Genomic DNA, 113,260 nt, shown 5'->3' on the forward strand with positions numbered 1-113,260 from the left:
GGGCGGCCGCCGATGGCAAGACGCCCGTCCTGAAACTCGATTTCCAGCGCGCCCGCCTGTTCGGCCGACGCCCGGGAGGTGACCACCTGCCCGCCCGACCGGACCACGGCAAAGCCCCGGCGCAAAGTTTCCTGATAGCTCAGCCCCGCGCGCATCCTCTCCAGTGCCTCAAGCCGGGCCCGGCGCCGGTCGAAATCGCTGGCAAGCGCTGCGCGAAGCCGCGCCTCAAGCCGGGCCAGCGCCTCCTGCCCCGAGACGGTGCGGCGGTCCAGAAGCTCCGGACGCAGTCGGCGGGACAGGGCCACAAGGTCGGCGCGGCGCTGGCGGACCAGCCGGTCGAGCGCGGGGGCAATGCGGGCGGCGCGGTCCTCGGTCCGGCGGCGTTCGTCCGCGACCCGGCGGCGCAGCGCCGCGGGGCGCAGCACCGCCGCCGCCTCTGACAGGCGCAACCGTTCGCGCGCGACCCGGGCCGACAGCGCCGCGGGCAGCCGCTCGGCCGCGCGGTCCAGACGCTGGGCCGCGAAATTCAGAAGCGTCTCGGGCCGGGGCAGCGCGCGGGCCAGATCCGCCAGCCGCTGGCGCCGCTGTGTCAAGAGCCGCCCAAGCGCCGCCGAACGCCGTGCCTCGAGCCCGTCGAGCGCGGCGATCAGGTCCAGCCGCACCGGCACCGCCATCTCGGCCGCCGCCGTGGGCGTGGGCGCGCGCCGGTCGGCGGCATAGTCGATCAGCGTTGTATCGGTCTCGTGGCCGACCGCCGAGATCAGCGGAATGTCCGACTCGGCCGCAGCGCGCACCACGATTTCCTCGTTGAAGCCCCACAGATCTTCCAGGCTGCCGCCGCCGCGGGCCACGATCAGCAGATCCGGCCGGGGGATCGCGCCGCCCTCGGGCAGGGCGTTGAAACCACGGATCGCACGGGCCACCTCGGGGGCACAGGCCGCGCCCTGTACGGCGACGGGCCAGATCAGCACATGGCGCGGAAACCGGTCGCCCAGCCGGTGCAGGATGTCGCGGATCACCGCCCCCGAGGGCGAGGTCACCACGCCGATCACCCGTGGCAGATAGGGCAGCGCGCGCTTGCGCTCGGCCGCGAAAAGCCCTTCGGCCGCCAACGCCGCCTTGCGCTTTTCCAGCATCGCCATTAGCGCGCCGACACCCGCAGGCGCGATATCCTCGATCACCATCTGATAGCGCGACTGGCCGCCGAAGGTGGTCAGCCGCCCGGTCGCGATCACCTCCATGCCCTCCTCGGGCCGGGTCGCCAGCCGCTGCGCGGTGCCCTTCCAGATCACCGAGGCCAGCACGTTTCGATCGTCCTTGAGGTCGAGATAGATATGCCCCGAACGCGGCAGGCTGACCCGCCCGACCTCGCCGCGCACGCGGACATGCGAAAAGGCGCCCTCGACCGTGCGCTTCACCGCGCCGGAGATTTCCGACACGGTGTATTCCGGGGAATTCGGGCTGGGGCCGTCGGGGCCCTCGTCGTCGATGAGATCGGACATGGACCTTTCGTGCCCAAAATCCCGGGCGCGTTCAACTGTCCTTGTGCCTCTCCTGTCGTGCGAAGCAGCTCAGGCAGGAACCGACTCCAGCACCGGCCCCAGCGACAGTTCGCGCAGATAGACCGAGACGCCGCGCGGCGTGGTCAGATCGACGCGCATCGCGCCCCGCGTGGTCCAGGCCAGATAGTCCGCGCCCTGCACCAGCGCCGCCTCGGTCGCAGGCCCGAAAGCCCCGTCGATCCGCGCCGCGTAAAGCCCGACCTCGCGCAGTTCGGCCTGAACCGCCGCGCGCTCTTCGGGCGCCAGGCGACCGAAGCCAAGTTCCAGCAGATCGGGGCGGTAGGCCCCGCCCGGACGGCCATGCGGGGCGGGGGCGAAGGGAGCGAAGGCAATGGCGCGTCGGTTCATCGGATCACCTGGATTGCAGAGACTGGTGTGGAGGGGGCGGTTAACGAAAGGTTTATTCGTCTGATCTGCCCCCGCCGCCGGGCATGGCTGGGGACAAACCAAGGCGATTTCGCGGTCGCTTGCCCGGGGCCGCCGCGCAGCCTACAAGGCGCCGGACGAGAGCTTGGCGAAAGGCGGCAGATGAACATCCTCATTCTCGGCGGCGGCGGGCGGGAACATGCGCTGGCCTGGGCGATCCTGCAGAACCCGAAATGCGACCGGCTGATCGTGGCGCCGGGCAATGCCGGGATCGCGGCCATCGCCGAATGCGCGACGCTCGACATCGAGGATGGCGGCGCGGTCGCGGCCTTCGCCGAGGAGAACGCGGTCGATTTCGTGGTGATCGGCCCCGAGGCGCCGCTGGCCGCGGGCGTGGCCGACCGGCTGGAGGCCGCGGGCATCCTCTGCTTCGGACCGAGCCGGGCGGCCTCGGCACTGGAAAGCTCGAAAAGCTTCACCAAGGCGATCTGCGATGCCTGCAACGCCCCAACCGCGGGCTATGGCCATTTCACCGATGCCGGGGCCGCGAAGGCCCATGTCCGCGCCTCGGGCGCGCCGATCGTGGTCAAGGCCGACGGTCTCGCCGCCGGCAAGGGCGTGATCGTGGCGATGACCCTAGCCGAGGCCGAGGCCGCCATCGACGACATGTTCGGCGGCGCCTTCGGGGGCGCGGGCGCCGAGGTGGTGATCGAGGAATTCATGGAGGGCGAGGAAGCCTCGTTCTTCGTCCTGTGCGACGGCACCGACGTGCTGGCCATCGGCACCGCTCAGGACCACAAGCGCGTGGGCGAGGGCGATACCGGCCCCAATACCGGCGGCATGGGCGCCTATTCCCCGGCCCCGGTGATGACCGAGACGGTCTGCGCGAAGGCGATGGAAGACATCGTCAAGCCGACCGTGGCCGAGATGGCACGGCGCGGTACGCCCTACAAGGGCGTGCTTTATGCCGGGCTGATGGTCCGGGACGGCCAGCCCCGGCTGGTCGAATACAATGTCCGCTTTGGCGACCCGGAAGCCCAGGTGCTGATGATGCGGCTTGGCGGACAGGCGCTCGACCTGATGCTGGCCTGCGCCGAGGGCCGTCTTGCCGACGCGAAGGTCAACTGGGCCGACGACCATGCCATGACCGTGGTGATGGCCGCCAAGGGCTATCCCGGCGCCTATGAGAAGGGCTCGGTCATCGGCGGGCTCGACGCCCTGCCCGCCGACAGCTTCCGGATGGTGTTTCATGCCGGCACCCGCGCCGAGGACGGCAAGGTGACGGCAGCCGGCGGCCGGGTGCTGAACGTGACCGCGCGGGGCGCAAGCCTCGCCGAGGCGCGCGAGCGGGCCTATGACATGGTCGACGGGATCGACTGGCCCGAGGGCTTCTACCGGCGCGACATCGGCTGGCGGGCGCTCTAGCGCCGCCGCACTCAGATCAGCAGCACCAGCATCAGGATCGACACCAGCAGAAGCGCCATGCCGAGGATCTCGGCCGCGCGCAGCTTTTCCTTGAAGACCAGCACCGAGGCGAGGATCGAGAAGATCAGCTCGACCTGGCCGAGGCTGCGGACATAGGCGGCGTTCTGCAGCGCGAAGGCGGTGAACCAGCCCGCGCTGCCCAGCACGCCCGCCACCCCCACCGGCAGCACCGATGTCCAGGTGCGGGCCACCCGGGCCAGCTCGCCCGGTTCGCGCCAGGCCATCCAGGCCGCCATGGCCAGCGTCTGCATCGCGGTCACGCAGCTGAGCGCCATCAGCGCCCGCAACAGCGGGTCGGCATTGTCGACCTGCAGCGTCGCGCCGCGATAGCCGATGGCCGACAACCCGAACAGCCCGCCCGCCAGCAGCCCGAGCCCCAGCGCACGGTAGGAAACGCCCGCCCCGCGCCAGCCTCCCGGCGGGCGCGACAGCGCGATCACGCCCAGAACGCCGACCGCGATGGCCGCCATCCCCGGCGCCGAGACCGGCTCGCCCAGCAAAAGCGCCGAGAAGGCCGCAACCTGGATCGCCTCGGTCTTGGTGAAGGCCATCCCGACCGCGAATGACCGTTCCGAGAACAGCGCGACGGTGGCGAAAGTGGCGATGATCTGCGCCAGCCCGCCGGTCGCGGCATGGGCCCAGAAGGCGGGGGTCAGGCCGGGCAGCGCCTCGCCCCGGATCGCCAGCAGGGCGGCAAGCCCCGCCGCCGCCAGCGGCGCGGCGAAGACGAAACGCGAAAACGTGGCCCCGGCGGTCGAAAGCCCAAGTCCCCTCAGCCGCTTTTGCAGCATGAACCGGACGGTCTGCACCGCCGCCGCCCCGAGGGTCACGATTACCCAAAGATCCACCTGGCTCTCCTCGTCGGCTCAGCGGCAGGCGGCCGCGGCGGCAAAGCCCGCCGGGCTGGGCGGATGCGGCAGCGCGCGGCGCGAGACCTGCCCGCCGCTCAGCCGCACCGCGATGACGCGCTGCCAGTCGGGATCGGCCAGCAGAAGCTCGGGCGTGCCGCCACAGGTCCGAAGGCCGCCCGAGATGACATCGTCGCCGATCCGGTGGTTGGTCAGCCCCTCGGCCCCGGCCACCGGCACCAGACGCCCGGCCTCGAGCCGCCAGATCCGCAGCACCCGCGCCCGGTGCGGGCGGTCGATGTAGGCAATCTCGACCCGGCCGTCGCCGTCGAGATCGGCCGCCCCGGCCGGGGCGAGCCAGCGATAGGGCTGGCCAATGAAGGGCGTCGCCGCGATCAGCCCGTCAGCGCCATAGACCGACAGACGCGCGCCCCGGGCGAGGTCGGTTTCGACCGCCAGAATCTCGGGGGCGCCGTCGCCGTCGAGATCCGCGAGCCGGGGCGCCAGATCCTCGAAGACCCGGGTGTCGGGCAGGACGATCCGCCGGGTCCCGCCTTTCGACAGGCGCAGCACGAGGCTGCCCCATTCCAGCCGGTCGCCCAGCACCCCGTGATCGTAGCGCGCTGTCGGGTCGGCATAGCGGGCCGCGGCGATCCGCGCCGAGGCCCCGTCGCGGGCTGAGGCAGGCAGGGCCCCGGCCAGCAGCAACGCGGCCACCAGCAGGGCCGCGCCGCGCATCAGATCTGCTTTTCGGGCATCTGCACGATCAGCCCGTCCAGGGCATCGGTGACCTTCAGCTGGCAGGTCAGGCGCGAGCGCTTGGGGTCGGTGGCATAGGCGAAGTCCAGCATGTCCGCCTCCATGTCCTCGATCGCCGGAAGCCGGTCGACCCAGTCGGGATGGACATAGGCATGACAGGTCGAACAGGCGCAGGCGCCGCCACAATCGGCGTCGATCCCGGGAATGGCGTTGTCGCGCGCGCCTTCCATCACTGTCAGCCCGTTGGCCACCTCGATGACATGCTCGGTGCCGTTATGTTCGATATAGGTGATCTTCGCCATCGCTGTCCCCTGCTCATAGCCCTCTGTCGCGGCCGGGATAGTCGAGCCGTGCCGCTTTTTCCAGCGAAAGCGGAAAGGCTTGCGCGCACGCCCATGTGTTCTATTTTCGTTCTCATGGCTACCCGTCCCTACGACCCCGAAATGCCGCCCGCGCCGGACTGGCCTCGCCCGCCCCGGGCGATCCCGCACGGGCTGCTGGACCTGCCGCCCTCCGGGGCGCGGGTGACGGTGGCGGGGCTGGTGCTGGTGCGACAGCGGCCGGGCACCGCCAAGGGCGTGATCTTCGTCACGCTGGAGGATGAAACCGGCGTCTGCAACGTGGTGGTCTGGGCCAAGGTGTTCGAACGGTTCCGCCGGGCGGTGATCGCCGCCCGGCTGATGCGGGTGACGGGGCGCGTCCAGCGCGAGGCGGGCGTGACCCATGTGATCGCCGAGCATGTCGAGGACATCTCCGGGATGCTGGACGACCTGCTGCGCCCCGATCTGTGCCGGGCGGGCGACCAGCCCTCCTAAGCCAGCCGCCCCCACCGACGCCGCAAAAGAAAGGAGCGCCCGTGGAAAGGCGCCCCCAGACGACCCGGAGGGGTCATATCCGAACCGGCCTATTGCGCGACCGATAGCGCGACGAAGCGAGGCTCGCCCTGGCGGCGGACCAGCAGCAGCAGCGACTTGCGCCCGGCGTCCCGCGCCTCCTCGATCCGTTCCTGCAGATCGGCGGCGGTCGCGACCTTGCGCTGACCGGCCTCGGTGATGACATCGCCCGAACGGAGCCCCTTGGCATAGGCCTCGCCGGTTTCGTCGATATCGGTCACGGCCAGCCCGTCGGTCACGGTGCCGACACCCAGCTGGTCGCGCAGCTCGTCGGTCAGCGGCACCAGCGTCATCCCGAGGACCTCGGCCGCTTCGGCTTCGGGCGCGGAGGGCGCGTCCGTGCCCGGGGCCGCCCCTCCTTCGGCGGTCTCGCGCCGGCCCAGCGTCACCAGCAAGGTCTGAGTCTTGCCCTGGCGGAAGACAATCACCCGTACCGCCTTGCCGACCGGCGCATTGCCCACCTGGCGCACCAGACCGTGGGTGTCCTGCACGTCCACGCCGTCGAAGGACAGGATCACGTCGCCCGACTGCATCCCGGCCTCGGCCGCCGGGCCTTCGGGCACGTCGGTCACCACGGCGCCCCGCGCCTGATCGAGCCCAAGCGCCTCGGCCATGTCGGGCGTCACATCCTGGATCCGCACGCCCAGCCAGCCGCGCCGGGTCTCGCCGAATTCCTTGAGTTGCGAGACGACATTGGCCACCACCTCGGAGGACATCGCAAAGCCGATCCCGATCGAGCCGCCGGTGGGCGACAGGATCGCGGTATTCACGCCGACGACCTCGCCGTCCATGTTGAAGAGCGGCCCGCCCGAATTGCCCTTGTTGATGGCGGCATCGGTCTGCAGGAAATCGTCATAGGTGCCGCTGAGCGCCCGGCCGCGGGCCGAGATGATCCCGGCCGAGACCGAAAACCCCTGCCCCAGCGGGTTGCCCATCGCCATCACCCAGTCGCCGACGCGCATCATCTCGCTTTTGCCGAAGGGCACGAAGGGCAGCGGCTTGTCGCTTTGCACCTTCAGCAGCGCGATGTCGGTATTGGGGTCGGTGCCGACCACCTTGGCCTCAAGCGTGCCGCCCTGAAAAAGCTCGATCTGGATCTCGTCGGCCTTCTCGATAACGTGGTTGTTGGTGACGATGTAGCCGTCTTCCGAGATCAGAAAGCCCGAGCCCAGCGCCTGGCTGCGTCGCGGCGGCATGTTGGGGCTGCCGTCGGGGTTCATGAAATCGCGGAAGAAATCCTCGAAGGGCGAGCCCTCGGGCACCAGCGGGTTCGGCCCGGCATGGCCCTCGATGGTGGTCGAGGTGGTGATGTTGACCACCGCCGGGCTGACCTTGTCGGCAAGATCGGCAAAGCTTTCCGGTGCCGCGCGCGCCAGGGCCAGACTGGCCTGCGCCAGCAGGAGCGCCGCGCCCAGCATCAACGCCCAGACCGGACGCAGCCGTGCGGGCGACACGCCCCGGACCGAAAGGGAGATGGCCTGCGATGTCACCGATATGTCCTCCTGGAAGATATGCCAACGCCCCCAGCACAAGGGACCGACGCCTGTGTCTTATGCGGCCTTGGGCCGCCCGCACGCAATACGGGTGCTGGCGCAGCCGCCTCAACAGGCCGTGAGCAGCACCGGACCCGAGTGTTTCATCCCCAGAGCGATCGGGCAACCCAGACGATTGCGGTGCCCAGCGCCACCGCCCCCAGACCGATCGCCCGCCGCGTCTCGAGCGGGATGCGGCGGATCAGCTCCAGCGCCTGTTCCAGGCGCCAAGGGGCCAGTGCGAACACCAGCCCCTCGAAGACCAGGGCCATCCCGAGCCCCAGGACAATCATGTCCATCCTCAGTTGGACGTCGGGGCCTGCGCCGGAGCCGGGGCGGCCGCAGGCCGGTCGGCCTGCCTGAGATACTCGAAGAACTCGCTGTCAGGCGACAGCACCATCGACGCCTTCCCCTTGCCCAGCGCTTCCTTGTAGGCGTTGAGCGAGCGGTAGAACTCGAAGAACTCCTCGTCGGCACCGAAGGCCTCGGCGAAGACCCGGTTCCGCTGGGCATCGGCCTGACCGCGGATGATCTCGGACTCGCGCCGGGCATCCGACACAAGCTCGACCACGGTCCGGTCGGACTGGGCGCGGATGCGCTGCGCCGCCTCATCGCCGCGGGCGATTTCGTCGGCAGCCTCGCGTTCGCGTTCGGCCCGCATCCGCGCGAAGGTCGCCTCGAGGTTCTGTTCAGGCAGGTCGGTGCGCTTGAGCCGAACGTCCACGATCTCGAGCCCCAGCCCCTGCGCCTCTTCGGCGGCGGCGTTGCGGATCCGCATCATCAGCGCGGCCCGGTCGGAACTGAGAATGTCGTTGGACGAGACCGACCCCAGCACCTCGCGGGTATTGGCGCGCAGCACGCTGTCGAGCCGGTCCTCGGCGGCGCGGATGCCGCCCACGCCGACCGCCTGACGGAACTGGACCACATCGGCGATCCGGTAGCGGGCGAAGGCATCGACCACCAGGCGGCGGTCGTCCGAGGGCGTCACTTCCAGCGGGTCGATATCGCGGCTGAGGATGCGGTCGTCATATTTCACCACTTCCTGGATCAGCGGAACCTTGAAGGCGAGCCCGGGCTCGGCCTTGACCGCCTTGACCTGGCCGAACTGCAGCACCAGCGCGCGTTCGCGTTCGTCGACGATGAAGACCGACGACAAGGCGGTTGCACCGACGAGGATCGCCAGGGGGATGAGGAATGCCGATTTCTTCATGGATCAGTTCCCCCCTCTGGCGGAATCGGTGCGGCGAAGATCGTTCAGGGGCAGGTAGGGCACCACGCCGCCAGTTCCGGTCAGGTCCTTGTCGAGCATGATCATGTCGACCTTGCCCAGCACCTCTTCCATGGTTTCCAGATAGAGCCGCTTGCGGGTCACCTCGGGCGCCTTGGTGTATTCGTCCAGCACCGCGGTAAAGCGGCTGGCCTCGCCCTCGGCCTCGTTGACGACGCGGGCACGATAGCCCTCGGCCTCTTCGAGGATCTGCGCCGCCTCGCCGCGCGCACCGGCCACGACGCGGTTGGCATAGGCATCGGCCTGTTTCTCAAGCCGGTCGCGTTCCTGTTCGGCGGCCTGCACCTCGCGGAAGCTGTCGATGACTTCCTTGGGCGGGTCGGCCTTGTCGAAGTTCACGCGGACGACGTTCATGCCGGAATCGTAGCTGTCGAGCGTCTGCTGGATCAGGTCCGTCAGCCGCGAGGCGATCAGCCCGCGGTCGCGGTTCAGGATCGGCGCCAGTTCGGACTGGGCGATGATCTCGCGCATGGCCGATTCGGACACGGCGCGGATGGTCTGGCGCGGATCGCGCAGGTTGAACAGGAACTTCGCCGGATCGTTGATGTTCCACACCACCTGGAAGTCGATATCGACAATGTTCTCGTCGCCGGTCAGCATCAGCCCGGCATCGGCGCCGGCCCGGCCCACGCCCATGTCCTCGGTCTGTTCGCGGGTGACCGGGATCACCTCGGCGCTGACCACCGGCCAGGGCGCGAAGTTCAGACCCGGATTGCCGGTCTGCAGATAGCGGCCGAGGAAAAGCTCGACCGACTGTTCTTCCGGCTTGACGGTGTAGAACGAGGCCCAGGCCCAGGCCACGCCCGCCGCCAGCACCGCCAGCGCGACGCCGGTCCGGGTGAATTTGGGGCCGCCCCCGCGTCCGCCGCGCCCGCCCATCAGGACGCGCAGCTGCTCCTGGCCCCGGCGCATCAGCTCGTCGATTTCAGGGATCTGGGGCGGCTCGTCGCCCGGGCCGCGCCCTCCGCCGCCCCGGTTGCCTCCGCCGCCCTGTCCGGAGCCTCCGCTCCCCCAGGGACCGCCACTATTTCCAGCCATATGGGGTCTTACCTCTTGTCTTGCCCAATCTCGTTCTCGTTTTCGCGATGTCTGCTGTAACTGGTCACCGCGCGCCCGAATTCAACCCGTGCGGACCGGCGCCTTCAGCGTCACCAGCTCTTCGGCCATGGTCGGATGCACCGCGACCGTCCGGTCGAAGTCCTCCTTGGTCGCGCCCATCTTGATCGCGACCGCCGCAAGCTGGATCATTTCCGCAGCGTGATCGGCGACGATATGACAGCCCAGAACCTTGCGGCTGCCGGTCTCGACGATCAGCTTCATCATCACCCGGTCGGGCCGCCCGGCAAAGCCCGACTGCATCGGCCGGAAGGCAGTCGAATAGACCTCGATCGGGCCGTGGCTGCGCGCTTCTTCCTCGGTCATGCCGACCGCGCCATATTCAGGCTGGGTGAAAACCGCACCCGGCACCAGCTCGTGATCGGCGCGGGTGGGGTTGGCCTTGAACACGGTCTCGACAAAGGCCGCGCCCTCGCGGATCGCGACCGGGGTCAGCGCGACCCGGTCGGTCACGTCGCCCACCGCATAGACCGAGGGCACCGAGCTTTGCGACCAGGCATCGACCTCGACCCCGCCATTCGGCTTCAGCCGCACGCCCGCCTCTTCAAGCCCCATGCCGTCGGTATTCGGCCGCCGCCCGGTGGCGAACAGCACCGCATCGAAGACCGCGTCGCGCCCGTCGGTGGCCTTGACCCAAAGCCCGTCCTCGACCCGGTCGATGCGCTGCACGTTGCAGCCCACGCGCAGGTCCACTCCCTGGGCGCACATCGCCCCGGCGATATGGCCGCGCGCCTCGTCGTCGAAGCCGCGCAGGATCTGCGCGCCGCGATAGAACTGCGTGACCTCGACCCCGAGCCCGTTGAGGATGCAGGCAAACTCGCAGGCGATATAGCCGCCGCCGACGATCAGGATGCGATCTGGAAGGCGTTCGAACAGAAAGACGTCGTTCGAGGTGATCGCCAGATCGGACCCCGGAAACTCGGGCACGAAGGGGCGCCCGCCGGTCGCGATCAGGATATGGCGCGCGGTCTTCTCGATGCCGTTGGCCAGCCGGACCGTATGCGGATCGGCCAGTACCGCGCGGCTGTCGAAGATCTCGACGCCCGCGCGCTCGAGATTGCCCCGGTAGACGCCCTCGAGCCGGGTCAGTTCCTCGTCGAGCCGCGCCCGGAAGACCGGCCAGTCGAACTCGCCGATCTGGGCCTGCCAGCCATAGGCGCGGGCCTCCTCGACGGCGCCCGGATAGCCCGAGGCGAAGACCATCAGCTTTTTCGGCACGCAGCCCCGGATCACGCAGGTGCCGCCCATCCGGTATTCCTCGGCCAGGCCGACCCGGGCGCCGGCCTCGGCTGCCGCCAGCCGCGCCGCGCGCACCCCGCCAGAGCCGCCGCCGATGACGAAAAGATCGTAGTCGAAGCTCATGTGGCCCCCTCAGAGATCGGCGAAGAGATTGTCGCTTTCGGCCATCTCGACCCGGGCCTCCTCGCTGCCCTCGGCATCGCGCAGCTCGGCCCGTCCGTCGGGATGGCCGATCACCACCGCGTCGCAGATGTCGATGAACAGCCCGTTCTCGACCACACCCGGGATCTGGTTCAGCACAAGCGCCAGCTGGCGCGGATTGCCGATCCGGCCCAGATGCAGGTCCAGAACCAGATTGCCCTCGTCGGTCCGGAACGGCGTCTCGCCCGCCATCCGCAGCGTGATCTCGCGCCCCAGGACATCAAGCCCCTCCAGCGCCTCGGCAATCAGCTTGCGGCTCGCCGTCCAGCCGAAGCCGATCACCTCGACCGGCAGCGGAAACGCCCCAAGCTGGGCCACCGCCTTGGCGGGATCGGCGATCACCACCATCCGGTCGGACGCGGTCGCCACGATCTTTTCCTGCAGATGCGCGCCGCCGCCGCCCTTGATCAGGTTGAAGGCCGGATCGAATTCGTCGGCGCCGTCGATGGTCAGGTCAAGCCAGCGCGCATCCTCAAGGCTGACCACGTCGATGCCAACCTCGCGGGCCAGTGCCGCGGTCCGGCTCGAGGTCGGCACGGCGGTGATCGACAGCCCCTCGTTACGGACCCGCGCGCCGAGGCTTTTCACCAGCCAGGCGGCGGTCGAGCCGGTGCCGAGCCCGACGCGCATGCCGTCCTCGACCAGATCGGCGGCGCGGCGCCCGGCGACGTATTTGGCCATTTCTATGGGGGAAAGCTCTGCGCCCATGGTCCCACTCCTCTTGCAGTCCCAGCCGTTATAGACGCCCACCGCCAGCGCGGCGAGGCCGAATTGCCCGGCGCGCAGGGCGGGTTGCGAGAGAACGGGAAAGCCAAGGAGAGGGTCGTCGGGGCCGCGGCCGTCCATTCCGGCGCCGACCGGACCCCGGGGACCAGATTGGCAGGGAAGACTTGCCGTGGGGTTACCGATCCGCGCGGAGCGCCGCGATCACCCCCTGCAGCATCTCGGAAAAGCGCGCGCGGTCGCCGGGCGCAAGGCGCGCCAGCGCGCGGGCATTGACCTCGGTCGCGGCCTCGGTCGCGGGCGCCTCCAGCGCGCGGGCCCGGTCGGTCAGCCGCACCCGGCGCGCGCGCCGGTCGGCCGCGTCGGGTTCGCGCGTGATCAGCCCGTCGCGTTCCATCCGGTTCAGCGTGTTGGCCATGGTCGCCTGTTCCACATCCAGCCGCTCGACCAGATCGCGCTGGGTCAGCCCGTCTTCGCGCCAAAGCTCCAGCAACACCATGAACTGCCCCGGCATCAGCCCCAGAGGCGCGATCCGCCGGGTCAGCGCCGCCGCGAACAGCCGCGCCATGTGGTTGGCGAGATATCCCGCCGAGTCGTCCTTGTCGAAACTCATGGGCCGTTCTAGCATTGCATAGCCCGCTATTCAATGTCATATTGCATAGCAGGCTATTCATATAAGGGAATCGTCATGGAACCGAAACCGACCGAAAGACTGCCTGCCCCAGGACTGCATGCCGCCGCCGGCACGCTGGGCCTCGGTCTCATCGCCTGCTTCTGGCTGTCGACGCTGGGCGCCGAGCTGTTCGGCACGCCCACCCAGATCGCGGCGGTCAAGACCGCGATCCCCTACGGGCTTGTCCTGCTGGTACCCGCTCTGATCGCCGCCGGGGCGGGCGGCGCCCGGCTGGCGCAGCATCGTCGCGGCCCGCTTGTGGCCCGCAAGACCCGGCGGATGCGGATCGTCGCGATGAACGGCCTTCTGATCCTCGTGCCGTCGGCCCTGTTTCTGGCGCGCAAGGCAGAGGCACAGGACTTCGACGCGGCCTTCATCGTCGTGCAACTGGCCGAGCTTGTCGCGGGTGCGGCCAACCTCATGCTGCTGGGCGCCAACCTGCGGGACGGCCTCGCGATGCGCGGTCTTCGCCCCGCATTGCGCTGAGCGCCCGCCGAAGGTCGCTTTCGGAATGGACTTGCGCCCGCCGCACGCCACCTTGAGCGGAAAGGGAGACGCGCATGTACCTGTCCGTTTTCGACATCTTCAAGATTGGCATCGGCCCCTCCTCGTCGCATACGATGGGGCCGATGGTGGCGGCCGCGCGGTTTCTGGACACCCTGCGCGGCTCGCCCTTTCACCCGGTGGGCCTCCGCGCCTCGCTGCACGGGTCGCTGGCCTTCACCGGCATCGGCCATGCCACCGACCGGGCCGTGATCCTGGGGCTCGACGGGGTCACGCCCGAGGCCTATGACGCCGCCGCCGCCGAAACCGCGCTGGCACGGATCCGGGCCACCGCCGAGGTGCGGCCCGGCGGGCTGCCGCCGTTGCGCTTCGACCCGGCGACCGATCTGGTCTTCGATTACGAAAGCCCCCTGCCCGGGCACGCCAACGGCATGACGCTTTCGGCCACCGACGCCCAGGGCGACGTGCTGGCCACCGAAACCTATTATTCGATCGGCGGCGGCTTCGTGCGCACCGAAGCCGAGCTTGCCGCGGGCGACCCGGTCGATCAGGGCTGCGAAGGCCCGGTCCCCTTCCCCTTCGGCAGCGCAGCCGAGATGCTGGAGATGGCGCGCGCCTCGGGCCGGTCCATCGCCGCGATGAAGCGCACGAACGAACTGGCGCGGATGAGCCCCGCCGCGCTCGAGACGGGGCTTGCGCGGATCTGGTCGGCGATGTCGGACTGCATCGAGCGCGGGCTTGCCACCGATGGCGGCCTGCCGGGCGGGCTGGGCATCCGCCGCCGCGCCCATGCGATCCACAGCGCGTTAATGGCCGAGCGCGGCATGAACCTGACGCCGCCCCACACCATCAACGACTGGATGAGCGTCTATGCCATGGCCGTGAACGAAGAGAACGCGGCCGGCGGGCAAGTGGTGACGGCGCCCACAAACGGCGCGGCCGGGGTGGTTCCCGCCACGATCCGCTACTGGCTGAGCCATGTGCCCGCCGCACAGCCCTCGAGGATCGGGGATTTCCTGCTGACCGCGGCGGCAATCGGCGGGCTGATCAAGCACAACGCCTCGATCTCGGGCGCCGAATGCGGCTGTCAGGCCGAAGTGGGCTCGGCCTCGGCGATGGCGGCTGCGGGATTGGCGGCGGTGATGGGCGGCAGCCCCGAACAGGTCGAGAACGCCGCCGAGATTGCGCTGGAGCACCATCTGGGCATGACCTGCGACCCGGTGAAGGGGCTGGTGCAGGTGCCCTGTATCGAACGCAACGGGCTGGGCGCGATCAAGGCGGTTTCGGCGGCGTCGCTGGCGCTGCGCGGCGACGGACGGCATTTCGTGCCGCTCGACGCCTGCATCGAGACCATGCGCCAAACCGGCCGCGACATGAGCGAGAAATACAAGGAAACCGCGCTGGGGGGGCTTGCGGTCAACGTGCCGAATTGCTGACCGGGCGCAAAGGGCACGCCCGGCCCCAATCGGCTATCCGTTCATCTTTGAGAGTTTCTGCTGCAATTCGGCAAGTTGCCGCTTGATCTCGTCCAGCTCATTCGGCCCGCCCTCGTCATCGTCCTCGCCAGGACCTGAACCGCCTGCCCAATTGCCCGTCATCGCCTTCAGAAACGCCTCCTGCTGGGCCTGAAGCGCCTCGAAACCGGGCATTGCCATCGGATTGATGCGACCGAAATTCTCGATCATCTTCGACTGCCCGTCGCGCAGCATCTCGAAGCTTGCGGCCAGGAATTGCGGCACCACGCTTTGCGCCGAGGTCGTATAACTGCGCACGAGATCGTTCAGCACGTTGATCGGCAGGACGCTTTCGCCCTTGCTTTCATGTTCGGCGATGATCTGCAGAAGGTACTGGCGCGTGAGATCGTCGCCGCTTTTCAGATCGACGATCTTCACGTCCCGGCCAGACCGGATCACCTTGGCGATGTCCTCCAGCGTCACGTAATCGCTGGTCTCGGTGTTGTAGAGACGTCGGCTGGCATAGCGCTTGATCAGCAGCGGCTCTTTCGCTTCGGTCACGGACTGTCCTCCTCCCCCCGGTGGCTGCAACGCCCATGGCGCGGCGCCCCATGTTGCAGCGCAGAGAGCTTAGGCGCGCCCGCAGCAAAAAGAAAGGGCGGGCACGCAAAGTGCCCACCCTTCCGGAACTGGTCCGGCGACAGGGAGGAATGGTCGGCCGGACGCCCCGGCCGATCAGGCCTTGTCGGCCGCCATGGTCGAGGTGGCCTTTTTCGCGGTCTTGGTCGCGGTCGCGGTGGCTTTCTTCATCGCCGAGGTCGCATCCTCGGAGAAGTCCTTGCCCGCGGCCAGCATCAGCTCGACGGTTTCCATCTGAACCTTCTTCGCCACTTCCGCGAAGGCGGCCATGTTTTCGGCCGCCATCTCGGCCGAGGACGACGCGAAGTCGGTCATGGCCTTGGTGTAATCGGTGGGCTCGTCCTTGAGCGTGGTCACCTCGCCGACCTTGGACAGGGTGTCCTTGGTCCACTTGGCGGAAATCTCGGTCGATTTCTCGGCGGCCTCAAGCGCGACCTTCGACATCTTCTCGGCCAGGGCCGCCTGGGTCTTGAAGGCGTCCTGCATGGTGGTCGGGTCCATCGAGAACGCCGACATCATGTCCTGCATCATCTTGGTGAAATCTTGTGCGTCAGCCATGGGTCTCTCTCCTCTTACGGGCATCAAGCGCCCGAACTCTGCTGTGATCCGAGGATTAAGATACACGCTGCAGCGCAGCATTTCAAGATGTTTATGCTGCACTGCAGCATTCCCAGCAAGACCCTGATTCAGGATGCGTTTTTGCCCAGAACATAGGTTCCAGGAGCATCGCCGAGCAGCGTGCACCCCGCGATTCCCGGCTCGCGAGCGGGAATCTGCTTGCCCGAGCGGCGCTTCAGCCAGGCCTCCCAGCGCGGCCACCAGGACCCTTCGGTGAACTCGGCGCTCTCGCGCCAGGCCGCGGCCGACAGATCCTTCATCGGCGCATCGTTGACGTAATGGCCGTATTTCTTCTTGTCGGGCGGGTTCACGATGCCCGCGATATGCCCCGACTGCGACAGGATGAAGGTCTTGTTGGTCGACCCCATCTTGCGCACACCCTCATAGCTGGCCGCCCAGGCCGCGATATGGTCGGTCTCGCAGGCCACCGCGCAGAGCGGCAGCCGCACCTCCGAGATATGCACCCGCTCGCCGCAAATCTCGAACCCGTCGCTGGCAAAGCGGTCCTCCTGACAGAGCCCGCGCAGATACTCGACCACCATCCGCGCCGGCAGATTGGTGGAATCCCCGTTCCAGTACAGCAGGTCGAAGGCAGGCGGGGCCTCGCCCATCATGTAATTGCGGATCGCGGGCCGGTAGATCAGGTCATTCGACCGCAGGAAAGAGAAGGTCCGCGACATGAAGAAACTGTCGAGAAACCCCTTCTGCGTCACCTCGCGCTCGATCCCGTCGACGAAATCGTTGTCGAGAAAGACCCCGACCTCGCCCTGATCGGAGAAGTCCGTCAGCGTCGTGAAGAAGGTGGCCGACCGCACCGACGTGTCGCCGCGCTTCTGCATCAGCGCCAGCGTCAGCGCCAGCGTCGTGCCCGCGATGCAGTAGCCGACCGCGTTGACCTTGTCCTCGCCGGTGATCGCCTTCACCTCGGCGATGGCGGCCAGGTAGCCCTCCTGAACGTAGTCGTCCATGCCGACCTCGGCATAGCTGGCATCGGGATTGACCCAGGACACCACGAAGACGGTGTAGCCCTGCCCGACCAGCCAGCGGATCAGCGATTTCGGCGGGGTCAGGTCGAGGATGTAGAACTTGTTGATCCAGGGCGGGAAGATCAGAATCGGAGTGGCATAGACAGTCTCGGTCGTGGGCGCGTACTGGATCAGTTCCAGCATCCGGTTGCGGAACACGACCTTGCCCGGCGCGGTTGCCAGATTGCCGCCCACCTGGAAGGCCTCGCGATTGGCCAGCGTCACCAGAATTTCGCCGTCATTGGCCTCGATGTCGCGTACGAGGTTTTCCAGCCCGTCGACCAGCGACTGCCCGTCGGTCGCCACCGCGCGCTCCAGAGCCTCGGGATTGGTGCCAAGGAAATTCGCGGGCGACATCAGATCGACGATCTGCTGGGTGAAATACTCAAGCCGCTTGGCATCGCGCGGCGCGAGCCCGTCGATATCCTTGACGGCGTTCGAGATCGCCTCGGCGCTCATCAGGTATTGCTGCTTGATGTAGTTGAAATACGGATGCGTCTGCCAGAGCGGGTTGGAAAAGCGCGGGTCCTTCGGGGTGTTGTCGGTCGGCGCCTGCAGCTTGCCGCGGGCCAGCGCCTCCTGCGCCTCGACGAAATGCTTCAGCGCCTTGCCCCAGTAGGACACCTGATGCTCGATCAGCTTCGAGGGGTTCTGCATCATCTCGGTCACGTAGGCGGCGGCCGCCTTCATGTAGAGATCGTGCCCCGGCGCCTGCAGGTTCGGATCGATCCGCCGCTTTTTCGCCACCGCGGCGACCAGACGCTCGGTCAGGTCTTCCATCTTGGCGATGTTCTCGTTCAGCCGTTCGAGATTGGTGGCCGACAGTTCAGCTTTCGTTGCATCTTCTTTTGTTGTCACGGCGTTGTTTCCCCCTTAACCTTCGCAGATGCAGCATGGGCGCCCAGCCGACCGTTGTGGCCGGCCCCCGATATACCATCGCAGATGGAGTGGCGAATGAAATTCATGACGACCTACGACCTGATGGAAACCGCGCGCAACACGAACCAGTGGTTCGGAGCTACCGCCCGCGCGCTGGGGTCCTATCCGGCCGTCGCCATGGTTCCCTCCCCGCTCTTCCGGATGGTCGCCGCCTGGGGCGAGGTCACCGAACGCACCTTCGCCCGCATGGTGGCAAAGCCCGACTGGAACATCAACACCGTGGTGGGTGCCGACGGGCGCGACCATATCGTTTCGGTCGAGAAATGCGTGACCCGGCCGTTCGGCGATTTGATCCATTTCAAGGTGCATGGCCGACCGCAGATGCGGCGCCGGGTGATGCTGGTGGCGCCGATGTCGGGGCATTATGCCACCCTGCTGCGATCGACCGTGGCGAGCCTTCTGCCCGATTGCGACGTCTACATCACCGACTGGCACAATGCCCGCGACATCCCCGTGTCGCAGGGCAAGTTCGATATCGAGGACTACACGCTGTACCTCGTCGATTTCCTCAAGCATCTCGGCCCCGACACCCATGTCATCGCGGTCTGCCAGCCCGCGCCGCTGGCGCTGGCCGCGACGGCCTATCTCGCCGGGGAAGACCCTGCAGCCCAGCCCCGCACCCTGACCCTGATCGGCGGGCCGATCGACCCCGATGCGGCGGCCACCGACGTCACCGATTTCGGCCGGCGGGTCACGATGGGCCAGCTTGAACAACTGGTGATCCAGCGGGTCGGGTTCAAGTATGCGGGGGTCGGGCGGCTGGTCTATCCGGGCATGCTGCAACTCGCGTCGTTCATGTCGATGAACGGCGACCGCCACACCCGCGCCTTTTCCGAACAGATCCTGCGCACGGCAAAGGGTGAGTCGGGCGATCACGACAAGCACAACCGCTTTTATGACGAGTATCTGGCGGTGATGGACATGACCGCCGAATTCTATCTTTCGACCGTCGACCGGGTCTTCAAGCGGCGCGAGATCGCGCAGAACGTCTTTTCGGTCGACGGGCGCAAGGTCGATATCGCGGCGATCACCGATGTCGCGGTCAAGACTGTCGAGGGCGCCAATGACGATATCTCGGCGCCCGGCCAGTGCATCGCGGCGCTGGACCTGCTGACCGGGCTGCCGGCGCACAAGAAGGCCAGCCATCTGGAACCCGGGGCGGGCCATTACGGCATCTTCGCGGGCAAGAGCTGGCGCAACAATATCCGCCCGCTGGTGCTGGACTTCATCGACGCCAATTCGGGCGATCCGCAACCGGCGCGGGCGCATCTGAAATCGGTCTGACGCGGGACCGCGCCCGCTGGGCGCGGGCGCCTGCGGCGCGCGGGTATTTGGACCAAGAAGAAGACCCGAAGCGCCGATCCCGCGCGCGAACGGTCAGGTGACCTCGAGGATGGCCGTCTCGATCAGGGCAAGCGTTTCGGGCGTCGAAAAGCGGTGATCGGCGCCCTTCACCAGCGTCAGTCGAAGATCGGGCGCCTCGATCCGGTCGAGCAGGCGCAGCGCGACGCTGAGGTCCACATCCTCGTCGGCGGTGCCTTGCAGGAGCCGCACCGGTACGTTGAACGCGAGGGGCGCGCGCAGCACGAGGTTCCGGCGTCCGTCCTCGATCAGGCGGCGGGTGATGACATAGGGGCTGTCGGCATAGGCCGAGGCGATCTGGATCCGGCCCGCCGTCATCAGGTCATGCCGCTGGGCCTCGGAAAACCCGGCCCACATGCTGTCCTCGGTGAAATCGGGCGCGGCGGCGATGCCGACCAGGCCCGCCACGCGATGGGGCAGCGCCCGCGCCAGCAAAAGCGCGATCCAGCCACCCATCGACGAGCCCACCAGCACCTGCGGCCCTTGGGTCAACACCTCGAGCGCGGCGCGGGCATCGGCCGCCCAGTCGCCGATGGCGCCCTCGTCGAAACGGCCCGAGCTTTGGCCATGGCCGGAATAGTCGAACCGCAGGAAGGCGCGGCCCTGCGCCCGCGCCCAGGTTTCGAGATGGGCGGCCTTGGTACCCTCCATGTCCGACATGAAGCCACCGAGAAAGACGATGCCGGGCCCCTGCCCTTCGCTGCGGTGATAGGCCAGACGGCGGCCCTCGGGCGTGGTCAGCATCTGCGGTTCGGTCATCGGTCCCGGCCTCCTTCGCGGTCTTCTTTTTCTGCGCCCGGACGCTAGGCGCGCGGCCCGGCCGAGGCAAGGCCCGGCGGGGCCGCGGGCCTTGCGGAGACCGCCGAATTGGAGTTTTCTCCGGCCATGACTGGACCCCGTTTCACCCCGCTCGTCGACAGCCTTCCCGCCACCGTGCCGTTCGTCGGCCCCGAAACGCTGGAGCGCGGCCGCGGTCGGCCGTTCCGGGCGCGTCTCGGCGCCAATGAAAGCCTTTTCGGCCCCTCGCCGAAGGCGGTCGCCGCGATGCAGGCCGCGGTGCGCGAGGTCTGGAAATACGGCGACGCCCAGAACCACGAGCTGCGCCTGGCGCTGGCCGAGGCGCATGGGGTCGCGCCCGACTGCATCATGGTCGGCGAGGGGATCGACGGGCTGCTGGGCTATCTGGTGCGGCTGGTGGTCGGGCCAGGCGACGCGGTGGTGACCTCCGAAGGGGCCTATCCGACCTTCAACTACCATGTCGTGGGCTTCGGCGGCGCGCTGCACAAGGTGCCTTATCGCGACGACCACGAAGACCCGGACGCGCTGATCGGCAAGGCCGCCGAGCTGGGCGCCAAGCTGGTTTATCTGTCGAACCCCGACAACCCGATGGGCACCTGGCTTCCGGCCGGTCGGGTGCAGGCGATGATCGAGGCGGTGCCCGAGGGCACGCTGATGGTGCTGGACGAGGCCTATGTCGAATTCGCCCCCGACGGCACCGCACCCGCCATCGACCCCGAGGACCCGCGGGTGATCCGGTTCCGGACATTTTCCAAGATCCACGGGCTGGCCGGGGCGCGGGTGGGCTATGCCGTCGCTTCGGCGCCGCTGATCGCCGCCTTCGAGAAGGTGCGCAACCATTTCGGCATGTGCCGGATCAGCCAGGCCGGGGCGCTGGCCTCGCTGGCCGACACCGCCTGGCTGGCCGAGGTCAAGGCCCAGGTCGCCGAGGGCCGCGCCATGATCGCCCGGATCGCCGAGGCCAACGGGCTGACCCCTCTGCCCTCGGCCACCAATTTCGTGACGGTCGATTGCGGCGCCGACGGCGATTTCGCGCGGCGCGTGCTGGCCGAACTGGCCCTGCGCGATGTCTTCGCCCGGATGCCGGGGGTGGCGCCGCTCGACCGCTGCATCCGGATCGCGGCCGGCCCCGAGGACCAGCTGGCAGTGCTGGCCGAGGAGTTGCCGAAGGCGCTGGCGGCCGCCCGGGGCTGAGGCCCCCACGTTTACCCATCGTCCGCCGATTCGTGGCAGTCTGTCGGCATGACAGACCGCCCCGATCGCCCCGCCGCCGACACCTTCTTCCGCGCCTTTCTGGTGTCAGGCTTCTTCGCCTTCTTCGTGCTGCTGATCCTCGTCTGGGTGACGGCCGGCTACGGCTGGGCGCTGGCGCTGGCCGGCGCGATCTGGTTCGCGCTGCATCTGGCCGCCACCGCCTGACCGCTCACAGGGGCCACAGCAGCGGGATCAGCAACGCCGACAACAGACCCATGGTCAGGTTCAGCGGAATCCCCACGCGCAGGAAATCGGTGAAGCGGTAGCCGCCGGGGCCGTAGACCATCATGTTGGTCTGATAGCCGATGGGGGTCGCGAAACTGGCCGAGGCGGCGATCATGACCGCCACCACCAGCGGCCGCGGATCGACGCCAAGCGCATGGCCCAGCCCCACGGCAATCGGGGTCACGACGACGGCAACCGCGTTGTTGGTGACCAGTTCGGTCAGCACCGAGGTCAGAAGGTAAACCGCCCAGACCACGAAAAAGGGCGGCAGTTCGGCCAGATAGGGCGCCAGCCCGTCGACGATCAGCTTGACCGCACCCGAGGCTTCCAGCGCCGCGCCGACCGCCAGCATGGCGAAGATCAGCGCCAGCAAGCGGCCCTCGACAAAGGTGAAGGCCTCTTCGGCATCGATGCAGCGCGCCGCCAGCACCACCGCGACCGCTGCCACCGCCAGCATCAGGATCGGCGCGACACCCAGCGCCGCCAGCGCCACGATGCCCACCAGCGCGCCGATGGCAATGGGCGCCTGGGTCCGGCGATAGGCGCGGCCCGAGGGATGGGTGATGTCGACCAGCCCCATATCGGCGGCCAGCCGCTTGATGTCGGCGGGCGCGCCCTCCAGCAGCAGGGTGTCGCCGACGCGCACCACCAGATCGTCAAGCTGGCGCCCGATATTCTGGTTCCGCCGGTGCGCGGCCAGCACGTAGACCCCGAATTTCCGCCTCAGCCGCAGCGAGCCCAGCGTCTGTCCGATCATCTTGCAGCCGGGCGAGATCAGCACTTCGACCGTCGAGGTCTCGACCGCCGACAGCTGATCGACCCGGCGCAACGACTTGTTGCGCTGCAGCGACAGCAATTCGGTCACCTGGGTCCGCAACACCACCCGGTCGCCGGTCTGCAACGTCACGCCGCCAAGATTGCGCCGGAGCGACTCGTCGCCCCGGATCACGTCGATCAGCCGGACGCCCTCGCGCTTGAACAGCTGCACGCCAGTGACCTCGCGGCCAATCAGGTTGCTGTCGGGCGGGATCACCGCCTCGGTGAAGAACTTCATCTTCGACTTGTCGGACAGAAGGTCGGCCATGCTGTCGCGGGCGGGCAGCAACCGGCGCCCGAAGACGCGCAGATAGATCATCCCCCAGGCGACCAGTACCAGTGCCAGCGGCGTCACCTCGAAGATCGAGAAGGGCTCCAGCCCCTGGGCCCGCGCCACCCCGTCGACCAGCAGGTTGGTCGAGGTGCCGATCAGCGTCAATGTGCCCCCGAGGATCGCAGCATAGCTGAGCGGGATCAGAAGCTTCGAGGCCGAGACCCCGAGGCTGCGCGACAGTTGCACGAAGACCGGCAGCATCACCACCACGACCGGCGTGTTCGATACGAAGGCGGACGAGATCAGCACGAAACCCATCAGCGTGGCAATGGCGCGCCTGGGCTTCTGCTTGCCGCCGCGCTCGGCGGCATGGATCACCCAGTCAAGCGCGCCGGTCCTAACCAGCGCCCCCATCACCAGGAACATCGCGGCGATGGTCCAGGGGGCGGGGTTCGACAGCACCCGCAGCGCATCCTCGTAGGGCAGGATGCCCAGAACCAGCATCACCGTGGCGCCGCAGATCGCGATCACCTCGGCAGGATAGCGTTCGCGCACGAAGGCCACGAACATCGCGGCCACGACCGCCAGCGCCAGCAGCGCCATGCCGGTGGGGGGGAGCGAAAGCGGGATCATCGACGGCCCTTCACTGGCTTCAGGACAAGTATGTGCGCCCGGCCCGGCCTCGGCAAGCGATGCGGCCCGGGTCGGCAAGGTCGCGGCGGCCAACGCGGATTGCTCCGCCCGGCCGCGCGCCGTCGCAGGAAAGATCGCCCCGAGGGCGTCCGGTCGGCCCGCAAGGGGCTGCCGTCATGGCGCGGCCTGCTCCAGCCGTCCGCCCTGGCGGATCATGCGCACGCGCGTGGCGCGGCCGGTGCGGTCGTCGGTCTCGACATAGACGCCCGACAGGGTCGCCTCGCCCATGGCCGGAGTAAAGCGCGTCTTCGACATGCCGGTGATGAAGCGGCGCATCGGTTCGGCCTTGTCCATGCCGATGACCGAATCGTAATCGCCGCACATGCCGGCATCGGTCAGATAGGCGGTGCCGTCGGGCAGGATCTGGGCGTCGCCGGTCGGCACATGGGTATGGGTGCCGACGACAAGACTGGCGCGGCCGTCGCAATAATGGCCCAGTGCCATCTTCTCGGACGTCGCCTCGCAATGCACGTCGACCACTGCCGCCTGGGCCAGCCCCCCCAGCGGATGCGCCTTCAAGACGGTCTCGATGGCCGAGAACGGGTCGTCGAAGGGCCGCTTCATGAAGACCTGGCCAAGCACCTGCGCGACCAGCACCTTGCGCCCGCCCCGGGCGTTGAACAGCCGCGCGCCCTTGCCCGGCGCCCCCTTGGCGAAGTTCAGCGGCCGCAGGACGCGCGGTTCCTGCTCGATGAAACCCAGCATGTCCTTCTGGTCGAAGGCATGATCGCCCAGCGTCACGCAATCCGCCCCGGCCTCGAGCAGCCCCTTGGCATGGGCGGGCGTCAGCCCGGCCCCCGACGAGGCGTTCTCTCCGTTGACCACAACGAAATCGAGGCCCCAGGCCTCGCGCAGGGCCGGAAGGCGGTCGGCCACGGCCGACCGGCCCGAGCGGCCCATCACATCTCCGAGGAACAGCAATTTCATGGCCGTCAGCCCTAGGACGGAGCGGCCGCGCACGCAAGTGTCTTAGGGCAGGATCACTTCCGCTTCGGTAACGATCAGATCGAGCGGCAGGTCGGTCGGCTCGGCCGGAATGTCCGGCAGTTCCTGGCCCGCATAGGCCAGCCCGACCGCCAGAACGGGGCCGCGCGCGCGCAAAAGCGCCAGTGTCCGGTCGTAGAATCCGCCGCCATAGCCCAGCCGGATACCCCGCCGGTCGAAGGCCAGAAGCGGCACGATCAGCACCTCCGGGACCATCGGCCGCGGCTCGGACGGGATCGAGACGCCGAACGACCCCCGCTCCATCGCGCAATCCGGCGTCCAGAGCCGGAAGGACAGCGGCAGCGCCGCCCCCTCGATCACCGGCACCCCGACCGGCCCGTGCGCGCCCAACGCCGCCATCGCCGGACGCGGGTCAAGCTCGGACCGGATCGGCAGATAGCCCGCGGCGGGGCGGCCCAGATGAGGCGCCAGCACCGCGTCGAGTCGGGCCAGAGCTTCGGCGGCGCGGGCTGGGTCATGGACGGCGGCGCGCCGTGCCTGCGCCTCGGCCCGAAGCGCGGCCTTCGCCGCGACGATCACAACAGCACCACCGAGGCGAGCCCGAGAAACGCGAAGAAGCCGACGACATCGGTCACGGTCGTCACGAAGGTCCCCGAGGCCAGCGCCGGGTCGACCCCGAACCGGTCCAGCATGACCGGCACCAGGATACCGGCCAGCGCCGCGACCCCGAGATTGATGATCATCGCCGCCGCGATCACCATCGCCAGCGTGCCCGAGCCGAACCACAGGACCCCAACCGCGCCCATCACCAGTGCGAACAGCACGCCGTTGATGACGCCGACGGCCAGTTCGCGCCGCACGACGCGCCAGACGTTCGAGCCAGTCAGGTCCTTCGTGGCCAGCGCGCGGACCGCGACGGTCAGCGACTGGGTCCCGGCATTGCCGCCCATCGAGGCGACGATGGGCATCAACACGGCCAGCGCCACCACCTGGGCGATCGCGGTTTCGAACTGGGCGATCACCAGCGAGGCGACGATAGCGGTGCCGAGGTTCACCAAGAGCCAGGGCACGCGCTGGCGGCAGGTCTCGACCACCCGGTCGCTGAGACTGCTGTCGCCGACCCCGGCCAGACGCAGGATGTCTTCCTCGTGTTCCTCGTCGAGGACGGCCATGGCATCGTCGATGGTGATGATCCCGACCAGCCGCCCGGCATCGTCGACGACGGGCGCCGAGATCAGGTGATACTGGTTGAAGGCATAGGCGACCTCGCCTTCCTCCTGGGTCGCGGGAATGGTGCGGAAGCTTTCCTCGAACAGTTCGGTCAGCTTCACCGACCGGCGCGAGGACAGAAGCTTGCCAAGCGTCACATAGCCCACCGGCCGGATGCCGGGATCGACCACGATGACATGGTAGAACTGGTCGGGCAGCGCCTCCTTGTGGGCGCGCAAATGGTCGATTGTCTCGCCCACGGTCCAGTGTTCGGGCGCGCGCACCACCTCGCGCTGCATCAGGCGGCCGGCGGAATATTCCGGATAGGTCAGCGCCTGCTCGACGGCCAGCCGGTCGGCATCTTCCAGCGCGTCCAGAATCACCGCCTGCTGGGGTTCGTCGAGATCTTCCAGAAGGTCGACGACGTCGTCGGATTCAAGCTCGCGGACGGCCTCGGACAGGACATCGCGCGGCAGGAAGGCGATCACCTCCTCGCGCAGGCTTTCGTCTAGCTCGGACAGCACCTCGCCGTCGAAGAAGCTCGATCCCAGCAGCAGGATCTCGCGCCGGTGGCCGCTGTCGACCTGTTCCAGAAGGTCGGCGATGTCGGCCGGGTGCAGCGGTTCCAGCAGTTCGCCAAGGCGCACCCGGTCGCCCGCAGCCACGGCCAGACGGATCGCGGCAACCGTCCGGTTGTCGAGACCGTAGCCCTCTTCGTCGGGCTCAACCTGGTCGATGACCTCGTCTTCCATGCCTGCCTTTCCGCTGCCTTGTCCGCACCATAACCATTGCCCGTTGCAGGCAACAAGGTCGGATGCAGGCCGCGCGCGGCCTCAGGCCCGAGCATCGGCCAAAAACCTTTCCGGAGGCTTCAGAAAGCCGAGGCGCGCGGCCGTCGCGCGGGTTAAAGCCCCGCCAGACGCCGCGCGATCCGGGTCTGGGCCGCCACGGCCCTGCCAAGATCGTGGGTGACGATGCGGCCGTCGCGCACCACCTGCCGCCCCTCGACGAACAGATCGCGCACCCGGTTCGGCCCGGCCAGCAAGATAGCGGCCCGGTCCCAGAGCCCGGCCGCCTCGATCCCCGACATGTCCCAGATCGCCAGATCCGCACGCATGCCCGGGGCCAGCCGCCCGCAATCGGGCCGCCCCAGCACATCGGCGCCGCCCCGGGTCGCGATTTCAAGCGCCTCGCGCGCGCTCATCGCATCAGCGCCGAGCGCGACCCGCTGCAACAGCATTGCCTGCCGCGCCTCGCCGATCAGGTTGCCGCCGTCATTGCTGGCCGACCCGTCGACGCCAAGACCCACCCGCACCCCGGCATCGCGCATCGCCCGCACCGGCGCGATCCCGGACCCGAGCCGGCAGTTCGAACAGGGGCAATGCGCGACCCCGGTGCGGGATTGTGCGAAAAGTGAAATCTCGCGGCCATCCAACTTGACGCAATGCGCGTGCCAGACATCGTCGCCGGTCCAGCCCAGATCCTCGGCATATTGCCCGGGGCGGCAGCCGAACCGGTCCAGGGAATAGGCGATATCCTCATCGTTTTCGGCCAGATGCGTGTGCAGCCGAACGCCCTTGTCGCGCGCCAGCAACGCCGCGTCGCGCATCAGCTCGGGGCTGACGGTGAACGGTGAGCAGGGCGCGACGCCGACCCGGATCATGGCCCCGGGATCGGGATCGTGAAAGGCGTCGATCACCCGGATGCAGTCTTCCAAAATCGCGGGCTCAGCCTCGACCAGCCCGTCGGGGGGAAGACCGCCCTTCGACTCGCCGATGCTCATCGCCCCGCGGGTCGCATGGAACCGGATTCCGACCTCGCGCGCCGCAGCGATGGTGTCGTCAAGCCGCGCGCCGTTCGGGTAGAGGTACTGATGGTCCGAACTCATGGTGCAGCCCGAAAGCGCCAGTTCGGACAGGCCGACCAGGGCCGAGACGCGGAATTCCTCGGGGCCAAAGCGCGACCAGATCGGATAGAGCGTCTTCAACCAGCCGAAAAGAAGCGCATCCTGGGCGCCCGGCACCGCGCGGGTCAGGCATTGCGACAGGTGATGGTGGGTGTTCACAAGCCCCGGCGTCACCAGACACCCGTCGGCCCGGACGATCTCGGCCCCCTCGGGCGCAAGGCCCGTGCCAATCTCGGCCACGCAGCCGTCGCGCAGCCGCAGATCGGCCCCGGCCAACTCGCGCCGCTCGTCATCCATGGTGACGATCAGCTCGGCGCCCTGGATCAGCACATGGCCCATGGGTCACTCCGCCGCCGAAAGGATCGCCAGCGCCTCGGCATGGATGCTGGCATTGGCAGCCGCGACCACCCGCCCGCCGTCATGGGCGGGCCCGCCCTTCCAGTCGCTGACGATGCCGCCCGCCGCCTCGATCACCGCGATCGGGGCCTGAATGTCATAGGCATGCAGCCCCGCCTCGACCACCAGATCGACATGGCCCATGGCCACCAGCGCATAGGCGTAGCAATCCATGCCATAGCGCACCATCTGCGCCTGACCGGCCAGCGCGGCAAAGGCGCGCCCCTCTTCCGGGGTGCCGACCTCGGGGAAGGTCGAAAAGACCGAGGCCTGGGACAGAGGGCGCGGCGCGCGGGTCGCAAGCCTGCGCTGACCATGGGGCCCGGAAAACTCGGCCCGCCCAAACCCGCCCAGAAGGCGTTCGCCAATATAGGGTTGGTCGATGATCCCGAGGATCGGGCCGCCCGCATCGGCAAGCGCGATCAGAACGCCCCAGGTGGGCGTGCCGCAGACGAACCCGCGGGTCCCGTCGATCGGGTCCAGCACCCAGGTCAGCCCGCTGCGGGACGAGGTGCCATCAAGCTCTTCGCCCAGAACGCCGTCCTCGGGGCGGCGGTCCGCGAGAATGGCGCGCATCGCCGCCTCGGACGCGCGATCGGCGCGCGTGACCGGGTCGAAGCCCGTCCCGGCCTTGTTCTCGACTCCGAGGGCCCCGCTGCGAAAATGCGACAGGGTGGCCGCGCGCGCGGCGTCCGCCAGCGCATGCGCGGTCTCGATCAGAGAGTCGGCTTCCGTATCTTTCATCCGGCCTCCGGCAGACTTGCGGACGGGGCGCTGATGCGCCTGCCACTTGGGCGCTAGCCTTGCTACGCTCGTCCGTCAAGCACCGGTTTCAGGCCACGTCGCTCAGTACGCGCGCCAGTTCGAAGAGCCGCCGCCGCTGGTTCTCGGGGATGGCATAGTAGGAGCGCACCAGTTCCAGCGCCTCCTTGTCCGACAAAAGATCGTCGGGCATGCCGGAGGTCGCCTGCTCTGCGGTGCGGCCGTCGAGGCCCTCGAAGAAGAAGCTGACCGCGACGTCGAGCGCATCGGCGATGTCCCACAGACGGGAGGCGCTGACGCGGTTCATGCCGGTCTCATACTTCTGAATTTGCTGGAACTTGATCCCGACCCGTTCGGCCAGTTGCTGTTGGGTCATGCCCACCATCCAGCGGCGGTGTCGGATACGTTTGCCCACATGGACATCTACAGGGTGTTTCATTGGTGAACTCCTCTACCGACGAACATATAGCAACACCTGTGCCAAGCGAACGGGGAAACGCTCTCGCCCCATGACTTTGCTAATAAACCCGTAACAAAAAAGGCAATTTAAATTTGTACGATCCCGGGGGCAGTGCACGAAATTGGTTAAGTACAGCGACTCAAGCTCGCGTAATGGTTGCATGTCGCGAATCTGAAAGAGCGCCTTCGCATTTCGCAAACAACCTTTAGACAGGTGTCCTTTGCATTCTGCGAAAGAGGGGGTCGCTGGTCACACCACCCCGGCCCCACTAAGGTTACCGCCGTGTCAGTCTACACCATTATACGGAGTTTCGATGCGCCTTTTCCAGCTTGACCGGATCGGAGACCGGCCCCGCCTGACCGAGGCAGACTGCCCCGCACCAGCCGTGGGCGAGGTCAGGGTGCGGATCGCGGCCTGCGGGCTCAATTTCGCCGACCTCCTGACCATCGAGGGCCGCTATCAAGAGCACCCTCCCCTGCCCGCAACCCTGGGCATGGAACTGGCCGGAACCGTCGACGCCCTGGGCGAGGGTGTCGATCCGGGCCTGCTGGGCACGCGCGTCGCGGTCTTTGCCGGATCGGGCGGGCTGGCCGAGGCCGGCTGTTTTCCTGCGGCGCGCTGCCTGCCCCTGCCCGAGACCATGAGCTTCATCGAGGCTGCGGGGTTTCAGATCGCCTATGGGACCTCGCATGTGGCCCTGTCGCACAAGGCGCGGCTGGCCCCGGGCGAGACGCTGCTGGTCACCGGCGCGGCCGGCGGGGTCGGGCTGACCGCAGTCGAGATCGGCAAGGCGATGGGCGCCACCGTGATCGCCTGTGCGCGCGGCGCCGACCGGCTGGAGGTCGCGCGGGAAGCGGGCGCCGACCACCTGATCGACAGCGACGCGGGCGATCTGCGCGCGGCGGTGCTGGCGCTTGGCGGGGCGGACGTGGTTTACGATCCGGTCGGCGGGACGCTCTTCGCCGAAGCGATGCGGGCCTGCCGTCCCGACGGGCGGCTGCTGGCCATAGGCTTTGCCTCGGGCGAGGTGCCGCAGATCAAGGCCAACCACCTGCTGGTCAAGAACCTCTCGGTGATCGGGCTTTACTGGGGCGGCTATCTGGCCTTCCGCCCCGAGGTGCTGACCGACAGTCTGGCGACACTGTTCCGCTGGCATGCCGAAGGCCGGCTGCATCCGCATGTCAGCCATGTGCTGCCGCTCGAGCGCGCGGCCGAGGGGCTGGAGTTGCTGCGCCAGCGCAAGGCGACCGGCAAGGTCGTGATCGCGATGCACTGACCGGCGCCTCACGGCGCCCGATAGGCCTGCCGGATCAGCTCGGCCAGGGCGCCGATCACCGGCCCGTCGGCAAGGTCCGAGGCATAGAGGTTGATCTGGGTCGTCTTCAGATCCGGCAGCGCGCCGCCGTGCTGGATACGCTCGACATAGGGCGGCAAGGCCCCATCCACCGAGGTATGGACTGCGAGATCGGCGCTGACGCTGGCCTCGACGGTCCGGCTTGAATCGCTTTCGACCGTCATCACCCAGGGAATGCCCGCACGGTCGAGCGCGGCCTGCACGCCCTGGCGGAAGATACAGGTATGTTCGTAGGCCAGCCGCAGCGGGCGCTGGCGCCAGGCGGTCCCGCCGATGGCGCCCACCCAGACCAGAGGCAGTTCGGTCAGCGTCTCGCCGGTCGGGCCGCAGCGATCCTCGGTGGTCAGGATAATGTCGACATCGCCGCGCCGGAACATCTCGCGCAGACGCATCGTGTAGGACGAGATCAGCTGCACCTTGACCCGGGGAAAATCGCGGGCGAACCGGTTCAACACGAACGGGATCGCCGGATAGACAATGTCGTGGGGCACGCCCACCACCACCTCGCCCTCGTATTCCTGCGCGGTCATGCGCGCATAGACCTCGTCGTTGAGGCTGAGGATGCGCCGGGCATAACCCAGAAGCTGTTCGCCCGAGGCGGTCAGCTTGACCTTGCGTTCGGTCCGGTCGAGCAGTTGCAGGTCAAGCGCCTCTTCCAGCCGCTTGATCTGCATCGACACCGCCGATTGCGTGAGGTTCAGAAAACCCGCCGCCCGCGTCACCCCGCCTGCATCCGACACGGCCACGAAAGAGCGCAGGGCGGTCATGTCCAGATTGCGCGCCACATCAAGATTCCTGATTCAAACCATAACCATCATTCGTTTGAAGAATGGACCACAATCCGGCATACATATCAAGGATGATGATGGGACGGCGTCGTTCCATCAAGATTAACGTAGGTGAACCACCATGGCGCAAGTCAGCACGAACATCCGCGCGGCCCGCGACCTCGGCAATGCCGGCGTCGTGAAACGGATTCTTCTGGGGCTGAGCGCCGCACGCCAGCGCCGTCAACTGATCGAGCTGGATGACCGGCAACTGCGCGATATCGGCCTGACCGCCGAAGAGGCGCGCGCCGAGGCGCGCCGCCCGGTCTGGGACGTCCCGCAAAACTGGCTGCGCTGAACCGCCGCTGCGTCCTGCCGCGAAACCTTCGGTGAATGCCGCGCGTTTGACCCCCGCAAGGCTTGAAATGGGCCCCGCCCCTGCCGATATACCCCGGCAATGGCGGGGCTTTTGCGCTTGACCGCCGGTAATGGACCAATGAGGAGGCTGTCAATGGCTGACTACAACACGATCCGCGCCGGGGCGACGGGCGTTCGCACCGCGCAGATCGACGAGGGCCTTCGCGCCCATATGAACAAGGTCTACGGCACCATGTCCGTGGGCATGCTGATCACCGCGCTGGCGGCCTGGTCGATTTCCGGGCTGGCCGTCACCGACATGCCGACCGCCGTGCAGATCGGGGCCGACAAATACCTGACAGGCCTTGGCCAGGCGCTTTACACCTCGCCGCTGAAATGGCTGATCATGTTCGCGCCGCTGCTGTTCGTCTTCGGCTTCTCGGCGGGCATCAACCGGATGTCGGCGGCCACGGCGCAGGTCGTCTTCTACGCCTTCGCCGCGGTCATGGGCCTGTCGATCAGCTCGATCTTCCTGGTCTTCACCGGCATCTCGATCGTGCAGACTTTCCTCGTGACCGCGATCGCCTTTGCGGGCCTGTCGCTCTGGGGCTACACCACCAAGAAAGACATCTCGGGCTGGGGATCGTTCCTGATCATGGGCGTGATCGGCCTCGTGGTGGCCTCGATCGTCAACATCTTCCTGGCCTCCCCCGCGATCATGTTCGCGATTTCTGCTCTGGGCATCCTGATCTTCGCCGGGCTGACCGCCTACGACACCCAGAAGATCAAGACCGACTATCTGCAGCATGCTCATGCGATGGACAGCGAGTGGCTGGGCAAGTCGGCGATCATGGGGGCGCTGAACCTCTATCTCGACTTCATCAACCTGTTCATGTTCCTGCTGCAGTTCCTCGGCAACCGCGAGTGACCTGACGCATCAGGACCTGACGTTTCCAGACCCGCCGGACCTTGCGTCCGGCGGGTTTCTTCTTGCGCCCGGGCTGCCCGGCCAAAGGGGATTGCGCGGTCGCGGATATTAGTTGATAAAAACACTAAGGATTGAGTCTCGGAGGGAGAATTGTCGATGCGACCCCATTTTGACCGCGGCGCCGGGCGCGCGGGCACGACCCTTGCCGCCAGGACCGGCGCCTGTCTCGCAACGCTTCGGATCTTTGCCAGGGACTGGGACACGGCCTTCGCCGAGACTGCCGAAGGGGTGGTCTTCGACCTGTACCGAGGCGGACGGCACACCGCCCTGATCGGCCGAAACGCGGCCCGCGCCCGGTCCTCGAACCTGTTCTGAAGGGTGAGATGCCGGGCGCGACGGCCGCAGTCAGCAGATCCGCGGCAGCTGCTCGCCCACCAGCATGTCGACGATGCGCGCCCCGCCGAAGGCGGTTCGCATCCGGACCTGACCGGGATGCTCTGCGGTGGCGCGCCCGATGATTACCGCGCCGCGGCCTTCGGGACGGGCGCGCATCGCGGCCAGCGCGGCCTCGGCCTCGGCCTCGGGGACGAAGAGAACCAGCGTTCCCTCATTGGCCAGATAAAGCGGGTCGAGCCCCAGGATCTCGCACAGGCCCTTGACCTCGTCGCGCAGCGGCAGTGCCGCCTCCTCGATCTCGACGCCAACGCCCGCCGCCTCGGCCATCTCGTTCAGCGCGGACGCCAGCCCGCCCCGCGTCGCATCGCGCGCGGCCCGGGTGCCGGGGGCGGCCGCGATCACCGCCTCCATCAGATGGCCCAGCGCCTGACAGTCGGACCGGATGTCGGTCGACAAGGCCAGATCGCCCCGGGCAGCCAAAATCGTCGCGCCGTGATCGCCAAGCACACCATTCACCAGCGCCACGTCGCCGGGGCGGATGCGGCTGGCGGCCAGATCGCGCCCGGGCGGGATCGCGCCCACACCGGTCGTGGTCACGAAGACCCCGTCGGCGGCACCGCGCCCCACGACCTTGGTATCGCCGGTCACGATCCGCACGCCTGCGGCCTCGGCCTCGGCCGCCATCGTCGCCACGATCCGGCGCAGAAGGGCGATCTCGGTCCCCTCCTCGATGATGAAGGCCGCCGACAGCCACAGGGGCCGCGCGCCCCCCACCGCCAGATCGTTGACGGTACCGCAGACCGCGAGCTTGCCGATATCGCCGCCGGGAAATTCCAGTGGCGTGACGACGAAACTGTCGGTGGTCATCGCGAGCCGCGCGCCCGGCTCGGTCAACGCCGCATCCGACAGCCGCGCCTGATCCTCCATCGCGTCGGGGCGGAAGGCCGCGGCGAAGACCTCCTCGATCAGATCGCGCATCGCCCGCCCGCCTCCGCCATGGGAGAGTGTGACATGGGTATCGCGCAGCCGCGCCCGGGTCGGCACATTCATTCCACAATCTCCGGGCATTCCACAGCCTCCGGAGCGCGGGCGCCGCCATATTGCCAATAGGCCGCGCAGGCCCCTTCGGAACTGACCATCAGCGCGCCCAGCGGCATCTCGGGCGTGCAGCCACGGCCGAATTGCGGGCAGGCCGTCGGCTTGATCCGGCCGGTCATCACCTGGCCGCAGGCACAGCCCTCGGGCTCGGCTACCACACGCGGTCCGGCGGCATAGCCGACACCGAATTTCTCTTCGGCGTCAAAGGCGCGATATTTCGCCCGGATCCGAAGCCCCGACTGGTCGATCTCACCCAGGCCCCGCCATTCGAAGGAGGGACGTTTCTCATAGACGTCGGTCATGGCCGCAAGGCTGACCGGATTGCCATGCTCGGGCACCACGCGGGCATACTGGTTTTCCACCTCGGCGCGGCCATCCCGGATCTGGGTCAGCACCATCAGCACCGATTGCAGCAGATCCAGCGGCTCGAACCCCGCCACGACGATGGGCTTGCCGTAATCCCGCGCGATGAAATCGTAGGGATGGGTCCCGATCACCATCGACACATGGCCCGGCCCCACGAAACCGTCGAGCACCATATGCGGATCGTCAAGCAGCGCCCTGATCGGTTCGGGCACGGTGATGTGGTTGCAGAAGACGCTGAAATTGCCCAACCCCTCGCGCGCGGCCTGCTGGATCGACAGCGCGGTCGACGGCGTCGTCGTCTCGAAGCCGAGGCCGAAGAAGACGACCTCGCGCCCCGGATTGCGGCGCGCCAGTTCCAGCGCGTCGAGCGGCGAATAGACCATACGGATATCGGCGCCCGCGGCCTTGGCCTGCATCAGCGACATCTTCGTGCCCGGCACACGCATCGCATCGCCGAAGGTGGTGAAGATGACGCCGGGGCGGTTCGCAATCTCGACGCATTCGTCGACCCGCGCCATCGGCAGCACGCAGACCGGGCAGCCGGGGCCGTGGATGAACTCGACCCCCTCATGTACCAGCTTGTCGAGCCCGTAGCGGAAGATCGCATGGGTGTGCCCGCCGCAGATCTCCATGATGTGGACCGGGGCCGCGCGCGTCGCGCCGATCTGATCGGCCAGCGCGGCGATGCGAGCCAGAACGGCCTTCGCGGCCTTTGGGTCGCGGAATTCGGTCGCGTATTTCATCCCTGCCCCTCCAACGCCTTCGCGCCCTCAGCCATGGCCTCGGCCGCCTCCTGCGCCTCGCCCAGATCCTGCAGCGCCTGCAACGTCTTCGCGGCCTCGTCCGCATCGATCCGGGCCATGGCAAAGCCCACATGAATGAGCGCCCATTCGCCCAGCAGATCCTCGGCCGGGCCGTCGAGGATGCAGGCCACGTTCACCTCGCGCCGCACCCCCGAAACCTCGGCCAGCGCCATCATCCGTGCGGCATCGGTCACCGCCACGATACGGCCGGGAATTCCCAGACACATGTCAGCCCTCCTCGTTCTGGGCGACCCGGCCCGCGGGACCCGCGATCCCGTAGCGGTCGAGCTTCGCCCTCAACCCCACCCGCGACAGGCCCAGTTCGGCGGCGGCGCGGCTCTTGTTCCAGCGATGCCGGGCCAGGGTCTCGCGCAGGATCCGCATCTCCATCAGCTCGACCCGGTCCTTCAGCGACCCGGTCCGCGCCAGCACCGCATCGGCCGAGCGGTCGGCGCCCTCGTCGCCGGGCGGTGCCTGCAGGATGTGGCGCGAGATCAGATCGGCGCCCAGCACCTTGTCCTGGGCCAGCACCAGCATTCGCGCGATCTCGTTGCGCAACTCGCGCAGGTTGCCCGGCCAGTCGTAGTTTTCCAGAAATTCCAGCGCCGCCTCGTCGAGGCCGTGGACCGGTTTGCCGTGACTCGCGGACAGCTCGGCCAGCTTGGCCTGGGCCAGCAGCGCGATGTCGCCGCGCCTGGCGCGAAGCGGCGGCACCGCGATCTCGCCCGCCGCCAGCGCATAGTACAGATCGGCGCGGAACCGGCCCCCGGCGACCAGCGCCTTCAGATCGGCGCCCGCGCCGCAGATGAGCCTGAGATTGGTGCCAATCGTTTCCTGACCGCCGACCGGCGTGAAGGCGCCTTCGGTCAGCACCCGCAACAGGGTCAGCTGCAGCCCCGGCGGCGCGGTCTCGATCCCGCCGAGGTAAAGCGTGCCGCGATCGGCCTTCTGCATCAGCCCGATCCGCGCGACGCCCCCCGCCAGCACGCCGCGTTTCGCGCCCATCAGCTCGATCGCCGCCAGATCCTCGGGCAAACCGGCAAGGTTGAGGTCATAAAACGGCTTGTCCGCGCGCAGCGAGGCATAATGCATCGCCCGCGCCAGCTGCGCCTTGCCGGTACCGGGTTCGCCCGTCAACACCACCGGCAAGTCGAAGCCGGCAAAGCGGCGCGCCATCTGCACCACGTCGGCCATGGGCGAGTTGGGCGCGCGCAGCACGGTTTCGAACCCCATGCCCTCACGCAGCGCCTTGCGGCGCTTCTCGACCCGCGACTCGGCGGTCGAGGCCAGAAGCCGCATTTCCAGCGCCATCCGCTCGTTCTCGCGCGACAGCTGAAAAAGCTGCGCCGCGTTGCGGGCCGCCACCAGAAGCTGGTCGGGATGCCAGGGCTTGGTCAGGATCTGGTGAATGCCGGCCTCGTTGATCGCCGCCACCATGGCCGAGCTGTCGGTATAGCCGGTCACGATCAGGCGCACCGTCTCGGGCCAGCCTTCGCGGACCTCGGACAGGAACTCGACCCCAGAGCGCCCGGGCATGCGCTGGTCGCAGAGGATCACCTGCACCCATTCGTCCCGCAGCACCGCCATCGCCGCCTCGGCATCGGCGGCGGTCAGCACCTCGAACTCGTCCTCCAGCGCCATCCGCATCGCGGCCAGCGAATGCGGCTCGTCATCGACAAGCAGGACCGCAGGGCGGGCGCTGGCCGGGGCCATCAGGCGGCGGCCCCGGCGGACTTCTCGGCCAGCCGCGCGGTCAGCCAGTCGATCCAGGCCTGCATCCCCTCGCCGGTGCGGGCCGACACGCGCAGGATCTCGATGCCGGGATTGACCCGCCGGAGATTGGCCTCGTAGAGGTCCAGATCGACATCGCAATGCGGTGCCAGATCGGTCTTGTTCAGGATCGCAAGTCGGGCGACGGTGAACATGTCGGGGTATTTCAGCGGCTTGTCCTCGCCCTCGGTGACCGAGAGGATCGCGACCTTGGCATCCTCCCCCAGATCGAAGCCCGCCGGACAGATCAGATTGCCGACATTCTCGATGAACAGCATCGCCCCTCTCGGCAGCGCCAGATGGTCCATCGCATGGCCCACCATATGGGCGTCGAGATGGCAGCCCTTGCCGGTATTGACCTGAATGGCCGGGGCGCCGGTCGCGCGGATGCGGTCGGCATCGTTCGAGGTCTGCTGGTCGCCCTCGATCACCGCCAGCGGCTGCGCGCCCAGATTCTCGATGGTGCGGCACAGCAGCGTCGTCTTGCCCGAACCGGGCGACGAGACGAGGTTGACGGCAAAGGCGCCCAGCGCCCGCAGGACCCGGCGATTGCCATCGGCAAAGGCATCGTTCTTCGACAGGATGTCGGTCTCGATCTCGATCAGCCGCGCCTGCGACATGCCCGGCACCGACACCCCGGCCGCACCCGCGCCATAGTGCAGGTCGCCATCGTCGCCATGGTGGTGGTGCCCGTGAGCGTGCCCGTGGTCATGGACGTGGTCATGCGTGTGATCATGGTCATGGCCATGCTTGTGGCCATGATGGTGATGATGATGAGAGGCATCCTGCCCGTGATCCTGGGCCTGCCCCCTTGCCTGCCCTTCCAGCGTCGCGCCGCCGCACCCGCATACCGTGCACATCACACCACCTCCATGTCCTTGATCCGCATTTCGTCGCCCCCCACGGGCATCAGCCGACCGCCGCCGCAGCGCGGACAGGGGTCGAGCCGGTTCTCGATCTCGACCTCGACGCCGCAATCGTAGCACAGGGCGCGTCCGGGCAGGTCGATCATTTCAAGCCGGGCGCCCTCGGCCGGGCTGCCCCGCATCACCACCTCGAAGGCGAATTCCAGCGCCGGTTTCTCGACCCCGGCAAAGCGCCCGATTTCAAGCCGCAGAAGCCGCACCGCCGCGAACCCGTGCGCGCGCGCCTGATCCTCGACGATCCCGCGAATGCCTTCGCAGAGCGACATCTCATGCATGGGCGGCCTCGTCGAAGACAACCGGCACGCACGGGTCGAGGATACCGACCACCAGCGGGGCCAGATCGGCCTTGCCGGACCGCAGGCTTTCCAGAGAAAGCTGCAGCGCCCCGCCCCGCGCGCAAAGGTGATCGGTCGGCGTCAGGCGGCGAAAGGCCGCGACGCACCCGTCCTCGACCCGCGCCGACAGGGAATAGGTCCCCCGTGCCGCGGGCACGCGAACGATCCCGCCTCGGGTGTCGGGGGTAGTGGGAAACTGGCCGGTCAGGCAGGCCTCGAGATCGACCAGCCGCGCCGCCGCGCGCCAGAGCGGGCCGCGCCCGTAGCGCGCTTCGATCTCGGCCAGCAGCGGCGATGTGCGGTGCCGCAGCCAGGGCGAGTTCTCCTCCGCAGCCGCGTCAAGCGCAGGTCCGGGGTCAGCCGGGGGCAGATCGGCCACCGCCTCGCCCGGCGCGAACCGTCCGGCGAGTGCCGCCAGAACCGGCGCCACGCCCGCCCCCGCCGCCAGCCAGCGGTCAAGCGCGTCGGGCGCGGGGCAGCGGCCCGGGGGGCCGAAGACCGCGCGAGCGACATCGCCGCCCGGCAGCGGCGCGGGCGGCAGGCCCAGCGCGCGCGGCCAGAGCACGAAAAACCGCATCAGATGGTCGCGCAGGATCTCGTCGGCCAAGGCCGCGCGGTCCTCGGGCCGTGCGGGCAGCCCCAGCGCGACCCGCGCGCCCAGCGACTGCGCGGCCCGGCAGAGGTTGAAGATCCGCGGCACCAGCAGGGCGGCTTCCTCGACCCGGCGATGCAGCAGCAGGGCCTCGAGCGCGGGCGGGGCCGGCGGCTCGATCCGCGGCCCCGCGCCGGTCAGGACGATATGAAGGGCCGCGCTCACGCGCCCGGCGCCTCCGCCGGACGGTCCTCGGCCCCGGCAGCCAGACCGCCCGAGATCACCGCGCGCCGGGTCGGGGCGCCCGAGACTTCGCCTTCGGCGGCCTCGGCTTCCGCCGCCTGGGCTTGGGCCAGATCCGTCTCGCGCGCGGTGCGGATGTCGGCGGCGCGGTCGGTCTCGGCCCGGTTCTCGGCCTTGAACAGCTCGACCATGACCGCCCGGGCGACCTCGACCGCCTGCAACTGACTGGCGAAATCGTTCATCGGCGAGAACAGCGAACAGGCCTTGTAGCCGCCCACCATCGGCCGGACATTGTGGATGAATTCGTACGCGCCCGACGGAAAGCAAAGGTCTTCCTTGGCGCCCGCGGTCAGGCCGGACCAGTCCTCGCCCTCGGCGGGCAGCAGGATCAGGTTCATGAACCAGGGCGCCACCAGCACGCCCAGCGGGCGGCCCTCATAAAGCGCGAAGCCCACCGCCTCGACATGCAGCGAGGCGTTGACCAGGGGCACGTCGCGCATCTTCGAATGCCAGATCTCGCGGAACTCGGCCTCGAGCGCGGCGGTGCGGTCGGCAATCCAGGCCGCCGTCGCGGCCTCGGCGCCCCCGGGATCGTCCTTGACCATGAACTGGGCCTTCGGCGCGTCGCAGGTCGGGCAGGTCCAGTCCTCGGGCAGCGCGGCGAAGGGGGTGCCGGGCAGCACCTGGCGGAAGTCGTCGCCTTCGGCCGGGTCGTAGACCGTCCAGCAGATCTTGCATTCCATCACCGCCGCCGCGCTGATCCGGTCGTCGCGACCGCCATAGCTGCCTTCGAAGCGGGCGGTCATCGGATCGCCTCCAGCACTTCGCGGATGCGCCCGGCGCTGTCGGCCAGATCCTCGGGCGCGGCCAGCACCACCTCGGGCATGTCGGTGACCTCGAAGGTGTCGAGGATCAGCGTGTCCATCGAGTTGAAATATTGCACCCGCCAGACATTCGACGTGGCGGTGGCGGTGATCCGGCAATTGCCATAGCCGCGCGACAGGACCGTCACCGCCCCCTCTCCAAGCGCCGCGTCAAGCCAGGCCAGATCGCCCTCGGTATGGGGCAGCAGGGTCAGGTTGACCACATGCGGGTCCTTGCCCTTGCGCCAGGCGGCCGACCGGTCGAGCAGCTCGACCAGCAGCGCCGGGGCGTTGAAGACATCGAGCCCCTTCGGCGCGTCGAGCCCCAGCGCCGCGCGCTGCGGCGCGAAGGCGATCTTGGCGCGCGCAGGCACCGCGCCGACCTCGACCCGGTCGACACCTGCGCCCATCACCCGCCAGACCCCGGCAAAGACGCTTTCCTGAACCGCGACCGCGGGCACGCCCTGGATACGCACCGACACCTCGCCCTGCCCCAGCGTCTCGGTCAGCAGATCGCGTGCCTCGGGCGGCAGGTCGCCCAGCTGAAAGCTCTCGCCCTCGCCGGTCGCGGCGGCACGCTCGCAGGCGGCGGCGACGCGCTCCAGCAGGGCAAGCGCCGGTGCGGCGGCATCGGTATCGCCGATCTCGGGCAGATGCGCCGCATAGGTCCGCATGTCCGAGGGCATCTGCATGTAGCCAAGCTCGTCATCGGCGGGTTGCGATCCGGGGCCGAAGCCGGTGGGGGGCAGGTGAAAGCCGGAAACCATGATGTCCTCCTCAGGCGTCGGTCAGCGACAGGATATGCGCGGTGCGGGCCAGGTAGTCGTCCCAGTCGCGGATCTTCTGGATATCGCCCAGAAGCTGCCCCTCGCGGTAGAAGATGAAGCCCGGGGTCTTCAGCGCCCGGGTCGTCTCGCGAAGTTCGGCCTCGATCGCGTCGTCGACCAGCGCGCAGTCGAAGGCGCCCTGAAAGGCCTGCCGCAGCTCGGGCAGGATCACCGCCGCATCGGCGGTCTCGAGGTTGCGCATCGGGTCGCCGGGCACGAAGAGGCAATGCTCCCCCGGCCGCGCGGTGAAGGCCGCGACCCCGGCCATGTCGGTCAGCCTCGGCCAGCCGAGATCGGTTTCGAGACGGGCAATCAGCGGGTGGGTCATGGCAGTCATCCCTGAGCATCGCCAGCCGCCAGCGCGGCCTGCAGGTGGGGGGGAAGGGTCGGTTCGCGGGCCTCGAGATCGGCGAAGGCATCGCCCGCCGAGCCGCCCGCCATCACCGCGCGCAGCCCGTCGAGCGCGGCGCGGATCTTCTGCGCCTCGTCGGGGTCAAGCAGGTCTCGCGCGGCGCCCAGAAAGGTCAGCACCCAGTCGCCCACCCGCGCCTCGGGGGTCAGCGACAGGTCGATCAGCGCGCCCTCTTCGGTGCGTCCGGCAATGCCGTCGATCGCGATCAGCCGCATCGGCTCGCCCACGCACATCAGCGCACCGGCCCGGCAAGATCGCCCTGCCCGGGGAAGAACCGGTCGTCGCCCGACCGGCAGGCGGCCTCGGCCGAGGGCCGGCCGGATTCGTAGGCCTCGCGGCGGATCGAGGGATCGGCCAGATCGGGCGCGGCGGTGCGGCCCGGCCGCGCGGCGACGCCCCAGCGGGCCAGCTCGGCCAGCCCCTCGGCCAGCGCATCGGGCAGGCGCGCCGCCACGGTGGGGGTCAGCCCGCCGCCGTAATCCTCGATCTCGGCGGGCTGGCAGCCGATCAGGGTCATCCGCGCCGGGCTGCAGCCCTTGAAGGCGGCCGTGGCCAGAACGTCCTGAAACCCGGTCTGATGCAGGCTCATCTTCTTCGCGCCCATGAAGGCGGGCACGTCATCGTCGCGCACGATCTTCAGCGTGCCGGGTGCCAGCCCGTAATCGACCGCATCGAAGATCAGAAGATCGTCGGCCTCTTCGAGAAAGGGCAGCAGATAAAGCCCCTGGGTCCCGCCATCCAGAAGCCGCACACAGCCGTCGAAGGCATGGGTTTCGGCCAGCGTCTCAAGGCAGCGGGGCCCAAAGCCCTCATCCGCCCAGAGGACGTTTCCGATACCGAGGATCAGGGTCAGGCGGTCAGTCGCGGCGGGCATGGGGTCCTCCCTCGGCCGGTGCCGGCAGCGGGGCCATCCTGCCTCGCCTCCGGCGGAAATAGGGTCTTTCGATGCGGCGGAAAGGCCCTGTGGCTGGCACAGATCGCCAACGCATCGGGCGCCCCGCCGCGCCGCGGGCAAAGGGGCGCCCGCGGCATCGGGGTCTTCGGGTCGTCTTATTCCACCCGGTTGTCCTTGAAGGTCCGCCAGCCGGAAATCATGGTGGTGATCATCGACTGACGCGACATGATGTCTTCGCGGATCGCGGCGTAGATGTGGAAGATTGCAAACAGCGTGATCGCCCACATCCCCAGATGGTGCAGCGTATGCAGCCGCTGGGAATTGCCGACCAGCCCCAGCACCCAGCCGAACCAGCTGTCGTAGAAGGACCCCTGCCCCGCCCCTTCGGCGTAAAGCGCAAAGCCGGTGACGATCATGAAGGTCATGCCCAGCGTGATGAAGGTGAACATCGCGAAATGGGCCAGCGGGTTATGGCCGATATACTTCTTCGGCTCCTTCTCGAGAAAGGCATACCAGCGCGCCTCGAAGATCATCTCTTTCCACCAGCGCTTGCGCCAGACCGGGATGTAGAACAGCTGCCGCGCATGGCGGTTGCCGACGAAGGCAAAGTAGATCCGGCCCAGGAAGGCGACCGTCAGCACCATGCCCGAGGCGAAATGGGCAAAGCGGATATAGCCGAACACGAACTGGTCGGTGGCCTCGGCGATTTCCATGGTGGGGGGCGGCGAGGCGATCAGGTAGCCCGTCACGATCAGGATCGTGATCGCCAGCGCGTTGACCCAGTGCCAGATCCGGACCGGCATCTCGTAGACATAGACGGCGGCGCGCAGCTGCAGGCTTTCGATATCCTCGGCCCGGGCGCCCCCCGTCAGCCGCGCGGCCTCCAGCGGGGTCGGCGCCTCGGGGTTCGGGATATGGATCGGGATGGAGGTTCTGTCCTCGACATTCATGGCGCGATCCTCATCCGGCAATGAGCCAGGCGCCCGAGGCGGCCAGCGCGCCTCCGGCAACCCGGTGGAGGGTGCGGGCATCCGCGACCGCACGGGCCAGAACGAGGCCGGTCAGGTGCAGAGCCGCGGTCGAGACCAGGAAGCCGCCCAGATAGGCCAGCGCCGACCCGGTCGCCTCGGAGGCATGGGCGTGGCCGTGGCAGATGCCGAAAAGCGCGATCGCTCCCAGCGAGGCGCCGGTGACCCAGCGCGCCTGTCCGCGATGGGCAAAGGCCGCGAGGGCCCCGAAGGCCAAGACCGAGACCGCGATCAGCCCCTCGACCCCCGGCAGCGCGACGCCCGACCAGGACAGCGCGGCGCCTGCAACCATCGCCCCCATGAAGGCGGCGGCCCCCGCCCAGAGGCGGGAGGTCAGCGCGAAGCCCGACCAGAGCCCCACCGCCAGCATCGCCAGCAGGTGATCGGCCCCGGTCAGCGGGTGCAGCACCCCATGAACGAACCCGGTAGACGCCCCATGGCCGGTATGGGCCAGGGCCGGGCCCGCCACTGCGGCCAGGGCCGCGGCAAGCAGATATTTCCTCATCGTCGTCTCCTCCCTCAGCGCACCTTGACCCGGGTCAGTTCCTGTCCCTCCGGCGACATCACATGGGTCGAGCAGGCCAGGCACGGATCGAAGCTGTGCAGCGTCCTGAGGATCTCGACCGGCTCGTCGGGGCGTTCCATCTTGGTGTCCATCAGAGCCGCCTCGAAAGCGCCGATATTTCCGGCGGTGTCGCGCGGGCTGCCGTTCCAGGTGGTGGGCACAACGCATTGATAGTTCTCGATCCGCCCCCCCTTGATCTTGATCCAGTGGCCCAGCGCACCGCGCGGCGCCTCGGTCATGCCGACGCCCTTGGCCGCTTTCGGCCAGGTCTTCGGCTCCCATTTCTCGACATTGGCAGTGGCGGTGTCGCCGTTCCGGCAGGTGTTGATCAGCTTGTCGAAGAAATGCTTCTGCAGCCGGGTGCAGTATTCGGCCTCGAGCGCGCGGGCCGCGGTGCGCCCCAGCGTCGAGAACAGCGCCTCGACCGGCAGGTCCATGGTGCGCAGAAGCCCCTCGACCTGACCCTTGATGTCCTCGTGGCCCTTGGCATAGCCGATGACATAGCGGGCAAGCGGACCCACCTCCATCGCATGGCCCTTCCAGCGGGGCGCCTTGATCCAGGAATACTTGGCCGCCTCGTCCAGTTCCTCGATATTGGTCTTGGTGCCCTTGGCATTGGGCCCCAGCTCGAATTTCGGCTCGGTCACGCCGTCCCAGGGATGCAGGCCCTTGCCGGGCTCGCCATAGCTGTACCAGGAGTGATCGACGAATTCCTGCACCTGTTCGGGATCGCGCGGATCGACATCGAGGACCTCGTTGAGGTTGCCGTTGATGATGGCGCCGCGCGGCAGGTGCAGCTGGTCCGCCGAGAAGTCGTTGGGGTTCTCGGGGATGTCGCCATAGGCCATGACCGACTGGCCCGACAACCCGCCGCCGTAAAGCCAGCTCTTGTAGAAGCCGCCGATGGCCACGACGTCCGGGATATAGACGTTCTTCACGAAGGTCGTGCACTGGTCGATGATGGAGCTGACCATGTTCAGCCGCTCCATGTTGATCGCGCCGACCGCACCGGTGCCGTCGAGATTGATCGGACAGGGCACGCCGCCCACCAGCCAGTTCGGGTGCGGGTTCTTGCCGCCGAAGATGGTGTGGATCTTCACCACTTCCTTCTGCAGGTCCAGCGCCTCGAGGTAATGGGTCGTGGCCATCAGATCGGCCTCGGGCGGCAGCAGATAGGCCGGATTGTCCCAATAGCCGTTCTTGAAAAGTCCGAGCTGCCCGCTTTCGACGAACTTCTTCAGCCGGTTCTGCACGTCGCGGAAATAGCCGGGCGAGGACAGCGGATGGCTGGGCGAAACCGCCTGTTGCAGTTCCGACGTGGCCTTCGGATCGGCCTTCAGCGCGTTCACGGGGTTCACCCAGTCCAGCGCATGCAGGTGGTAGAAATGGACGATATGGTCGTGGATCTGCAGGTTCAGCTGCATGATGTTGCGGATCGAGTTGGCATTCTGCGGGATGGTGATCCCCAGCGCATCCTCGACCGCGCGCACCGAGGTCAGCGCATGCGTCCCGGTGCAGACGCCGCAAATCCGTTCGGTGAAGGCCCAGGCGTCGCGCGGATCGCGGCCCTTGAGGATCACCTCGAGCCCCCGCCACATGGTCCCGGTCGAGACTGCGTTGCGGATGATGCCCTGGTCGTCCACGTTCACCTCGCAGCGCATGTGGCCCTCGATCCGGGTCACGGGATCGACGACGATGCGGCGGCCGGTGTTGTCGAGGTCAAAGCCGTTCGGGGTAGCGACCATGGCTTACACCTCCTCTTTCTTCGCGGCGTCCTGGGACTTCTTCTGGGCCCGTTTCAGGGCTGAGGCGGCGACATGGGCGACGATGCCCGCGCCCACTGCCCCGGCGGCGGTAAAGCCGATCTGATCGGCCGTGGCCTCGATCCCGAACTGCTTGATCGTGGTCAGCCGGTCATAGAACGACCCTTGGTCCCAGAACCCGTCCTCGGAACAGCCGATGCAGCCATGGCCCGACTGGATCGGGAAGCTGACGCCCTCGTTCCAGCGCACGGTGGAACAGGCGTTGTAGGTGGTCGGGCCCTTGCAGCCCATCTTGTAGAGGCAATAGCCCTTGCGCGCGTATTCGTCGTCCCAGTTCTCGACGAACTGGCCCGCGTCGAAATGCGGGCGGCGGTAGCACTTGTCGTGGATGCGCTGGGAATAGAACATCTTCGGCCGCCCCTGGCGGTCGAGATCGGGCATGCGGTCGAAGGTCAGCATGTAGGTGATGACGCCGGTCATGACCTCGGCGATGGGCGGGCAGCCCGGTACCTTGATGATCGGCTTGTCGGTGATGACCTTGTGCACCGGCGTCGCGCGGGTCGGGTTCGGGGCCGCCGCCTGCACGCAACCATAGGACGCGCAGGCCCCCCAGGAGATGATCGCCTTGGCATGCCGGGCCGCATGGCGCAGCTGCTCGACGAAGGGCTTGCCGCCGATGATGCAGAACATCCCGTCCTCGTTCAGCGGCGGGTTCCCTTCCACGGCGAGGATGTAGTTGCCCTTGTATTTCTCGATCGTGTCTTCCAGCGCCGCCTCGGCCGCATGGCCCGCCGCCGCCATCAGCGTGTCGTCGTAATCGAGCGAGATCATCGACAGCACCACATCCTTGGCCAGCGGATGGGCCGAGCGGATGAAGCTTTCAGAACAGCAGGTGCATTCGAGCCCATGCACCCAGATCACGGGGGTCCGCGGCTTGGTTTCCATCGCATGGGCGATCTTCGGCACGAAGGCGGGTCCCAGCCCCAGCGCCGCCGCCGTGAGCGAACAATACTTCATGAAGCTGCGCCGGGTGATCCCCTGGCGGCGCATCACCTCATAGAATGTCTCGATTTCGGCCAAGTCGGTCCTCCCGTCCAATGACCCGGCGCCGCGGCGGCGCGCGGAAGGTTCAGTATGCCAGTGCATGCAAACAGAGCGCGCCCGGCACCAGCAAGGGTTTCCTCAGGATCTTTAAGATCGCGTTAATTGCGTTCTATTTCAGATATTTACATGTCTTAATCCGGAACAGCGCGCCAGATTGACCGGAAATTCCCTTACCGACAAAAACACTTTCAGGATCGGCTTCTTTCCATCTGCGGCAATTCGCCGGATGCGGCAACAAGCGCCTGACCCAGCGCCAACCCGCCGTCGTTCGCCGGAGTATCCCTATGGATCAAGACCTTGACGCTGCGTAAGAAAGACAGCATCTCGGACAGCAGCCGCGCGTTCTGAAAACAGCCGCCCGACAACGCGACGGCGCGGGCCTGGCCGGACTCGACAAGAGCTTTTGCCGGTTCGGCAAAGGCCCGCGCCAGACCGGCATGGACTCGGGCCGCGATCAGCGGCTTCGGGCAACCCGCGTCGAGGTCCGCAACCATAGCGCGAATCAGTGGCACCGGATCGAGCCCCTCGAAGGCATAGGGCCAGTCGGCCAGAACATCGCCCGCCAGCGCCTCGAGCCGCATCGCCGCCTCGCCCTCATAGCTCTGCCGTCCGGGGCACAGCCCAAGCGCCGCTGCGACCGCATCGAAAAGCCGCCCGGCCGAGGAGGACAAGGGCGCGTTCAACCCGGCCCGGACCGCCGCCCGCACCGTGTCGCGCGGGGCGTCGGGCAACATCCGGTCCGCGACGCCGGCCAGCCCCGCCGCATCGAGCCGCACCAGCAGGTTCCGCCAGGGCTCGTGCGCCGCGGCATCGCCGCCGGGCAAAGGCGCCGGAGCCAGATGCCCCACCCTTTCGACCGCGCGATAGTCGCCCAGCAACAGCTCGCCGCCCCAGACCGTGCCGTCGGGGCCATAGCCGGTGCCGTCCAGCACGATGCCCGCCACCGGCCCGCCATCGCGCGGCCAGCCATTCTCGGCCAGACAGGCGGCCAGATGGGCGTGGTGGTGCTGAACCTCAATCACGGGCAGCCCCAGCGTCCGGGCATGCTGCGTCGCGCGATAGCCGGGATGGGCATCGCAGGCGACCCGGGCCGGGCGGTGATCGAACAGCCTGCCGTAATCGGCGATGGCGGTCAGGAACTCCTCCCAGGTCAGCGCCTCGTCCAGCTCGCCCAGGTGATGCGACAGCAATGCCTGTCCGCCCTTCAAAAGACAGATCGCCGATTTCATCTGCCCGCCCAGGGCCAGCACCTGCGGTGCCTCCTCGAACCCCGCAGGCAGGGACAGCGTGCCCGGCCCCCGCCCCCGCGCCCGGCGCAGCACCATCGGCGGATCGGCCCGCTCGACGCTGTCGTCAAGCCGCCGGGCAATGTCGCGGTCATGCATCAGGAAGGCATCGGCAAAAGCCGCGAGCTTGGCCCGTGCCTCGTCATTGCCGATCGCCTGCGGCTCGCCCGACAGATTGCCCGAGGTCATCACCAACGGCCGCCCCACCGCATCGAGCAACAGGTGATGGAGCGGCGTATAGGGCAGCATGACCCCCAGATGGCGCATGCCGGGCGCGACGGTTTCAGGCAAGGCGCCGGTGCCGGGTACCAGCACGATGGGCGCGGCCGGGTCCCGCATCAACGCCAGATCGGCCGACGTCGGCGCGCAAAACCCCGCCAGATCGGCCGTGCGCGCCATCAGCGCGAAGGGTTTCGCAGGCCGGCGCTTGCGGGCGCGCAGCCGGTCCACCGCCTCCGCATTGCCCGCGTCGCAGGCCAGATGGAACCCGCCCAGCCCCTTGACCGCCAGGATCGCGCCCCGGGCCAGCAGATCGGCCGCGCCCGCGACGGGATCGCCGGGCAGCTCGGCGCCGTCCCGCTCCAGCCAGAGCCGGGGCCCGCAGTCGGGGCAGGCGATGGGCTGGGCATGAAACCGGCGGTCGGCGGGATTTTGGTACTCGGCACGACAGGCGGGACACATCGGAAATTCCGCCATGGTGGTCCGGGCCCGGTCATAGGGCAACTGGCGCAGGATCGTGAAGCGCGGCCCGCATTGGGTGCAGTTGGTGAAGGCATAACCCCGCCTGCGGCCCGCGCCACGGATCTCGGCCAGACAGTCCGGGCAGGTCGCGGCGTCGGGCGCGACGCGGGTCTCGGCGCCCTGCCCGCGGCTGGGCACGATGGCGAAGGTTTCGGGCACGACGGCAACGGCCCAGTCCCGCGCCTCGACCGCGTCGATGCGGGACAGCGCGGGCGCCCGCGCGGTCAGCGCCGCCTGAAACGCCACGAGATCGCCGCCCGCAACGCGGATCAGCACCCCTTCGGCATCGTTGAAGACCTCGCCGCACAGGCCGAATTCCTGCGCGAGCTGCCAGACGAAGGGGCGAAAGCCCACGCCCTGCACCTGGCCCCGGACCCTGATCTCGAGGCCAGTTTCCACCCTAATGCACCGTGCAGACCATGCAGGGATCGAAGCTGCGCACGATATGCTGAACCGATAGCGGCGTGTCCTCGCCCGGCGCGACCGGCGCGCCTTCCAGCGCGGCCTCCAGCGGACCGGGTGTGCCCGAGGCATCGCGCGGGCTGAAATTCCAGGTGGTGGGCGCCACGATCTGATAGGCGGCGATGCGGCCGTTCTCGACCCTCAGCCAATGGCCCAGCGCACCGCGCGCGGCCTCGACGAGGCCTGCGCCCGCACCGTCGCGGATCTCGGGCGCCGGGTCCATGAAGGCGGCGCCGGTATCAAGATCGCGGACCAGATCCTCCATCAGGATCTGGGTCCGCGCGAGGTCCAGAAGCCGCCCCGCGACCCGGGCCAGAACGCCGCCCCCCGCCAGATCGCGCGCCAGCGGATGGCCCGCCACGACCTGCCGCGCCAGCGCGCCCGTCTCGTAGCCGAGCCCGCCCAGCCGCGGCGCCTTGCACCAGCTGTAGGCGGTCTCGCGCATCTCGTCGTCCGGCAGGGTCTGGCCCGCGGCCGGATGCGCGGCGCCGCCCAGCATCCAGGCATGCGAGACATCCTCGACCATCCCGCCAAGATCGAGAGGCGACAGCCCGCCCGCGCGCCAGATCCCGGGAGCGAACCCATGCCCCTCGGCCAGCGGATAGGCCCCGAAAGACAGATACCGCCCCGATCCCCGGCCCAGAGCCTCGAGATCGAGATCGGCGGCGATCTCCAGAAACAGCCCCGCATCGCCCTGCGCCCAGCGCAGCAGCGCGGCGCGGGTCTCAAGGGCTGCGAAGGCTTCGAGCGGGGCACCGAACAGCGTTCCTTCCAGATAGCGACGGAAGGCGGTGAGCGTCGCCATGATCCGCACCTTGTCGCGCGGGCCGGGCGCGCGGGTGACGCCGCCGGGCTGGATCGCCAGCGTATGGGGCCATTTGCCAGCCAGGGTGCCGAGGATATGCAAAAGCGCCGCCCGCGCCTCGATGGCCGCGCGCTGGGCCGTGCCCGCGCCTGACGTGAAGCGCTCGACCGCGCGGGGATGCCAGGGACGGTCGGCATAGGCGGGCCGCGCGAAATCGGGCATGAAGAACAGGTTGAAATGGAAGAGATGGTCCGAGACGTTCTCGACCGCATGGATCAGTGCGGCCATCGCGGCGCCCTGCGGCGCAGGCGTGTGGGCGCCCACCGCAGCCAGCGCCCGGGCCGCCGCCGCCGACTGGCTGATCGAGCAGATGCCGCAGATCCTGGGCGTCAGCGTCAGCGCGTCCGAGGCCGGGCGACCCAGCAGCATCCGTTCGAACCCGCGATAAAGCGGCGCGTTCACCCGCGCGGCACGCACCCGGCCGTCCTCGACATCGAGATGCACCTCGAGATCGCCCTCGACCCGGTTGAAGGGGCCGACGATCAGCCGTGCGCCGGTCATGTGCGGGGCTTCCTCGGTCCGGGCAGCACCTCGACCCGGTCGGAGACGGCGTTCCTCGACAGCCGCTCGGGCGTCGCGGCCTTCGACAGCGAGGCCAGCGCCATGAACCAGGCCTTGGGCATGTCGGCGGGCAGGCCCACGGGAATGCCCGCGACTTTGGGCGTCGCGGTGAAGGCGTGGCGCGGTTCCTCGAATTCGGGCGCGGTGCAGGAGATGCAGGGATAGCCCGCCCGGGTACAGCTGCCCTGCCCGTTCCAGGGCCGGATGTTGCAATCGCCCACCGCCTGGGTGCCGACGCAGCCCAGATGTTCCATCATGCAGCCCATCTCGCACAGCGTGGTGGCGCTGGCCTTGTATTCGTAGAACTCGTTGCGCGGACAGCCGTGATGCACCAGATGCTCGGCATAAAAGCGGGGCCGGGCAAAATCGTCGAGATCGGCAGGGCCGAGCGCGCCCGCCGCCAGCAGCATCAGCGTCTCGCCGACCCAGTCGGGATGGGTCGGACATCCCGCGACGTTGATCACCGGCAAGCCGCCCCGGCCGCGGAAATCGGCCGCGAGGATGCCGCCCGGATGCGCGCCCTCGAATTGCAGCCCGGCCGCGTCCGAGGGGTTGCCGCCCGCGCTGGTCACGCCGCCGAAGGCCGCGCAGGACCCCACCGCCACCACATGCTCGGCACGATGCGCCAGCCGGTCGACCCAGTCGAGCATCGACCGTCCGGTGCCCGACAGCATCTGGTAGCGCCCGGTGCCGTTCGGCCCGCGCGCGACCGCCCCCTCGACGCAAAGGATGTCGAGCGGGATCTCGCCCTCGGCCGCCCGGTCCAGAAGCGCGCGCGCCTCGGCCCCGGTTTCGACGGAAAGCGAGGGATGCCAGAGAAACCGGAGCCCCGCGCCCGCCATCAGATCGGGCAGCGAGGGGCTTTCGGCGCAAAGCAGCGACATGGTGCAGCCGCCGCAGCCCGCCGCCTGCAACCAGAGCACATTCATGCCGCGCCCTCGGCCAGCGGCAGGTCGATGCGGAAACAGGCGCCCTTGTCGGTCGGGCAAAGCCGCAACTGGCCGCCATGTTCCTCGGCGATCTTGGCGCTGATCGCGAGGCCGAGCCCGGTGCCCTGCCCGACCGCCTTGGTGGTGAAGAAGGGATCGAAGATCAGCGTCCGGACGGCGTCGGGCACACCCGGGCCGTCATCGGCCACGCTCAGCACCGCGCGCCCGCCTTCGGCCGCGACCGACAGATCGACATGACCGCCCTCCTCGACCGCATCAAGCGCGTTCTGCACGAGGTTCATCACCACCTGCTGGACATGGCCGGGACGGCCCAGCGCCATCACCGGCGCGCTGACGGGAAAGCCGATCCCGACCGCGCGTTTCGACCCGCGCATGACCCAGCTGGCGGCGATGCGGGCGGTTTCGGCCAGATCGAAGGCCTCCATTTCTCCCGCCCCGTCCGACGACAGCCGCCGCAGGTCCTCGACGATGTCGCGCACCCGCTCGGCCCCGTCGCGCGCGCCCGCCACCGCCTCGCGCAGATTGCGGATCTCGCGGTCGAGCCGCAGGTCCTCGCGCAGCCGCACCAGGTCGGCCCGGTCTGCCCCGGCCTGCACCCGGTCGAAGTAGGTCTCGAACTTGGTGGCATAGCGGTCAAGCGCATGGGCGTTGGCATAGACGAAGCTGATCGGGTTGTTCAGCTCATGCGCCACCCCCGCCAGCAACCGGCCCAGCGAGGCCAGCTTTTCGTTCCGCACCAGAAGGGTCTGCGCGGCCTTCAGCTCGTCATGACTGGCGGCAAGCTGGGCATAGGCCTGACGCAGCTCGCCCAAGGGTCGGCCGGTCAGCACATGCCCGGTGACCCGGGCGCGCTCGTCCAGCCGGGGCGACAGCGACAGTTCCAGCGGCGTGGTGTCCCCGGCCGCGATCAGCCCGGCCTCAAGCGTGACCGGACGGCGGTCGAGTGCCGCCCGCTTCATCGCCGCGACCAGCGCCGGGCGGTCGGCTTCGGCGAAAAGCTCGGCCACCGGCCGGCCGGCAAAGCCCGCCGTCGACGCCCCGGTGCGCGCGGCCAGCGAGGCCGACACCTCCTCGACGCGGCCCGAGCGCGACACCACGATCAGCACGTCCGAGACCGAGGCGAGGATCGAGCCGAGGAAGGAACGCATGGTTTCCAGTTCGGCGTTCTTGGCCTCGAGTCGCTCCTGATAGTCGATGAGATCGGCATAGGTGCGGTCGACGGCGGACAGCACCTCGGCCCAGACCGCGTCCGAAAACTCGCCCTCGCCGGAGACGAGGCCCCTGGTGATGTCCCGCGCCATCGGTCCTCCTTCAGGCGGAGGATACAGGCCGCGTCGGCCGCCGCAAATCAATTCGCGTGGTGGCGGCGGCGCACGCCCGCCGGGCGTCCCGGCAGGTCGAGCCTCGCATCGGCTCGCGGCGTCTCGGACACCACCCTGCCTTTCGAGATCACCGCCAGCCGGGCGGGCCGCAGCCGGATCGCCTCGATCGCGTCGCCCGCATCGAGGATCACCAGCGAGGCCCGGGCGCCCTCGTAAAGCCCGTAGCCCTCCAGATGCAGGATCTTCGCGCTTTCGGTGGTGGCCATCTCGAAGCAGAGCCGCATCTCGGCGGGCGAGGTCATCTGCGCCACATGCAGCCCCATGAAGGCCACGTCCAGCATGTCGGCGGTGCCCAGCGGATACCACGGGTCGCGGACGCAGTCCTGGCCCCAGCCGACGGTGATGCCATGGGCCTGCATCTCCTTGACCCGGGTCAGGCCGCGCCGTTTCGGGAAACTGTCGTGGCGGCCCTGGATCACGATGTTGATCAGCGGGTTCGGCACCGCCGACAGGCCCGCCTCGGCCATCAGCGGCAAGAGCTTGGACACATAGTAGTTGTCCATCGAATGCATCGAGGTCAGGTGGCTGCCATTGACCCGGCCCTGAAGGCCCAGCCGCTGCGCCTCGTAAGCCAGCGTTTCCACATGGCGGCTGAGCGGATCGTCAGTCTCGTCGCAATGCATGTCGACGAGCAACCCGCGCTCTGCCGCGATCTCGCACAGTTCTCGCACCGAGGCCCGGCCATCCTCCATCGTGCGCTCGAAATGCGGGATGCCGCCGACCACATCGACGCCCATGTCGAGCGCGCGGAGCGTGTTGGCCTTCGCGGTCGGGTCGCGCAGGAATCCGTCTTGCGGGAAAGCCACCAGTTGCAGGTCGAGATAGGGTTTGACCGTCTCGCGCACCTGCAACATCGCCTCGACCCCCTTCAGGCTGTCATCGCAGGTGTCCACATGGCTGCGGATCGCCAGAAGGCCCATGCTGACCGCCCAGTCGCAATAGGCCAGCGCGCGCTCGACCATCTGATCGACGGTCGCGATCTCTTTCAGCTCGCCCCACAGAGCGATGCCCTCCAGCAGCGTGCCCGAAGCGTTGATCCGCGGCGTGCCGTAGGACAACGTCGCGTCCATGTGGAAATGCGGATCGACGAAGGGCGGAGACACGAGATCGCCCGCCGCGTCGATCACCCGCCCGGCGGTCGAGCCCGACAGATCGCCGATCGCGGCGATACGGTCCTTCACGATCCCGATATCCGCCACCTGTCCGTCTGGAAGATTGCCATCGGTGATCAGAAGGTCGAACTCGGCCATTTAGCGGTCTCCGCGATTGAAGGGTGTCATCAGGGCGGCAGGCACCTCGGCCCGGCGCGACATCAGGACCAGCGCCAGGATCGACAGCGCATAGGGCACCATCAGGAAGACCTGATAGGGTATGTCGGCGCCAAGAGGCGTCTGCTGAAGCCTGATCTGTAGCGCGTCGAAGGCCGCGAACAAGAGCGCACCGATCAAGGCCTTGCCCGGACGCCACGCACCGAAGACGACCAGCGCGATGCAGATCCAGCCGCGCCCGTTCACCATCTCGAAGAAGAAGGACGAAAAGGCCGACATGGTCAGGAAGGCGCCGCCCATGGCCATCAGGCCCGACCCGGCCATCACCGCGCCGATGCGGATCGCGGTGACCGACAGGCCCTGCGCCTCGACCGCCGAGGGGTTCTCGCCCGCGGCCCTCAGCGCCAGCCCCAGCGGGGTGCGATAGAGGATCAGCGCGACGGCGATCACAATCGCGAAGGCCAGATAGGTCAGCGCCGTCTGGGAAAAGAGCGCCTCGCCGAAGAAAGGCAGATCCGAGAGCCCGGGGATGTGGACGGGCTGGAACGGCTCGATCCGGGGCGGGCTGGTGACCTCGGGCAGCGACAGGCGGTAGGCATAATAGGCGCTGGAGGTCGCGAGCATAGTGATGCCGAGGCCCACGACGTGCTGAGACAGCCCGAAGGGCACGGTCAGAAGCCCGTGCAGCGCGCCGAAGGCCATGCCGGTCAGAAGCGCGACCAGCAGCCCCGGCCAGAGCCCGAGCCCCGCATAGACGGCCATCCAGCCCGCGAAGGCGCCCGCGACCATGATCCCCTCGATCCCGAGGTTCAGAACGCCCGCGCGTTCGCAGATGAGTTCCCCCATGGTGGCGAAGATCAGCGGCGAGGCGATGCGCAGCACGGCAGCCCAGAAGCTGGCCGACAGAAGGATGTCGAGGATCTCCATCAGCCCCTCACCACGCGGAATTTCGTCAGCAGGATCGCCAGCACCATCGACAGCAGCGCCACCGCGACCGAGATATCGGCGATATAGGTGGGCACGTCGGCCGCGCGGCTCATGCTGTTGGCGCCGACGAATACGCCCGCCACGAAGATCGCCGAGACGACGACGCCCAGCGGGTGCAGAAGCGCCAGCATGGCGACGACGATGCCGGTGTAGCCAAAGCCCGGGCTCAGATCCAGGGTCAGGTTGCCCTTGAGCCCCGCGACCTCGGAGAAGCCCGCCAGCGCCGCAAGCCCGCCCGACAGAAGCGCGGTCTTGACGATCACCCGGTTGACCGGGATGCCCGCAAAGCGCGCGGCCTGCGGGTTCAGCCCCACGGCGCGGATCTCATAGCCGAGCGTGGTGCGGATCTGGATCAGCCAGACCGACACCGCCGCGATCAGCGCCAGCCCGAACCCCCAGTGCAGCCTCAGCCCCTCGATCAGGCGCGGCAGCCGCGCGTCGCGCGGGATGGGCGGCGATTTCGGCCAGCCCATGCCCATCGGGTCCTTCAGCGGGCCTTCCAGCAGCATCGAGATGACCAGCAGCATGATGAAGTTCAGCAAAAGCGTGGTGACGACCTCGTCGACGCCAAGCCTGAGTTTCAGGACCGCAGGCCCCAGCAGCACCAGCGCGCCCGCAAGGATCGCCGCCAGCGCCATCGCGGGGATCGCAACCGGCCCCGGCAGGCCAAGTTGCGTGCCGACCAGCACCGTCATCAGCGCACCCGCGTAAAGCTGCGCCTCGGCGCCGATGTTCCACAGCTTCGCCCGGAAGGCGACGGCCACGGCAAGCCCTGTGAAGATCAGCGGCGTCGCGCGGTTCAGCGTCTCGAGCAGCGCGAATTTCGACCCGGCCGCGCCTTTCAGGATCAGCCCCAGCGTCGCGAAGGGATCGGCCCCCGCCAGCCGTGCCAGGACCGAGGCCACGATCACGGTGAAGGCCAGCGCCAGAAGCGGCAGGCCAAGGCGGCGCGCCAGCGAGGCGTTCCGGACCGGTTCAAGCCGCATGGTCAAACCCCTGTCCGGCCATCCAGACGCCCAGCTCGGCCGGGGTCTTCGTCCCCCTCGGGAAGCCGGGCGACAGCCGCCCCTCGGACATCACATGGATCACGTCCGACAGCGCCAGGATCTCGTCCAGATCCTCGGAAATCAGCAGAACGGCCGCGCCGCCGTCGCGCGCCGCGATCAGACGGTCCTGCACATAGGTCAGCGCGCCGATATCGAGGCCCCGCACCGGCTGGTTCGCCAGGATGATCCGCGGCGCGGTTTCCAGCGCCCGGCCCAGGATCAGTTTCTGCATGTTGCCCCCGGACAGAAGGCGGATGCGGGCCTCGGAGCCCGGACAGCGGACGTCATAGTCTTTGATGATCTTCTCGGCATGGGCGCGGGCGGCGCGCCAGTTCATCCAGCCCCGGCGGCTATAGGGCGGACGGGCATAGTCTTCCAGCACCGCGTTCTCGGTCAGGGTGAAATCGGCGATGGACCCGGTCGCGTGCCGGTCCTCGGGGATGCGGCCGACACCCGCCTGCAAGGCGGCACGGGGCGACCAGCGCTCGACACGCGCGCTCGCAACTTCGAACCGCCCGGCAGAGGGTGCGACGAGTCCCGAGACCAGATCGGCCAGCGCCCCCTGCCCGTTGCCCGACACCCCGGCAAGCCCGGTGATCTGCCCGGCCCGGAGCGCAAGGCTGACCGATTTCAGCCCGGGGCGGGTGCCCTCGGGGGGCGTCGAGACGGCGTCCAGTTCCATCAGCGCAGCCCCCGGACGGGCCAGCGACGGCGCGGGCAGGCGCACCTCGGCGCCCACCATCATCTCGGCCAGCCGGTGGCGGTCGGTCTCGGCGGTGGCGACCTCGCCCGCGACGCGGCCATGGCGCAAGACGATGACCCGGTCCGAAACCGCCATCACCTCGTGCAGCTTGTGCGAAATGAAGATGATCGACAGGCCCTGGGCCACGGCCTTCTTCAGGGTGGCGAAGAGCGCGTCGGTTTCCTGCGGGGTCAGCACGGCGGTCGGTTCATCCAGGATCAGCACTCGCGCGTCGCGATAGAGCGCCTTCAGGATCTCGACCCGCTGGCATTCGCCCACGGACAAGGTCCGGACCTTCGCCTCGGGGTGGACCGCAAGGCCGAAATCGCGCGACAGCGCCGCGATCCGCGCCCGCGCCTCGGCCCGGCCGAGCCCGCCGCGCCAGAGCGGGCGGGTCCCGATCAGGATATTCTCGGTCACGGTCAGATTGCCCGCCAGCGTGAAATGCTGGTGCACCATGCCGACGCCCGCGGCCAGCGCCGCGCCGGGCTGGCCGGGCGGCAGGGCCTGCCCCATGACCTCGACCGTGCCCGCATCGGCCGTGTAATGGCCGAAGAGGATGTTCATCAGCGTGGTCTTGCCCGCGCCATTTTCGCCCAGCAGGGCCAGGACCTCGCCCTTGTGCAGGGCGAAGCCGATAGCGTCATTGGCGGTGAGCGTCCCGAAGCGCTTGGTAATCCCCTCAAGCTTCAGGACGACCGGTCGCAGATCGGGCATCAGGACGACTTGGGCTCGGTATCGTTGATCTCGACGGTAAAGCTGCCGGCCTTGATCGCGGCCTCGCGCTCGGCGACCAGATCGAGCGCCGATTGCGGCACCTTGCCCGCGAAGGTCCCGAGCGGCGCCAGCGAACAGCCGCCTTCCTTCATGAAGGAATAGGCCCCGTAATCGGCCGCCTCGAAGGTGCCCGCAGCGATGCGGTCAAGCGCGGCCTGCAGGGTCGGCCCGAAATGCCAGAGCGCCGAGGCGACCACGGTGTCGGGATAGTCGGCCTGGGTGTCGATGACGTTGCCGATGGCCAGCACGCCCTTTTCCTGCGCGGCGTCCGACACGCCGAAGCGTTCGGCATAAAGCAGATCGGCGCCGTTCTCGATCATCGCGAAGGCGGTTTCCTTGGCTTTCGGCGGGTCGAACCACGACCCGATGAAACTGACCTGGAAGGTGGCATCGGGTTTCACCTCGCGCACGCCCGCCATGAAGGCATGCATCAGCCGGTTCACCTCGGGGATCGGGAAACCGCCGACCATGCCGATATTGCCGCTCTGGCTCATCGCGCCCGCGACGATGCCCGACAGGTACGAGGCATCCTGGATGTAGTTGTCGAACACCGCGAGGTTCGGATAGGCGTCGTCCGGCGGGAAGGAGGACCCCAGCAGGAACGCCGTCTCGGGATAGTCCAGCACGACCTCGCGGGCCTCCTGTTCGACCCCGAAGATCTCTCCCATGATCAGCTGAACTCCGGCTTCGGCATATTCGCGCATCACCCGCGGATAGTCGGTATTGGCGGTGTTCTCGCTGAAGGTATATTCGATCAGCCCGGCTGCCTTTGCGGCCTCGGCGGCCTTGTGCAGACGGCTCACCCATTGCTGTTCCACCGGGACCGTGTAGATGCCCGCAACGCTGATCGGCTCTGCCGCCAGTCCGCGCCGCGGCCAGAGCCCCAGCCCCGCCGCCGCAACCGCCCCGGCGCTGCCAAGCAGCAATCCACGCCGCCCGATCGCGATCCCGTCCCGCGTTTTCGCCATTCGATCTTCCCCTGTACTTGAATCCCCGTCACTGGCCGCATTCGGCGCCATCGGAGGGGTTTTTGAATGGGTCGAGAGTGGCACGGTCGTCCGGCGAAGGGAAGTCCGCTCGTTTCCCGGGCAGCCTTGGGTCACCTGCCCGCCGGATGGGCAGCGCCCCGGGCGGTCAGATCGACCCGGCCTCGACCATGTAATTGCTGGCGCTGCACATGGCGGCATCGTCCGAACTCAGGAACAGGACCATCCGCGCCACATAGACCGGGTCGATCAGGTCGGGCAGGCATTGCCGCCTGCGATGCTGTTCCAGCTTCTCGGGCGTGACCCAGAGGGCCTTCTGCCGCTCGGTCATGATCCAGCCGGGGACCACGGTATTGACCCGGATCCGGTGCGGGCCGAGATCGCGCGCGAGGGTCCGGGTGAGCCCGTGCACCGCCGCCTTGGCGGTCGCGTAGGCGGGAAAGCCGCCCACCGCCTCCATCCAGGAATTCGAGGCGAGGTTGACGATGGCCCCGCCGCCCGCCGCGATCATGTCGGGGGCCACGGCCTGGATCGCGAAGAACATGTGGCGCAGGTTGGTGGCCATGCGCTCGTCCCAGTAGTCGGGCGTGACCTCGGCCCAGTCGTGACGGTCGTCGCGGGCGGCATTGTTGACCAGCACCTCGGCCGGTCCGATCCGGGCCTTCAGCGCGGCGAAAGCGTCCCTGAGCGCAGCGATGTCGCGCAGATCGCAGGTTTCGTGATGGACCTCGCCCCCCAGCCGGTCGCAAAGCGCCCCGGCCGCCGCGCCGTCCAGATCGACAAATCCCACCCGCGCGCCCTGCGCGGCGAAGGCCGCGACGATCTCGGCGCCGATGCCCGAGGCCCCGCCGGTCACAAAGACCCGGCGCCCCCTGAGACTGGGGTAGATGGCGAAATCGCGGGTCATGTCTGTCCTCCCTGCCCTGCGCTCCGAGTGCCATTCTGAAAGCCGCGAGGCCCGCGTCAAGCCGCCGAAACCCGACGCCATCCCTGCCCGATTCGGCGCCGCCAAGGGGGCCTGGACCGATTTGACCAGGCCCGGCCGCGAAAAGCCGGGCGCTTTCTGGGCGTATGGCGCCGTTTGCGGCAGATCCCGGGCAGCAGAGCGGCGATCCGATGCGCCTGTTGCAGGGGCTGCATGGCGGCAATTCCGCGTCGTCGATTGTGCGCGCGCAGAAATTCCATAGATGTCGGGCTCGCACGAACAGAGGATATTCCCATGACCAGCCTGACCCAGGCCGCGCCGAATTCGGCCCTTTCCTTCCGCCTTTCGGCCCTCGCCGAGACCCTTCTCCAGATCGGCCGCCGCAGCAGCATCCGCCGCCAGACCGTTCGCGAGCTTTCGGCCCTGTCCGACCGCGACCTGAAAGATCTGGGCATCTTCCGCTGCGACATCCGCGCGATTGCCGCCGAGGCCGCCCGCAACGCCTGAGGCCCGCCTTCAGGGCGGCGCGGGCCATCCCCGCTTCCCCCGTCAGGCGATGCGGATGCACAAGCCGCTTGACCCGATGAGGGACGTGACATACCTGTGTCGGGCCTTTCGCGGGTATGGTGAAATGGTATCACACGAGCCTTCCAAGCTCTTGGCGCGGGTTCGATTCCCGCTACCCGCTCCAGGCTATACCAATCCTTGATGCGACATGCCCGTGCCGAAGACGGTTCACCGCTTTCGGCGCCCTGGCGCGTACCGGACCGGACCCGATCCGGCCCTCGCGCCCGGCCCCTTTCGCCCCAGCGCCGCCCGGCATGACCGCCACCTCCGGATGCGCTCACCCGGGCACCTCGGTGCTTGCGTCCTCGTTCCATCGCCTTTAGCCCTTTCTGTCAGGGAGAAAGATCGACCGGCCCGGGACCGGGAAGGCAGGGTTGCGACCATGGACAGTCACGAGAGGGGAGGCTCGTGCAACGCGCCCGTATCCAGGGCACATCCCAGGATCACATGGCGGAGAGCAATGGGCCGAAGCCCCTGCGCGCATGACCTGACCGATGTGGCACGCGATTCTCCGGCGCGGCAGGGGCACCGCGCCCCGCCGATCTCCCGTCTCGACCTAGACGCAGGTGCAAAGGGCTTCGAAAAGCGGATCGGATGTCAGAAAATCGGGAAGAAACCGCAAGCCTCCTGAGCACGGCCAGCGTCCTGATCGTCGATGACGAACCCGGGATGCGGCACTTCATGGTCAAGACGCTCCGACCGCTTTGCCGCGCCGTGGACGAGGCGCCCGACACCGAGGCGGCAGAACGGCTGCTGGCCGCCCGCCAATATGACGTGATGGTCCTCGACAACCTGATGCCCGGCCGAAAGGGACTCGACTGGCTGCAAACCCAGCGCGATCGGGGCGGGTTCACCGACACCATCATGATCACCGCCTATGCCGACCTGCAGACCGCCATCGAGGCCCTGCGCGCCGGCGTTTCCGATTTTCTGCTGAAACCGTTCCGGTCGAACCAGATCCTGAACGCGGTCGGCCGCTGTCTGGAACTGGCCAGGCTGAGACGCGAAAACTTCCTTTTGCGCCGCGAGCTTGAAACCGGGGCCTCCGGGACCCGCCGCCGCGAGCTGATCGGCCAGTCGCCCGCCATTGCCGAGGTGCGCCAGATCCTCGAGCGCGTCGCGCCGCTTTCGACTCCGGTGCTGATCATGGGCGCGTCCGGGTCGGGCAAGGAGGTCGCGGCGCGGCATATCCATTGCCATTCCGGCCGCAGCGGCGCCCCCTTCGTGGCGATCCAGTGCGGCGCGATCCCCGCCGACATGATCGAATACGAGTTGTTCGGCCATGCCGCGGGCGCGTTTCCCGGCGCGCGGTCCGGGCGCGAGGGCCTGCTGGCCTCGGCCTCGGGCGGGACGGTCTTTCTGGACGACGTCAGCGAACTGGGCGCCAATGCCCAGACAGCGCTGCTTCGGGTTCTCGAAGACGGCGTCATCCGCCCCATCGGCACCGAGCGCGACATACAGCTTCAGCTGCGCTTCGTGATCGCCTCGACCAGACCGCTGCAAAAGGCGGTGCAGGAAGGGCGGTTCCGCGAGGATCTGTTGTTCCGCATCAACGTGATCGAAGTCCGGATGCCCGCCCTGAAAGAGCGGAGTTCGGACATTCTGGAGCTGGCCGAGCTTTTTCAGACCGAACTGTCGGCCGCGCTGAACCTGCCTCGGCTTGACATGACCTCGTCCGTGCGGTCGGCCATGCTGCGCCACGACTGGCCAGGCAACATCCGGGAATTGCAGAATTTCATCGAGCGCGCGCTGATCTTCGGGCGCTTTCCGGTCGAAACCCTGGGGCCGCCGCAGACCGGCACCGAGATCGCGCCCCTGGAGGACATCGAGCGGCGCGAGATCCTGCGGGCTCTGCAGGCGCTGGACGGCAACCGGTCCGAGGCGGCGCGCCGCCTGGGGGTCTCGCGCAAGACCATCGACCGGAAATGCGCGGCCTGGGGCCTTTAGCCGATGCCACGTCTCCCCGGCATCCTCGGTTCGGTCCGGGTCCGTCTGCTGGTAATCGCACTCTTGCCGATGCTGGTGCTTCTGCCGGTCATGCTGGGCAGCGCGATGTGGCGCTGGTCGACGAAGATCGACAACCTGCTTGTGACCAAGGTCACCGGCGATCTGACCATCGCCGACCAATACCTTGCCCGGCTGATAGAGATGTCGGGAGAGCGGGTGGATGCGGTCGCCCGGTCGGTCGATCTGCACGAGGCAATCGGGGCCGGGCGGCAGGCGGCCTATCTGGAAGGCGAACGACAAAGGCTCGGACTCGACTTTCTGCGCATCGCCGGGCCGCTGCCCTCCGAACGCGCCTGGCCGGTGATTGCCGCGGCGCTTGACGGCCGGCGGCAAAGCGCAATCGACATCCTCGGCGCCGGTCAGCTTGAGGCCCTCGCGCCCGGGCTGGCGCATCGGGCCGAGATCGCGCTGGTCAACACCCGCGCGGCGGTTCCGACCGACCGGACCGACGAGACGCGCGGGATGATCATCCACTCGGCCGCACCGCTGGTGCTGCCCGATGGCAGGCGGGTCGCGCTTGTGGGGGGGCGGCTGCTGAACCGCAACCTCGATTTCATCGACACGATCAATGCGCTGGTCTATCGCGACCAGAGCCTGCCCGATGGCAGCCAGGGCACCGCGACGCTGTTTCTCGACGATGTGCGCGTCTCGACCAATGTGCGCCTGTTCGAGACTGTCCGCGCCCTTGGCACGCGGGTCTCGGCCGAGGTCCGGGCACAGGTGCTGGACGAGGGGCAGATCTGGCTCGACCGCGCCTTTGTCGTCAACGAGTGGTATATCTCGGCCTATGAGCCGATCCTCGACAGCTTCGGCCGCCGGGTGGGGATGCTCTATGTCGGCTTTCTCGAAACCCCGTTCCGCGAGGCCAAGCGCACCTCGATTCTGGCACTCAGCGCGGCCTTCGTGCTGATCGCGCTGGTGTCGGTCCCGGTCTTTCTGCGCTGGGCGGGCCACATCTTTCGGCCCCTCGAAGGCATGACCCGCACCATCGCCCAGGTCGAGGCCGGAGACCTGACAGCGCGCAACCGTCCGCCCGAGGCGGGTGGCGAAATCGCCCAGCTCGCGCGCCATTTCGACAGCCTTCTCGACCGCCTGCAGGCGCGCGACCGCGAATTGCGCAGCTGGGCCGAAAGCCTCGAGACCCGGGTCGAGGAGCGCACGCGCGACCTGCGCGCCGCCAATCTGCGGCTGGAACGCACGACGGAACGGCTGATCATGTCCGAAAAGCTGGCGGCGGTGGGCGAAATCACCGCCTCGGTCGCGCATGAGATCAACAACCCGGTCGCGGTCATCCAGGGCAATCTGGACCTTGCGCGCGCAACGCTGGGCGCCGAGGCCGACAAGGTCGCGGAAGAATTCGCGCTGATCGACGATCAGGTCTACCGGATCGGTGTCATCGTCTCGAAGCTGCTGCAATTCGCCCGTCCCGAGGATTATTCCGGTTCGGCCGATCTGATCGCCCCCGCCGAGGTGGTGAGGGACTGTCTGGTGCTGACCCGCCATCAGGTCCAGGCCGCCGGGATCGCATGCGAGGTCAGGGCCGAGGGCACGGAGACCGTCGCCATGCCGCGCACCGAATTGCAACAGGTGATCGTGAACCTCATCCTGAACGCGGTCCATGCCATGCCCGAGGGCGGCAGCCTGCGGGTGGTCGCGAAGGACTGCAAGGACGGGGTCGAGGTGACGGTCGAAGACAGCGGGACCGGTATCGCCCCCGAGGTCCTGCCCCGGATCTTCGATCCGTTCTTCACGACGAAACAGGCGCAGGGGACCGGGCTTGGCCTGTCGATCAGCCAGCAGATCGTGAGCCGGGCCGGAGGCCGCATCACCGCCGAGTCGATCCCCGGGCACGGAAGCCGGTTCCGGGTTTTCCTGCCCGGCGCGAAAAAAACGTGATGCGGACAGGGTGACGCAGTTTCGCGGTGCGGGCGGAGCGTTTCGGGACAAAATGTCCAGCTTCCGGAGGCGGGTCTGCCGAAGCGGCGACAAAAATTCCCGCACCATGTTGTTATAAATAGGAAATTCAGTTGACAGCGCAAGCCCTTGCCTGCCTTTTTCTGATTGCGTGCGACAGCATGCCGCCCGGACGGCCTGGAGGAGACCGCCCGCGGCGCCAATCAAGGGAGGAACATCATGAGCAACGCCTCAGGCGGCGCGCTGGGCTTCTTGCACAAGAGCCATATCGTGGCCGAACCCGGCTTCAACCGCTGGCGCGTCCCGCCGGCATCCATCGCGATCCATCTTTGCATCGGCTCGGTCTATGCCTGGTCGGTCTTCAACCCGCCGCTGACCCGCGAACTGGGCGTGGTGGCTTCGGGGGCCGACGACTGGACGTTGGGCTCGGTGGTCTGGATCTTCTCGGTCGCCATCGTCTTTCTCGGCCTCGCGGCGGCCTTCGCAGGCAAATGGCTCGAAGAGGTCGGCCCGCGCATGGTCGGCGTCGTCGCCGCGATCCTCTGGGGCGGCGGGTTCATCATCGGCTCGTTCGGGATCTCGGCACACCAGCTCTGGCTGGTCTATCTCGGCTATGGCGTGCTTGGCGGCTGCGGGCTGGGGCTGGGCTATGTCTCGCCGGTCTCGACCCTGATCCGGTGGTTCCCCGACCGGCGCGGCATGGCGACCGGCATGGCGATCATGGGCTTTGGCGGCGGCGCGATGATCGCGGCCCCGGTCAAGGGCTGGCTGCTCGACCTGTTCAAGCGCGCGCCCGACTATCTGGGCCCGCAGGATGCGGTGGCGACGGTCGTCGAGGGCGGCCGGATCTTCGCCGAAACCGCCGTCGGCAAGGTCGAGGTGGTCGCGGCCTCGGCCAAGCAGGCGGCCGAGTTCGGCGGCGAGGCGGGCCTTTATGTGGTCGGCACCGGCGCGACGGGGGCCGCGCAGACCTTCCTGACGCTGGGCGTCGTCTATCTGGTGGTGATGATCCTTGCCGCCTTTCAGTACCGCGTTCCGGCCGAGGGATGGAAACCCGCCGGCTGGTCACCGAAGCCGGTGGCCTCGGGCATGGTGTCCCAGAACAACGTGCATATCGACCAGGCCCTGAAGACCCCGCAATTCTGGCAGATGTGGGTGATGCTCTGCTTCAACGTGACGGCGGGCATCGGCGTGATCGGCGTGGCCAAGACGATGATGTCGGAAATCTTCGGCTCGGTGATGCCGCTGGTCGTCACCGCCGCCTTCGCCTCGACCTATGTGCTGATGATCTCGGTCTTCAACATGCTGGGGCGGTTCTTCTGGGCCTCGGCCTCGGACCATATCGGGCGCAAGGCGACCTACATGTGCTTCTTCGTGCTGGGCACGCTGCTCTATCTGTCGATCCCCTATTTCGCGTCGGCCGTGGCGACCAACCCGGCGATGATCTATCTGATCGGCTTCTACGCCGCGACGATGATCATCTTCTCGATGTATGGCGGCGGCTTCGCCACCATCCCTGCCTATCTGGCCGACATGTTCGGCACGATGCATGTGGGCGGCATCCACGGACGGCTCTTGACCGCCTGGTCCACCGCGGGCGTGCTGGGGCCGCTGGCCATCACCTCGCTGAGGCAGATGTCGGTGACCAACGCCATCCAGGATCTGGCAGGCCGGGTCGACCCGGCGGCCTTTGCCCAGAAGTTCGGCGCGCCGCTGTCGCAGCTTGATCAGTTGGTGGCGGCCAAGACCGTGACCATCGCGGGCCTGATGGAAATCGCACCCCCGGGCACCATCGATCCGACGCCCTCGCTTTACAACACGACGATGTATTGCATGGCGACGCTTCTGGTCGTGGCCTTCTTCGCCAATCTCTTCATGCGGCCGGTGCGCGAGCATCACCATCACGACGAACCGGAATTGCAGGCAATCCCGGTCGAGTAAGAGGCACGCCCCGGTCCGCCTGCGGGCAGGCCGGGGCGGACGCCGCTTCCAAAGCCTGCGACCGGCCCTGGAATCGGGTCTTTTCCCGGACGGAATTATCCGATAATAATCGTCAGGAAACGGCTGGTCACACGACCGGCCGCAAACACCCAAGTCAGGCCCAAGCCGTCCGCCCGGTCCCCTGCGCTCATTGCCCACCAGAGGTGCAGATGAACGTTCACAGACCGGCGGCGGACGTCCGCGACACAGACGCCTTCTTTGCCCGCACCTCGACCGACCCGCTGGCCGATGCGTTTTCCGGCCGGATGGGCGCGCATGCCCATGGCGGCGGAATGGCCGTCGCCCCCGGGGAGGTCACCGGGCTTTGGAAAAGGCTGGCCGCGTCGCCGCGTACCGGGCCTTCGGTCGCCTATGTGCATGTGCCCTTCTGCGAAAACCGCTGCCTTTTCTGCGGGTTCTACCAGAACCCCTGGCGGCGCGAGATGGGTGCGCCCTATGTGGATGCGGTGCTGGCGCAGCTTGCCGCCGACGCCCGGACCGCAGCGCAGCAGGGCCACCCGTTGAGGGCGGTCTATCTGGGCGGCGGCACCCCGACGGCGCTGGCCGCGCGCGACATTGCCCGGCTGGTCGAGGGGCTGCACCGCCATCTGCCGCTGGCCCCCGATTGCGAGATCACGCTGGAAGGCCGGATCGTCAGCTTCGGGCTTGAGAAGGCGCGCGCGGCCTTCGACGCAGGCGTGAACCGCATCTCGCTTGGCGTGCAGAGCTTCGATGACGGCGTGCGCCGCCGCATGGGCCGCAAATCGACCCGGGCCGAGACCGTGCGTTTTCTCGAGGGGCTGATGCGGCTGGACCGGGGGGCCGTGGTGATCGACCTGATCTACGGGCTGCCGGGCCAGGACCGCGCCACCTTCCAGGAGGATGTGCGTCTGGCCGCGGCGCTGGGGCTCGACGGGCTCGACCTCTATTCGCTGAAGTCGATCCCGGGCACCCCGCTGATGATGGCGCAGGACAAGGGCAAGCTTGCCGTCGCCGCGCCCGGCGAGCTTGGTCATTTCTATGCCGATGGCGCCGCCGAGATGGACCGCGCGGGCTGGGAGGCCATTTCGACGACCCATTGGCGGCGCGGGACGCGCGAACGAAGTCTCTATAATCTGGAGGTCAAGGCGGGGGCGGAATGCCTGGCCTTCGGCGCGGGCGCGGGCGGCAATCTGCAAGGACACGGCTTTCGCATCACGCCCGATCTCGACACCTACCGGGACCGGGCGGCGGCAGGCAGCGCCAGGTTGGTCGCGGGGCTGACACGGCCAGCACCGCTCGGTCCCGTCCATGCCGCGATCAAAGCCGGTATGGAACGTGGGCGGCTCGTCTTCGCGTCGGTGGACCGGGCCCTGGCCGGGTGCGGGATCAACGGCGGGTTCGAACCGCACGCCGCGCCGCTGCTGGCGCAATGGCAGCGCGCCGGGTTGCTGACGGGGCACCCCCTGTCGGTACAGCTGACGCTGGCGGGACGGTTCTGGCAGGTTGCCATGACGTCGCGCCTGATTGCCTGGACCGATGCCCGGTTTGGCGGCGCCGAAACCGATGTCGGCAGACGGGCGACGGGCTGACAGGCTCAAGACCGGACGCTCCGTCCCGCGCCGGACGTATGGGCCGGAGAGGACGACCCAGCCCGCCCGTGCGGCATCGCGGACACATCGTCGAGATTCGTCACCCCGGGCTGCCGGCCACAAGCGGAGCCCAGGGCCCGTTCGTGGCGCCAAAGCGAAGGGTCAGGCCCCGACGACCCCGGGCTCAGAAATCCGTCCAGCCCCATTTGCCACCTTCGCAGCGGGCGCCTCGGCGGCCGGGAACGATCTGCCCGGTTTCGCCGGTCTGCGCGGGGCCTTCTCGGCGATGAGCGCGACCGATGCCCCCGAGTCGACTCGGAACCTCGAAATCTGGCGGCGCAGGCTTTCCACCTCCTGACGCAGTGTCACGCTGGCGGCCGTCGCCTCCTCGACCATGGCCGCGTTCTGCTGCGTCACCTGGTCCAGTTGTGAGACGCCGGCGTTGATCTCGCCGATCCCGGCGGACTGTTCGCGTGCCCCGGTCGCAATCTCGCTGATGAGTTTCGAGACATTCGCGACACGTTCGACGATATCGTGCAGGGCCTCGCCGGTCCGGTTCACCAGATCGACGCCGGCCTCGACATGCTCCGAACTTTTCTCGATGAGCTGCTTGATTTCCTTGGCCGCGCCAGAGGAATTCTGCGCCAGCGCCCGCACCTCGGAGGCCACGACGGCGAAGCCCCGTCCCGCCTCGCCCGCCCGCGCAGCCTCGACGCCCGCATTCAGCGCCAGCAGGTTGGTCTGGAAGGCGATGTCGTCGATTGCCCCGGTGATCTTCGAAATCCCCTCGGAGGACGCCTTGATTTCCGACATCGCCTCGACCGCCTTGTTCACGATCAGACCGCTTCGTTCGGCATCGTCGCGGGTCTGCCGCACCACCCGTTCGACCTCGACCGCGCCCTCGGCGGCATTGCGGACGGAACTGGTGATTTCGTCCAGCGCGGCCGCGGTCTCTTCCAGGGTCGCGGCCTGGTTTTCGGTCCGATGGGACAGATCCTCAAGGGCCGAGGCCACTTCCTCGGCGCGGACCTGAATCTCGTTGGCGTTCTCGACGACGCCGGACAGCATCTTCCGCAGGGTCATGACGGTCTTGTTGAAGTCCGAGCGGATGGTTTCGAAATGCTCGGGAAACGGGGTGTCGAGCGTGTGGGTCAGATCGCCCTGCCCGAGTTCGGACAGGCCTGTGCCGACCGCGGCGGCCACCTTCTTCTGTGCCTCTGCATCGGCCTCGCGCCTGGCCCGCGCGTCGTTCTCGGCCCGTTCCAGTTCGGCCTTCTGCTTGAGGGCATCCCGGAAGACGACCATGCTTCGGGCCATCTGCCAGGTTTCCGCGCGGCCCCGCATGTAGGGAATGTCGCTGTCCAGATCCCCGCTCGACAGCGCCTTCATCCGGGCGTTCAGGCGGTCGATCGGCCGGATCACGCTCCACGCGATGGCCCCGCCGATCACGATCATCGCGCCAAGCCCTTCCAGCAGCGTCGTCATCAGGGTCTTGCGCATGTCGGCCGCCATCGCCTCGATATCGTCGATGTAACTGCCGGTCGCGATCATCCAGCCCCAAGGCGCAAACCCGGTTCCGTAGCTGATCTTCGGATAAAGCTTCTTGTCACCGTCGCCGGCCGCGCGCTCGGTCGAATAGTAGACGACACCGCCTTCTGGGTTTCTCGCATGCGCGATGAGCTCCTGATAGGTCCTCACCCCGTTGGGGTCGGTCAGGTTCCATTGGTTTGTGCCCATCCGGTCGTCGCGCGGGTGCGCCACGATGTTTCCCTGCATGTCGGAGGCAAACAGATAGTTGCTGCCATCGTAGCGGATGGTGCGGAGGATCTTCACGCCCTCGGCCTTCGCCTCTTCGGAACCGAGCGTGCCTGCGTCGACCTTGGCCTGCAGGGCAGCCAGCTGGCTCACCGCCGATTGCACGATATCGCGCAGATGCACCTTGCGGAGGCTATAAGTGCTTTTCTCCATGAGGCTTACCGCCTGCCAGGCCATGAAGGCCGTGCCCCCGACCGCAAGCGCCACCACAAGGTAGACCCGCCATGCAATGCCAAAACTGAAGAGCAGAAGCATGCTTTCTCCTGCTGATCGGAACGCCTGCCAACGACCTCTAGTACGCTCGGCCAATCAAGGATCGGTGGCCGACTTGAGGGTCTTCGGATCGGCTGCACCGCCGCACACGGATTGCAGGTCGTTCGGGACCGGACGGCCGCCGACGGTCTCGCCGCATCGCCGCGTTCCGTTCGTGGCGGTCTGGCCCAAGGGAGCCTCTGCCCCTCGTCGCCCCCGAAGGCCAGGCGGACCGGCGGGACCGCCGATCCTGAAGAACATGCTGGGAAGAAAACGCGGCACGGCATGACTCCTGTAGCCAAGCCAGGGCACAAACCATCGGAACCAAGACCTGGGCCACAGTGGTCCGGGCCGAAAACAGGGGAGGCCCCATGAAACTTGGGTCCCCGATCGCAGGCGCCGCACTGTCGCTGGCAGCCGGTGCCACCCCGGCGGGCTTGTCCGGCGATGGCGTGCTGGTCGACCGCTCCGGCATGACGCTTTACATCTTCGACAACGACCGACCCGGCGTCAGCAATTGCAACGGCGGCTGCGCGGCCAGCTGACCGCCCGTCACGGCCAAGGCGGCTTCTCCCTGATCGAACGCGCCGACGGCGCGGCCCAATGGGGCTATAAGGGCATGCCGCTTTACCACTGGAAAGGCGACAGCCGTCCCGTCGACATGAACGGCAACGGCATCGGCGGGGTCTGGTACGTTCTGAAGCAAGGGCCGGTCCTCCTCCCCACGGTCCTGATCCCCGCATGGTCCGGGTTCCGCCCCCGGAACCGGATCATACGCATCTGTCCCGTCGGCGCCACCATCCCTGCCACTGGCGGTGCCGACGCATTTTCCCGACTGTCGGTCGGCCCGACTGCCCCGCCGGGCAAACCGCCGCCGCGCGCCCTTTTAGGCTTGCCCTGCCCCGGCGGGTTGCGAATGCAGGAAGGGCCGCTTCGACACACTCCCCCAATAAAATCCCGCCCCCTATGACAGACGGGCCGCGCGCGGACCGCGGAATGCGCCACGACCCGCACCGGGGCGCCAAGCCGCTTGTCCGCTTCAGGCCCGATCCCCGGTAGATCCGACCGGCGGTCCGGGGTGCACTTTCAAATACAACGCTCGGCGGACCGCCGAGGAAATCGCCAATGACACGCTGATGACCGTCTGGCGCACGGCAGACCGGTTCGCGAGCTGCTCGAAACCCTCGACCTGGGTTTTCGGCATCGCTTGCCGGCTATCCTTGAAACAGCGGCAGAAGCTGGCCCGGCGGGGGCGACGTGGAACTGGACGAGCCCCTGATCGGCGACGAGGGCGACAGTGCCAAGGCGGTCCTTCGCGCACGGGATCTTTCCCGCGCGTTGCAGCGCCTGACACCCGAACTGCGGGCCGTTGTCGAACTGACCTATTTCAACGGCTATCTCTGTACGGATATCGCCGGGATCCTGGGGTGCCCCCTGGGCACCGCGAAGACGCGGAGGATGACGGCACGAAAGCGCCTGCGCGCGATGCTGTTCGAGGACGCGCAAACAATCCCGGAGAGCTCAGTTCATGACGCCCTGAAGACACCGAGCGACGACCGCCACAAAGCGGTGTGGGACAACACTCCGTGGTACGTGAACGGGTCCCTGCCCGGGCCGGAGGCCGAGGCGGTCAGGAATCACACTCGCATCTGCCCGGCCTGCGCCGCCGAGCTGGCGCGCCAGTTCGACCTTGCAAGCGAGGTCGCGGGGACCGCGCCTTCCGAAGTCCCTCTGTCCCGAAGCTGGGACGACCTGAGGGCGCGGATCGAGGCCGACAGCCGGGCGCGGCGGCCGCGCGAAGGCTGGGGAGGACGTCGGAGGGGAGTCCGGGAGGCGATGGCCTTGGCCGGAACGACCGCCGCCGCCTGCCTGGTGGCGGCAGTCGCGCTCGGGCCGTCCGATGACGGGTTCCCGACCCTGACCAGCGACGGCGGCGCGCCAACGACCCGGTTCCAGACCGTTCCGGACCTGAAAGCCGAAAGTCTTCGGGCCGTTCTGGCGCGGCAGGACCTGACGCTTGTGTAGGGGCCGTCCGAAGGCGGGGTCTGCACCGCCAGCGCCGAACGCGCGGCCGACCCGGCGGCCGCGGCGGCTGCGCCGATGCAGACGCCCGGCATCGTCTTCGCCGCGCCGGACCAACAACCCTGATCCGCGCGGGGCAGACCGGCGAACCGGCCCCCGCCCCGGTCTGGCGTCTTGTCCCCGCCAGCGGGATGGCGACCGACACCCACCTGATCCTCGCCGTTCCGGCCGCCGAACCGGAGGCCCTCGCGGCGGCGGATATCGAGACCCGCTTCGGCGTCACGCTGACCGCGGAATGGCCGCTGCAGTCGATCTCGGTCCATTGCTTCGTGGTCGAGGCGGACGGCCGGTCCGACATGGGCACGCTCATGACCCGGATGCGGGCCGATGCCGCCATTCGCACAGTCCAGCGGATGCAAACGTTCGATACGTTCGCGACCGCGTCCGGCGACCAGCTGTTTCCGATCCAGAACACCCTGGCCGACATCAACGCGACCGCGGCCCAGCGCGCCTCGACCGGGGCCGGCATTCGCGTGGGGGTGATCGATTCCGCCATCGACGGCGCCCATCCCGACCTGGCGCCACGCCTCGCGGAGGCCCGGAACCTCGTCGACACCCGGGACGGGACAGGAGAGGGTCACGGCATCGCCATCGCCGGGATCATCGCCGCCGATGCGGCCAATGCGGCCGGGATCGTCGGTGTCGCGCCGGATGCGGACCTGATCGGCCTGCGCGCCTGCTGGCAGCGCACCGGCCAGCCCGGCCGCTGCAACAGCTTCTCGCTGGCCCGCGCCCTGAACTTCGCGATCCTGAACGAAATGAACGTGCTGAACCTGAGCCTCGGCGGTGCGGCCGACCCGCTGCTGGACGAGCTGGTGCGCGCGGCAGTCGATGCCGGGATCGTCGTGGTCGCGGCCTGGGGCGAAGCGGCCTCGCCTGCCTTTCCCGCCTCGGTTCCCGGGGTCATCGCGGACGGTCCCGTCGCGGACAGCGCGATCCCCGCGCCGTCGGTCGACGTGATCAGCACGGCGCCGGACGATCAGTACCGCTACTATTCCGGCTCGTCGGTCGCCGCAGCGCATGTCTCGGGCGTGGTCGCGCTGTTGCTTGCGGACCGGCACGAGCTGAGCACCGGCGCCATCGCGGATGCGCTTCGGGCTGGCCTGCGCCCCCGCGGCGGGCGCGTCCTGATCGACGCTTGCGAGGCGCTCCGCGCCATCGACGCCTCTGTCCCGAGTTGCCTCCGCTAGGCGCGACGGTCCCGGCCCGGACGGCTGCGGAGGCGCGCGCCACGGGCATCCCGCCCGAAACCCCGGTGAGGGCTTTCCAGCACCGCGCCCCTGCCGGTTCGGCTTCGCAGGCTGCCGGAACCGCAAGTCGGCAACGGGTGCCGGACCGGCTCGGCCGACCGCGGCCCGCCAGCCACAGAGCCGCGCCGACAGGCGGGGAATGTCTGGAGTTTTCCTTGCCCCGGGTGATACCCTGTCACGTGTTTCAACCTTGAAGACCGGTCTCCGCAAATGTCCGATACCTCGCTCGACGTCCAAGCCTCGGCGGAACGTGTCGCAGACCGTCTGCGTGACCGGATCGTCAAGGGCGACCTGCCGCCCGGTTCGCGGCTGGTCGAGCGCAAGCTTTCGGCCGAACTCAATGTCTCGCGCACGCCGATCCGCGAGGCGCTGAAGCTGTTGCGGGTCGACGGTCTGGTCGACATCTCGCTGCATCGGGGGGCCCAGGTGGTCGATTATACCGCCAAGGAGGCCGAGGACCTGTTCGACCTGATCGCGGTGATCGAGAGCCTCGCCGCCGAGCGTCTGGCCCAGCGCATCACGGCCGAGGTCCTGGAGCGGCTGGAAAGCCTGCACACGCGGATGCTGGCCCAGTACGAGGCCCGCGATGCCTCGACCTACTTCGACACCAATACCGAGATCCACGACACCATCGTCGTCGAGGCCGGCAATGCGGTCTTGACCGACAGCCACCGCCGGGTGGCGATGCGCGCCCGGCGCGGGCGGTTCATGGCGATCTTCGATGCCGACCGCTGGCGCCAGTCTGTCGGCGAGCACGAGACGGTGATGGCCGCCTTCCGTGCCCGCGATCCGGCCGCGGCGGCGCGGATCTGGCGGCAGCATCTGCGCCATAGCGGCGAATCGGTCGCCGAGACGCTCCGCCGCCAGCGCGGCTGATCGCTGGACACAAATCGCACGATTTTTGGGCATGTAGCGGAGACTGGCGCCCCGGATCTGGGCGGCGCGGCCGAATGGCATGCCATTATCGCCAAATGGCATGCCATTTGTGTCCTTTGCCGCGAGATTTCTTATGGTGACCTCGTAGGACGGACAGTGTGGCGGAACGATGCGATTACTCTTGGTTAACCCGAACATGACTGAGGCGATGACCGACCGGATGGCCGAAATCGCGCGCACCGTGGCTCCGCCGGAAACCGAGATCCTGCCTCTGACCGCCAAACGCGGCTTTCCTTATATCGCTTCGCGCGCCGAGGCGCAGATCGGCGGCGCGCTGGCCTATGACTTGATCGCCGAACATGCCGAAGGCACCGACGCGGCGATCATCGCGGCCTTCGGCGACCCCGGGCTGGCCGGGGCGCGCGAGTTGTTCGATTTCCCGGTCGTCGGCATGGCCGAGGCCGCGCTGATGTCGGCGGCGATGCTGGGCGAGCGGATCTCGATCGTCACCTTCTCGCCGGTGATGCGGCGCTGGTACGGGGACTCGGTGCGCGATGCCGGGTTGATGCCCCGCTTCACCGGCGTGCGCACGCCCCCCGCCCATGTCCGCGACCTGGCGAACCTTCAGCAGGATCTGCGCCCCGAACTGATCCGGCTCTGCACCCAGGCGGTCGAGGAGGACGGCGCCGATGTCGTGATCCTCGGCGGCGCGCCGCTGGCGGGGCTCGCGCCCGAAATCGCCAACGAAGTCGAGGCGCTGGTGGTCGACCCGATCACCGCCGCGACCGTGCAGGCCCAGGCGCTGGTATCTCTGGGCAGTCAGGCGGGTTTCGCTAGGCGGCGATCGAAACCTTTGGCCAAGGCCGCCACCGGCCTGCCCGACGCCCTCACCCGCCAGTTCGGCCGAGACATGGACCCATGACACCCCGATAACGCCAGGGCGGACGGGCCGCGGGCCCCCACCGTCCGGACCACAGGACCCCAACAGGGAAAGGACCAAGCCCCATGACATCCCTCCTCCCCCGCGCCTTCGGCCTCTGCCTCGGGCTCTCGCTTCTCGCGGGCGCCGGTTCGGCCCAGACCGTGCTGCGTGTTGCCGGAAACTTCCCCGAAGAACACAGCGCGACCGGAGCCATGACCGTCTTCAAGGACGAGGTCGAGCGCCTGTCGGGCGGCGATCTCGTTGTGCAGAACTTCCCCGCCATGCAGCTGGGCGGCGCGCAGGAAAACGTCGATCAAGTCCGGTCGGGCGCGATCTTCGCGGTGTTCACCTCGATCGCCTATTTCACCCGCTCGGTGCCGGAACTGGAGGCGGTCAGCCTGCCGTTCCTGTTCGACAACCGCGAAAAGGCCTTCGAGGTGATGGACGGCCCTGTCGGCAAGCTGATGGACGAGGCGCTGCTGGACCAGGGCTTCGTCAATCTCGGCTATGGCGAGCTCGGTTTCCGTCATGTCACCAACAGCGCCCGGCCGCTGACCAAGCTTGAAGATTTCGAGGGGCTCAAGATCAGACTGCAACCGAACGAGGTCCATCTGGAAACCTTCCGCGCGCTTGGAGCCAACCCGCAATCGCTTGACATCTCGGAACTTTACTCGGCGCTGCAGCAAAGGGTGCTGGATGGCGAGGAAAACCCCTACAACATCATCTACACCCGGCGTTTCTTCGAGGTGCAGAAATACCTGTCGGATACCGGCCACTTCTTCGATTTCATCAATGTCGTGGCCAACAAGGACGCCTTCGATGCGCTGAGCCCCGAGAACCAGGAGGCCGTGCGGACCGCAATGCGCACCGCCATCGAATGGCAGCGGACCGAAGCCGCGCGGGTCGATCTTGAATTCCGCGACAAGCTGGTGGCCGAGGGCATGCAGTTCGACGCGATTTCGGCCGAAGAACGTGCCCGGCTGCGCGCGGCGACCGCCTCGATCGCCGAAAGCCTGAAGGCGCGGGTCGATCCCGAGGTGATCGACCTCGTCCTCGAACAGGCCGCGCAGTGACCCAGTCGGGACACCCCTCGCCCGGGCCGGCCTCTGCCGGCCCGCTTGCACTTTTGCGCAAGGCGATCGACCTGATCGATGCGCTGTCGCGCTGGACCATCGTGGTGGCCATGGGCGCGATGACGCTGCTGATCGCGGCACAGGTCTTCCAGCGCTATGTCCTCAGTTCCTCCATCGACGCCGCCGACGAGCTGTCGCGCCTTTTCTTCGTCTGGTCGATCTTCCTCGCCATCCCGCATGGCATCCGCCGCGGCGTGCATGTCGGCATCGACATCGTGCTGCGCCTCTTGCCCGGCCGTGGGCAGGATCTGTTGCAGCGCGGCTCGGCGCTGGCGGGGCTGGTGCTGATGGCCGTGGTTTTCGTCACGGCCCTTGGCGCAGCCGAGGACAAATGGGGCGAGCTGATGCCCACGCTGCCGGTCACCGCCGCGCTTTACTACATCCCGGTCTGCCTCTGCGCCGCGCATTCGGCGCTGCATCTTCTGCTTCTTGCGCTTGGCGGCCCGCGGGTCTGGGGCGAGGACGCCTGGAAGGAAACCCTGCTATGAGCGCCCTTGCCGTTTCGGTCTTCGCCATCCTTGCCCTGATCGGCGCGCCGCTCGCCTTCGCCATCGGGCTGGGCGCGGTGGCGGCACTTTACACGGGCGGGTTCGATCTGGTCGTGCTGCCGCAGCGGATGATGTTCGCGGTGAATTCCTTCCCGCTGATGGCCATTCCGCTGTTCATGCTGGCGGGCGAGCTGATGGTGAAGGCGGGCATCGTCGACCGCCTCGTCAGCTTTGCCAATTCGCTGGTCGGCCGGGTGCAGGGCGGCGTCGCCCATGTCACCATTCTGGCGGGCATGGTCTTCGCCTCGGTCAGCGGCGCGGCCGTCGCCTCGGCCAGCGCGCTGGGCTCGACGCTGGTGCCCGCGCTGCGCAAGACCTATCCCGACGGCTATTCCAGCGCGGTGATCGCCTCGGCTGCCAATCTGGGGCCGGTCATTCCGCCCTCGAACGCGATGATCGTCTATGCGCTGATGGCCGGGTCCTCGGTGTCAGTCGGCGGCATGTTCATGGCCGGGATCGTGCCCGGCATCATCCTCGCGCTCGGGTTCATGGCGCTGGCCACCCTGATCGCCCGACGCCGGGGCTATGCGCTCAGCGGCACCCCCTTCTCGGTCCGCAACGCCCTGATCGAGACCCGGCGCGCGGGCCTGATCCTGTTGATGCCGGTGATCGTCGTCGGTGGCATCGTCGGCGGCATTTTCACCGCCACCGAGGGCGCGGCCATCGCGGTCGTCTATGCGCTGGTGGTGGGTCTCTTTATCACCCGCAAGCTGCGCCTCGCCGACCTGCCCGGCTGTCTTTTCCGCGCCGCGGTGATGGCGGCCATGGTCGGCGCGCTGATCGCCTTCGCCTCGGTCGTGACCTTCGTCTTCACGCTCGATCTGGTGCCGATGCGGCTGTCGTCCTGGATCAGGGACCTGACCTCGGACCCGATGACCTTCATCCTCCTGGTGATGGCGATGCTGCTGGTCGTCGGCATGCTGATCGAGTCGAACGCGGCCTATATCATGCTGGTGCCGCTCTTTGCCCCGATGGCGATCAGCTACGGCATCGACCCGCTCTTCTTCGGGTTCCTCTTCATGTACAACCTCGTCGTGGGCATGATGACGCCGCCCGTGGGCGTGCTGCTTTTCGTCATGAGCGGCATCACCCGCGTCTCGATGAGCGAGCTGACCCGCGAGGCGCTTCCCTTCGTCATCCTGCAATTCGCCGTTCTGGCACTCTGCGTCCTCTTCCCGCCGCTGGTGCTCTGGCTGCCTTCCGTCTTCGGATACTGACCCATGACCTCTGCCAGTCCCGACCTGATCGTCGACGGCGCCGCCATCCTGACCGCGGACCCGGCGCGGCCTTTCCTGAAAACCGGCTGGGTCGAGGTCACGGGCGGGCGGATCGCGGCCATCCGCGACACCCGGCCCGAACGGATCGACCCGGATACCCGTATCGTTCCCGGCGCGGGCCGCGTGCTGACGCCCGGTTTCGTCAATGTCCACACCCATGCGATCCTCAGCATGGTGCGGGGCGTGGCCGAGGATATGGGCTTTGCCCCCGCCTATACGATGGGCGTGCCCCATGGCCACGATGTGCGCCCCGACGAAGCCCATGCGCTGGCCCAGCTTGGCGCGCTGGAGGCGCTGAGCTTCGGGTCCACCCTCATCAATGACAGCTTCACCCATCAGGAGATCGCGCTTCCCGCCATGGCCCAGACCGGCATCAGGGCCTTCGGCTGCGGCCGCATCCACGATGTCGACTTCACCCGCGTGCATCTGGGCGACTGGCGCTATGACGATGCCATCGGCGACTGGACGCTGGGCCTTGCCGCCGAGCTGATCGACCGGTTCCACGACCCCGAGACCCTGCAAACCGGCGTCGTCCTTGCCCCCCATGCGCCCGACACCTGTTCGCGCGCCCTCCTGACCCGGGTGCGCGAGCTGCGCGATGCGCATGGGCTTCGGATCAACACCCATGTCTCGCAAAGCCGGGTCGAGGTCGATTTCATCCGCGAGCGCGACGGCATGACCCCGCCCGAGCTGCTGGACGAGGTGGGGCTGATGGACGACCGCCTGATCGGCGCCCATTGCATCCACCTGACCGAAAGCGACATCGCGCGGCTGGGCCGGGCGGGGGCGCATCTGGCTCATATCGCCAAGGGCAACCAGACCCATGGCTGCCTCGCGCCGACGGCGAAGCTCCGCAAGGCGGGGATGAAGCTCGCGCTCGCGACCGACAACATGCATGCCGACATGGTCGAGCTGATGCGCTGGGCACTGGCGACGGGGCGGTTGCAGGAGGGCGGCATCACCGCCGACTGGCAACCCGCCATGGCCTTCGAGGCCGCCACAATGGGCGGCGCGCGGGCGCTGGGGCTCGAGGCCGAGATCGGGTCGATCGAAACCGGCAAGCGCGCCGATCTGGTGCTGTTCGATTTCCGCCGCCCGCATCTGCGGCCGATGACCGACGTTCTGGGCACGCTGGTCCATACCGGACAGGGCCGCGATGTCGAAACGGTGATCGTCGGCGGCAAGGTGGTGATCGAGGGCGGCGAGCCTGTCTGCGTCGACAAGATGGCGGTGCTGGAGGCCGCCGAAACCGCCGCCGCCGCGCTTTGGGACCGGGCCCGGACCGAAGCCGCCAGCACCGATGCCGGGGCGGCTCAGGCGCACTGAGGACCGCCCCCTCCGGCCATGCGCCGCAGACCACAGGGGCCGCGCTGTCATGGTCCCGACATGAACACAGCCTAGCGAGAGGTAACTACAGGCAATCGCGAGGTTTCTTCATGCACGCCATCGGCCCGGCCCTTCTGGCGGCCTTCATCGCCGCCGGCCCCGCCACCGCGCAAGAGGCGTCTTTACGCTGGCTGACGGCCTCTGCCCCGATCCGCACGGCACCGGACGAGGCCACCCCGGCGGGCGAGGTTCTGGTGGCAAGCCCGGTGCATGCAACGGGCCGCATAGAGGACGGACGCGCCGAGATCCTGGTGCCGGGCTGGACCGATGCCGAGCGGCGCGCGCTTTTCGCAACGGCAGCGCCATCCGTGACCCTGGCCGAGGTCCCGGGCGGGCTGACCCCGCGCCCGGCCGCCGCCGACGAAGCCGCGCCCGAAGGCTGGTCGCCGGTCGCGCTGCGCGGTTGGGTCGACGCCGGTCTGCTGGCCTCGGACCCGGCGGATCTGTGGAGCGCCGCCTTCACGCTCTATCGCACCCGCTGCACCGCCTGCCATCCTCGGAGGGTGCCCGGGAAATACAGCATGGCCGAATGGCAGGACTATTTCCGCCAGATGGGGCCGCGCACCCGGCTGCCGCAGGACGACCAGTATCTGATCCGGGCCTGGCTTCAGCACAATGCCGATGACGCAGCCGACCTGGAGGCCGCCGTGGCGCGGATCGCCGCCGAGGACTGAACGCGCCTAGCGCCGGTGCCGGGGATACCAGGGCGCCTCGGGCTCGGCGATACCGGTCGGGCGGTCCTGGTCCACCTCGCGCCAGACGGTCGCATCCTGCGGGGTCACCGTCGCATCCCGACCCAGCGCAAAGCTCTGGTCGCGCACGATTTCCCGGTAGGCCACGTCAAGCGCCAGCGCGCGTTCAGGCGAGGGCAGGATCAGCGGCGCGATGTCGTCGCGGATCCTCGCCGCCGCCGCCTCGGGCAGTTCACCGTCCTTCAGCCAGGCGCGGATCAGCTCGTCATTTGACCGGAACTCGTCGCCTGCGCCATTCGTGCGCAGGTAATGCACATAGTCGCCCTCGCCATCGGCCCGGGTCAGATCCGGCGTTCCGGCCAGACCCTTTTGGGTCCAGTGATACCAGCCGCCCTGAAACGCCTCGGCCCCCAGCTTGCGCGGAAAGGCCAGCGTGTCGTCGTCGTTCACGCCGATGCCGCCATGGCAGCCCATGCAGAACACCGTCTCCTCGAAACTCTGCGGGCGCAGCGCGCCCTCGCGGTCCTCGATGAACCCCTGCAACCGCCAGCCGGTGCCGTTGCTGATCCCGTGTTCGGCATCCCCGAAGAAAAGGCTGATGCGGTCGGGGAAATCGTGCCGCTCCTTGGCTTCGGCAAGGGCGCCATCCATCCGGTCGAAATAGGTCAGCCACCGGGTCTTGCGCATGTAGCGCAGCTCTTTCATGCGCGGCGCCATACCCACGCCCGCGGGGTTGGGATCGAGATAGCGGACCGAATGCAGGAATTCCGTCCCAAGCGGATAAAGCCCCGCGGCAAGCGGCGCCTCGTCGGCCGGCAGCGTGCCCGCGCGGCCGACCCAATGCATGGTGATGCCCTCAAGCGGCGCGAAGGCGAAGGCCACGCGGGTCGCGGTGCCAAGCGCGCCGTCGCGGTCGAGATCGACCCCCAGCGCCGCCTCGTCCACGGGCGCGACCGGCACATCGGCACGCTGGATCAGCGCCTCGACAATGGCCAGGTTCAACGCATAGATCGCCCGGTCGTCCCGCCCCCCGGCATCTTGCCGATAGGCCTCGGGCAGCCGGATCATCACGTCGTCGGTCGAACCGCTTGCCGGCCAGAACGTGCCCGGAAGCGGCTGGTAGGCAAAGGCGCGCCAGCCGGTCAGCTGCCCGTCCGGCGCATGATCGAAGCCCATCTCGTCAAAGTCATAGAACGCGTCCGGCACATAGCCCGACCAGCGCCCGTCGCCGTCGCTGTCCCAGGCTTTGGGCGGCGAGGCAAGCTTTTCGGCCAGCACCGGCTGGCCATCGGCGCCAAGATAGTTGTCCTGCCGCACCCAGGCGCGGACCTCTTCGGGATCGGCCGCCGCGACCGCGCCGCTGCGGTCGACGAACAGGTTGGTCCAGGGGTTCTTCAGCGCCGGTCCCGGCAGCGCATAGGACAGCTGCAGGTCCTGATCGTTGATGTAATGGGGCACCCGCGACCGGGTGTGGCAGGTCTGGCACGGGTTATGCGCAGTCCCCGCCGCATCCTCGGTGCGGGTATAGCATTGCGGCGGGATATAGGCGGTATGGTTCGCCAGCGTGCTGTGACGCAGGTCGACGGCCGATGCCGAACCAGCCGCGCATATCAGGGCAAGACCCGAGAGCAAGGAAAGACTGTGCCGCATCGGGGCCTCCGTCGCAGGGAAAGCGGGGCCATGACGTGACCCCGAAGGATGGGCGGGGGACCATGCACCCCGCCCGTCAGGTCACTTGTCCATCGCCGGGAACGGTCCGATATAGCCCACATAGGCGCGGGCATCGGCGGCATCGGCCAGCTTGTCCTCATCGGACTCGCCGTAAGGGTGTTGCACCACCGCCATCAGATAGCCGTGCCCCCCGATATTCGGATACCAGTAGGTCGAGGTGGTCTCGGACCCGTAGGGCGTCGAGAAGATGCGGGTCAACGCGCCGTCGCCCAGGTTCATCGCCCAGATCGCGTCGTTCTGATGACCTTCGCCGGTATCCTCGCCGATGATCAGCGTGTTATAGCCCGGGATGTAGGTGATGTTGTCCGGGTTCGCGATCCCGTTGATATCGCAGGTATTCGCCTCGGCTGCGGCACCGCACATCGCATGGGCGGCATCGCAGTTCGGGTCGGCAGCGGCGGCCTTGGCGGCATCGTCTACCGGCTTGCCGGCAATCAGGCCCTTCATCGAGGTGGCACGGAAGTCGTCGCCGAGGCTCAGCTCATAGACCGCGCCGCAGGCGTTCTTCTTGACGCGAATGTCGTCACGCCCGCCCTTGTCCTGCTTGGCGCCGCCTTCCATGGCCTTGGCGACCTCGGACATCGACAGATAGACCTTGCCGTGATCCGGGTCGTAGGCAATGCCTTCCATCTTGCGGAACTCGGTGGTGGCGCCCAGCATCGAGGCGTAGCGGCGCGTTTCGAGCCGCGAGGCCACGGCCTCCATCCCGGGTTTCACCTTCAGGCATTCGGCGCGGTCCTCGGCGTTCGAGGACAGGAACCCGTCGGGGCAGCTGCCGTCATCGGCCATCGGCGCGGTCTCGAAGATGTCCGAGAATTGCGTGCCCGCCTCGATCGCGGCCTGGATGCTGGCGTCGTCGGCATGGCCGAGATCGACCCATTCCAGATCGGCCGCACCCGCGCCGTCGTCCGAGGTCTGCACCCATTTCGCCGCATAAAGCGTGCCGGCCGACAGATCGCCCTCGGTGTCGGCCACGAACATGAAGAGGCCGACATTGGTGCCGTCATCCGAGATATAGGCGGTCTTCTGGTCGGGCATCACCTTGGCCAGTTCGACCGCGACGCGGCCCATGGCGAAATGCTTGGCCGCGGTCGCGGTGCCGTCCTCGGTCACGGTGATCTCGGTCGGGAAGCCATAACGATAGGGTTTGTAGGCCGCCTTGAACTCGTCCAGCGTCATGGTCGCGGGATCGACGCCCTCGTAGCGCACCATCGGGAAATCGTAGTCGTCGATCTGGTCGAGCGCGGTCGCCTCTTCGATCTCGCGCGCGTCGGCGGGATATTCTTCCGAGCCGAGATGGGTTTCCCAGGGCGTCACCGAGCCCGCGCAAGGGACCCAGAGGCCGCCGAATTTCGAGAAGTCCACCGGCTTCGTCGACACGGGCGTCAGATTGCCTTCGGTGTCTTGCGTGAGTTCGCTGACATACATCGCGCCGGGCCGCGATTCGAAATGCGTGACCGAAAAGATCTTGCCGCCGATATGCAGCAGCGAGGTGAAATCGGCATCGACCGAGATATGTTCCGAACCGTCTTCGGATCTCACCACATTTCCGGCGCGATCGGTGAGCGCGGCAAAAACCGTTCCGCCGATCAGATCGCCAGACCGGGCCAGCGTGCTGTAGCCGACGGAGTACTCTTTGCCGTCGATGGTGACATGCCCGGACGCCAGAACCGCGCGCTTGGCGGCATCGTCGGCGGCAAAGGGCACGGGGGCAAAGGCGATCTCGCCGGCATGGGCAAGCATCGGCACGGCGATCAGCGCGCTGGCGGCGAAAAGCTGGCTGCGCAGGGTCATGAAGGTCTCCTGGTCTCGGTTAACTCGGACCCGTACCTGAACCCGTTTTGCGACAGCGATGTGACAGCGGCGGTCCTCCTGCCAAGGTTTCAGCCGGGCCAGAAGGCACCGACGCCAAGACGCGCGGGCCCCAAAACAAGACGGAAGACTGCGAGACTTTGGAAAACTCAGAACAGAGTGATATCGGTATCCGGCTTCGGCTTGGGCGCAGGAACGCGACGCTCGGGCGGCGCCTCGGTGGGCGGAAGCAGAACGAGACGAGCAGCGCCGGTCACCGGGCGAAAATGCAGGCGCCGCGCTTGCGTGCCGCCCAGGCTTTCGGACACGACCTCAAATCCCTCTCTCCGGATGTAGGACCGTGCGAAATCGACATTCCGCGCCCCGATATCCCGGAAGGCGCTACTGACACGCGCGCCTCCGAACAGCTTCACCTTGAGATCGGAGCGCCGGGCCCCAGCCTTGAGAAGCTCGTTGATAAGCAGTTCCATGGCCATGGCGCCATATTTCAGCTCGGTCGACCCGGATTCGGTATCCCCCGGCAGAAGGAAGTGGTTCATGCCCCCAATGCCGGCATTCATGTCGTAAACACAGGCCGCGACGCAGGAACCCAGGACTGTCGAAAGCACGATGTTCGCATCGCGCGAGACATGATATTCACCCTGGACTACAGCATGGACACGGGAGGGCCAGGCGTCCTTTTCGGATGCCCGAATAGGCGTTCTCTGGGTCATGCCGCACTCCTCCGACTGCAGTTTTCAAGAACCGCCCGGCCAATGGCGTCAAGCGGCAGCCTTTCGCGGACTCCGCCAAGCTCGAAGGCCGCACGCGGCATCCCGTAGACCAGCGACGTCTTTTCGTCCTGTCCGATGGTGTAGGCACCGGCGCGGTGCAGGGCGAGCATACCCTCGGCACCGTCGCGACCCATTCCCGTCAGAATCGCCGCGCAGACCCGAGAGGCAACCGGGACCGCAGACATGAAGAGCGCATCCACCGAGGGACGGTGCCCCGCCTGAAGCGGCCCCTCTCTCAGGCGGCATCGGAGAGCACCGCTTGCGGCCACCTCCAGGTGATGCGTTTTGCCAGGGGCAAGAAGAACGCGGCCCGGCACCAGCGGTTCCTGGTCTTGGGCCTCGACCACCGTAGCGGCACAATTCCGATCGAGCAACCGCGCCAGCCCCGAACTGAAAGACTCGCTGGTGTGCTGCACAATGAGGGTCGGGGGACAATTCGGCGGAAAGGCCTCAAGGACCTTGACCAGAGCATCTACCCCGCCCGTCGACGCACCGAGGAGGATCAGGCGTCCGTGCTGGAACGACATCGTGGATTCCGCCTGCGGCGCAGGAACATTCCTTGCGGTTCTGCCAAGGTGAACCCGCAGGAGGCACTGCCGCAGATCCTCGACCGACGCGTCGCTATGGGTCACCGCCACACCCTCACGGATCAGGGAAGACGGCAGGCGCGCGATATTCGCTTCAGTCTCGGCGACGACCACACAGCGGATGCCGAGAGCCTTGAAGAGCATCAGCAGAACTTCGAATTCCGCGAGCCGCGCCAAAGCTTCCGCCACGATCACCGCCTGCGGTGGCCGGCTTTCCGCGATGTGGTAGGTTTCGCTAAGGTTCGAGACGCACGCGCCAAGAGAAACGGCCCGCATCTGCTGAACCGCCGCGGCAAGCCTGTTCCTGGTTTCCGTCCGTTCGTCCGCGATCATTACACGCATGGACCTAATCCTTAACTCATGTTTCCAGAGGTCGACCTAGCGCTGATCAAGACCCGACGCTTTGCCACCTCGGAAACGAAAAGCGCTGCGAGCCTTTACTTTCCTGCGGAACAAGCGGAATTCCACAAAAGCCGCTCTTCGCGGCCAGATAGAGACCGAAAACCGAAACTCGCCAGGCTGGAATGCAGTCGGAAGATCTCGATCATCGACCCAATCCTCATTCTCATCCAAGCAACCTGAAACCGAGTGAAATTTCCGTGCCTGACGCGGGCAGGTTCGACACGCGCCGAATTTTACTCGATTTGCAGTGGCCGGGGCCGAAATCTGTCCGAAGACCTTCGCCCCCGGCCCCACCGAATTTACATCACGACGCTCCCATTTCGCCAACCTTCGCGCGGATGGATTGACATAGCATTACGCTCTCCCACGCAAGCGGGTGTCCTAGAACACATCTATATCTCCACCCGCATGCGGCGCATCGCGTTTTTCGGCTGTCGACATGACAGCGCGCAACTGGTCCAGTCGAAGCTGCTCGATCAGGCTGCCGGGAACCTGCACGTCCTCGGGCATGAGCCTGGCCAATTCCTGACCGAACGGCGCCATATCTTCGAGAATCTGGATGACCAGGTCCACCAACTGCAATTCACTTGCACTTCCCACTCGTGCGGGGTGCGCCGCACGTCTTTCGAGCACCGCCTTTTCGTACCGCCGGAGAAGCTCTGCGGCGTGCAGAAGCTCATGGCCAAACGTGGTCATCACCCGTTGAAGCCCGGGGCCATCTGCAACCATCTGAAGGTCGTGATGCGTCAAAGGCGCCCCACCACCGCTTCGATGGCCTTCTTCATGGTCGCCGTGGTGAAGGGTTTGCGCACCATGTTGTTAAGCCCCAACTGTTGACCCTTCTGGATGAGTTCGGGGGTGGGCGTACCGGTCACCAAGATATAGCCGATCCGCTGTGTGGAGCGATTGCGGCGCAGACCTTCGAGCAACTGCAGCCCGTCCATGCCAGGCATGTTGTAGTCGGCAAGCACGAGATGGACCGGATCCGCCGCCAACCGCGAAAGCGCCGCGCGGCCGCTCGCTTCTGTTGCAACATGGAAAATGCCGAGTTCCTCGAGCGCCTGGGTCACGAGGCCACGACTGACCGTCATGTCGTCGACGACCATGATCCGAAGACTGTCTTTGAGTGACATCCGTTGTTCCTTTCCTAATGCCGCTTCGCAGTCACGAAGCGGAGCGTTTTCTGTAGGCCGTCACCCCGGCCGCCTCGAGCATTGCCGTCGCGGGTCCGGAAACCCGTTCGGAGTGACCGATGAAGAGCATCCCGCCTGGAACGAGCTGTTCCGCAAGTCTGCGCCAAAGCGTCTGTTGTGTTTGGCTATCGAAGTAGATCGCCATATTCCGGCACATTATCACGTCGAAAAGGCCAGACATTGGCCAAGGCCCGTTGATGTTCAGTTGTCGGAAGGACACGAGGGATCGAACGTCCGCGCGCACCCGGAATTCGGCTTTCGCGCTCCCGGATTTCTCGAACACCTGGTTCGCCCATGGCCCGGGCGGGATTTTAGCTTCCTCGTCGCTATAGACCGCCGCCTCAGCCCGTCGCAGGACAAACGGATCGATATCGGTCGCGAGAATCCTGACATTGAGCTTGGGCGCCTCGGGACAAAGAAGGATCACGCTGCCGGAAAGAGAATAAGGTTCGGGCCCAGACGAGCAGCCGGCCGACCAGAGCCGCACCCGTCCACCGGATCGGGCCCGTTCAACAAGCCGCGGCAGAACTTCTGACTGTAGCTGTTCGAAGTGATGCTTTTCCCGGTAGAAGTTCGTGACGTTGGTCGTCAGTGCCGATATGAAGTGATCGCTTTCAGTCTCGAGATTGGCGCGCAGATATTTGTCATAGTCGGTGAAGTCGTCGAGATTCAGCGCGACGATCCGCTTCCCGAGTCGGGAATGGATCATTGCTTTCTTCGAAGGCTCAAGATGAAGTCCATATTCGGATTTCGCGAATGCAGCAATGCGCTGAAAATCGCTTTCTCCGAACGCGATTTCGGAGCGGCGCCGCGGCGTCAGGGATGGTGTTGGAGCGTTCATGCCGCATCCGTCAGACCACGGGGCACCAGAATTTCGGGTGCCAGAATACGCGACATCCCTTCCTCGATCGAAATGAGGCCCAGGATGCTGTTGGGAATGTCACCGCCTCCCATAGTTGGCGCCTCGCAAATCTGACTTCCTTCGACCGTGAGGATTTCGGACACAGAATCCACCAGAAGACCGATCGTCTTTGAGCCGATCGCGACGACGATGATGACATGCCGAGGAGACGCCTCGCATTCGCCGAGCCCCAGGCGCGCCGCAAGATCGATGATCGGAATGACCGCCCCCCGGAGGTTCATCACGCCCAGCACAGCCTCCTCAGCATGCGGGAGCGCCGTGACCGGGGTCCATCTGCGGATTTCCCGGATCTGGGTGATCTCGATGCAGAAGCTCTGCCCTGCGGCCTTGAGAGTGACGAATTCCAGGACGTCGTCATCACCCCATTGTTGCGGTCTGGGCATAGTCCATCTCCTCTCTGGAGGCCATTTCCCTGCCGTAGTGGCCGGCAAGGGACAGGATGGCGTCGGTGTCGATAATCAGAGCGATGCGGCCATCGCCGAGAATGGTTGCGGCGGAAATCCCTTCGATCGCGCCGTAGTTGCCTTCGAGACTTTTGATCACCACCTGCCGCTGGTCCGAGATGTCGTCGACGGCGAGAGCGACCAGGCCGGATTGCTCGGACCGGATCAGGATCAGTATGTTGTCGGAGGTGATTTCCGCTTCTGTCGGGAAGCCGAGGAGCCTGGCCAGATTGACGATGGGCACATAGGTGCCGCGGATCGACAGAAGCCGACCGTCCCGACCGAAGGGAAGGATATCCTTGGGCTTGGGGCGGATCGTTTCCACCACGCTGGAAAGCGGGGCAACCAGAGTCTCGCCGGCGGCATGGATCACCATGCCGTCCATCACCGCCAGCGTAAGGGGAAGGGCAATCGAGAACTTGGTCCCCATCCCCTGGCGGCTGCTGATAGAAATCCGGCCACCGAGCGAGGTGATCGCGGTTTTGACCACATCCATGCCGACGCCACGTCCGGACAGATTGGTTACCTTTTCGGCCGTGGAGAACCCCGCCATGAAGAGCAGGTTGTCGATCTCGGAGTCGGCCATCTTCGCATCGGCCGCGACCATGCCCTGGCTGACAGCTTTCTCGAGGATTCGTTTCCGGTTGAGACCAGCCCCGTCGTCGGAGATCTCGATCAGCACATCACCCGAACAATGCGCGGCCGAAAGCTTGATTGTGCCTTGCGCCGGCTTTCCGGCAGCCGCACGCTTCTCGGGACCCTCGATACCGTGATCGACCGCGTTCCGGATCATGTGGGTCAGCGGTTCGGCGAGGCGTTCGACAAGAGTCTTGTCGATCTCGGTGGCTTCACCCTCGGTGACCAGGGCGACGTCTTTTCCGAGACTGTAGGCCGCCTCGCGGACAATCCGCTGCATGCGCTGGAAGAGCGGTTTGACCGGTTGCGCGCGGATCGCCATCACGCCTTCCTGCAACTCGCGGGCAAGGTATTGATAGTCGTCGAGATCGCTCATGATGTCGGAATTCGACGCCATGCCGGAGGCCACGAGCTTCTGCGTGATGACCGCCTGGTTGATGATAAGTTCGCCCACCGTGTTGATCAGCCGGTCGACCCGTTCCGGGTCGACGCGAAGCGTGGTTTGGGGGATCGACGCGGCGGGCTTTGCCGCCTTGGATTTCTCGGCCGCAGCCGGCTCGGACGTCGAGGACGTCGCGGCGGCCGGTTCTGCCGCAGCTTCTTCAGCTGCGACCTGCGGCATGGAAGGGTTTGAGGGTTCGGCAATGGTCATCGGACTGTCCTCGGTTTCGATCCCGGGAAGGTCGAGCACCGGACCGGCCGATCCGCCGGAGACCTGTTCGATCTCGCAGATGTCATCGAGGAAGACGAAGGCGTCGCGGATGCTGACCTCTGTCATCGAGCCGGTAAGCGTCAGTTCCCAGGACAGGTAGCAGCGGTTCGGGTCGAACTCGTCCGACACAGGCAACGCGGAGGCGTCGCAAGAGACATCGAGCTGTCCGAGGCCGACCAGTTCGGCGAACAGCAGGAAGGGATCGTGGCCATTCCGGAAAAGATCCGCGATCGCGGGCACGCGGATCTTGTACACATCTTCCGCGTCCTCGCCCGGTTCGTCAAACGACAGTGGCATGAAGGAGACGGCCGTGAATTCGAAGGCTTCGTCAGGCTCGGGCGCCCCCGGCCCGTCTTCTTCGGACCCGGAAAGGCCGACCAGCAGGTCGATCAGTTCGGCCATCTGCGACGGTTCCTCGTCGCTTTCGGCCTGGGCCAGTTCGACCAGTTCGGCCAGCATGTCGCCCGAGCGCAGGATCGTCTGCAGGGCATCGGGGTCGAGCACCAGCGAGCCCGAGCGCAGACGGTCGAGAACGGTCTCGAACCGGTGTGCGAATTTCACAAGCGTGTCGAGCGCGAAGGCACCCGCCGCCCCTTTGATCGAATGGACAGCCCGGAAGATGGCGTGAACCGTCTCCTCGGTGGCGGTGCCTGCTTCCAGCTCGCCGGTGCCTTCCGAGAGCTGGTCCAGCAGGTCTTCGCACTCGGCGAAGAATGTGGCTTTGAGATCGTCGCGCGACATGGCTCAGCGCGCCCCCGTGACGCGGCGGATCACGCTGATCAGGCCTTCGTCCTGGAACGGCTTGACGATCCAGCCGGTCGCACCGGCGGCGCGGGCGCGTTCCTTCATCGCGGCACCGCTTTCGGTTGTCAGCACCAGAATCGGCACACGGGCGTTGGTGCCGCCGCCGCGGATGTGCTCGATCACGCCGAACCCGTCCATCTTGGGCATGTTGATATCGGTGATGACCGCGTCGTAGCGGTCCTTCACGAACTCGTCGACACCGGCCTGCCCGTCATTCGCCGTGGTGACAGCGAAGCCCGCCGAACTCAGCGTCTCCCGTACCATCTCGCGGATCGTGAGCGAGTCGTCGATGGCAAGGATATTGATCATTGCTGGACCTCCGCTGTGCCAAGGATCAAGTCATGCAGGCCGAGAAGGCTCAGTCCTTCGGAAAAGGCCGGCGAGGCGTCGGCGACCGAGAAGGTCCCGCCACCGGATTCGACATGTCGTCTGAGAAAAAGAAGAAGCTGGGCCGAAAGCGCGCTCTGGGCCGGGGCCTCGGCCGCCTGAACCCGGATTTCCTTCGGGGCCGCCTCAAGGACGGATTTCACGACACCACCGGCATCTTCGGACCAGGCCGGGTCGGTGATGTCGAGGTCATACTGGCATTCGGGTTCCATTCCGATCCCTCGAGTTCCTGCAACGTACGCTCTGCTCAAGATTGAATAACCCTGCGGAGCCTAAGAAGTGGTGAATGGCAGACGTCAGGATTGAGTGGCCTGTCGTCGCGAACGCCCTGCCGTCGGCTCGGGCCGACAGACAGGCGGCACTGGCCGGATTTCTTCCGGAGCGCGTCGACGCCCGCGTATGGCGAGTAGAATCGTCGAAAATTGGCCGTAACGGCGGCGGGTTTGGGCAAGGCTTCGGGCGACGGGTCGCGACGAACCCGGAGTCGGTCCCGTCTGGTCCCGGATCAGAGCGGGATCACATCCACCCGGTGTTCGGTGCGGTGCGACCCCGAGGTGCGCGACGAGCCCTTGACCGGCGCCACATCGGCATAATCGCGCCCGATCGCGATTGCGATGTGATCGGCGCCGACCAGCATGTCGTTGGTCGGATCGATCTCGACCCAGCCGGTCTCCATCCCGCACCAGGCACGCACCCAGGCATGCATCGCATCGGCCCCTTCCAGACGCGGCTGACCGGGTGGCGGCACGGTCCGGAGAAACCCGCTGACATAGCCTGCGGGAATGCCGACGGAACGCAGCGCCGCGATGGTGACCTGACTGATGTCCTGACAGACGCCACGCCGGTTCTGGAACGCCTCGATCGGCGTGGTCGAGACCTCGGTCGCCCCCGGATCGAAGTCGAACCGGTCATGAATCGCATGGGATACCGCCTGCAGGGCCGCCATGACCGACATGCCGGGCGCGGTCACCTCCTCGGCGAAGGCGGCGATTTCGGGCTCATGCCGGATGCGTTCGGACTCGCCCAGAAAGTGATGAGGCGACATCGGGGTGATGCTCTGGATCCCCTGTATCTCGGCCCGAAGCGCCGCCAGCCCGCAAGAGAGATCCAGCGTCGTGCCGCGTGGAATGCGCCGAACCCGGCCCGAAAAGCGGAACAGGAACTCGGTCTTGCCCGCGTCATGGGCAATCTCGGTCGTGGCATTGCCGAAGAAATCGACCCCGTCGCGGCGGAAATCCGGAGCCGGGTCGGTCGAGACCTGCCCCGTGATCAGCGTCTGCTCGCCATTGGTCAGCGGCAGCATGCGCAAGAGCGTCCGCGTCGAGGCGGCCGGGCTGTCATAGAGATAGCCGATTTCGAGGCGGATGTCGTATTCGATCGGCACGCGGGGGCCCTCCCGGAGCTCAGCTCAGATAGCGCTGGGTCAGCAGCGTCGAGATTTCGCGGATTTCGCCCTGCAGCCCGAAAAGCCGTTCGGTTGTAATATCTTCGGGCACCGCCACCGACAGTTCGGTATGCAGAAGCAGGATCGCGCGCGCCAGGTCGGACATCGGATCGGCGGCGGCACTCTGCGTCAGCAGCCGGTCCTGGTCGCGCAGCATGTCGATCTGGAAGAAGATCGACCGCGGATTGCCCACGTCGAGTGCCAGAAGGTCGATCACGCTGCTGCGGCTGGTATGCACGGAATACCGGCGGCGATGGGTCATCACGCTGTCGCCGACCTCGATCGCCACGTCGAATCCGCCGCCGGGCTGGGCGGGATCGGCGAAGGCCGCCAAAAGCGAAATGGTCTGGTCGGCCCGTTCCAGCGCGCGCCCCATGGTCAGGAACCGCCAGCCGGACGAGCGGTACATGTTCTCATGCACGAGCCCCGAGAACCCGGCCAGCTTGCGCAACAGTTCGCCCATCGCCTTGACCGCCTGATCGCCCGGATGCACCCGGCTGAAATGCCCCCGCGCGGTGAAGGCCAGATCGGTCAGCGCTTGCCAGCCATCGGTCGAAAACCGGTCGCGGACCTTCCCGGCGCAGCCCTGGGCGGCATCGAAAAGCTCCAGCACCACGGCGGGCACCGGTTCGTCGATATCGACGCCGAATCCTTCGATGAAAGCGCCCAGACGTGCCACCAGCGGCAGAGACGGGTCGCCGCTTTCCGACAGCCGCAGGTGATAGGCGCGCAGTTCGCGCACCCGCGCCTCGGCCCGTTCGACATAGCGCCCGAGCCAGAAAAGGTTGTCGGCGGCACGGCTTGGCAGCAGCCCCGGCCCGCGCCGGATGAACGGCCCCTCGGGCTCGCCGGTCAGCGTTTCGGGCTCGACCGGTCGGTCTCCGACCACCCAGACATCGGCGACAGAGCCGCCGTTCTTCATCGACAGCGCGGTCGGATCGCCCGACCGCCCGATCCTTGCATAGCCGCCGGGCATCACTGTCCAGCCCCGGGGCGTGCGGGTGGCGAAGACCCGGATCAGCGCCGGCCGCGGCAGCAGCTGGCCGTCGATCATCGCGGGCGTGGTCGACAGCGTCACCGCCTCCTGCCCCACCAGATTGGGGCCGTCGCGGTCCAGCCATTCGCCGATCGGGTGCCGCGCGGTCCCGCGGAAATCGCCGCCAAGCGCAGTCAGGGCATCGACCTCGAAGGGCAGGTCCGACGACAGCGCCCGGCCGATCATCATCCGGTGCAGGTTCTCGTAGACATAGCCCCTTTCCAGATCCTGCCCGCACCACCAGGTGGCGATGTTGGGCAGCTTCAGCGGCTCGCCCATCAGTTTTTCGCAGATCCTCGGCAGGAAGGCCATCAGCGCCCGGGCCTCCAGCACGCCCGAGCCCAGACAGTTCAGCATGGTGACATCCTGCGCGCGCAGCGCCGCCACCATGCCCGGCGTGCCCAGCGCCGAGTTCTCGTCGAGTTCCAGCGGGTCGGCAAAGCGCGAATCGAGCCGCCGCCACAACACGCTGACCGGCTGCGGGCCATGGATCGTGCGCACCATCAGCCGCCCGCGCTCGACCTTCAGATCCTCGCATTCCAGCAACAGCAAGCCCAGATAACGCGCGATATAGGCATGTTCGAAATAGGTGTCGGAATGATGTCCGGGCGTCAGGATCGCGACCTTGCCATCCCCGCCCGCATTCAGTGCCGTCATCGCACCGCGATGGGCGCGGAAGAACCCGGCCAGCCGTTCGACATTGGACGTGGGGAAGAGGTCCTGGAACACCCGGCTGGTCGCCATCCGGTTTTCCAGCGCGAAGCCCGAGCCCGAGGGCGCCTGGGTGCGGTCGCCCAGCACCAGCCAGGACCCGTCCGGCGACCGCCCGACCTCGAAGGCCAGGAAATGCAGGAAATGCCCCGAGCGCGGCCGGATCCCCACCATCGGACGCAGCCATTCGGGATTGCGCGCGATCAGCTCGGCCGGCAAGAGCCCGTTCGCCACCAGATCGCCCATCCCGTAGAGATCGGCCATCACCTTTTCCAGAAGCTCGGCCCGCTGCACGATGCCCTCGGCCAGCTCGCGCCATTCCTCCTCGGCGATGACCACCGGCACATGCGACAGCGGCCAGTCGCGCAGCGCCGACCCGCTCTGGGTGTGCTGGCGGTAATAGACGCCCGCGTCGTGCAGGTACTGATCGCCCCGCGCGAAACGCTCGGCCATCTCTTCGGGGCTTTGCCGCGCCAGAAGGTCGATCAGCGGCTGCCAGACCGGGCGCAGGCTGCCGTCGGGGCGCAGCAACTCGTCGGCCACGCCGCTGGGCGGGCTGTAGCCCTGCAAAAGCGCATGAACCGGATCCTCGGCGATGTCGTCGGGCGAAGTCATATCATATCCCGGGTGGGCGGCGCAGATCGAGGGTCATCGGAAATTCGGGATGCGGGACCTCGAGCGGGGGCCGGTAGGCGCCGGCATGATGCCCCATCTTCTCGAACCGCGCGAGCCGTCGTGCCTCGGCCTCGTTGGCATTGACCGGGAAGGTTTCGTAGTTGCGCCCGCCCGGATGGGCCACGTGATAGGTGCAGCCGCCCAGCGCCCGGCCCGACCAGGTGTCGTAGATGTCGAAGGTCAGCGGCGCGTTGACCGGCAGCACCGGGTGCAGCGCCTCGGCCGGTTGCCAGGCCTTGAAGCGCACGCCCCCGACCCGCACACCACTGGTCCCGGTCTCGGTCAGGGGCACGGTGCGGCTGTTACAGGTGACCGCATAGCGGCCCGGATTCAGCGTGGTCAGCTTGACCTGCATCCGCTCGACCGAGCTGTCGGTATAGCGCACCGTGCCGCCGATGGCGCCGCGTTCGCCCAGAACATGCCAAGGCTCCAGCGCCTGGCGCAGTTCCAGATGCACGCCCTCGTACTCGACCTCGCCGCAGAACGGAAAGCGGAACTCGGCCTGGGCCTCGTACCAGTCGGGGCGGAAGCCAAAGCCATGGTCCTGCAGGTCGCGCAAAACGTCCATGAAATCGGTCCAGACGAAATGCGGCAGCATGAAACGGTCATGCAGCGCGGTGCCCCAGCGCACCGGATTGCCCTTGACGGGATCGGCCCAGAGCCGCGACAGGATCGCCCGGATCAGCACCTGCTGGGCAAGGCTCATCCGTGCGTCGGGCGGCATCTCGAAGCCGCGGAATTCCACCAGCCCCAGCCGCCCGGTCGGCCCGTCGGGCGAGAAAAGCTTGTCGATGCAGATCTCGGACCGGTGGGTGTTGCCGGTCACGTCGATCAGGATGTTGCGCAGCAGCCGGTCCACCAGCCAGGGCGGCGGCGCGGCGCCTTCGCCCGGATCGGGAAACTGGCTCAGCGCGATTTCCAGCTCGTACAGGCTGTCATGGCGGGCCTCGTCGATGCGGGGCGCCTGACTGGTCGGACCGATGAAAAGCCCCGAAAAGAGATAGGACAGGCTGGGATGCCGCTGCCAGTAGAGGATCAGCGAACGCATCAGATCGGGCCGCCTGAGGAAGGGCGACTCCATCAGCGTGGCGCCGCCCACGACGACGTGGTTGCCGCCGCCCGTGCCGCAATGCTTGCCGTCGATCATGAACTTGTCGGCGCCCAGCCGGGTCTGCCGCGCCTCTTCATAGACCCCGAAGGTGATGTCCTTGCAGTCCTCCCAGCTTTGCGCGGGATGGACGTTGACCTCAAGCACGCCCGGATCGGGCGCGACCCGGATCACGTTCAGCCGGGAATCGTGGGGCGGCGTGTAGCCCTCGACATGGATCGGCAGGCCCAGCGCCTCGGCGGTCTCTTCGGCAGCAGACAGCAGGTCGAGATAATCCTCGAGCCGCTCGACCGGCGGCATGAAAAGACAAAGCCGCCCATCGCGCGGCTCGACCGCGATGGCGGTGCGCACCGCGCTGCCCGCCGGATCGACCCCCTGTTCCATCAGGCGCTGACGGGGGCCCGCGTCTTTCGGCTCGGACACCGGCTGCGACCGCCCCGGCGTGGTTTCGGGCATCTCGCGCGCCTCGTCCTCGGCGGCGATGCGTTCGAATTCCTCCATCAGCGCGCGGCGGCGATCCTCGCGGGCGGCGTGGAAATCGGGCAGCGGCCCGACCGCGACCGAGGTATCGGCCGGGTAGACATAAGGGTAGGCCGAGGGCGGCACGAAGGGCAGCGCCCCCAGCGGCAGGCGAAAGCCCACGGGGCTGTCGCCGGGCACGAGGAACAGATGCCCGCGACGGGTCTTCCAGCGTTCCGACCGCCAGCGCGCCCCGGCCGCCTTCGACTGCCAGCGCTGAACCGGCAGGATGAAGCCCGCGGGCCGGTCGAGCCCGCGATTGAAGACCCGCGCGATACGGGCGCGCGTCTCGGGGTCTTTCAGCTTGGAATCCTCGGGCGTGACATTGACCGGAAGGTCGGCCTCCTTGAGGATCCATTCCACCGGGTCCTCATAGGCGGCATGGACATAGTCCGCGCCCACGCCGATGGCATCGGCAAAGCCCGACAGGAACCGGTCGGCATCCTCGGCGGTCGCCCCGGTCTGCCCCTCTTCGGCGATCAATTCGGGGTTCTTCCAGACAGGCCGCCCGTCGCGGCGCCAGTACAGCGAGAAGGTCCAGCGCGGCAGGGTCTCGCCCGGATACCACTTGCCCTGGCCGTAATGCAGAAATCCCCCGGGCGCGAAGCGGTCCCGCAGCCGCCGGATCAACCGGTCCGCAAGCCCGCGCTTCATCGGCCCGACGGCGCCGGTGTTCCATTCGTCGGCCTCGAAATCGTCGATCGAGACGAAGGTGGGTTCGCCGCCCATGGTCAGCCGCATGTCCTGCGCCGCGATCTGCGCATCGACCTTGTGGCCCAAATCGTCCAGAGCCGACCAGGCCTCTTCGGGGAAGGGCTTGGTGATGCGGGGATGCTCGGCGGTGCGGTGCACCTCCATATGGAAGTGGAAATCGACCTCGGCCGGGCTGGCCATGCCGCTGATCGGCGCGGCGTTGCGATAGTGCGGGGTCGCGGCCAGCGGGATGTGGCTTTCGCCGGTCAGCAGCCCGCTGGTCGGGTCGAGCCCGATCCAGCCCGCGCCGGGCAGGAACACCTCGCACCAGGCGTGCAGGTCGGTAAAGTCGTGATCGGTGCCCGCCGGCCCATCGAGCGCCACCAGATCGGGTTTCAGCTGGATCAGGTAGCCCGAGACGAAGCGCGCGGCAAAGCCCAGATGGCGCAGCACCTGCACCAGAAGCCAGCTCGTGTCGCGGCAGGACCCCGAATGCAGCCTCAGTGTGTCATCGGGGGTCTGCACCCCGGGCTCCATCCGGATCAGGTAGTCGATCTCGCGTTCGAGCCGGGCGTTCAGCCCGACCAGGAAATCGACCGTGCGGGTCGCATCGCGCGGGATCGTCGCGAGGAAAGCCGCCAGGGCCTCGCCCTCGGGCTCGGGCCGGCGGTAGATCGACAGATCCTCGGTCAGCTCTGCGGGGTAGTCGAAGGGCCAGTTTTCGGCGGTCTCGTCGACGAAGAAGTCGAACGGGTTGTAGACCGTCATGTCGGCGACCAGATCGACCTCGATCTTCAGCTCGCGTACCGGCTCGGGAAAGACGAAGCGCGACAGCCAGTTGCCGTAAGGATCCTGCTGGTGGTTCACGAAATGCCCGCCGGGCGAGACCTTCAGCGAATGCGAAATGACCCGGGTCCGGCTGTGCGGCGCGGGGCGCAGGCGAATGACCTGCGGGCCGAGGCTGACAGGGCGGTCATAGCGGTAATGGGTCAGGTGCCGGATGGTCGCGGTGATCGCCATGAAGGATCCAAACGTTAACGGTACTGTCCGGCAGCAAAGACGGTTTTATCCGTCCTGTAAACACGGGCGCTCGCCCCGGGGGTCTCGGGGGACCGCCCCGCAGTACCCTTCGGGGGCGGCGCCGTCTTGCCAAGCTGTCTTTTCGGACGGGGCGCGGCCTATCTGCCCAAGTCTTCATCCCCTCCGGGAAGCGTCACGCCGCGTTTCTCCATGTAGGGCCGGAAATACTCGCGGAAAGCCGAAAAGCCCTCGGCCAGCATCAGGAACTCCTCGCGGTTCATCACCAGGACCTTGCAATCCTCCCGGGCGCGCACGGTCGTCTTGCGACGGGTGGCCCCGAGGATCAGCCGCTCGCCGAAATGCCCGCCCGGGCCGATGACGCGGAGCGCCGTCTCGCCGGTCTCCGGATCGGGCCGCTCCATCTCGACCGAACCCGAGATCACCGTATAGAAGCCGTCCGACCGGTCGCCCGCGTTGTAGATCCGGTCGCCCGCGCGGTAATAGACATAGCGCAGCGGCGGTTTTTCGTAGAATTTCAGCTGGACCAGGCTGCGCGCGCCCAGCATGTCGAGCGACCAGTTGATCATCACCCGGATGCGGGTGCCGATCCCGGGCAGGAGCGCCAGATAATAGGATCGCCAGATGAACCAGGCGGGAAAGCCGGTGATGTTGTGGCCGAAGACAGTGGCCACGCCCCGCTTGGCGCCCAGAGAGGCCAGCGCCCCGCGCGAGGCATAGGCGAAGGGCTTCAGCTCGCGCCCCCGGACGGCGGCGGCGATGTTCGCGGCGATCCGCTTGGCCTCGCGCACCGCGAATTGCGCGGTCGGCGGGGCGAAGTCGGTCCGCTCGGAGGCCCCCTCCTTCAGCGGGATCAGCGCGCAATCGCCCAGCGCCCAGACGTTTTCGTGGCCCGCGACCCGCAAGGTCCGGTCGACCGGGATCCGCCCCTTGTCAAGCGGCAGGCCCATCCGCTGCACCACCGGCAGGGGCGCGTTGCCGATGGTGGCGACGATGGTCCGGGTGTCGATCACCTCGCCGTCCGAGGTCACAAGCTGGCGGTGGGTCGCGCTTTTCACCCCCGTCCTCAGCTTGATCTCGATGCCGTGGCGTTCCAGATGCCTGACCGCGTAATCGGCCAGCGGCTCGGGCATCTCGTTGAGGATGCGCGGCGCGAACTCGATCAGCTGCACCCGTACCTCTGACGGGTCGATCTTGGGATAGAAGCGCAGCGAGCGGTCGATCATTTCCTTCATCTCGCCGACCGTCTCGACCCCCGAGAACCCGCCGCCGACCACGGTGAAGGTCAGCGCGCCGCGCTTGGTGTCGGGGAGTTCGGTGACCTGCGCATGTTCGAGCTGCTCGATGATATGGCCGCGCAGCCGCCGCGCATCCTCGAGCGTCTTCATCTTCAGCGCGTGTTCCTCGAGCCCCGGCATGCGCGAGAAATCGGTGCCTTGCCCCAGCGCGATCACCAGATGGTCATAGGGCACCTCGGTCGGACGGCGCTGGATGCCCTGGAAGACGGTCACCACCTTGCGCTCGAAATCGACGCTGTCGACGACGGCCTTGCGCACGAACACCCCATCGAGCACGAAACGCAGCGGCGAGACCGCATGCGCGGGCGTGATCGAGCCCCCCGCCACCTCGGGCAGAAGCGGTTGGAAGACGAAATAGTTCTGGGCGTTGATGACCTCGATCTCGGCCTTGCGCCCGAACCGGCGGCGCAGCGCGCGGGCCGTGTACATGCCCCCGAAACCGCCCCCAAGAACCACTATCCTGGTCGCCATCGCGCTCTCCTGTGCTGCTCGGTCCTGCCTGGCTTGTGCGGCGATGCAGCATAGCGCATCGACTGTCCGCCGCCAGACGGTATATTGTCCCGGCGTGCAGATCCCGGGGCAGGATCGCGGGCACATGGGGACAGTCCGGGGGCGGCCCGGGGGCAACCTCTTGTCCAGATGTCCAATTGCGGATCGGGCCGGACTGTGGCAATGCCCCTGACCAATGACACGCGCCGGACCCATATCCGCCTATCTCAAGTTCTGCCACTGGCTCGACCGGGCCGCGCTGGCCTATTGCGTCGCGGCGGCGCTGTTTCTGACCGGGGCGACGCTGGCCATCGTGATCCTGCGCTACGGCTTCGGCACCGGGTCGATCCAGTTTCAGAACGCGGCCGATTATGCCTTCGCCAGCCTACTGGTCTTCGCCATTCCGGTCACCCTGGCACGCGGCGGCCATGTCCGGGTCGAGGTCATTTCCGAACGGCTTTCGCCCCGCTACATCCGCATCGCCGACATCCTCGCCGTGCTGGTCTTCCTGATCCCGGTCTTCGGGCTGATGATCCGGGCGTTCTGGCCGGACCTGTCCTATTCCTGGTCGATCCGCGAAGGTGCCGTGGAAACCGGAGGACTTGGCGGCGTCTATATCGTCAAGACCGCTCTGCCGCTGGCTTCGGCGCTGATGATCCTGCAGGGCCTCGCCATGATCCTGAAACCGGCCGACCACCGCAAAGACGTGCAGGAAACCCTATGACCGGTGAAGAGGGCGCCCTGCTGGTCCTGCTGCTGGGGCTGTTCGGCGGCATTCTCAGCGGCATCCCGGCGATGCTGGCCATCGCGGGCGTGCCGCTGATCACCGCGCTGATCGCCTCGGTTTTCGGGCTGTTCGATCTGAGTTTCCTCAACTTCTTCCCGGGCCGCGTCTGGGGAGTGATGTCGAACCGGCTGCTGATGGCGGTGCCGCTGTTCGTGCTGATGGGGGTGCTGCTGGAACGCGCCCAGCTGGCCGAGCGGATGCTGGGCGTGCTGGGCAAGCTGACCCGGGGCTCGCCGCGCGGCATGGGGCTGAGCGTGCTGGCCTTCTCGACGCTGATCGCGGCCTCGACGGGCATCATCGGCGCGACGGTGGTGATGCTGGTGCTGATCTCGCTGCCCGCGATGCGCCAGGCCGGCATCGACAAGCGGCTGGCGGCGGGGCTGATCTGCGCCTCCGGCACACTCGGGCAGGTGATCCCGCCCTCGATCATCCTGGTGCTGCTGGGCGACCAGATCGGCAATGTCTATCTCGAGGCGCAGCAGGCCGCGGGCAATTTCGCGCCCGATCCGGTGTCGGTCGGCGATCTCTTCGCAGGCGCGCTGATCCCCGGGCTGATGCTGGTCGCGATCTATGCCGTCTATGTCGCCCTGCGGCTTGGCCCAGCGCCCGAGCCGCGCGCTCCGCGCGAACCGGTCGCTGCCTCCGAGATCCTCTTCACCTTCCTGCCGCCGATCCTGCTGATCCTGGCGGTTCTGGGCTCGATCCTCGCGGGCGTCGCCACCACAACCGAGGCCGCGGGGCTTGGCGCCGTCGGCGCGCTGCTGATGGCCGCGCAAGCCGCCAAGGGCAGCCGCGTCGGGCGCTGGCTGATCGCCTCGGCGGGGTTGGCCGCGCTGGTGCTGGTCGGCATGGGCATGGCCGGGCTCGGCCGCGCCGCGCTGGGCACCCTGCCCGGCCTGCTGGCGCTGGCCGCGGCCGCGCTGATCGCGGCGGGCACGCTGACGGCGGCGCTGCGCACCTGGCGGGCGGGCCTCTTGCAGGGCGCGCTGACCGATACGGTGCGCATCTCGGGCATGGTCTTCGGCATCGTGGTCGCGGCCTCGCTGCTGTCGCTGGTGTTCCGCGGCTTCGGCGGCGATCATCTGGTAGAGGAGCTGATGGCCAGCCTGCCCGGCGGCGGCATGACCGCGATCTTCCTTGTGATGGCGGTGATCTTCCTGCTGGGCTTCATCCTCGAGGCGGTCGAGATCATCTACATCGTGGTCCCGCTCCTGGGCCCGCCGATCCTCGGCACCGACATCTCTCCGGTCTGGTTCGCGATCCTGATCGCCATGAACCTGCAGACCTCGTTCCTCACCCCGCCCTTCGGCTTCGCGCTGTTCTATTTCCGCTCGGTCGCGCCGCACGACATCACCACGCTCGACACCTATCGCGGCGTGGTGCCCTTCGTGCTGCTGCAACTGGTGGCGCTGGGCGTTCTGGTCGCGCTGCCCGAGCTTGCGACCTGGCTGCCGCAGGCGATATTCCGGTAAGCGCAACGCAAGAGGACATCATGCACCGCAGAACCTTCCTGAAGACCGGCGCCGGGGTCGCGGCGGCAGGCACGCTGGCCAGCCCGGCGCTTGCCTCCGGCAAGATCCACTGGAAACTGCCCACCGCCTTTCCCAAGATGGCACCGGGTGTCGGCACCAACGTCACCAATTTCGCCGAGCGCGTCGCCGCGATGTCGGACGGACGGCTGAGCTTTACCGTCTATGGCGCGGGCGAACTGGTTCCGGCCTTCGGCGTCGAGGATGCGGTTCAGGCGGGCAATGCCCCGGTCGGCCATGGCCCCACCTATTACGCAGCGGGCAAGAACCCCGCGCTGCACTGGTTCACCGGCGTGCCCTTCGGCATGACCTCGACCGAGCAGATGGCCTGGCTGCGCTGGGGCGGCGGGCAGGAGGTCTGGGACGAGATCTATGCCCAGCGCAACCTCAAGCCGATCTATTCGGGCAACTCGAACACCCAGTCGGCCGGCTGGTTCAAGAAACCCATCGACAGCGTCGAGGACCTGAAGGGTCTGAACATGCGCGTCGCGGGCCTGGCGGGCGAGGTCTACCGCAAGCTCGGCGTGAACGCCGTGCTGATGCCCCCGCCCGAGATCTTCCAGGCGCTGCAATCGGGCGCCATCGACGCGGCGGAATGGGTGGCCCCCTATCTCGATCAGGCGTTCGGGCTGCAGAAGATCGCCGATATCTGCTACCTGCCCGCCTTCACCGAACCAGGCGCCGGGCTGTCGGTGGTCTTCAACAAGGATGCCTGGGCCGAACTGACCCCGGACCTGCAGGCGATCTGCGAAAGCGCGGCGCTGACCGCAGCCTACGAGGTGCAGGCGCAGTTCGACCATTTCAACGCCAAGTCGATGGCCGAACTTAAAGCCCAGGGCGTCGAGTTCCGCAGCTTCTCCGACGACGTGGTGGCGGCCCAGCGCACCGCCTGGACCGAAGTGCAGGACGAACTGACCGCCGCCAATCCCGATGTGGCCAAGGTGCGCGAAACCTACGACGTCGCGCTGGCCGAGGCGCGCAACTATTCCCGCGCGATGGCGCTGCCGCTGCTGGCCGGCCGGGTCTGAGCCGCAACACCGCGCCATCGGCGCATGGGAAAACGAAAAAGGGGCCGCCTGTCCGGGCGGCCCCTTTTTTCTCGATCCGATGGCTCGGGGGTTATTCGGCCGCGATCGGCAGCGCCGCCTCGGCCCGCCACTCGGCCAGCACCTCGGCATAGTCCGGATCACGGCTGGCCACCGCAAGCGTCGCCTCCAGCATCCCCGCCTTCGACCCGCAATCGTAGCGACGCCCCGAAAAGGCAAAGCCCGCCAGCCCCAGACGTTCGGTGTCGCGGGCAATGGCATCGGTCAGCTGGATCTCGTCATGGGCGCCGGGGCCTTGGCTTGCCAATGTCTCGAAGATCGCCGGATCGAGGATATAGCGTCCGACCACCGCCTTCAGCGAGGGCGCCTTCTCGGCGGCGGGCTTCTCGACCATGCCGCGGGCGCGGGTGATCGCCCCCTCCTGCCCCACCGGGTCGAGCACGCCATAGCGCGACACGGTTTCCGGCGTCACATCCATCGCCGCCACCATATGCCCCGCACCGGTACGCCCGTAGGCCTCGACCATCTGGGTCAGGCAGCCCGGCTTGGACAGGATCAGATCGTCGGGCAGCAGAACCGCGACCGGTCCGGGCAGCACCAGATCGCGCGCGCATAGCACCGCATGGCCCAAGCCGCGCTGTTCGTGCTGCATGGTGAATTCGACCTCATGTTCGTCCTCGTCCAGCGCCGCCGCCTCCAGCGCCTCGGCGATCCGCGCCTTGCCGCGCGCCCGCAGCGTCTCGATCAGGTCGGCATCGGCCCGCACGTGACGCTCGATCGCCGTTTTCGAGGGATGGCTGACGAACACCATGCGTTCCACCCCGGCCTCGCGCGCCTCGTCGATGGCAAACTGGATCAGCGGGGTGTCGATCACCGGCAACAATTCCTTGGGCGTCGCCTTGGTGGCGGGAAGAAAGCGGGTTCCAAGCCCGGCCACGGGAAAAATGGCTGTCCGCACGGGCGATGGGATCATATCTGGCTCCTGAAAATGACGAATGCACTTGCAGCATAACCGCATCAGGAGCGGAAAGTTTCATCCAATGTCGAAATTTCGGTCATCCCCGGTGACACCCTCCCCGCGCGACCGCTCCAAAGACCCCGGCGGCGGGTTCTGAAGACCCGCCCTTGTCGCGCTTGCAGAAGGAAAAGGGTCAGTCGGCCGAGGCGATCTCGCGGCCGCCAAGCTCGGACAGCACGCGCCGGAAGGTCTCGCCCATGGGCGTCGGCTGCATCCAATCGTCGACAAGATTGATCTTCGGAACCGTGCCCTGCCAGGGATAGGGATTGGCGGCAAACCAGGCGTGCCGTTCGACGAAGGGCAGACCGTCCATCATCTTCGCCGCCCGTTCGAAGAAGGCCGCACTTTGCCCGTAGCTGACGGCGCCGGGCCGGTCCCAGTCGACAAGGGCGTATTCGGTGACCCAGATCGGACGGCGGTATTCGCGGTGGACCGCCTGCAGCCAGCGCCGGAAGGCCGCGACATCGCCGTCGGTCGAATAGTAATGCACCGCCATGAAGTCGATGCGATACCCGCGCCGCTCGGCCTCGGTCATGAACCGGCGCTGCCACGAGCCAAGCCCGAGCGTTTCGGCCTGGGTGGTCGCCGGACTGCCAATCCGCAGGCCGCGCCCCTTGGCCTCGACGCGCGGCCAGAGCGCCAGCGCGCGCTCGACCGACAGCCCGCCCTGATGCGGCCCCTTACCGTCGGGTTCGTTGAATGCCATCAGCGCCCGCACCGGGCGGTCCGACGTGATCGGCTTGGCGAGATCGCTTTCGGAATGGATCATCGGCACGAATTCGACGGTGCGCGAGATGCGCCCGTCGGTCCAAAGCTGGTCGGTCCGCCAGGTGTAGTACCAGCCCAGCGCGGGCTGATCCTCGACCCAGTGGATCGTGGTGTAGCGGCTGTTCTCCCAGGCGCCGACCCCGGCCTTCTGGGCCAGGGCGGTCTGCGCCAGAGACAACAGAAATACCCATAGGAAAAACAAGGTTTTCCCGACCATTGGCGCTCCCCTCGCAGGACGCTGTCTGTGCGATATCCTCAGTCTAGGGCCGGCCGTGGATCAGAATGTGGCCGGGTTCGTGATTTATTAAGGAATTGCTCGGGCCATTGGTTCCCGCCTCGAGAACGATCCGCGGGGCCCTGCCCGAATTGTTTGCCAGACGCCTCGAAACGACCCACAAAAGGCGCCCTGAAGCGCTGTCAGGTCCGATCCACCTGCCACAATTCGGCCCCTCGCCGAAACCGCGACGGAGGTCCGCCGGACAGTACGCACGGGACAAGACGCTGGAATAGGCGCGGCACAGGACTATGCTCTGGCATCGATTCAAAGGCCGCGACGTGACTGCATGAGCGATACACCCTCAGACCCGAGGGCCTCAGCCCCCGGCGCGGGGTCAGGCCTCGCTTCCACGCGTGTCGAGGGCCGAGCCGAGGCCTGTGTCGCGGGCAGTGTCCCGGACGCCGACCTTGCCTCGCTGATTGCCTGCCCCCAGTGCGACGCGGTCTACCGGGCCGTACAGCCCGCCCCCCGCGCGCGGGCGGTCTGTGCGCGCTGTCACACGGTGCTGATCGCCCCGCACCGACAGGCCGGACAACGGTTGATCGCGGTGGCGCTGGCGGTGGTGGTGCTGATCGGGGCCGCGACGCTGACGCCCTTTCTCAGGGTCGAGGCGGGCGGCATGAGCAACGCGACCTCGGTTCTGGGCGCGGCCCTGGCCTTCAGCGCCCGGCCGATGCTGATGGCGCTGACGCTGGCGGTGGCCGCGCTGATCGTCTTCGTGCCGGTGCTGCGGGCATTGCTGATCCTGTACGTGCTGACGCCCATCGTGCTTGACCGGCCCCCCGCGCGCCATGCCCGCGCCGCCTTCCGGCTGTCCGAGGCGTTGCGCCCCTGGTCGATGGCCGAGGTCTTCGCCATCGGCTGCGCCGTTGCGCTCGTCAAGATATCGGACCTGGCCCAGGTCGAATTCGGCCCGGCCTTCTGGATGTTCTCGGCCCTTGTCATCCTGATCGTGGTGCAGGACACCTTCATGTGCAGGTATTCGGTATGGACGTCTCTGGAGAAGTGAAAAGCGCGCGCGACATGGGCCTTGTGGCCTGCACCCGCTGCACCCGGGTCTGGCCTGCGGGCACCCGAAGCTGCGCGCGCTGCGGCCAGCGGATGCACCCGCGCGAACCGCTGTCGCTGCAGCGGGTCTGGGCCTGGTGGAGCCTCGGGCTGATCGCCTATGTGCCGGCGAACCTCTACCCGATGCTGGAAACCCGGACCCTCGTCAGCACCCAGGACAACACCATCGTCGGCGGCGCGGTCGAGATCGCCCGTCACGGCAGCTGGGGCATCGCCGCGGTGATCCTGACGGCCTCGGTGCTGATCCCGATCGGCAAGTTCCTCGCGGTGGCGGGACTCGCGCTCAGCGTCGCGCATGGCAGCCACGTCAGCCGCGCCCGGCGCCAGCAGCTTTACGAGGTGGTGGAATATATCGGCCGCTGGTCGATGATCGACGTGTTCGTCGTCGCCATTCTCTCGGCGCTGGTGCAGCTCGGCGCCGTGGTCTCGATCAGTCCCGGCCCGGCCAGCCTGTTCTTCGCGGTCTCGGTGATCGCCACCATGCTGTCGGCGCAAAGCTTCGACAGTCGCCTGCTTTGGGACGGCCCCGATCCGTCCCCCGCCCCCCGGAGCCGTCTGGCATGACCGATCTTCCTCCCGAAACCCCGGTCGAACCGGCCGGCCGCAGCCTGCTGGACCGGGTTTCCATCGTCTGGGTGATCCCGGCGGCGGCCTTGGCCATCGCGCTGGGCGTGGCCTGGCACAGCTATGCCGAACGCGGGCCGCTGCTGGAGCTGACCTTCGAAACCGCCTCGGGCATCAAGGCGGGCGAGACCGAGCTGCATTACCGCGACGTGACCGTGGGTGTCGTCGAGAAGGTCGGCTTTACCGACAGTCTCGGCGAGGTGCTGGTCTCGGTCCGGCTCGACAAGGCGGTCGCGCCCTATGTCGATGACAGTGCCGATTTCTGGGTGGTCCAGCCCGAGGTCAGCGCGCGCGGCGTGACCGGGCTGTCGACCGTGCTGTCGGGGGTCTTCATTCAAGGCATCTGGGACGACCGGCCCGACGGCTTTGTCGAACGCCACCAGGGCAAGAACGCGGCCCCCCTGAACCGCGAGGGCCGCCCGGGCCTCAGGCTGCGGCTGCGCGCCGCCAGCGATGCCGGGCTGACCGAAGAGGCGCCGATCCTCTATCGCGGCATCGAGGTCGGCCGGATCGGCAAGGCCGAGGTCAGCCAGGACGGCTCGACCGTCGAGGCCGATGCCATCGTCTTCGCCCCGCATGACCGGCTGATCTCGACCTCGACCCGGTTCTGGGACAGTTCGGGCTTTTCCTTCTCGCTCGGGCCCGGCGGCGCGCGGGTCGATTTCTCGTCCGTCGCCGCGCTGGTCTCGGGCGGCGTCACCTTCCAGAGCGTGGTGTCGGGCGGGCGCGAGGTCGAGCCCGAGACCCGGTTCGAGGTCTATCCCGACGAATCCAGCGCCCGGGCCAGCGTCTTTGCCGCCGACGAGGGCACCGCGCTGACCCTGACCGCCTATTTCGAGGAAAATGTCGAAGGGCTTTCGGTCGATGCACCGGTGACGCTGGGCGGGCTCAGGATCGGCCGCGTCACGTCGCTGAACGGCATCGTCGATGCCGCGCGCTTCGGTGACGACCGGGTGCGGCTTTCGGCGACGCTGGCGATCCAGCCCTCGCGACTGGGCATCGCCCAGAGCGCCACGCCCGAGGACGCGCTCGACTATCTCGCGGGCCGGGTGCGCGAGGGGCTGCGGGCACGGCTGGTGACCGCCTCGATCCTGACCGGCGGGCTCAAGGTGGAACTGGTCGAGACCGCAGAAACGACACCGGCCGAGATCGACCGCGACGCCGATCCGAACCCGGTGATCCCGACTACGGCGAGCGACATTTCCGACGTCTCGGCCACCGCCGAGGGGCTTTACAACCGCATCAACGACCTGCCCATCGAGGACCTGATGCAAAGCGCCATCGACGCGCTGAACAGCGTCAGCACCCTGGCCGGCAGCGACGAGATCCGCGCCGTGCCGGGCGAGGTCAAGGCGCTGGTCGGCGAGGCGCGCGGCATCGTCGGCTCGGACGAGATGCAGGCCCTGCCCGGCCGCATCGACGGGGCCGTCGCCGCCATCGAGACGCTGATCCGTCAGCTGGCCGAGGCCGATGCCGCGACCCGCCTGACCGGCGCGCTCGACGCGGCCGCCGGGGCGGCGCAAAGCATCGACACCGCCGCCGCCGGGCTGCCCGATCTGGTGGCGCGGCTGAATGCGGTGGCCGATCAGGCCGCGACATTGCCACTGGACGAGCTGGCGCAACGGATCTCGGCGCTGCTCGACAGCACCGACCGGCTGATCGACACCGATCAGGCCCGCAACCTGCCGACCGATCTCTCGGCCGCGCTGCGCGAACTGGCCGCGATGCTGGCCGAGCTGCGCGAGGGCGGCATCGTCGGCAATGCCAATGCCACGCTCGCCTCGGCGCGGTCGGCCGCCGACGACATCTCGACTGCCGCGCGCGATCTGCCCGACCTGCTGGATCGGGCCCAGCGCATTCTGGGGCAGGCCTCGGCCACCATCGAGGGCTATGACGCCTCGCGCGGGATGGGCCGCGAGATCGACGCCGCACTCCGCGAGATCCAGCGCGCCGCCCAGGCCGTGACGACGCTGTCGCGGGCGCTGGAACGCAACCCCAACTCGATCCTGTTCGGACGCTGACATGAAACCGCACCTGCTTCTTGCCGCCCTCGTCCCCTCCGCCCTGGCGCTGGCCGCCTGCAGCGGCAGCCCCGACCGCTATACCGTGCCCGACACGGCCGTCGCCGGGCCGCACCTGCCCGTCGCCTGGCGCAGCGTCGCGATCCGCGAAGTGTCGCTGCCGACCTATGCCGCGTCCGAGGAAATCTACAGCCGCAGCGCCAGCGGCGCGCTGACCTCGTCCTCGGACGTACTTTGGGCCGACGACCCGACCCGCGCCATCACCCAGGATCTGGCGCGCCTGCTGGCGCAAATGACCGGCGCCCAGGTCGCGGCAGAGCCCTGGCCCTTCTTCGACCGTGCCCAGGCCACGCTCGAGATCCGCGTGGCCGACATGCTGGCCGAGCCCGACGGGACCTTCCGCCTGACCGGCCAGTTCTTCGTGGCCCCCGATGCCGGCGGGCGGAACCGCAGCGCGCCCTTCGCGATCGCCGTTCCGATCGCCGCCCCCGCCGGTCCCGCAGAAATCGCGGCGGCGCGCGGCGCGGCGCTGCGCGAGCTTGCGACCCAGATCGCCCGGACCGGGCTGCGCTGAGCCGCCTTCCGCCAAAGCCCGATTGCACCCGGACCGGCGCGGCGCTAGCCTCTGCCCGCCACCGCCCCAAGGAGCCCAAGATGCCCGATACCGCCCCGAACAGCTGGGAAGCCCGCGCCGAATCGTCCAGTTTCTACGGCTTTACCGATCTGCCCTCGGTCAAGGCGCGCGGCACGGTGGTGCTGACCCATGGCGAAGGACCCTATGTGATCGACACCGAAGGCCGGCGCTATCTCGACAGCAATTCGGGGCTCTGGAACATGGTCGCGGGCTTCGATCATGCCGGGCTCGCCGCCGCCGCCAAGGCGCAATACGACCGCTTCCCGGGCTATCACGCCTTCTTCGGGCGGATGTCCGACCAGACCGTGATGCTGAGCGAGAAACTGATCGAGGTCTCGCCCTACGACCGCGGCCGGGTCTTCTACACCAACTCCGGGTCCGAGGCGAATGACACGCTGGTCAAGATGCTGTGGTTCCTGGCCCGCGCCGAGGACCAGCCCCAGCGCCGCAAGATCCTGACCCGCAAGAACGCCTATCACGGCGTGACGGCGGTCTCGGCCTCGATGACCGGCAAGCCCTATAATGAACTGTTCGGCCTGCCACTGCCCGATTTCATCCACCTGACCTGCCCGCATTACTGGCGCGAGGGCCAGCCCGGCGAGACCGAGGCCCAGTTCACCGCCCGCATGGCGGCCGAACTGGAAGAGGTCATCGCGCGCGAGGGCGCCGAGACCATCGCGGGCTTCTTCGCCGAGCCCGTCATGGGCGCGGGCGGCGTGATCCCGCCCTCGGCGGGCTATTTTCAGGCGATCCAGCCGATCCTGAAGAAACACGGCATCCCGCTGATCTCGGACGAGGTGATCTGCGGCTTCGGGCGCACCGGCGCCGTCTGGGGCTGCGAGACCTACGACTTCGTCCCCGATGCCATCATCTCGTCGAAGGCGCTGACGGCGGGCTATTTCCCGATGGGCGCGGTGATCCTCGGCCCCGAGCTGGCGGACCGGCTGCACGCGGCCTCCGAGGCGGTCGAGGAATTTCCGCACGGCTTTACTGCCTCGGGCCACCCGGTCGGCTGCGCCATCGCGCTGAAGGCCATCGACGTCATCCTGAACGAGGGTCTGCTGGACAATGTCCGCCGCCTGACGCCCCGGTTCGAAGAGGGCATGACTCGGCTGGCCGAGAACCCCAATATTGGCGAGTTTCGCGGCAAGGGGCTGATGGGCGCGCTCGAAGCCGTCGCCGACAAGCCGACCAGGACGCCCTTCGCCTCCAACCTCTCGGTCAGCGAGCGGATCGCCAATACCTGCACCGATCACGGGCTGATCTGCCGGCCGCTGGGCCAGTCCATCGTGCTGTGCCCGCCCTTCATCCTGACCGAGCCGCAGATGGACGAGATGTTCGAAAAGCTCGAGGCCGCGCTGACCGAGGTCTTTGCCGGGTTGAAGGCGGGGGCGTGAGCACCGCCACCCCCGCGACGCAGGCGCTGAAACGCGCGGGCGTCGCGTTCCGACCCATCGAATACGCCTATGTCGCCGGTCAGGACCGGATCGGGCTGCATGCGGCCGAGGCCATTGGCGCCGACCCGGGCCGGGTGCTGAAGACCCTGATGGTCGAGATCGACGGCAAGCCCGCCTGCGCGGTGATCCCCTCGGACCGGACGCTGTCGATGAAGAAGGTGGCCGTGGCCTTCGGCGCCAAATCGGCGCAGATGATGCCGCCCGACAAGGCCGAGCGGCTGACCGGCTTTCATACCGGCGGCATCAGCCCCTTCGGCCAGAAGCGCCGCGCGCCGGTGGCCTTCGAGGCCAGCGCGCTGAACGTGCCGGAAATCCTGCTGAACGGCGGCCGCCGCGGGCTGATGGTGGCGCTGGCCCCGGCCGATGCGCTGGCCGCAGCCGGGGCGCAGGCGGCCGATCTCTGCGCCGAGCACGGCTGACGGCAGGGCGCGGCACCGGCGCCGATTGACCCCGGCCGCGAAGCCGCCAAGATGGACCCGACGCCCAGACGCCCGCGCGAGAGGACCCGACGATGCCGATGTACAACTACCGCTGCACCGCCTGCGAAGCCGAATTCGAGCTTCTGCGCAGCCTCAGCGATGACAGCGCCCCCGCCTGCCCCGACTGCGGCAGCCACGAGGTCAAGCGCCTGCTGTCGCGCGTCGTCGCCACGGGCGACAGCGCGAAACTGATCAAGGGTGCACGCAGCCTCGCCAAGAAGGAAGGCCATTTCAGCAACTACTCGAAAAGCGAGCGCAAGAAGGGCGGCGTCTGACCGCGCGCCCGCGTTTGGATCAGTCCTTGTCCTTGCGCCGCTTCTCGCGGAACTCGATCCCGAAGATCGCGGTCTGCGCGGCCAGAAATCCGAAGAAGACCGCCGCCGCGATCGAGGTCACGGTATGGACCGGGCCCGCCGTGAGATAGCCCCAGTCGGTCATGAGAAGGGTGACCAGCGTCACCGCAATGCCGACGCCCCAGGCGATCCGCCCTGTCGAAGGCTCTTTGCTGTCGTTTTCCATGCGCCGGAAATTGGCACCGCGCCCGGCGACAGGCAAGCGCGGCTTGCGGTCGCGGCCAAGAGCCGGGGCCTCAGCGCGACGCCTTCTCGGCGATCCCGCTGACGCCCTCGCGCCGCGCGAGTTCCGCGGCGACATCCGCGAGGGTCACGTCGCGCGCGGCCAGCATCACCAGCAGGTGATAGACCACGTCCGCAGCCTCGGCGGTCAGCCGGGCGCGGTCGCCGCGGACCGCCTCGATGATCGCCTCGACCGCCTCCTCGCCGAATTTCTCGGCGCATTTCTCGGGGCCTTTCGAGAACAGCTTGGCTGTCCAGGAGGTGTCCGGATCGGCGCCCTTGCGCGCCTCGACCGTGGCGGCAAGGCGCGCCAGCGCCTCGAGATCGGATGCACTCATGTCAGCCTCACGGGGATACCGGCCGCGGCCATGTGGGTCTTGGCCTCGCCGATGGTGAATTCGCCGAAATGGAAGATCGACGCGGCCAGAACCGCGCTGGCCCCACCTTCGGTGACGCCTTCGACCAGATGGTCGAGCGTGCCGACCCCGCCCGAGGCGATCACCGGCACATCGACAGCATCGGAAATCGCGCGGGTCAGCGGCAGGTTGAACCCCGCCCGCGTTCCGTCCCGGTCCATGCTGGTCAGCAGGATCTCGCCCGCGCCCTTGGCAACCACCGTCTTGGCGAATTCGACCGCGTCGATGCCGGTGGGCTTGCGCCCACCATGGGTGAAGATCTCCCATTTGCCAGGGCTGACGGTCTTGGCGTCGATGGCGACCACGATGCACTGGCTGCCGAACTGGTCGGCCGCCTCATGCACCACATCGGGGTTGGCGACCGCCGCCGAGTTGAAGCTGACCTTGTCGGCGCCCGCCAGCAACAGTGCGCGCACATCCTCGGCCGTCCGCACCCCGCCGCCCACGGTCAGAGGCATGAAGCACTGCTCGGCCGTGCGGCGCACCACGTCGAACATGGTGCCGCGATTTTCATGAGTCGCGTGAATGTCGAGAAAGCACAACTCGTCCGCCCCGGCCGCGTCATAGGCCTTGGCGGCCTCGACCGGATCGCCCGCATCGACGAGATTGACGAAATTGACCCCCTTGACCACGCGCCCCTCGGCCACGTCGAGACAGGGGATGATACGGATCTTCAGCATGGCGGCTCCTTTCGCGCTCTCTTAGCGCGGGCGGGCGCCCGAGGAAAGACGCCCGAGAACAGCCAGCGGAAGGCCCCGAGCCGCGCCCCCGAAGGGGCACCGATGCCGGGGCCTTCGGACTGGAGTCGCCGGCGACGTGCCGGGCCCGCGGAAGACATGCTCCCGCTGCTCCCCGACACGCCGCCGGACGACGGCAGGGACGGCCTAGAGCGGCCGCGCCTGTTCGTAGCCGCGCGCAGAGACGCCGCGCGGCGTTGTCAGCAGGTGATCGGGGGTCAGACGCAGGGTGTCCATCGCGATCATCCGCTCTTCGTCGGTGGGCACGACAAGGGTCGCGACCGACGCATCGGCAGCGCTGATGTTCGGATAGCCGTCGCGCGCCACCTCGTTCGTGGCCTCGTCGATCCGGACGCCCAGGAAGCCCAGCCCCGAACAGATCCGGGTCCGGATCTCGGCGCTGTTCTCGCCGATGCCTGCTGTGAAGACCAGCGCGTCGAGCCCGTTCATCGCGGCCGCATAGGCGCCGATAGTCTTCTTGATCTGATAGACGAAAATCTCGACCGCCAGCCTGCACCGCTCGTCGCCGTCAGCCGCCCGCGTGGTCACCTCGCGCATGTCGTTGCTGACGCCCGAGACGCCCAGAAGCCCGCTCTTGTGATAGCAAAGCGTCTCGACGTCCTTCAGGCTCATCCCCAGCTGATTGACCAGATGGAAGATGATCGACGGGTCGAAATCGCCCGACCGGGTGCCCATGGGAACGCCCCCGAAGGTGCCGAACCCGATCGAGGTATCGACCGACCTGCCGCCATCGACCGCAGTCAGCGTCACGCCGTTGCCCAGATGGCAGATCACCATCTTCATG

Annotated in this window: 109 protein-coding genes and 1 tRNA gene (1 of these 110 cut by a window edge); 38 read left to right on the forward strand and 72 right to left on the reverse strand. The window is 67.6% G+C overall.

The genetic code is table 11. The features are described 5' to 3' along the window. Together xseA and BYZ73_RS01390 are read right to left on the reverse strand one after the other, a co-directional pair. A partial coding sequence (gene xseA / locus BYZ73_RS01385; protein WP_112314614.1) for an exodeoxyribonuclease VII large subunit occupies positions 1–1,502 on the reverse strand: 1,502 nt, incomplete at its 3' end. A 69-nt stretch (positions 1,503–1,571) separates the two neighbouring features. Continuing rightward, the gene (locus BYZ73_RS01390) at positions 1,572–1,910 is read right to left on the reverse strand and encodes a peptidoglycan-binding domain-containing protein (protein ID WP_112314615.1); all 339 of its coding nucleotides are present in this window, start codon (positions 1,908–1,910) and stop codon (positions 1,572–1,574) included. A 180-nt stretch (positions 1,911–2,090) separates the two neighbouring features. On the opposite strand from BYZ73_RS01390, the gene purD reads away from it, so the two are divergent. Beyond that, complete coding sequence (purD, locus tag BYZ73_RS01395; RefSeq protein WP_112314616.1) at positions 2,091–3,353, forward strand: phosphoribosylamine--glycine ligase; 1,263 nt, start codon at positions 2,091–2,093, stop codon at positions 3,351–3,353. Between the two features lie 11 nt (positions 3,354–3,364). Here purD and BYZ73_RS01400 read toward each other — a convergent pair whose 3' ends face one another. Genes BYZ73_RS01400 through BYZ73_RS01410 form a run of 3 tightly spaced genes read right to left on the reverse strand, consistent with a single transcriptional unit; the run spans position 3,365 to position 5,322 of the window. Continuing rightward, complete coding sequence (locus BYZ73_RS01400; protein ID WP_112314617.1) at positions 3,365–4,261, reverse strand: EamA family transporter; 897 nt, start codon at positions 4,259–4,261, stop codon at positions 3,365–3,367. Positions 4,262–4,279: 18 nt separating this feature from the next. Next, the gene (locus tag BYZ73_RS01405) at positions 4,280–4,999 is read right to left on the reverse strand and encodes an FG-GAP repeat domain-containing protein (RefSeq protein WP_112314618.1); all 720 of its coding nucleotides are present in this window, start codon (positions 4,997–4,999) and stop codon (positions 4,280–4,282) included. After that, positions 4,999–5,322, reverse strand: coding sequence for a 2Fe-2S iron-sulfur cluster-binding protein (locus BYZ73_RS01410; protein ID WP_108023951.1), 324 nt, complete (start codon positions 5,320–5,322; stop codon positions 4,999–5,001). Before BYZ73_RS01410 ends, BYZ73_RS01405 begins: the two co-directional genes overlap by 1 nt. Positions 5,323–5,436: 114 nt before the next feature. Between BYZ73_RS01410 and BYZ73_RS01415 the strand changes: the two genes are divergently transcribed. Continuing rightward, a complete protein-coding gene (locus tag BYZ73_RS01415; RefSeq protein WP_112314810.1) occupies positions 5,437–5,835 on the forward strand; it encodes an OB-fold nucleic acid binding domain-containing protein in 399 nt (132 codons plus the stop codon). A gap of 89 nt (positions 5,836–5,924) precedes the next feature. On the opposite strand, the gene BYZ73_RS01420 is transcribed toward BYZ73_RS01415, so the two are convergent. From BYZ73_RS01420 to BYZ73_RS01450, 7 genes are all read right to left on the reverse strand, one after another. After that, entirely contained in the window at positions 5,925–7,403 is a 1,479-nt protein-coding gene (locus BYZ73_RS01420; protein ID WP_425451054.1) for a Do family serine endopeptidase, read from the reverse strand. Between the two features lie 146 nt (positions 7,404–7,549). Then, positions 7,550–7,744 (reverse strand): DUF2065 domain-containing protein, encoded by a 195-nt coding sequence (locus BYZ73_RS01425; RefSeq protein ID WP_112314619.1) that lies wholly within the window; start codon positions 7,742–7,744, stop codon positions 7,550–7,552. A 2-nt stretch (positions 7,745–7,746) separates the two neighbouring features. After that, entirely contained in the window at positions 7,747–8,655 is a 909-nt protein-coding gene (hflC, locus tag BYZ73_RS01430; RefSeq protein WP_108023955.1) for a protease modulator HflC, read from the reverse strand. A 3-nt stretch (positions 8,656–8,658) separates the two neighbouring features. Further along, on the reverse strand, positions 8,659–9,771 hold the full coding sequence (gene hflK, locus BYZ73_RS01435) for an FtsH protease activity modulator HflK (RefSeq protein WP_112314620.1): 1,113 nt from the start codon (positions 9,769–9,771) through the stop codon (positions 8,659–8,661). A gap of 81 nt (positions 9,772–9,852) precedes the next feature. Further along, on the reverse strand, positions 9,853–11,211 hold the full coding sequence (gene gor, locus BYZ73_RS01440) for a glutathione-disulfide reductase (protein WP_112314621.1): 1,359 nt from the start codon (positions 11,209–11,211) through the stop codon (positions 9,853–9,855). 9 nt (positions 11,212–11,220) lie between these two features. Further along, positions 11,221–11,997 (reverse strand): ribose-5-phosphate isomerase RpiA, encoded by a 777-nt coding sequence (gene rpiA, locus BYZ73_RS01445; protein WP_112314622.1) that lies wholly within the window; start codon positions 11,995–11,997, stop codon positions 11,221–11,223. 193 nt (positions 11,998–12,190) lie between these two features. Next, on the reverse strand, positions 12,191–12,625 hold the full coding sequence (locus tag BYZ73_RS01450) for a MarR family winged helix-turn-helix transcriptional regulator (RefSeq protein WP_112314623.1): 435 nt from the start codon (positions 12,623–12,625) through the stop codon (positions 12,191–12,193). Positions 12,626–12,700: 75 nt separating this feature from the next. Between BYZ73_RS01450 and BYZ73_RS01455 the strand changes: the two genes are divergently transcribed. After that, positions 12,701–13,171: a hypothetical protein gene (locus tag BYZ73_RS01455; protein ID WP_112314624.1), complete on the forward strand. Its 471-nt coding sequence runs from the start codon at positions 12,701–12,703 to the stop codon at positions 13,169–13,171. 74 nt (positions 13,172–13,245) lie between these two features. Continuing rightward, positions 13,246–14,625: an L-serine ammonia-lyase gene (locus tag BYZ73_RS01460; RefSeq protein WP_112314625.1), complete on the forward strand. Its 1,380-nt coding sequence runs from the start codon at positions 13,246–13,248 to the stop codon at positions 14,623–14,625. 33 nt (positions 14,626–14,658) lie between these two features. On the opposite strand, the gene phaR is transcribed toward BYZ73_RS01460, so the two are convergent. The 3 genes from phaR to BYZ73_RS01475 all read right to left on the reverse strand — a co-directional run bounded on the left by phaR (position 14,659) and on the right by BYZ73_RS01475 (position 17,783). Next, positions 14,659–15,204, reverse strand: coding sequence for a polyhydroxyalkanoate synthesis repressor PhaR (gene phaR / locus BYZ73_RS01465; protein ID WP_112314626.1), 546 nt, complete (start codon positions 15,202–15,204; stop codon positions 14,659–14,661). 174 nt (positions 15,205–15,378) lie between these two features. After that, positions 15,379–15,840, reverse strand: coding sequence for a phasin family protein (locus BYZ73_RS01470; RefSeq protein ID WP_112314627.1), 462 nt, complete (start codon positions 15,838–15,840; stop codon positions 15,379–15,381). 128 nt (positions 15,841–15,968) lie between these two features. After that, on the reverse strand, positions 15,969–17,783 hold the full coding sequence (locus BYZ73_RS01475) for a PHA/PHB synthase family protein (RefSeq protein WP_425451055.1): 1,815 nt from the start codon (positions 17,781–17,783) through the stop codon (positions 15,969–15,971). A 96-nt stretch (positions 17,784–17,879) separates the two neighbouring features. Here BYZ73_RS01475 and phaZ point away from each other — a divergent pair, with 96 nt between their 5' ends. Then, positions 17,880–19,148, forward strand: a complete 1,269-nt coding sequence (phaZ, locus tag BYZ73_RS01480) for a polyhydroxyalkanoate depolymerase (protein WP_108023970.1) — start codon at positions 17,880–17,882, stop codon at positions 19,146–19,148. A 93-nt stretch (positions 19,149–19,241) separates the two neighbouring features. On the opposite strand, the gene BYZ73_RS01485 is transcribed toward phaZ, so the two are convergent. Further along, a complete protein-coding gene (locus tag BYZ73_RS01485; protein ID WP_112314628.1) occupies positions 19,242–19,985 on the reverse strand; it encodes an alpha/beta fold hydrolase in 744 nt (247 codons plus the stop codon). 126 nt (positions 19,986–20,111) lie between these two features. On the opposite strand from BYZ73_RS01485, the gene BYZ73_RS01490 reads away from it, so the two are divergent. Further along, the gene (locus BYZ73_RS01490) at positions 20,112–21,218 is read left to right on the forward strand and encodes a pyridoxal phosphate-dependent aminotransferase (RefSeq protein ID WP_112314629.1); all 1,107 of its coding nucleotides are present in this window, start codon (positions 20,112–20,114) and stop codon (positions 21,216–21,218) included. A 48-nt stretch (positions 21,219–21,266) separates the two neighbouring features. Further along, positions 21,267–21,443, forward strand: a complete 177-nt coding sequence (locus tag BYZ73_RS22605; RefSeq protein ID WP_181497929.1) for a hypothetical protein — start codon at positions 21,267–21,269, stop codon at positions 21,441–21,443. Positions 21,444–21,447: 4 nt separating this feature from the next. On the opposite strand, the gene BYZ73_RS01495 is transcribed toward BYZ73_RS22605, so the two are convergent. The 7 genes from BYZ73_RS01495 to BYZ73_RS01525 all read right to left on the reverse strand — a co-directional run bounded on the left by BYZ73_RS01495 (position 21,448) and on the right by BYZ73_RS01525 (position 28,943). Then, entirely contained in the window at positions 21,448–23,226 is a 1,779-nt protein-coding gene (locus tag BYZ73_RS01495; protein WP_112314630.1) for an SLC13 family permease, read from the reverse strand. Positions 23,227–23,400: 174 nt separating this feature from the next. Further along, positions 23,401–24,213: a TIGR00282 family metallophosphoesterase gene (locus tag BYZ73_RS01500; RefSeq protein WP_112314631.1), complete on the reverse strand. Its 813-nt coding sequence runs from the start codon at positions 24,211–24,213 to the stop codon at positions 23,401–23,403. A 42-nt stretch (positions 24,214–24,255) separates the two neighbouring features. After that, entirely contained in the window at positions 24,256–24,807 is a 552-nt protein-coding gene (locus BYZ73_RS01505; RefSeq protein WP_112314813.1) for a 5-formyltetrahydrofolate cyclo-ligase, read from the reverse strand. Then, positions 24,807–26,192, reverse strand: coding sequence for a magnesium transporter (mgtE, locus tag BYZ73_RS01510; protein WP_112314632.1), 1,386 nt, complete (start codon positions 26,190–26,192; stop codon positions 24,807–24,809). The genes BYZ73_RS01505 and mgtE overlap by 1 nt, the downstream gene beginning before the upstream one ends. 152 nt (positions 26,193–26,344) lie before the next feature. Then, positions 26,345–27,685 (reverse strand): 8-oxoguanine deaminase, encoded by a 1,341-nt coding sequence (locus tag BYZ73_RS01515; RefSeq protein WP_112314633.1) that lies wholly within the window; start codon positions 27,683–27,685, stop codon positions 26,345–26,347. A gap of 3 nt (positions 27,686–27,688) precedes the next feature. Further along, positions 27,689–28,486: a histidinol-phosphatase gene (gene hisN, locus BYZ73_RS01520; protein ID WP_112314634.1), complete on the reverse strand. Its 798-nt coding sequence runs from the start codon at positions 28,484–28,486 to the stop codon at positions 27,689–27,691. A gap of 88 nt (positions 28,487–28,574) precedes the next feature. Beyond that, the gene (locus tag BYZ73_RS01525; protein WP_108023984.1) at positions 28,575–28,943 is read right to left on the reverse strand and encodes a helix-turn-helix domain-containing protein; all 369 of its coding nucleotides are present in this window, start codon (positions 28,941–28,943) and stop codon (positions 28,575–28,577) included. 334 nt (positions 28,944–29,277) lie between these two features. Between BYZ73_RS01525 and BYZ73_RS01530 the strand changes: the two genes are divergently transcribed. After that, complete coding sequence (locus tag BYZ73_RS01530) at positions 29,278–30,240, forward strand: NADPH:quinone oxidoreductase family protein (RefSeq protein WP_112314635.1); 963 nt, start codon at positions 29,278–29,280, stop codon at positions 30,238–30,240. Positions 30,241–30,248: 8 nt separating this feature from the next. On the opposite strand, the gene BYZ73_RS01535 is transcribed toward BYZ73_RS01530, so the two are convergent. Further along, a complete protein-coding gene (locus BYZ73_RS01535; protein WP_108023988.1) occupies positions 30,249–31,103 on the reverse strand; it encodes a LysR family transcriptional regulator in 855 nt (284 codons plus the stop codon). A 124-nt stretch (positions 31,104–31,227) separates the two neighbouring features. Between BYZ73_RS01535 and BYZ73_RS01540 the strand changes: the two genes are divergently transcribed. The 3 genes from BYZ73_RS01540 to BYZ73_RS01550 all read left to right on the forward strand — a co-directional run bounded on the left by BYZ73_RS01540 (position 31,228) and on the right by BYZ73_RS01550 (position 32,745). Continuing rightward, positions 31,228–31,443 carry a YjiS-like domain-containing protein gene (locus tag BYZ73_RS01540; protein ID WP_108023989.1) on the forward strand — a complete coding sequence of 72 codons (216 nt, stop codon included), beginning with the start codon at positions 31,228–31,230 and terminating at the stop codon, positions 31,441–31,443. A gap of 153 nt (positions 31,444–31,596) precedes the next feature. Continuing rightward, positions 31,597–32,370, forward strand: a complete 774-nt coding sequence (locus BYZ73_RS01545; RefSeq protein WP_108023991.1) for a Bax inhibitor-1/YccA family protein — start codon at positions 31,597–31,599, stop codon at positions 32,368–32,370. Positions 32,371–32,526: 156 nt separating this feature from the next. After that, positions 32,527–32,745, forward strand: coding sequence for a hypothetical protein (locus BYZ73_RS01550; RefSeq protein ID WP_112314636.1), 219 nt, complete (start codon positions 32,527–32,529; stop codon positions 32,743–32,745). A gap of 30 nt (positions 32,746–32,775) precedes the next feature. On the opposite strand, the gene hypE is transcribed toward BYZ73_RS01550, so the two are convergent. From hypE to BYZ73_RS01680, 26 genes are all read right to left on the reverse strand, one after another. Then, complete coding sequence (gene hypE / locus BYZ73_RS01555; RefSeq protein ID WP_112314637.1) at positions 32,776–33,816, reverse strand: hydrogenase expression/formation protein HypE; 1,041 nt, start codon at positions 33,814–33,816, stop codon at positions 32,776–32,778. Beyond that, a complete protein-coding gene (gene hypD / locus BYZ73_RS01560; RefSeq protein WP_112314638.1) occupies positions 33,813–34,973 on the reverse strand; it encodes a hydrogenase formation protein HypD in 1,161 nt (386 codons plus the stop codon). Before hypD ends, hypE begins: the two co-directional genes overlap by 4 nt. Then, positions 34,970–35,260, reverse strand: a complete 291-nt coding sequence (hypC, locus tag BYZ73_RS01565) for a HypC/HybG/HupF family hydrogenase formation chaperone (RefSeq protein ID WP_112314639.1) — start codon at positions 35,258–35,260, stop codon at positions 34,970–34,972. Before hypC ends, hypD begins: the two co-directional genes overlap by 4 nt. 1 nt (position 35,261) lies before the next feature. After that, positions 35,262–36,746, reverse strand: coding sequence for a sigma-54-dependent transcriptional regulator (locus BYZ73_RS01570; protein ID WP_112314640.1), 1,485 nt, complete (start codon positions 36,744–36,746; stop codon positions 35,262–35,264). Continuing rightward, positions 36,746–37,663, reverse strand: coding sequence for a hydrogenase nickel incorporation protein HypB (hypB, locus tag BYZ73_RS01575; RefSeq protein ID WP_112314641.1), 918 nt, complete (start codon positions 37,661–37,663; stop codon positions 36,746–36,748). Before hypB ends, BYZ73_RS01570 begins: the two co-directional genes overlap by 1 nt. After that, positions 37,663–38,004, reverse strand: a complete 342-nt coding sequence (gene hypA / locus BYZ73_RS01580) for a hydrogenase maturation nickel metallochaperone HypA (RefSeq protein ID WP_108024005.1) — start codon at positions 38,002–38,004, stop codon at positions 37,663–37,665. The genes hypB and hypA overlap by 1 nt, the downstream gene beginning before the upstream one ends. Further along, on the reverse strand, positions 37,997–38,881 hold the full coding sequence (locus tag BYZ73_RS01585; protein ID WP_112314642.1) for a hypothetical protein: 885 nt from the start codon (positions 38,879–38,881) through the stop codon (positions 37,997–37,999). Before BYZ73_RS01585 ends, hypA begins: the two co-directional genes overlap by 8 nt. Continuing rightward, positions 38,878–39,705, reverse strand: coding sequence for a [NiFe]-hydrogenase assembly chaperone HybE (gene hybE / locus BYZ73_RS01590; RefSeq protein WP_112314643.1), 828 nt, complete (start codon positions 39,703–39,705; stop codon positions 38,878–38,880). The genes BYZ73_RS01585 and hybE overlap by 4 nt, the downstream gene beginning before the upstream one ends. Next, complete coding sequence (locus BYZ73_RS01595) at positions 39,702–40,529, reverse strand: hydrogenase expression/formation protein (RefSeq protein ID WP_112314644.1); 828 nt, start codon at positions 40,527–40,529, stop codon at positions 39,702–39,704. Before BYZ73_RS01595 ends, hybE begins: the two co-directional genes overlap by 4 nt. Before the next feature lie 10 nt (positions 40,530–40,539). Beyond that, on the reverse strand, positions 40,540–40,917 hold the full coding sequence (locus tag BYZ73_RS01600) for a thioredoxin domain-containing protein (protein WP_112314645.1): 378 nt from the start codon (positions 40,915–40,917) through the stop codon (positions 40,540–40,542). A gap of 5 nt (positions 40,918–40,922) precedes the next feature. Continuing rightward, positions 40,923–41,234 carry a HypC/HybG/HupF family hydrogenase formation chaperone gene (locus tag BYZ73_RS01605; protein WP_108024016.1) on the reverse strand — a complete coding sequence of 104 codons (312 nt, stop codon included), beginning with the start codon at positions 41,232–41,234 and terminating at the stop codon, positions 40,923–40,925. After that, complete coding sequence (locus BYZ73_RS01610; RefSeq protein WP_112314646.1) at positions 41,234–41,875, reverse strand: HyaD/HybD family hydrogenase maturation endopeptidase; 642 nt, start codon at positions 41,873–41,875, stop codon at positions 41,234–41,236. The genes BYZ73_RS01605 and BYZ73_RS01610 overlap by 1 nt, the downstream gene beginning before the upstream one ends. A 176-nt stretch (positions 41,876–42,051) precedes the next feature. Continuing rightward, positions 42,052–42,846 carry a Ni/Fe-hydrogenase, b-type cytochrome subunit gene (cybH, locus tag BYZ73_RS01615; RefSeq protein WP_108024020.1) on the reverse strand — a complete coding sequence of 265 codons (795 nt, stop codon included), beginning with the start codon at positions 42,844–42,846 and terminating at the stop codon, positions 42,052–42,054. 10 nt (positions 42,847–42,856) lie between these two features. After that, positions 42,857–43,429 carry a HupE/UreJ family protein gene (locus BYZ73_RS01620; protein ID WP_112314647.1) on the reverse strand — a complete coding sequence of 191 codons (573 nt, stop codon included), beginning with the start codon at positions 43,427–43,429 and terminating at the stop codon, positions 42,857–42,859. A gap of 14 nt (positions 43,430–43,443) precedes the next feature. Beyond that, positions 43,444–45,234, reverse strand: a complete 1,791-nt coding sequence (locus BYZ73_RS01625; protein WP_112314648.1) for a nickel-dependent hydrogenase large subunit — start codon at positions 45,232–45,234, stop codon at positions 43,444–43,446. Between the two features lie 3 nt (positions 45,235–45,237). Continuing rightward, complete coding sequence (locus BYZ73_RS01630; RefSeq protein WP_112314649.1) at positions 45,238–46,332, reverse strand: hydrogenase small subunit; 1,095 nt, start codon at positions 46,330–46,332, stop codon at positions 45,238–45,240. 212 nt (positions 46,333–46,544) lie between these two features. Beyond that, positions 46,545–48,782, reverse strand: a complete 2,238-nt coding sequence (gene hypF / locus BYZ73_RS01635; protein WP_112314650.1) for a carbamoyltransferase HypF — start codon at positions 48,780–48,782, stop codon at positions 46,545–46,547. A gap of 1 nt (position 48,783) precedes the next feature. Next, on the reverse strand, positions 48,784–50,211 hold the full coding sequence (locus tag BYZ73_RS01640; RefSeq protein ID WP_112314651.1) for a nickel-dependent hydrogenase large subunit: 1,428 nt from the start codon (positions 50,209–50,211) through the stop codon (positions 48,784–48,786). Beyond that, positions 50,208–51,200, reverse strand: coding sequence for an NADH-quinone oxidoreductase subunit B family protein (locus BYZ73_RS01645; protein WP_112314652.1), 993 nt, complete (start codon positions 51,198–51,200; stop codon positions 50,208–50,210). The genes BYZ73_RS01640 and BYZ73_RS01645 overlap by 4 nt, the downstream gene beginning before the upstream one ends. Continuing rightward, a complete protein-coding gene (locus BYZ73_RS01650) occupies positions 51,197–52,522 on the reverse strand; it encodes a sensor histidine kinase (protein WP_112314653.1) in 1,326 nt (441 codons plus the stop codon). Before BYZ73_RS01650 ends, BYZ73_RS01645 begins: the two co-directional genes overlap by 4 nt. Positions 52,523–52,569: 47 nt before the next feature. After that, complete coding sequence (locus BYZ73_RS01655) at positions 52,570–53,853, reverse strand: amidohydrolase family protein (RefSeq protein ID WP_112314654.1); 1,284 nt, start codon at positions 53,851–53,853, stop codon at positions 52,570–52,572. Beyond that, positions 53,854–54,798, reverse strand: coding sequence for an ABC transporter permease (locus BYZ73_RS01660; protein ID WP_112314655.1), 945 nt, complete (start codon positions 54,796–54,798; stop codon positions 53,854–53,856). Further along, positions 54,798–55,844, reverse strand: coding sequence for an ABC transporter permease (locus BYZ73_RS01665; protein ID WP_112314656.1), 1,047 nt, complete (start codon positions 55,842–55,844; stop codon positions 54,798–54,800). The genes BYZ73_RS01660 and BYZ73_RS01665 overlap by 1 nt, the downstream gene beginning before the upstream one ends. Further along, positions 55,834–57,363 (reverse strand): ABC transporter ATP-binding protein, encoded by a 1,530-nt coding sequence (locus BYZ73_RS01670; RefSeq protein ID WP_112314657.1) that lies wholly within the window; start codon positions 57,361–57,363, stop codon positions 55,834–55,836. The genes BYZ73_RS01665 and BYZ73_RS01670 overlap by 11 nt, the downstream gene beginning before the upstream one ends. Next, positions 57,363–58,391: a BMP family protein gene (locus tag BYZ73_RS01675; RefSeq protein ID WP_112314658.1), complete on the reverse strand. Its 1,029-nt coding sequence runs from the start codon at positions 58,389–58,391 to the stop codon at positions 57,363–57,365. Before BYZ73_RS01675 ends, BYZ73_RS01670 begins: the two co-directional genes overlap by 1 nt. Before the next feature lie 166 nt (positions 58,392–58,557). Beyond that, on the reverse strand, positions 58,558–59,316 hold the full coding sequence (locus BYZ73_RS01680; RefSeq protein ID WP_112314659.1) for an SDR family NAD(P)-dependent oxidoreductase: 759 nt from the start codon (positions 59,314–59,316) through the stop codon (positions 58,558–58,560). Between the two features lie 312 nt (positions 59,317–59,628). On the opposite strand from BYZ73_RS01680, the gene BYZ73_RS01685 reads away from it, so the two are divergent. From BYZ73_RS01685 to hutW, 6 genes are all read left to right on the forward strand, one after another. Continuing rightward, positions 59,629–59,841 carry a DUF1127 domain-containing protein gene (locus tag BYZ73_RS01685; RefSeq protein WP_108024044.1) on the forward strand — a complete coding sequence of 71 codons (213 nt, stop codon included), beginning with the start codon at positions 59,629–59,631 and terminating at the stop codon, positions 59,839–59,841. 110 nt (positions 59,842–59,951) lie between these two features. Continuing rightward, positions 59,952–60,025, forward strand: a tRNA-Gly gene (locus tag BYZ73_RS01690). 470 nt (positions 60,026–60,495) lie between these two features. Beyond that, a complete protein-coding gene (locus tag BYZ73_RS01695; RefSeq protein WP_112314660.1) occupies positions 60,496–61,848 on the forward strand; it encodes a sigma-54-dependent transcriptional regulator in 1,353 nt (450 codons plus the stop codon). Between the two features lie 3 nt (positions 61,849–61,851). Then, positions 61,852–63,804 carry a sensor histidine kinase gene (locus BYZ73_RS01700; RefSeq protein WP_112314661.1) on the forward strand — a complete coding sequence of 651 codons (1,953 nt, stop codon included), beginning with the start codon at positions 61,852–61,854 and terminating at the stop codon, positions 63,802–63,804. Between the two features lie 237 nt (positions 63,805–64,041). Beyond that, positions 64,042–65,763, forward strand: coding sequence for an OFA family MFS transporter (locus BYZ73_RS01705; RefSeq protein ID WP_112314662.1), 1,722 nt, complete (start codon positions 64,042–64,044; stop codon positions 65,761–65,763). 209 nt (positions 65,764–65,972) lie between these two features. Next, positions 65,973–67,373, forward strand: coding sequence for a heme anaerobic degradation radical SAM methyltransferase ChuW/HutW (gene hutW, locus BYZ73_RS01710; RefSeq protein ID WP_112314663.1), 1,401 nt, complete (start codon positions 65,973–65,975; stop codon positions 67,371–67,373). A gap of 162 nt (positions 67,374–67,535) precedes the next feature. Here hutW and BYZ73_RS01715 read toward each other — a convergent pair whose 3' ends face one another. Next, positions 67,536–69,443: a methyl-accepting chemotaxis protein gene (locus BYZ73_RS01715; RefSeq protein WP_112314664.1), complete on the reverse strand. Its 1,908-nt coding sequence runs from the start codon at positions 69,441–69,443 to the stop codon at positions 67,536–67,538. Positions 69,444–69,811: 368 nt separating this feature from the next. Here BYZ73_RS01715 and BYZ73_RS23490 point away from each other — a divergent pair, with 368 nt between their 5' ends. The 11 genes from BYZ73_RS23490 to BYZ73_RS01770 all read left to right on the forward strand — a co-directional run bounded on the left by BYZ73_RS23490 (position 69,812) and on the right by BYZ73_RS01770 (position 79,588). Then, complete coding sequence (locus tag BYZ73_RS23490) at positions 69,812–69,985, forward strand: COG4315 family predicted lipoprotein (protein WP_220086780.1); 174 nt, start codon at positions 69,812–69,814, stop codon at positions 69,983–69,985. Beyond that, a complete protein-coding gene (locus BYZ73_RS01720) occupies positions 69,958–70,410 on the forward strand; it encodes a COG4315 family predicted lipoprotein (RefSeq protein WP_220086781.1) in 453 nt (150 codons plus the stop codon). The genes BYZ73_RS23490 and BYZ73_RS01720 overlap by 28 nt, the downstream gene beginning before the upstream one ends. Before the next feature lie 287 nt (positions 70,411–70,697). Continuing rightward, positions 70,698–71,465: a sigma factor-like helix-turn-helix DNA-binding protein gene (locus tag BYZ73_RS01730; protein WP_112314665.1), complete on the forward strand. Its 768-nt coding sequence runs from the start codon at positions 70,698–70,700 to the stop codon at positions 71,463–71,465. Positions 71,466–71,653: 188 nt separating this feature from the next. Next, positions 71,654–72,712 carry a S8 family serine peptidase gene (locus BYZ73_RS01735; protein WP_112314666.1) on the forward strand — a complete coding sequence of 353 codons (1,059 nt, stop codon included), beginning with the start codon at positions 71,654–71,656 and terminating at the stop codon, positions 72,710–72,712. A gap of 270 nt (positions 72,713–72,982) precedes the next feature. After that, positions 72,983–73,648 (forward strand): GntR family transcriptional regulator, encoded by a 666-nt coding sequence (locus tag BYZ73_RS01740; RefSeq protein WP_112314667.1) that lies wholly within the window; start codon positions 72,983–72,985, stop codon positions 73,646–73,648. A 169-nt stretch (positions 73,649–73,817) separates the two neighbouring features. After that, on the forward strand, positions 73,818–74,570 hold the full coding sequence (locus BYZ73_RS01745; protein WP_112314668.1) for an aspartate/glutamate racemase family protein: 753 nt from the start codon (positions 73,818–73,820) through the stop codon (positions 74,568–74,570). An 83-nt stretch (positions 74,571–74,653) separates the two neighbouring features. Continuing rightward, positions 74,654–75,643, forward strand: coding sequence for a TRAP transporter substrate-binding protein (locus BYZ73_RS01750; protein WP_112314669.1), 990 nt, complete (start codon positions 74,654–74,656; stop codon positions 75,641–75,643). Further along, positions 75,640–76,191, forward strand: a complete 552-nt coding sequence (locus BYZ73_RS01755) for a TRAP transporter small permease (protein WP_220086782.1) — start codon at positions 75,640–75,642, stop codon at positions 76,189–76,191. The genes BYZ73_RS01750 and BYZ73_RS01755 overlap by 4 nt, the downstream gene beginning before the upstream one ends. Next, the gene (locus BYZ73_RS01760; protein WP_112314670.1) at positions 76,188–77,468 is read left to right on the forward strand and encodes a TRAP transporter large permease; all 1,281 of its coding nucleotides are present in this window, start codon (positions 76,188–76,190) and stop codon (positions 77,466–77,468) included. Before BYZ73_RS01755 ends, BYZ73_RS01760 begins: the two co-directional genes overlap by 4 nt. A gap of 3 nt (positions 77,469–77,471) precedes the next feature. Next, positions 77,472–78,854: an amidohydrolase family protein gene (locus BYZ73_RS01765; RefSeq protein WP_112314671.1), complete on the forward strand. Its 1,383-nt coding sequence runs from the start codon at positions 77,472–77,474 to the stop codon at positions 78,852–78,854. A gap of 110 nt (positions 78,855–78,964) precedes the next feature. Further along, positions 78,965–79,588, forward strand: a complete 624-nt coding sequence (locus BYZ73_RS01770) for a hypothetical protein (RefSeq protein WP_112314672.1) — start codon at positions 78,965–78,967, stop codon at positions 79,586–79,588. A 6-nt stretch (positions 79,589–79,594) separates the two neighbouring features. Here the strand turns inward: BYZ73_RS01770 and BYZ73_RS01775 are convergent, their stop codons facing one another. The 15 genes from BYZ73_RS01775 to BYZ73_RS01845 all read right to left on the reverse strand — a co-directional run bounded on the left by BYZ73_RS01775 (position 79,595) and on the right by BYZ73_RS01845 (position 99,001). Beyond that, complete coding sequence (locus BYZ73_RS01775) at positions 79,595–81,256, reverse strand: hypothetical protein (RefSeq protein ID WP_112314673.1); 1,662 nt, start codon at positions 81,254–81,256, stop codon at positions 79,595–79,597. A gap of 81 nt (positions 81,257–81,337) precedes the next feature. Next, positions 81,338–83,131: a PhoX family protein gene (locus BYZ73_RS01780; protein WP_112314674.1), complete on the reverse strand. Its 1,794-nt coding sequence runs from the start codon at positions 83,129–83,131 to the stop codon at positions 81,338–81,340. 167 nt (positions 83,132–83,298) lie between these two features. Continuing rightward, positions 83,299–83,862 carry a chemotaxis protein CheD gene (locus tag BYZ73_RS01785; protein WP_108024077.1) on the reverse strand — a complete coding sequence of 188 codons (564 nt, stop codon included), beginning with the start codon at positions 83,860–83,862 and terminating at the stop codon, positions 83,299–83,301. Continuing rightward, a complete protein-coding gene (locus tag BYZ73_RS01790) occupies positions 83,859–84,842 on the reverse strand; it encodes a CheB methylesterase domain-containing protein (RefSeq protein ID WP_181497930.1) in 984 nt (327 codons plus the stop codon). Before BYZ73_RS01790 ends, BYZ73_RS01785 begins: the two co-directional genes overlap by 4 nt. 450 nt (positions 84,843–85,292) lie before the next feature. Then, positions 85,293–85,661 (reverse strand): hypothetical protein, encoded by a 369-nt coding sequence (locus BYZ73_RS01795; protein WP_112314675.1) that lies wholly within the window; start codon positions 85,659–85,661, stop codon positions 85,293–85,295. Beyond that, entirely contained in the window at positions 85,658–86,044 is a 387-nt protein-coding gene (locus BYZ73_RS01800; RefSeq protein WP_075787112.1) for a response regulator, read from the reverse strand. The genes BYZ73_RS01795 and BYZ73_RS01800 overlap by 4 nt, the downstream gene beginning before the upstream one ends. 31 nt (positions 86,045–86,075) lie before the next feature. Beyond that, positions 86,076–86,945, reverse strand: coding sequence for a CheR family methyltransferase (locus BYZ73_RS01805; protein WP_108024083.1), 870 nt, complete (start codon positions 86,943–86,945; stop codon positions 86,076–86,078). Continuing rightward, entirely contained in the window at positions 86,942–87,409 is a 468-nt protein-coding gene (locus tag BYZ73_RS01810; protein ID WP_108024085.1) for a chemotaxis protein CheW, read from the reverse strand. The genes BYZ73_RS01805 and BYZ73_RS01810 overlap by 4 nt, the downstream gene beginning before the upstream one ends. Next, the gene (locus BYZ73_RS01815) at positions 87,384–89,558 is read right to left on the reverse strand and encodes a chemotaxis protein CheA (protein ID WP_108024088.1); all 2,175 of its coding nucleotides are present in this window, start codon (positions 89,556–89,558) and stop codon (positions 87,384–87,386) included. The genes BYZ73_RS01810 and BYZ73_RS01815 overlap by 26 nt, the downstream gene beginning before the upstream one ends. Before the next feature lie 3 nt (positions 89,559–89,561). Further along, a complete protein-coding gene (locus tag BYZ73_RS01820) occupies positions 89,562–89,930 on the reverse strand; it encodes a response regulator (protein ID WP_108024089.1) in 369 nt (122 codons plus the stop codon). Further along, positions 89,927–90,220, reverse strand: a complete 294-nt coding sequence (locus BYZ73_RS01825) for an STAS domain-containing protein (RefSeq protein WP_108024091.1) — start codon at positions 90,218–90,220, stop codon at positions 89,927–89,929. Before BYZ73_RS01825 ends, BYZ73_RS01820 begins: the two co-directional genes overlap by 4 nt. A 293-nt stretch (positions 90,221–90,513) precedes the next feature. After that, a complete protein-coding gene (locus BYZ73_RS01830; RefSeq protein WP_112314676.1) occupies positions 90,514–91,392 on the reverse strand; it encodes a transglutaminase family protein in 879 nt (292 codons plus the stop codon). Positions 91,393–91,411: 19 nt separating this feature from the next. Beyond that, entirely contained in the window at positions 91,412–93,814 is a 2,403-nt protein-coding gene (locus BYZ73_RS01835) for a circularly permuted type 2 ATP-grasp protein (protein ID WP_112314677.1), read from the reverse strand. 1 nt (position 93,815) lies between these two features. Continuing rightward, entirely contained in the window at positions 93,816–97,214 is a 3,399-nt protein-coding gene (locus BYZ73_RS01840; protein ID WP_112314678.1) for a transglutaminase family protein, read from the reverse strand. Between the two features lie 158 nt (positions 97,215–97,372). After that, positions 97,373–99,001, reverse strand: a complete 1,629-nt coding sequence (locus BYZ73_RS01845; protein ID WP_112314679.1) for an FAD-dependent oxidoreductase — start codon at positions 98,999–99,001, stop codon at positions 97,373–97,375. Between the two features lie 214 nt (positions 99,002–99,215). Here BYZ73_RS01845 and BYZ73_RS01850 point away from each other — a divergent pair, with 214 nt between their 5' ends. Genes BYZ73_RS01850 through BYZ73_RS01860 form a run of 3 tightly spaced genes read left to right on the forward strand, consistent with a single transcriptional unit; the run spans position 99,216 to position 102,363 of the window. Further along, positions 99,216–99,743, forward strand: a complete 528-nt coding sequence (locus tag BYZ73_RS01850) for a TRAP transporter small permease subunit (RefSeq protein WP_108024101.1) — start codon at positions 99,216–99,218, stop codon at positions 99,741–99,743. Continuing rightward, positions 99,740–101,278, forward strand: coding sequence for a TRAP transporter large permease (locus BYZ73_RS01855; RefSeq protein WP_112314680.1), 1,539 nt, complete (start codon positions 99,740–99,742; stop codon positions 101,276–101,278). The genes BYZ73_RS01850 and BYZ73_RS01855 overlap by 4 nt, the downstream gene beginning before the upstream one ends. 20 nt (positions 101,279–101,298) lie before the next feature. Further along, a complete protein-coding gene (locus tag BYZ73_RS01860; RefSeq protein ID WP_112314681.1) occupies positions 101,299–102,363 on the forward strand; it encodes a TRAP transporter substrate-binding protein in 1,065 nt (354 codons plus the stop codon). A gap of 91 nt (positions 102,364–102,454) precedes the next feature. On the opposite strand, the gene BYZ73_RS01865 is transcribed toward BYZ73_RS01860, so the two are convergent. Next, the gene (locus tag BYZ73_RS01865; protein ID WP_112314682.1) at positions 102,455–103,354 is read right to left on the reverse strand and encodes a UTP--glucose-1-phosphate uridylyltransferase; all 900 of its coding nucleotides are present in this window, start codon (positions 103,352–103,354) and stop codon (positions 102,455–102,457) included. 178 nt (positions 103,355–103,532) lie between these two features. Next, the gene (locus BYZ73_RS01870; RefSeq protein ID WP_245943021.1) at positions 103,533–104,345 is read right to left on the reverse strand and encodes a glycosyl hydrolase; all 813 of its coding nucleotides are present in this window, start codon (positions 104,343–104,345) and stop codon (positions 103,533–103,535) included. Positions 104,346–104,730: 385 nt separating this feature from the next. Between BYZ73_RS01870 and BYZ73_RS01875 the strand changes: the two genes are divergently transcribed. From BYZ73_RS01875 to BYZ73_RS01905, 7 genes are all read left to right on the forward strand, one after another. Next, positions 104,731–105,453, forward strand: coding sequence for a paraquat-inducible protein A (locus BYZ73_RS01875; protein WP_108024110.1), 723 nt, complete (start codon positions 104,731–104,733; stop codon positions 105,451–105,453). Positions 105,454–105,467: 14 nt separating this feature from the next. Further along, the gene (locus BYZ73_RS01880) at positions 105,468–106,076 is read left to right on the forward strand and encodes a paraquat-inducible protein A (RefSeq protein WP_112314684.1); all 609 of its coding nucleotides are present in this window, start codon (positions 105,468–105,470) and stop codon (positions 106,074–106,076) included. Then, positions 106,073–108,157, forward strand: coding sequence for an MlaD family protein (locus tag BYZ73_RS01885; RefSeq protein WP_112314685.1), 2,085 nt, complete (start codon positions 106,073–106,075; stop codon positions 108,155–108,157). The genes BYZ73_RS01880 and BYZ73_RS01885 overlap by 4 nt, the downstream gene beginning before the upstream one ends. 1 nt (position 108,158) lies before the next feature. Beyond that, complete coding sequence (locus BYZ73_RS01890; RefSeq protein WP_112314686.1) at positions 108,159–108,731, forward strand: PqiC family protein; 573 nt, start codon at positions 108,159–108,161, stop codon at positions 108,729–108,731. An 80-nt stretch (positions 108,732–108,811) separates the two neighbouring features. Beyond that, on the forward strand, positions 108,812–110,188 hold the full coding sequence (locus BYZ73_RS01895; protein WP_112314687.1) for an aminotransferase: 1,377 nt from the start codon (positions 108,812–108,814) through the stop codon (positions 110,186–110,188). Further along, complete coding sequence (gene ybaK, locus BYZ73_RS01900; protein WP_112314688.1) at positions 110,185–110,667, forward strand: Cys-tRNA(Pro) deacylase; 483 nt, start codon at positions 110,185–110,187, stop codon at positions 110,665–110,667. The genes BYZ73_RS01895 and ybaK overlap by 4 nt, the downstream gene beginning before the upstream one ends. Before the next feature lie 92 nt (positions 110,668–110,759). Beyond that, positions 110,760–111,002, forward strand: coding sequence for an FmdB family zinc ribbon protein (locus BYZ73_RS01905; protein ID WP_112314689.1), 243 nt, complete (start codon positions 110,760–110,762; stop codon positions 111,000–111,002). Between the two features lie 19 nt (positions 111,003–111,021). Here the strand turns inward: BYZ73_RS01905 and BYZ73_RS01910 are convergent, their stop codons facing one another. The 4 genes from BYZ73_RS01910 to BYZ73_RS01925 all read right to left on the reverse strand — a co-directional run. Next, positions 111,022–111,246, reverse strand: a complete 225-nt coding sequence (locus tag BYZ73_RS01910; protein WP_112314690.1) for a hypothetical protein — start codon at positions 111,244–111,246, stop codon at positions 111,022–111,024. 70 nt (positions 111,247–111,316) lie between these two features. After that, positions 111,317–111,640, reverse strand: coding sequence for a phosphoribosyl-ATP diphosphatase (locus BYZ73_RS01915; RefSeq protein WP_112314691.1), 324 nt, complete (start codon positions 111,638–111,640; stop codon positions 111,317–111,319). Further along, the gene (gene hisF / locus BYZ73_RS01920) at positions 111,637–112,398 is read right to left on the reverse strand and encodes an imidazole glycerol phosphate synthase subunit HisF (protein ID WP_112314692.1); all 762 of its coding nucleotides are present in this window, start codon (positions 112,396–112,398) and stop codon (positions 111,637–111,639) included. The genes BYZ73_RS01915 and hisF overlap by 4 nt, the downstream gene beginning before the upstream one ends. Before the next feature lie 204 nt (positions 112,399–112,602). Beyond that, a protein-coding gene (locus tag BYZ73_RS01925; RefSeq protein WP_108024124.1) for an acetate/propionate family kinase crosses the window boundary here: on the reverse strand, positions 112,603–113,260 show its 3' portion. Its footprint extends 596 nt past the window's final position; only the last 658 of its 1,254 coding nucleotides appear in the window; its start codon lies off the right edge, out of view; its stop codon occupies positions 112,603–112,605.

This window comes from Rhodovulum viride (assembly GCF_003265965.1).
Classification (GTDB): Bacteria; Pseudomonadota; Alphaproteobacteria; order Rhodobacterales; family Rhodobacteraceae; genus Rhodovulum; species Rhodovulum kholense.

Coding starts and splice junctions, on each gene's coding strand:
- hypB (WP_112314641.1), bottom strand. CDS start 37,663: ATGTGCACGGTATGCGGGTGCGGCGGCGCGACGCTGGAAGGGCAGGCA.
- BYZ73_RS01645 (WP_112314652.1), bottom strand. CDS start 51,200: ATGAATGTGCTCTGGTTGCAGGCGGCGGGCTGCGGCGGCTGCACCATG.
- BYZ73_RS01865 (WP_112314682.1), bottom strand. CDS start 103,354: ATGATCCCATCGCCCGTGCGGACAGCCATTTTTCCCGTGGCCGGGCTT.
- BYZ73_RS01715 (WP_112314664.1), bottom strand. CDS start 69,443: ATGCTTCTGCTCTTCAGTTTTGGCATTGCATGGCGGGTCTACCTTGTG.
- hybE (WP_112314643.1), bottom strand. CDS start 39,705: ATGACCGCCCGCTTCGAAGGCAGCTATGGCGGTCGCGACGACCGGATC.
- BYZ73_RS01650 (WP_112314653.1), bottom strand. CDS start 52,522: ATGGCGCGGGACATCACCAGGGGCCTCGTCTCCGGCGAGGGCGAGTTT.
- BYZ73_RS01545 (WP_108023991.1), top strand. CDS start 31,597: ATGGCTGACTACAACACGATCCGCGCCGGGGCGACGGGCGTTCGCACC.
- hflK (WP_112314620.1), bottom strand. CDS start 9,771: ATGGCTGGAAATAGTGGCGGTCCCTGGGGGAGCGGAGGCTCCGGACAG.
- BYZ73_RS01840 (WP_112314678.1), bottom strand. CDS start 97,214: ATGGCGATCACCGCGACCATCCGGCACCTGACCCATTACCGCTATGAC.
- BYZ73_RS01800 (WP_075787112.1), bottom strand. CDS start 86,044: ATGTCACTCAAAGACAGTCTTCGGATCATGGTCGTCGACGACATGACG.
- BYZ73_RS01815 (WP_108024088.1), bottom strand. CDS start 89,558: ATGTCGCGCGACGATCTCAAAGCCACATTCTTCGCCGAGTGCGAAGAC.
- hypA (WP_108024005.1), bottom strand. CDS start 38,004: ATGCATGAGATGTCGCTCTGCGAAGGCATTCGCGGGATCGTCGAGGAT.
- phaZ (WP_108023970.1), top strand. CDS start 17,880: ATGAAATTCATGACGACCTACGACCTGATGGAAACCGCGCGCAACACG.
- BYZ73_RS01525 (WP_108023984.1), bottom strand. CDS start 28,943: ATGAAACACCCTGTAGATGTCCATGTGGGCAAACGTATCCGACACCGC.
- BYZ73_RS01495 (WP_112314630.1), bottom strand. CDS start 23,226: ATGATCCCGCTTTCGCTCCCCCCCACCGGCATGGCGCTGCTGGCGCTG.
- BYZ73_RS01470 (WP_112314627.1), bottom strand. CDS start 15,840: ATGGCTGACGCACAAGATTTCACCAAGATGATGCAGGACATGATGTCG.
- BYZ73_RS01905 (WP_112314689.1), top strand. CDS start 110,760: ATGCCGATGTACAACTACCGCTGCACCGCCTGCGAAGCCGAATTCGAG.
- BYZ73_RS01820 (WP_108024089.1), bottom strand. CDS start 89,930: ATGATCAATATCCTTGCCATCGACGACTCGCTCACGATCCGCGAGATG.
- BYZ73_RS01825 (WP_108024091.1), bottom strand. CDS start 90,220: ATGGAACCCGAATGCCAGTATGACCTCGACATCACCGACCCGGCCTGG.
- hisF (WP_112314692.1), bottom strand. CDS start 112,398: ATGCTGAAGATCCGTATCATCCCCTGTCTCGACGTGGCCGAGGGGCGC.
- BYZ73_RS01460 (WP_112314625.1), top strand. CDS start 13,246: ATGTACCTGTCCGTTTTCGACATCTTCAAGATTGGCATCGGCCCCTCC.
- BYZ73_RS01880 (WP_112314684.1), top strand. CDS start 105,468: ATGGGCCTTGTGGCCTGCACCCGCTGCACCCGGGTCTGGCCTGCGGGC.
- BYZ73_RS01485 (WP_112314628.1), bottom strand. CDS start 19,985: ATGACCGAACCGCAGATGCTGACCACGCCCGAGGGCCGCCGTCTGGCC.
- BYZ73_RS01600 (WP_112314645.1), bottom strand. CDS start 40,917: ATGACCCACCCGCTGATTGCCCGTCTCGAAACCGATCTCGGCTGGCCG.
- BYZ73_RS01640 (WP_112314651.1), bottom strand. CDS start 50,211: ATGACCGGCGCACGGCTGATCGTCGGCCCCTTCAACCGGGTCGAGGGC.
- BYZ73_RS01745 (WP_112314668.1), top strand. CDS start 73,818: ATGCGATTACTCTTGGTTAACCCGAACATGACTGAGGCGATGACCGAC.
- BYZ73_RS01770 (WP_112314672.1), top strand. CDS start 78,965: ATGCACGCCATCGGCCCGGCCCTTCTGGCGGCCTTCATCGCCGCCGGC.
- BYZ73_RS01760 (WP_112314670.1), top strand. CDS start 76,188: ATGAGCGCCCTTGCCGTTTCGGTCTTCGCCATCCTTGCCCTGATCGGC.
- BYZ73_RS01605 (WP_108024016.1), bottom strand. CDS start 41,234: ATGTGCGTGGGCGAGCCGATGCGGCTGATCGCGATCGACGGCATTGCC.
- BYZ73_RS01620 (WP_112314647.1), bottom strand. CDS start 43,429: ATGAGGAAATATCTGCTTGCCGCGGCCCTGGCCGCAGTGGCGGGCCCG.
- BYZ73_RS01540 (WP_108023989.1), top strand. CDS start 31,228: ATGGCGCAAGTCAGCACGAACATCCGCGCGGCCCGCGACCTCGGCAAT.
- BYZ73_RS01895 (WP_112314687.1), top strand. CDS start 108,812: ATGCCCGATACCGCCCCGAACAGCTGGGAAGCCCGCGCCGAATCGTCC.
- BYZ73_RS01805 (WP_108024083.1), bottom strand. CDS start 86,945: ATGAACGCTCCAACACCATCCCTGACGCCGCGGCGCCGCTCCGAAATC.
- gor (WP_112314621.1), bottom strand. CDS start 11,211: ATGAGCTTCGACTACGATCTTTTCGTCATCGGCGGCGGCTCTGGCGGG.
- BYZ73_RS01780 (WP_112314674.1), bottom strand. CDS start 83,131: ATGACCCTGCGCAGCCAGCTTTTCGCCGCCAGCGCGCTGATCGCCGTG.
- BYZ73_RS01450 (WP_112314623.1), bottom strand. CDS start 12,625: ATGAGTTTCGACAAGGACGACTCGGCGGGATATCTCGCCAACCACATG.
- hutW (WP_112314663.1), top strand. CDS start 65,973: ATGAACGTTCACAGACCGGCGGCGGACGTCCGCGACACAGACGCCTTC.
- BYZ73_RS01660 (WP_112314655.1), bottom strand. CDS start 54,798: ATGGAGATCCTCGACATCCTTCTGTCGGCCAGCTTCTGGGCTGCCGTG.
- hisN (WP_112314634.1), bottom strand. CDS start 28,486: ATGAAAGATACGGAAGCCGACTCTCTGATCGAGACCGCGCATGCGCTG.
- BYZ73_RS01595 (WP_112314644.1), bottom strand. CDS start 40,529: ATGGTTTCCGGCTTTCACCTGCCCCCCACCGGCTTCGGCCCCGGATCG.
- BYZ73_RS01785 (WP_108024077.1), bottom strand. CDS start 83,862: ATGACCCAGAGAACGCCTATTCGGGCATCCGAAAAGGACGCCTGGCCC.
- BYZ73_RS01845 (WP_112314679.1), bottom strand. CDS start 99,001: ATGGCGACCAGGATAGTGGTTCTTGGGGGCGGTTTCGGGGGCATGTAC.
- BYZ73_RS01625 (WP_112314648.1), bottom strand. CDS start 45,234: ATGGTCGCTACCCCGAACGGCTTTGACCTCGACAACACCGGCCGCCGC.
- BYZ73_RS01405 (WP_112314618.1), bottom strand. CDS start 4,999: ATGCGCGGCGCGGCCCTGCTGGTGGCCGCGTTGCTGCTGGCCGGGGCC.
- hypD (WP_112314638.1), bottom strand. CDS start 34,973: ATGAAATACGCGACCGAATTCCGCGACCCAAAGGCCGCGAAGGCCGTT.
- BYZ73_RS01810 (WP_108024085.1), bottom strand. CDS start 87,409: ATGCCCAGACCGCAACAATGGGGTGATGACGACGTCCTGGAATTCGTC.
- BYZ73_RS01735 (WP_112314666.1), top strand. CDS start 71,654: ATGGCGACCGACACCCACCTGATCCTCGCCGTTCCGGCCGCCGAACCG.
- BYZ73_RS01695 (WP_112314660.1), top strand. CDS start 60,496: ATGTCAGAAAATCGGGAAGAAACCGCAAGCCTCCTGAGCACGGCCAGC.
- BYZ73_RS01655 (WP_112314654.1), bottom strand. CDS start 53,853: ATGGCCGAGTTCGACCTTCTGATCACCGATGGCAATCTTCCAGACGGA.
- BYZ73_RS22605 (WP_181497929.1), top strand. CDS start 21,267: ATGACAGACCGCCCCGATCGCCCCGCCGCCGACACCTTCTTCCGCGCC.
- BYZ73_RS01850 (WP_108024101.1), top strand. CDS start 99,216: ATGACACGCGCCGGACCCATATCCGCCTATCTCAAGTTCTGCCACTGG.
- BYZ73_RS01665 (WP_112314656.1), bottom strand. CDS start 55,844: ATGCGGCTTGAACCGGTCCGGAACGCCTCGCTGGCGCGCCGCCTTGGC.
- hflC (WP_108023955.1), bottom strand. CDS start 8,655: ATGAAGAAATCGGCATTCCTCATCCCCCTGGCGATCCTCGTCGGTGCA.
- BYZ73_RS01790 (WP_181497930.1), bottom strand. CDS start 84,842: ATGATCGCGGACGAACGGACGGAAACCAGGAACAGGCTTGCCGCGGCG.
- hypC (WP_112314639.1), bottom strand. CDS start 35,260: ATGTGTCTGGGAATTCCCGGCCGTATCGTGGCGGTGACCGATGCCGCA.
- BYZ73_RS01685 (WP_108024044.1), top strand. CDS start 59,629: ATGACCAGCCTGACCCAGGCCGCGCCGAATTCGGCCCTTTCCTTCCGC.
- purD (WP_112314616.1), top strand. CDS start 2,091: ATGAACATCCTCATTCTCGGCGGCGGCGGGCGGGAACATGCGCTGGCC.
- BYZ73_RS01860 (WP_112314681.1), top strand. CDS start 101,299: ATGCACCGCAGAACCTTCCTGAAGACCGGCGCCGGGGTCGCGGCGGCA.
- cybH (WP_108024020.1), bottom strand. CDS start 42,846: ATGAATGTCGAGGACAGAACCTCCATCCCGATCCATATCCCGAACCCC.
- BYZ73_RS01890 (WP_112314686.1), top strand. CDS start 108,159: ATGAAACCGCACCTGCTTCTTGCCGCCCTCGTCCCCTCCGCCCTGGCG.
- BYZ73_RS01610 (WP_112314646.1), bottom strand. CDS start 41,875: ATGCCCGCCGCGACTGACCGCCTGACCCTGATCCTCGGTATCGGAAAC.
- BYZ73_RS01855 (WP_112314680.1), top strand. CDS start 99,740: ATGACCGGTGAAGAGGGCGCCCTGCTGGTCCTGCTGCTGGGGCTGTTC.
- mgtE (WP_112314632.1), bottom strand. CDS start 26,192: ATGGAAGACGAGGTCATCGACCAGGTTGAGCCCGACGAAGAGGGCTAC.
- BYZ73_RS01680 (WP_112314659.1), bottom strand. CDS start 59,316: ATGACCCGCGATTTCGCCATCTACCCCAGTCTCAGGGGGCGCCGGGTC.
- BYZ73_RS01875 (WP_108024110.1), top strand. CDS start 104,731: ATGAGCGATACACCCTCAGACCCGAGGGCCTCAGCCCCCGGCGCGGGG.
- BYZ73_RS01425 (WP_112314619.1), bottom strand. CDS start 7,744: ATGGACATGATTGTCCTGGGGCTCGGGATGGCCCTGGTCTTCGAGGGG.
- BYZ73_RS01410 (WP_108023951.1), bottom strand. CDS start 5,322: ATGGCGAAGATCACCTATATCGAACATAACGGCACCGAGCATGTCATC.
- BYZ73_RS01775 (WP_112314673.1), bottom strand. CDS start 81,256: ATGCGGCACAGTCTTTCCTTGCTCTCGGGTCTTGCCCTGATATGCGCG.
- BYZ73_RS01910 (WP_112314690.1), bottom strand. CDS start 111,246: ATGGAAAACGACAGCAAAGAGCCTTCGACAGGGCGGATCGCCTGGGGC.
- BYZ73_RS01675 (WP_112314658.1), bottom strand. CDS start 58,391: ATGGCGAAAACGCGGGACGGGATCGCGATCGGGCGGCGTGGATTGCTG.
- BYZ73_RS01415 (WP_112314810.1), top strand. CDS start 5,437: ATGGCTACCCGTCCCTACGACCCCGAAATGCCGCCCGCGCCGGACTGG.
- BYZ73_RS23490 (WP_220086780.1), top strand. CDS start 69,812: ATGAAACTTGGGTCCCCGATCGCAGGCGCCGCACTGTCGCTGGCAGCC.
- BYZ73_RS01765 (WP_112314671.1), top strand. CDS start 77,472: ATGACCTCTGCCAGTCCCGACCTGATCGTCGACGGCGCCGCCATCCTG.
- BYZ73_RS01455 (WP_112314624.1), top strand. CDS start 12,701: ATGGAACCGAAACCGACCGAAAGACTGCCTGCCCCAGGACTGCATGCC.
- BYZ73_RS01515 (WP_112314633.1), bottom strand. CDS start 27,685: ATGGGCCATGTGCTGATCCAGGGCGCCGAGCTGATCGTCACCATGGAT.
- BYZ73_RS01500 (WP_112314631.1), bottom strand. CDS start 24,213: ATGAAATTGCTGTTCCTCGGAGATGTGATGGGCCGCTCGGGCCGGTCG.
- BYZ73_RS01390 (WP_112314615.1), bottom strand. CDS start 1,910: ATGAACCGACGCGCCATTGCCTTCGCTCCCTTCGCCCCCGCCCCGCAT.
- BYZ73_RS01700 (WP_112314661.1), top strand. CDS start 61,852: ATGCCACGTCTCCCCGGCATCCTCGGTTCGGTCCGGGTCCGTCTGCTG.
- BYZ73_RS01670 (WP_112314657.1), bottom strand. CDS start 57,363: ATGCCCGATCTGCGACCGGTCGTCCTGAAGCTTGAGGGGATTACCAAG.
- BYZ73_RS01885 (WP_112314685.1), top strand. CDS start 106,073: ATGACCGATCTTCCTCCCGAAACCCCGGTCGAACCGGCCGGCCGCAGC.
- BYZ73_RS01835 (WP_112314677.1), bottom strand. CDS start 93,814: ATGACTTCGCCCGACGACATCGCCGAGGATCCGGTTCATGCGCTTTTG.
- rpiA (WP_112314622.1), bottom strand. CDS start 11,997: ATGGGCGCAGAGCTTTCCCCCATAGAAATGGCCAAATACGTCGCCGGG.
- BYZ73_RS01740 (WP_112314667.1), top strand. CDS start 72,983: ATGTCCGATACCTCGCTCGACGTCCAAGCCTCGGCGGAACGTGTCGCA.
- BYZ73_RS01490 (WP_112314629.1), top strand. CDS start 20,112: ATGACTGGACCCCGTTTCACCCCGCTCGTCGACAGCCTTCCCGCCACC.
- BYZ73_RS01570 (WP_112314640.1), bottom strand. CDS start 36,746: ATGGCCCCGGCCAGCGCCCGCCCTGCGGTCCTGCTTGTCGATGACGAG.
- BYZ73_RS01750 (WP_112314669.1), top strand. CDS start 74,654: ATGACATCCCTCCTCCCCCGCGCCTTCGGCCTCTGCCTCGGGCTCTCG.
- hypE (WP_112314637.1), bottom strand. CDS start 33,816: ATGAATGTGCCGACCCGGGCGCGGCTGCGCGATACCCATGTCACACTC.
- BYZ73_RS01530 (WP_112314635.1), top strand. CDS start 29,278: ATGCGCCTTTTCCAGCTTGACCGGATCGGAGACCGGCCCCGCCTGACC.
- BYZ73_RS01705 (WP_112314662.1), top strand. CDS start 64,042: ATGAGCAACGCCTCAGGCGGCGCGCTGGGCTTCTTGCACAAGAGCCAT.
- BYZ73_RS01915 (WP_112314691.1), bottom strand. CDS start 111,640: ATGAGTGCATCCGATCTCGAGGCGCTGGCGCGCCTTGCCGCCACGGTC.
- BYZ73_RS01550 (WP_112314636.1), top strand. CDS start 32,527: ATGCGACCCCATTTTGACCGCGGCGCCGGGCGCGCGGGCACGACCCTT.